Consider the following 89,794-nt stretch of genomic DNA (forward strand, 5'->3'; position numbering starts at 1 on the left):
TGATCCTGGAGCAGTACGGCTTCCTGGTCCCGTTCGGCCACCGGGCCCTGCTCTTCACCGAGACCAAGCGGACGTTCGACGGGACGACCGGGGTCGCCTATCTCGAACAGCGACGGTTCGTGCGGATCACCGAGCCGGTCAAGGAGTATCCGGGGTCGTACGGACTGCCGTTCGGGGGCCGCTCGCTGCCGTTCACCCGGATCGCGGTCGACGGGCCGGTGCCGCCCGTACTGCCGCGGACACCGGATCCGCTCCTCCCGGACCGTCCGGAGACCGGCTTCTGGATCCAGTCCCTGGACACCGGCGCCGATGTGGCGTTCGTGCTGCGGGGCACCGATCAGGCCGGCCGGGAGATCCGTTTCACGGCCCCCCTGGGCTTTGTGCTGCACGATGTGGCGATCCGGTCCCCGGAGCCCGGTACGGTTCTGCGCGAGCTGATCGACGCCTACGGCGGTTTCGACAGGATCACCGGCGACGCCCCGGACCCCCGCCGGTCGGTGGAGCTCGCCGGACAGGAGCTGGGCTTTACCGCCGAGACGGATCCGGGCACCGCGACCCACCCCGCCCAGCGGCTCTTCTGGGGCCTCCAGGGCCCGCCGGGGCCGCTCGACCCCCGTGCCGACAGCCCGCTGTTCTTCCCCGGCATGCTGGCGGCGGAGGCCCGGCTGCCGACCGTGGACACCTTCTACGGCCCGGGGGCCGCACTCGTCCTCGGCTACGACGAGAAGTATCTGCGGGACGGGTTCACCGGAAATCCGGGCGAGGTCTATATGCGGGTCCGGGACTCGGTGGCGTCCCTCGCCTCCGGCGCGGACGAGCCGGTGGAACGGCTCGTCGTCAACAGCAGCAGCACCGGTGGCTTCGTGACCCCGAACTTCGAGATCGGCGGTTTGTCGCGGGCGCTCGGCGCGGTGGGCGGGAAAATCGAGTCGGTCGACCGGCTGCGGGACGAGGGGACGATCGCGGGGAAGGCCTACTTCGATCTCAAGAACCAGCTGAACCAGGCCGTGCTGTTCGGGGCCACATTCCTGGCGAACGTCCTGCCGGACAACGCGGCGGGGACCGAATTCTCCCCGAAGATCAAGAAACAGACCACATACCCGAAAAGGCCCAAGGACGATCTCCCCGACACCACAAAACTTCCCGACGGCCACCTGATGAGCATCGAATACAGCACACCGCTGGTGGACTTCGGACCGTTCCGGGCCGTGGTCGGGAACAACCGGGCCAAACTCGACCTGAAGATCGTCAACAAGGTCAACTACGCCGCGGGCAGCAACACCAACACCGTCTCGGGGAAGATCTCGCTCTTCGAGCTCAGGCTGGTGGACCCGGCGTTCCAGTTCATCGGCGTGGTCTTCAAGGAGTTCGAGTTCAGCTTCGACCACGACGGCGGGCCGTCCTTCAAACCGAACGTCGACGCGGTCCGGTTCTACGGCCCGCTCGCCTTCGTCGGCGCGTTCCAGGACTACATCTCCGACGCCTTCAAGGACGTCAGCGTCTTCGGCCTCAGACTGAAGACCTATCTGGAGATCACCTATACCGAGGTGCGGGTCGGTGTCACCTTCGGACTGCCGGACATGGATATGGGGCCGTTGCTCCGGATCACCAACTGCTTCCTGACCGCGGGGATCATCGTCCCCTTCCAGCGGAAGCCGGTCCGGGCCGCCTTCGGGTTCGCCCGGGAGGACGAGAAGTTCAATGTCACCGTCTACGGATTCGGCGGCGGCGGCTTCCTCACGATCGAAATCAGTGAGAAGCGTCTGGAGAAGATCGAAGGCGCCCTTGAGGCCACCTACACCCTCGCCTTCGACTTCGCGCAGATCGCGTCCGGTCTCGCCCGGATCGCCATCGGCGTCTACTTCAAACTGGAGCGGGCGGACGAGGACGACCCGGACGCCAAGGACGAGGTCGTGCTCCGCGGCTATGTCCGGGCCACCGGCCGGCTGAGCGTTCTCGGACTGATCAGCATCACGGCCGAGTTCTACGCCGATCTGCAGTACCGGCAGCTGGGCCGGGAGAGCGCGGTGACCGCGCACGCCCGGCTCACCGTCTCCATCGACATCCTCTTCTTCCATGTGTCCGTCGCCCTGGAGTTCTTCTACAACCTCCACGGCAGCATTTCCGACGAATCGCTCACCGGGGCGCCCGGCGCCCGGCGGGCCCTCGCGGCCGACGACGAGCCCACGGGGTTCGGCGATCTCATGTCCCGCGAGGACTGGGAGCAGTACTGCGACGCGTTCGCCGCCTGACCCCACTGACCCCACTGACTCCTCCCCGGCCTCCTCCCCGGCCCCGCACCTTCCGTCCGCCGTTCCGCCGCTCCATCCGAGGAGACGACCCCCACCATGGCAGCCTCACGCATCGTCTGGACCCCGGTACCGGCCGGACGCGAAGGCGGCCGGCTCAAGCTGTCCGTCCTCGTCTCACCCCGGCTCGCAGGGCCGGCGCCGACGCTCGCCGGCCATCCCGAGTGGCTGGACTGGCCCGCCCAGCGGCCCCGCTACTCCCTGGTCTTCGGGTCCGGGCCCGCGGTGGCGGCCGAGGTCACCGGCAGCGCGCCCCGGTCCGACCTCTGGCGGCAGCTCTTCCCCGACACCACCCCCGTCGTCCCCAAGGCCGCCGCCCTGGCGGCGGCCACGGTCCCGCCCATCCGCTCCTGGCCGCCCGTCAGCGCCCGCGACCTGGCCCGCTCCGAGCACGCCGCCGCCACGGCCTTCCAGGCCACCGCACCCCTGAGCGTCAACGGAATGGCCTCCCGCGGACCGGGGCTGGCCGAAGGGGCACGGAACGGGGGCGGCCGCCGGGACCTGGTCACGGACATCCCCATCCCCCCGGCCCGGCTCGCCCGCGCCCGTACCCTCATCGCCGAGGCACTGGCCAGGGACGGCTACTTCCTGGGCGGCCCGCTGGAGGATCCGGATTCACCGTTCGAGCCGTTCGGCGCCGCGCAGATCGACTTCCTGCTCGCCCGGCAGTTCCACGAACGCCGGGCGGCGGACAATCCGTCCCCGGGCGGAGGCTCCCTGGCGGCGCACATCACCCGGATCGCCGACGGCGACCCCGTCGACTTCCACGCCGCGCTCGGCGCCCTGGCCCAGTATCCGGCGCTCCAGCGGGCGCTGGGGCTGGTCGTGGACCTCGTCGTGGACGCCTCGGCGCCCGGGGTGCCGACCGCCGGGGATCCGGTGGCGATCGCCCTGCTGGTGGAGTGGCCGCCGCTGGCGCCCGGCGGACCGTACGAAGCGGTGCTGCCCGCGGTGAACGCGACCCTGACCGCCGCCGGCTTCGCCGCCGAGCCCACCGGAACCCTGGTCAGGGGCGGGCTGCTGCGGCTGGACTCCGACCGGTTCGAGGTCGTGGAGGTCGACGCCGACGGCACGGCGGACGCCCTGTCCGGCTTCGGCCAGAAGCTCCTCGACCGCAACGAGGGCTTCTCCGGCGCACCGGCCGTACCACCGGACGCCGCCCTTCCGATCGCCGTACAGCCCGGGCGGGAACCGGCTCCGCTGCCCAGCCACCGCGCCGACAGCATCGGCGTGGTGCAGCGCGGCCGGGCCAAGGACCTGCACTCCCGGCTGGTCCGGGCCACCGGCCGGGCCGCGGCACCGGCCTCCCTGCTCGCCGACGAGCCGTTCGGCGCCGAGGAGCTGGAGTACGGCATCAGGGTCGACGTCTGGGACGACACCACCGGGCGCTGGCAGTCCCTGTGCCGCCGCTCCGGCACGTACGACTGCGGCGAACTGCGCTTCGAGGCCCGCGACGAGGGCACCGTCCATCTCGCGCACACCACGGCGCCCGACGGTGACCCCACGATCTACCTGCACGAATCGGTTTTCGCCTGGGACGGCTACAGCCTGGCCGCGAGCCGCCCCGGCAGCATCACCCGGACCGTCGACGGGCAGGAGGTGACCACGGGACCGGACACCGATCCCACCGGGCCGGTACGGCTGCGCACCTCCTTCCGCGCCCTGGGCCTGCCCAAGCTCCGCTACGGCCGCGGCTACCGCTTCCGGGCCCGGATCGTCGACGTCACCGGCAACGGCCTCGGCCCGAACGATCCCCCGCCGGACGACTTCACCGCGGCCACCCCGCTCGTCCGCCATCTCCGCTTCGAACCCGTCGGCTCACCCGAACTGCTGCCCGCCGCGGCCCGTACCCAGGGCGAATCCCTGGGCCTGCTGGTGATCCGGGGCAACTACGACGCCCCCGCCACCGGCGTCTGCGAACGGTGGATCGTGCCCCGGCGGATCAGCCCGGCCACGGCGGAGCGGCACGGCCTGTACGACGTCGTGCCCACCCCCGTGAACCCCGGCGGACTGGACCGGTTCGCCTATGCGGAGATCGTCCGCCGCGATACGGCCGGTTTCTCCGGGGGCGGCGAGGATCCCGGCGGCTGGGGCGCGATGCCGTACTTCGACCGTCCGCTGCTTGAGGTGCCCTATCTGCCGGACGTCCTCGCCCGGGGCGCCGCCTTCCGCGGGCTGCCCGGGCTGCCGCCGGACGAGGTCTTCCCGGTCCCCTTCGACGACCGGTTGTCCTGGCCGCGCCGGGCCCCTTTCACGCTCCGGCTGGAGAACGGCACCGGCGCCCCCGCATACGACACGGTCCGGCGGATCCTGACGGTCCGGCTGCCACCGGGGCGGAGCGCCGACGTCGTCTGCTCCTCCCGGATCGACGAGGGCGACCTCGACGTCCTGGGCATCTGGCAGTGGTTCGCCGACAGCGGGCTGACCCCGCCGCCGGGCACCACCGTGGACGATCTGCGCAGGCTGGCCGCGCAGGGGCAGCTCTGGCAGCTCACGCCCACCCGGCCGGTGAAGCTGATCCACGCCGTCCGGCAGCCCGTCTCCCCCGCGGTGTTCGGCAAACCGATCGCCGTGCGGGTCCCGGGCGACACCTCCGCCCGGATCGTGGACGTCCTCGGCTTCGACCGGGCGAGCACCGCCAAGGTCGACATCCGGGCCGAGTGGACGGAACCGGGCGACGCGCCCGCCGACCCCGCGCCCGTCGTCCGCTCCGGCCGCGCCCACATCACCACTCTGGCCACCGCTCCCGACGACCCCGACGGCGACCGGCTCCGGCTGGACGCCCGGCACGAGTTCCACGACACCCGGCACCGTACGGTCACCTACACCGCGGTGGCCGCGACGCGCTTCGGTGACTTCTTCACCGAGACCACGCGGGCCGTGCTGACCGGGACGGATCCGGTGGTCATCGCCCCCGGAGGCATCGCCTCCGGCACGCTGACGGTGCTCGACCCGGCCGACGGGCAGGTCTACGGCGAACAGGAGTACGTCACCGACCTGACCGCCGGGTCGATCCGCCGCTCCGGCCCCGGCTCGACGATCCCCGACGGCGGCACCGTCGAGGCGGGCTTCGTGACCGGTCCGGTGACCCGGGTGAACACCGAGGCGCAGCGGCCCGTCGTGGTCGACGTCCGGTCGTCGGCCCGGCCGAGCGCGCCCGACGTGGCCTATCTCGTCCCCACCTTCGGCTGGGAGCGGGCCAGCGGCGGAGCGGACATCACCAGCACCCGGCGCGGCAACGGGATCCGGGTCTATCTGCGGCGGCCCTGGTACTCCTCCGGCGAGAGCGAGGAGCTCGGCGTCGTCCTCGCCGCGGACGGGGCCCCGCCGGCCGCCCTGCGCCCCTGGGTCACCCTCCGCGGCCGGGATCCGCTGTTCGCCTCCGCACCGACGACGGCCGCGCCGGGTCCCGCCGAGTTCCCGCGGGCCACCCGGACCGCGACCCGGCTGGTCCTCGCCGAATCGGAGACCGTACCGGAACTGCCCGAGGTCACCGTGGCCGCGCACGCCGTCGGATACGACGAGGGGCGGCGGCTGTGGTACTGCGACCTCACCATGCCGCCGGATCCCGCCTACCGCCCCTTCCTGCGGTTCGCGTTCGCCCGCTACCAGCGGCACTCACTGTCCGGTCTTGAGCTCTCCCCGGTCGTGCTGGCGCAGTTCGCGCAGCTCAATCCGGACCGGACGCTGTCGGTTGCACTCGGCGCCGACGACCCGGCGCGGGCGACCGTCACCGTGTCCGGTCCGACGTACGCCGGTGACCCGGCGCGCGGCGCCCGGCTGACGCTACTGCTCCAGACCGCGGCGCCCGGACGGTCGGGCGCCCTCGGCTGGCGTACCGAGGCCGAATCGCCGCTGCCTCCGGTACCGGGCAGCGGCGGCGGGGAGTGGAGCGCCACCGTGACCCTGCCCGCGCCGCCCGGCAGTACGCCCGTGCGCCTGCTGGTCGAGGAGCGGGAGGTGCTGCCGACGGCCGGGAGCCGTCTGGTGTACGCCGACGCCGTCGAGATCTGAGACCCGCAGGGACCCCCTGGCCGTACCACCCGAAGGACAGAGATGACCACCTCCAGCGTGACCTCCGCCGCGCTGCCTCCCGGCGGCTTCGGCAACGGTATCTTCCGGGCGTACGTCAACGGCCGCGAGCGGCCGGGCGCCGGTGAGTTCACGGTGCTGACCGGTGAGGAGAACCCGGCGGGACCGGGCCGGGACGTCCTGTACGGCCGGGGCATCCCGGGCACCAGTTTTCTGCGGGTCGCGGATCTGGGCACCGGACGGGTCTATGTCCAGGGCCAGTTGCTCACGCACTCCGACGAGGTGTCGCTCGACGCCTCGGTGCAGTCGGTGCGGGTGAGCGGGGCCGAGTCCGTGACGCGATGGTCGGTGAGCGACTCCTTCGATCTGGAGCAGCGGGTCACGGTCAGCGGGACGACGGCCGCGGACTCCCGGGTCACCGTCACCACCCGGATCACGGACGTCCGTACCGAGCGGCACCGCTTCCGCATCGAATACCTCTGGGACACCGCGGTCGCCGGGGACGACGGTCCGGTGGTCCAGTCCGGCGCCGCCGGGGCGTCGTTCCGGCCCTTCGACCCGGTCCACTCGACGGAGCAGACCTTCGACCGGAGTACGGGCGAGCTGGCCGTCGCCGACCAGTACGCCAACCCCGGATCCCCGACCTTCGCGGTCGCGGTCTCGGGGACCGGCACGGCCGGTGCGGTGCCCGACCGAGTGCAGTACGTCTGTCTGGCGGAGGCGGTCTTCGCCCCGATCGGGGGGTACGTCACCGATCCGGCGCGGGACATCAGCAGTCCCGCTTCGGACTGCCGCCCGCCGGCCGGCGGGCCGGACTCCGGTCTGCTGCTGCTCTGGTCGCGGGATGCGGCACAGGACGATGCCACCGTCGCGGCGGTGCTGCGGATGAGCCCGGCGAACCCGTACGCCAGCACGCTGCGGGCGGGCCCGGTCTCGCTGGGCACGGCGACCGCCACCCTGACCGATACCGCCACCGGACGTCCGGTGCCCGGCCGTACCGTGGTCTTCACCTCGGGCGGACGGGTCCGGTGCCGGGTGGTCACGGACGGCGCCGGGCGGGCGACGTGCGACAGTCTGCTCGGGGGGCTGCTGGGGTACGACGTGGACTTCGCGGGGGACGCGATCTGGGCGGCGGCGCATGGTCACGGAGGGCTGCCCGGAGGCGCTGAGGAGGAGGTTGTCGGGGAAGGGTCCTAGGGCGGGTGGGGCGGTAGGGGTTCGGCGGGCGGGTGGGGCGCGGGGCGGCATACTCGTCGGAAGCCGACCGTACGGAACGAAAGCGGGGGACAGCAGCCTCATGGCCCCGAACGAGACCGGCGCGGAGCGCCCGGGACACCCCGGCGGAGAACGGGGTCCGGAGCCCGGTGCGACCCCTTCGCCGGGCGGTGGATTCGCCTGGGAGCTGCTGCTTCCGGCGGCCGCCGCGCCCGCCCGGCGGCGCGGGCGCACCCTGCAGTCGGCGCTCCGGGACGCCGTGCGGTCGGGTCGGCTCGCCCCCGGCACGCGGCTGCCCTCCAGCCGGGAACTCGCCGCCGACCTGGGCGTTTCACGGGGGCTGATCACCGAGGCGTACGAGCAGTTGACGGCCGAGGGCTATCTCCGCAGCGGCCGCGGTTCGGGCACCTGGGTGGGGGAAGCGGTGCGTCCGGGCGGTTCGCCGGCCCCCGGGCCCGTACCGGAACGGCCGTCGCCGGTGGTGGACTTCCGGCCGGGCAAACCGGATCTTTCGCTGTTTCCGCGGGCGGCGTGGGCTGCGGCGCAGCGGACCGTCCTCGGCTCGCTGCCGCACCGCGCGCTGAGCTACCCGGACCCGCGGGGGCTGCCGGGGCTGCGGTCCGCGCTGGCGGCGCTGCTGACCCGGCGGCGTGGGGTGGTCGCGGACCCGGACCGGCTGGTGGTGTGCTCGGGCGTCACTCAGGCCACGACCCTGCTGGGACTGGTCCTGCACGGGCACGGGGAGCGGAGCGTCGGGGTGGAGGATCCCGGGAGCCCGGTGCACGGTCCGGTGTTCGACGCCTGCGGGCTGCGGATGACGGCGCTGCCGCTGGACGGCGAGGGGCTGGCGATGGAGCCGCTGCGGCGCAGTGGCGTACGGACGGTGATGACCACGCCATCGCACCAGTTCCCCACCGGGATCGCCTATTCGGCGCGGCGCAGGACGGAGCTGCTCGACTGGGCGCGGTCGGTGTCCGGGCTGGTCGTGGAGGACGACTACGACGGTGACTTCCGCTACGACCGGGCGCCGGTGGGCGCGCTCCAGGGGCTGGACCCGGACCGGGTGGCCTATACCGGGTCGGTCAGCAAATCGCTGGCGCCGGGGCTGCGGATGGGCTGGCTGCTGGTGCCGGGGCAGTTGGTCGACGAGGTGGTGGAGCGGAAGCGGACGATCGACCTCGGCAATCCCGCGCTGGATCAGGCGGTGATGGCGCATTTCGTGGAGCGCGGTGACTACGACCGGCAGTTGCGGCGCTGTCAGCGTGCTTACCGGGAGCGGCGGGATGTGCTGGTGGGCGCGCTGGCCGAGCACTTCCCGGGCACCGAGGTGAGGGGGATCGCGGCGGGGCTGCACATCATTGCGCGGCTGCCGCGGCGGTACGGGCCGGAGGGCCGGTTCGTGGCGGCGGCGCGGGAGGCGGGGGTGGCCCTGCGGACGCTGGCGGAGCACGAGATGTCGGCGGCGGGGCCGGATCCGGCGGAGGGGGTACGGCTGGTGCTGGGGTATGCGCATCTGGCGCCGTCGGAGATCGTGCGGGGGGTCGCGCTGCTGGCGGCGGGTGTGCCGGGGCGGTAGTGCGCGCGTCGGTGCGGGAGTGCCGGGGTGCCGGGGTGCCGGGGTGCGCGCCCGGCGGGGGCGCACCTGCGGGCAATCGGTCCGCGGATCTGGCGAGTTGTCGCCACCAAGACCCGGCCGACTGAGTAACGTCGCAGGTGGGAGCGGGGATACGGGGCGGTGCGGGAACGGCGGCGGGGGCGTTGTGTCGCCAGTGCCTGTCCGTGGGCTTCAACCGTTGTCAGTGGGGGGCTTTAACGTCCGTTCCATGACGCGATCAGTGCAGGCACTCGCCTACGCCCGGCCCTCCGCGCTCCGTTCCGGTGCGGACGGGAGCCTCCTCGGGCTGGAGACTTCGGGCGGGCTCACCCCGGCCGGGGCGGAGGACAGTCCGACGTTCTTCTCCGGTTTCCTCGACTCGCCGCAGACGGCGGCGCGCGGGCTGCTGGCCGTGGCCGATGTGGCGGCCGCCCGCTATGTGCGGCCGGAGCTGCGGCGGCTGCTCGATCCGGTGGTGACGGGGAACGGGGACCGGCTGCGGTTCGAGTCGTTCTCCGGGTGCTGCGGGGTGTACGCCCGGCTGGACGTGCTGCGGGAGGGGCTGGGCGGGGCGGAGACGGGTCGCGGGACGACCAATGTGGACGTCAACGATCCGCTGCGGAACGCACTGTCGCGGATGACCGGTGACAGCCCGCTGCATCTGCGGGTGGGTCCGGGGGAGATGGCGGTCACCACTTTGGACGGCTCGGTGGTGGAGAAGAAGGTTCCGCTGCCGGACCGCTGGCTGCGGGGGTTCGCCGAGGCGCAGGTGGCGACGGCCGGATTCGATCTGCGGGCGGAGCTGTCGGCGGCGGAGGCGGTGCGGTTCCTGCGGTCGCTGCCCCGGTCCCGGGCCGGGGGGTCGTCGCGGGGGGCGATGTGGGTGGTCCCGTCGGGGCGGACGCTGCGGCCGACGAGCCGGCCGGTGGCGGGCGCGGTGTGTCTGCCGGGGCCTGAGCGTCTGGAGGCGTTCGGGCGGGTGCTGCGGCAGGCGACGGCCCTGCGGGTGTACGGTCCCGCGGCCGTCGACGGCACCCCGGTGCCGACGGCGTGGGAGGTGGCGCTGCCGGGCATGCGGCTGACGCTGACCCTCTCCCCCGATGCCTGGCGCGGCTTCTCCGGGGAGGGCGGGGTGCTGGAGTCGCTGTCGGAGGAGGAGGCCGAGCAGGACGCGGATCTGCTGTCGGTGCTGCTGGCCTGGGAGCCGGAGATCGACCCGGCGGAGCTGGCGGAACGCTCCGGGCTGCCGGTGGCGCGGGTCCGCGCGGGCCTGGTGCGGCTGGGGACCTCGGGGCGGGTGGGGTACGACGTGGCGGACGCCGCGTACTTCCACCGGGAGCTGCCCTATGACGCCCGGCGGGTGGAGCGGCACAATCCGCGGCTCGTCGCCGCCCGGGAACTGATCGCCGCGGGGGCGGTGGCGCTGGACCCGGACGGTGTGTCGGCCGCGGTGACGTCCGCCGAGCGCACCTATCGGATACGGGACGCGGGCGGGCGGCTGCGCTGCACCTGCGCCTGGTGGGCCGAGCACCAGGGGGGCCGGGGGCCGTGCAAGCACGCACTCGCGGTGCGGATGGCCCGCCGCGGCGCGGACACGGGCCAGGAGTCGGGCAGGGAAACGGAAACAGGGACCGGCGCTGGCACGGGTGCCGGCCGGGTCGAGGGGCGGGGAGCGGCGCGATGACGGAACTGATGCAGGCGGTCCGCAAGGGGTGGTCGGACAAGGTGCCGGGGCTGCTGGAGCCGCTGGGCCCGGCGGAGCGGAAGGAAGTGCTGGCGGAGCTGAAGAAGCTCCGGAAGGAACTGCGCGACTGGGACTGGCGGGAGTGGGGCAAGCGGGTCTCGGTGGCCCGGGCGGTGCTGGTGGCGGGCGCGGGCTGTCTGCCGGGACCGGCGGCCGCCGCCGCGTGGATCGGGGCCCGGGAACTGCAGCTCGGCCAGTCGGGGCCGCCGAAGCTGCTGATGAGCGTGCTGGAGCACCGGGACGACGACTTCCTGGGGAAGCTGGCGCACCGGCTGGCCGCCCGGTCCGGACTGACGGACAGTGACGCGCTGCTCATCGACGCGCTGGTGCAGAGGTCCGGCTGTCCGCTGCCGACGGCCGACGGGTTCGTCAACGGCTGGGTGGAGCTGGTGACCCGGCAGGGCGACAAGGCCGTCCGGAGGTTGTGGGCGGACCCGCGGGCGTCCGTGCTGGCCGTACGGATCTTCGAGACGCCGCGGATTCCCCCTCAGGTGTTCCGTTATCCGCACCATGATCCGAAGGGCCCCTGGGCGGCCGGGCTCGCCGCGCTGCCGGAGCACGGGGTGGTGGAGCGGTCGGTGCTGCTCGACGCGTGTGTGGCCAGGCTGCTGCGCGGGGGGCGGCCGCGGGAGTCGGCGTTCGCGCTCGCCGTGCTGCGGGCGCTGGCGCCCGACGGGGAGGAGTGCCGCTCCAGGGTGCCGGACTGGCTGGGTCTGGTCGCAGACGGTGTTCCGTCCGTGGCGGGCCATGCCCAGAAGCTGCTGACGGAGCTGGCCGGGCAGGGGCAGCTGTCGGAGGAGTCGCTGGTGTCGATGGCGGAGGCCGTGCTGTTCCGGCCGGAGAAGGCGCTGGTGCGTTCGCAGTTGGTGCTGGTCGACCGGGAGCTGAGGAAGCGGCCGGAGGCGGCAGCGGCGCTGCTCCCGGTGGTCGGTGAGGCCTTCGGCCATGCGGACACCGATGTGCAGGAGCGGGCCGTGAAGCTGGTGGCCCGTCATCTCGCGGCCGCCGGGGACGGGGTGCGCGAGGAGCTCGCAGCGGCGGCGGAGCGGCTGAGTCCGTCGCAGCGGACGGCGGCCCGCTTCCTCTTCGGCGACGACGAGAACGAGGCATCGGCGGAGGCGTACGAGGAGTTCCTCCCGGCTCCCGCGGTGGCGCAGCCCCTGGCCCCGGCGCCCGGCTCGGTGGCCGAGCTGGTCGAGGAGCTGGTGGTGATCATGCGCTCCGGGGAGCAGACCGTGAACTTCGAGCGGGTCTTCGACGGTATGGTCCGGCTCGGCGCACAGGATCCGCGGGTGCTGGGCAAGGCGGTGAGGGAGGCGATGCCCACCTTCTGGTGGGTCGACGGTTCCCCGGGGGTGCTGTCGTCTCCCCGGCGGCTGGAGGGGTACTTCGGCCGGAGCACCCCGGATATCGCTTACCTGGCGGTCGCGTTGGCGATGGATCCGGTCGTGCCGGATCTGCTGGTGGACCGTTCGAAGCCGAAGGGGTCCTGTCCGCACAAGGCCCTGGAGGCGGTGCTGACGGCCCGGCTGCGGGAGGCGGGGCACCGGGTCTGGACGGACCCGATGCCGTTCCTGCTGGCGACGCCGACCCGGACCACCGGCGCGCTGGATCCGCTGGTGCTCGTGGAGCGGCTGCGGGAGTACGGCCGGCTCGGCGCGCGGCCCGGGCCCGCGGACTTCGGGCAGGCGCTGCTCCGGGTCCCCCGGGGCGGGGCGGAGGCGGCTGCGGAAGCGGCTGCCGGGCTGGGCACCCCCGAGGGCGACCGGCTCGCCGCCTGGCTGCGCGGGGAAGGGCCCCGGCTTCCGGGGCTCGTCCCCCGCTCCCGCGGCCGCAGGAAGGACCGGGAGGCCGAGGAGCCCGCCGGGGAGGGGCAGCAGGTGGCCCCCCGGGGCAGATTCGGCAATGTCCGGGAGCAGCTGGCGGTCAGGCGTGAGTTCCCCCGTGCCTTCCACTGGCTGGGGCGGGACATGGAGCTGGGCAAGAGCTGCGGCACCTGGTCGCGGTGGCAGCCGTACTGGGCCTTCGTCCTGCCGTACGAGCGGGAGGTCCTCGCGGACTGGCTGCACGACCCGATGGTGAAGGGCGTCGAGTGGGAGAGCCGGGATGTGGCCGCGGCCCTGCCGGTGCTCGCGGAGGCGGAGGGCGCCCATGGACACGCCGGGCACGACGGGCCCGCCGGGCACCGGCTGCACCGGGTGGTGGGCGTCGGCATGGGGTCCGCGGTGGCCGACGACCGGCTGGCGGCGGTGGACGCGCTGCTGATGCTGGCGGCCCGCGGGCAGCTCGATCACCGCGTACTGGGCCTGGAGCTGGCCGATCTGGTGAATCATGGAGTGGTGATGCCGACCCGGATCGCCGACGCGCTGCATACGGCCGCATCGGGCGGAGCGTATGCGACGGTCTGGTCCGTGATCGGTCCGGCGCTGCCCGGACTGATCCGTTCCGTCCCGGTGAACCGGGGCCTCGGGCGGATCCTCGCGATTGCGGCGGAGTGCGCGGAGCGCAGCCTTCCGGCGGGGGTCGGGGAGATACCCGGCCTGGCGGAGCTGGCCGCCCGGAAGGGCACCTCCCAGGCGGTGGTGCAGGCCGGGCGTCTGCGCCGGGCGCTCTCCGCCGCACCGGGTTCGACGGACACCCCTCCAGGGGGCACAACCCACTGAAATCGCCTATAGGACATCAAATGCACGATTTACCCATCAGTCACACACCGTTTGTGATCACGCAACACGCTGCCACCAGAGTGGTGGGCATGACTGATGTGACCTCTTCAAAGAGCGCCCGCCGCCCCCACCACTGGCGGCGGGAACTCGTCGAACTTGCCGCCGTCTTCACCGCGGTGGCGGTCGTCGACATGGTCGCCAAGCTGATCGCATACACCCCCGACGGTCCGTTTTTACTGCTGGCGGCCGCCGTGGCCTTCCTGGCCACGGCCGGATTCCACATCTGGTGGGCCCGGCGTCACAGCCTCCGGCCCGAGCCTCCGGGGGTGCCCGAAACGGGCACCGTCACCGGCAGCGCGGTGCGCTCGGGCAGTGGTCCCGCTCCGGGCCGGGTTCCCGGTGCCGGGGACCACGGCACCCCGGCGGCGGACGGCCCCGCGAACACCCCCGACGATCCCGGGGCGTCCGCGGAGCAGCCGGTTCCGGAGGAGACCGTTCTGCGGCGGCTCCGGACCACCGTCCGCGACGAGCCGGGCAGTCTGGCCGCGCTCTGCGGCGCCCTGGCCGATCTCCGGGCGGACGTCGTCTCCCTCCAGACCCATCCCCTCGCACAGGGCACCGTGGACGAGTTCCTGCTGCGCACCCCCGCCTCCCTGCCGGTCGAACGGCTGCGGGAGGCCGTCGTCGCGGCAGGCGGTACGGATGTGTGGACCGAACACGCCGACGCCCACGATCTGGTGGACACCCCCACCCGGGTACTCGAACTCGCCACCCGGACCGCACTCGACGCGGCCGAGCTGCCGCTGGCGCTCCGCCGCCTTCTGGGCCGCTGCACGATCCGGTCCCGTCCCGCCGTCACCGCGGCGGGGCGCCCGGACGGGGATCCGCCCCCGGTGGAAGGGGTGCTGGAGGGGACCGTCATCAAGCTGCGCGATCCCCGGGGCGGCACGATCACCGTGGAGCGCCACCATCTCCCCTTCACCCCGGCCGAGTTCGCCCGGGCCCGGGCGCTCATGGAGCTGGACGCCCGGCTGGGCCCCCGCACCCCGGACGGGGCGGACGTCCTCACCCTGCCCCGGGGCGAGGAGATCGTGGTGCGCCGCGCCGACCAGGACGATCTGGCGGCCGCCAAGGAGATGCAGGCCCGGTGCTCCGACCGGACGCTGCGGCTGCGCTACCACGGTCCGGCCGGTGACGCCCACCGCTATCTCGACCATCTGCTGAACCCCCGGCACGGCCGCACGCTCGCCGTGGAAACCTCCTCCGGTCTTCTGGTCGGCCTCGGGCATCTGCTCTGGGACGGCGACGAGACCGAGGTGGCGCTGCTGGTGGAGGACGACTGGCAGCGCCGGGGCATCGGCTCGGAACTGCTGAAGCGGCTGGTGGCGCTGGCCCGGGATTCCGGTTCCCGGGGTGTGTACGCGGTGACCCAGTCGTCGAACACGGCGATGGTCGCGGCCATGCGGGGGCTGCAGCTCCCCCTGGACTACCAGGTGGAGGAGGGCACCCTGGTGATCACGGCCCGGCCCGAACCGGCCGAGGCGGACCTCCGGTGCCTCCACGACCGCGCGGGACGCTGAGCAGCGACGGCCGGCGACGGCCATCGGCCGACCGTTGATATCGCGCCAAAGATCCGGGGCCTGTCCCGTGGACCGGCGGCAGCGGCAACCGTGGGGCACCCGGGTCCGGCACCGCTCCGGGGCGGCGCCCGCGGCGGTGCCGGGTCCGGCGGAGCCCGGCCGCCGGGCGGGCGGGCCGGGTCGGCGGCGGCGTGATCCCGGGTGTCCGGGACGGGTGCCCGGGCCGCCGTACCGCGGGCGCCCGGGGAGCCTCCGCCCTCGGGACGGTCCGGACAGATGCGGCCGGATCCGGCCGGGCGGACCGTCACCGGCAGGCCCGGATACCCCGAACGAGTGATACGGCGGGGCGGACGCCCGGGCCCGGCGGGCGCCCGCCGCTCCGTGCGGACCGGGGTGCGGGGGCGCACCGGGGCCGGAAGCAACGCGGCGGGCAGGGGGTCCGCCCCCTGGTCCGGGCCCGCTCGGGAGGTTCCGCTTCCGGTCCGTCCGGGGGTGATCCGGCGGCGGGCGGCACCGGTGGCCGTCCGGCCATCGGGCGGTCGTCGGGTGCCCCGCCGGTCCCTCACGATGGTGACGCCGACGCCCCCACTCCTAGAGGATGTGTGCATGTCAGACACCGCCAGCATTCTGCTGCCCCGTCAGGTCGCCGACGCCTACCTCGACGAGCTCATCGCCCTCGACCCGATCACCGGCACCTACCTCGGAGTTCCCGAGAGCGCGGACCGACTGCCCGACTTCTCCCCCGCGGGCCAGGAGGAGCGGGCCGTGCTCGCCCGCAGGACCCTCGCCCGCCTCGACGAGGCCGAGAAACAGCCCGCGGCGAAGAGCGACGCGGAGCGGCGCTGCGGACGGCTCCTCCGGGAGCGGCTCACCGCCGAACTCGCCGTGCACGACGCCGAGGAGGGCCTGCGTGCGCTGAGCATCCTGGCCTCGCCCGCGCATCTGGTGCGGACGGTGTTCACGGTGACCGCGACGGCGACCGCGGACGACTGGGCCGCCGTCGCACGACGGCTCAACGCCGTCCCGGCCGCCCTGGAGAGCTACCGCGCCGCCCTCCAGGAGGGGCTGGACCGCAAGCTGTACGCGGGACCGCGCGCCACCGCGACCATGATCACCCATATGACCGAGTGGCTCGGGACGGACCGCAACTGGTTCGAGGAGTTCGCCGCGGACGGGCCCGAATCCCTCCGCGCGGAGCTGACGGATGCTGCCAGGGCCGCGGGCGGCGCCCTGGCCGCACTCCGGGACTGGATGCGCGACGTCTACGCCCCGGCGGTGGCCGACGCCCCGGACATCGTGGGCCGTGAGCGCTATGCCCGCTGGTCGCGCTATTACAACGGCACCGACCTCGACCTCGACGAGGCGTACGCGTACGGCTGGGCCGAGTACCACCGCATCCTGGCCGAGATGCGGACCGAGGCAGCGAAGATCCTGCCCGATGCGGGCCCCTGGGAGGCGCTCGCCCATCTCGATGTGCACGGCCGTCATATCGAGGGCGTCGACGAGGTCCGGGAATGGCTCCAGGGCCTGATGGACCAGGCCATCGAGGCGCTGGACGGCACCCACTTCGAACTCGCCGAACGGGTGCGCCGGGTGGAGTCGCGGATCGCGCCCGCAGGCAGCGCCGCCGCCCCGTACTACACCGGCCCCTCGGAGGACTTCTCCCGCCCCGGGCAGACCTGGCTGCCGACCATGGGCGAGACCCGGTTCCCCGTCTACGACCTGGTGTCCACCTGGTACCACGAGGGCGTGCCCGGCCACCACCTCCAGATCGCCCAGTGGGCGCACGTCGCCGACCGGCTCTCCCGCTACCAGGCCACGGTCGGCGGAGTCAGCGCCAACTGCGAGGGCTGGGCGCTCTACGCGGAGCGGCTCATGGACGAGCTGGGTTTCCTCACCGACGCCGAGCAGCGGCTCGGATATCTGGATGCGCAGATGATGCGGGCCTGCCGGGTCATCGTCGACATCGGAATGCACCTGGAGCTGGAGATCCCGGCGGACTCCCCGTTCCACCCCGGTGAGCTGTGGACCCCCGAACTGGCCCAGGAGTTCTTCGGCAATCACAGCGGCCGGCCCGCGGATTTCGTCGAGAGCGAGCTGACCCGCTATCTCTCCACCCCGGGCCAGGCCATCGGCTACAAGCTCGGCGAGCGGGCGTGGCTGCTGGGGCGGGACCGGGCACGCGCGGCGCGGGGTGACGCCTTCGACGCCAAGGCCTGGCACATGGCCGCACTCTCCCAGGGCTCCCTCGGCCTCGACGACCTGGTCGACGAGTTGTCGAAGCTCTGAACCGGCTCTCAACCGGCTCAGGATCGGCTCCGGGCCGGCGGCGGGGTGCGGGCCGTGTCCGCACCCCGCCCCGCCCCACCCGGCACGGCACGGCACGGCACGGCACCAGGGTTCAGCGGCGGAAGCCGCCCTCCGAGTTGATGACCTCACCGGTGATCCACTCGGCCTCGTCCGTGGCGAGCCAGGCGATCAGCCTGGCGGGATCGTCGGGTACGCCCCAGCGTCCGGCCGGGAACCGCTCCGCGACCGACCGATGGACCTCGCCCTCCAGATAGCCGGTGTCCACGGGGCCCGGGTTGACCGTGTTGACGGTTACCGCCAGTTGGGCCAGATGGGTCGCGAGGGAACGGGTGACGGACGCCAGGGAGCCCTTGGCCAGGGCGTAAGCCAGCTCACCGGGCATACCGCCCGCAATGTCCTGGCCGGAGGTCATCATCACCACCCGGCCACCAGGCGTCCGGTGCGGCAGCCCGGCCCGCAGCCGGGCGAAGGCCTGGACCAGGAGCAGTACCGAACGGGCGTCGACGGCGAAATGCGCGTCGAGCATCTCCGCGTCGATCGTGTCGAGGGTGCCGTCGTGGCCGCTGAGGGCGTGGTTGGCGACGACGATGTCCAGCCTGCCGCCGAAGGCTTCGGCGGCGGCGGCGACGAGCCGGGCCGGGGCGGCGGGATCGGACAGATCGGCGGGGCCGTGGAAGACCGGGGCGCCGGGATCGCCGAGGGCGGCCCGGACCCCTTCCGCCAGGGCCTCGGGGCCGCCGGGGTCGGCGCCCCACGGCTTGGCCTCGTCGTGCGGCACGTGGTGGTGCAGATAGACCCCGGCGCCGTAGGCGGCGAGCCTGCGGGCCACGGCGTAGCCGATGCCGTCTCTCCGGCTGGCCCCGGTCACCAGGGCGAAGCGGCCGCGCAGGGGAAGCGGGTCACGACGGAGGGCCGAGGGCTCGGGGTGGGGAAGTGTGGGCATGGTGCCCCATCGTGGCTGCCCGCTCCGCATGTGTCATGCGATTAACCGCCTCCCCGCGCCCGCCCGCCGGTGGTACGGGAACCGGTCATCGCGGCGGGCGCGGGCCGGCCGGTTCCCGCGCGCGGGGCATTCGTCAGCAGCCGCAGTCGTCGCCGTCGGCCGGGGCGGTCAGCGGGTCGGGGTCGCGGCGGGCGTCGCCCTCCCAGGTCTCGTACGCGAAGCCCTCCCGCGCCCAGTACTCGAAGCCGCCGAGCATCTCCTTGACCCGGTAGCCGCGTTCGGCGAGGGCCAGGGCCGCCCGGGTGGCGCCGTTGCAGCCGGGGCCCCAGCAGTACGTGACGACAGGGACGGCCGGGTCGAGCAGCCGCTCGGCCTGCTCGGGGATGAGCGCGTTCGGCAGGTGGATCGCGCCGGGAACGTGCCCCTGGTCCCAGGCCGGGCCGGAGCGCGAGTCGACGACCACGAACCCGGGGTCGCCGCCCGCGGCCAGCGCGGCGGCGACGTCCGAGACGTCGGCGTGGAAGACCAGGCTCGCCCGGAAGTAGGCGGCGGCCGCCGCGGGCGCCGCCGGAGGAACCCCGAGCACGGAGTGGGGGGCGGCCGGGGACGGGGCGGGGGCGATGGTGTTCGATGCGCTGTTCATGACCATGAATCTACGGACGATTTCCCGGCCTCCAAAGGGAGATCACCCGGCACAGGGCTTGATTGCCCGGGGATTCCCCGGTTGTCTTGGGCTCATGACTGAATATTCCCCGGACGCCACCGACTGGCGTCTGCTGGAGCTGCTCCAGCGCCGTGGCCGGGCCGGTTTCGCGGAGCTTGCGCGGGAGGTTTCCATGTCGGCGAGCGCAGTGACCGAGCGGGTCCGCAGGCTGGAGGAGGCCGGGGTCATCACGGGGTACGGCGCGATGGTGGACCAGCGCAGGCTGGGGCTGACGATCACCGCGTTCGTCCGGCTGCGCTATCCGAACGGCAACTACAAGCCGTTCCACGATCTGCTGGACACCACCCCCGAGGTGCTGGAGGCGCACCATGTCACGGGCGACGACTGCTTCGTGCTGAAGGTCGCCGCCCGGGACATGGAGCATCTGGAGCACATCACGGGCCGGATCGGGGCGCTGGGCTCGGTGACCACGAGCGTCGTCTACTCCTCCCCGCTCCCCCGGCGTCCGCTCGGCCGCTGAGACCGCCCGGTCCCGGCCGCTCGCCGCCGCGCGGTCGCGGGGCGGCCCGTTCAGTCGCCGGGGCCGCCCGCCCGCAGGACGACCGTCGAGCCGTGCCGCTCCTTGACCACTTCGAGCTGGGTGGGGATACGGCGCCGCAGATCGGCGACATGGCTGACGATGCCGACACTGCGGTCGCGCTCCCGCAGCGAGTCCAGCACGTCGAGCACCTCGTCCAGGGTCTGTTCGTCCAGGCTGCCGAAGCCCTCGTCGATGAAGAGCGTGTCGAGCCGGATACCGCCGGCCTCCTCGGTGACCACGTCGGCGAGGCCCAGGGCCAGCGCGAGGGAGGCGAAGAACGTCTCACCGCCCGACAGGGTGGCCGTATCCCGCTCCCGGCCGGTCCAGGCGTCCACGACGTGCAGGCCGAGGCCGGACCGCCGGCCGCCGGAGCGGGCGTCGGAGTGCGTCAGGGTGTAGCGCCCTGCGGACATCCTGCGCAGCCGTACGGTGGCGGCGGCGGCGACCTGTTCGAGGCGGGCCGCCAGGACGTACGACTCCAGTCTCATCCGGCGTTCGTTCTCGGCGGAGGTGCCCGCGGTGAGGGCGGCCAGCCGGGCCACCCGCTCGTACTCCTCGCGCAGCGGCCGCAGTTCGCGGGCCGACCGGGCCGCGTCGCCGGAGAGGGTGTCGAGGGCGGCGCAGCGCTCCCGGGCGGTGTCCCGGCCGGACGCGGCGTCCCGCGCGGCGCGTTCGGCGGCGGCCAGCGCGCCCGCCGCGGCCTCCGGTTCGGCCGGGGGCAGTGCGGCGGCGTCCCGGGCATCGGATTCGGCGAGCCGGTCGGCGACGGCGGCGGCCTCGGCCTGCCAGGCGTCGGCCCGGTGCTGGAGGGCCCGGTGTTCCGGGTCGCCGAGGAGGGCTCCGGCCGCCTCGGCGGGGGTGGCGAACCCGGCACGGTAGGCGGCGTCGGCGGCCTGGCCGTCGGCCTCCTTGAGCCGCCGGGCCGCTTGGTCGGCGGCGCGTACGGCCTCGGCGGCGGTGGCGATCAGCCGGGCCTTCCGCTCCAGGGCGGCGGCCCGTTCGGCGACGCTGCGGGCGCCGCCGCGCGCCTGTTCCAGCTGCTCGGACAGGGCGGCCTGTTCCCGGTCGAGGGCTTCTCGTTCGGCGGTGCGGGCCGCTCCGCGCTGGTCGAGGAGGTGGCGGGCGGAGAGGCGGTCCTCGTGTTCGCGTTCGATGCGGTCGAGTGCCTCACGGGCGGCGTGGGTTCCGGAGGCGCGGTCACGGGCGCCGCGGTGGTCCAGCTCCAGTTGCACCACGGCGGCGGCCAGTTCGGCGGCGACGGGGTCGTGTCCGTCCGGCCGGTTCCCGTCTGCGGCGGGCGGTGCTCCGTCCGCGCGGGCCTGCCGCCGGGCGGCCGCACGGGCCTCGTGGATCCGGGCCGCCCGCCGCCCGGCTTCGGCCGCGGCCTCCTCGGCGCGGGTGTGGTGTTCGTACGCGGCGTCCTCGTCGGCGCGGGTGACCAGGCCGGGGCGGGGCGCGGCGGGTGCCGGGTGGTCGGCGGAGCCGCAGACGGTGCAGGGGTCGCCGGGGACGAGTGCGGAGGCCAGTTCGGCGGCGAAGTCCGCCAGCCGCCGCTCCTTGAGGTCCAGCCAGACGGCACGGCCCGCGAGGGCGGCGTCGCGGGCGGCGCGCAGCGCTTCGTCGGCCGTATCGGCCTCGGCGGTCAGCCGGTCCCGTTCGACGGCGGCGTCGCGGCGGCGGCGGGCCGGACCGAGGAGGCCGGCGAGCTGTTCGGCGCGGGTGGCCGCGTCCTGGGCGGCCGTCAGTTCGTCCTGGTGTGCCCGGCGGAGCGCTTCCCAGCCCCGGAGCCAGGCGTCGTCGTCCTGCCTGGCGTCCTCGTCGGCGCGGGCCGCCCGGTCGAGCCGGTCCTTCTCCCGGCCGATCTCCTCGCCCCGGGTCTCGGCGCGGCGGGCGGCCGTGAGGGCGCCCAGTTCGCCGCGGAGGGTCCGCTCGGCTTCCGTGAGCTGGTCGGCGCCCGCGTCGGCGAGATCGCCGGGCAGGGCCGCGCGGGCCGCGGTGAGGGCGGCGGCAGCGGTGCGGTGGTCCCGGTCGGCGGCGGCGCGCAGGGTGAGCGCGGGGGCCACCCGCTCGGCCCTGCGGGCCCGTTCCAGCTCGGCCAGGACCGCCTCGTGGGCGGGGCGGGCGGCCTCGGACGCCCGGTGGCGCAGGCGGGCGTCCGCGTACCGATGCTGGAGCCGGTCCCGTTCGCGCAGGTCGTCGAGGGCGGTACGGGCTGCCGCCCTGCGGTGCTCGGCCAGGGCCAGGGCGCTGCCGGTGACGGTGAGCCGGTCCCGGGCGCCCGCGCGGGCGACGGCCGCCCACTCCAGGACGGCGGCGGCGAGCCCGGGTTCGCCGGGCCGGTGGCCGGGCGGCGGCAGCTCACCAGCGGCGCCCGCGGCGGCCTGTTCCATCCGGTGCGCCAGGGCCAGCAGATGTTCGTCCCCGGCGCGTACCCGGGCTTCGGCCGCCCGCCGCCGTTCCGCGAGGCGTTCCTCGACGGCGGCGTAGCAGCGGGTGTCGAAGAGTTTGCCGAGCAGCCGGCCGCGGGCCTCGGCGTCGGCGCGGAGGAAGCGGGCGAAATCGCCCTGGGGCAACAGGACGACCTGGCAGAACTGCTCCCGGCTCATGCCGAGGAGCTGTTCGATCTCCTCGCCGATCTCGTCGTGGGAGCGGCTGAGGGCGCGCCAGGTGCCGGTCGTGGCGTCGTGTTCGCGCAGTCTGCTCTGCGCCTTCTCGGTGGTGAAACCGGTGCCGCGCCTTTTGGGGCGGGGCTGCGCGGGGCTGCGGAGGATCTCCAGTCTGCGTCCGCCGACGGTGAGGTCGAGGAGCACCTCGGTGGGGGTGTCCACGGGGGCGTGGTCGCTGCGCAGGCTGGTGCCCGGGCTCTGCCGGGCGCCGGGCACCTTTCCGTACAGGGCGAAGCAGACGGCGTCGAGTACGGAGGTCTTCCCGGCGCCGGTGGGGCCGTGGAGCAGGAAGAGGCCGTCGGCGGTCAGGGCGTCGAAGTCGATGTCCTGGGTGGTGGCGAAGGGGCCGAAGGCGGTGACGGCGAGCCGGTGGAGCCTCATCCGGCGGCCTCCGCCTCGGCCGTGCGGACCGCGTCGAACGCGGCGCTCAGCACGGCGCGTTCGGCGTCGTCCGGTCCGGCGCCGCGGACATGGGCCACGAAGTCCTCCGCGATCTGCTGCCGGGTCCGGCCGCGCAGCATCCGGGCGTAGGAGGGGGTGTCGTCCTCGGGCGGCCGTTCGGGGGCGAAGACGAGGCTGAGCGTGTGGGGGAAGCGGCGGGTGAGGCGGGCCATCGGCTCGGCGGGGCGGACGGGGTCGGTGAGGGTCGCCTCGACGAAGGAGTCCTCGTGCCGCTCGTGGGCGGGGTCTTCCAGGAGGTCGTCGAGCCGTCCGGTGAGCCGGGCCAGGGGACGGGGGACGGGGCAGTCGATCCGCTCGGCCGTCACCGCCCCGCCCGCGCCGAGGTCGATCAGCCACATCGTCTTGCGATGGGCCGCCTCCGAGAAGGAGTAGGCGATCGGGGAGCCCGAGTATCTGACCCGGTCGGTGAGGGTCTGGCAGCCGTGGAGATGGCCGAGGGCGGCGTAGTCGACGCCGTCGAAGACGGCCGGGGGTACGGCGGCGACCCCGCCGACGGTGATGTCCCGCTCGCTGTCGCTGGCGGCGCCGCCCGCGACGAAGGCGTGGGCGAGGACGACGGAGCGGGTGCCGGTCGGCCGGGTGGCGAGGTCGGCGCGGACCCGGTCCATGGCGGCGCCGAGGACCGTCTCGTGCCGGGCCCTGGCGACTCCGAACTCGTCCTTCACCAGGGCGGGTTCCAGGTAGGGCAGTCCGTAGAGGGCGATATCGCCGTGGTCGTCGGTGAGGACGACGGGGGTGGCGCAGCCCGCGGGGTCGGTACGGAGGTGGATCCCGGCCCGCTCGATGAGTCCGGCCGCGACCCCGAGGCGCCGCGCCGAATCGTGGTTGCCGGAGATCATGACCGTCGGCACCCCGGCGTCGGCGAGGCGGTGGAGCGCGCGGTCGAACAGTTCGACGGCGGCCAGCGGCGGTACGGCCCGGTCGTAGACGTCTCCCGCCACCAGGACCGCGTCCACGTCGAGGGCGCGGGCCCGGTCGACCAGATGGTCGAGGAACGCGGACTGGGCGCCGAGCATGCTCACCCGGTGCAGCGACCGGCCGAGATGCCAGTCCGACGTATGCAGGAATCTCATGATCCCGGAGCGTAACGGCGGGGTGTGACAACGCGGGCGGCTCCGGGCGGAAGCGCCGGGTCGGAGCCGGGAACGGAGCCGGGGTGCTCAGGCATCGCCGTACGCCTCGCCGCCCAGTTCGAGGGCGGCGGTGCCCGCGGTGGCATCCGCGAGCCAGCCGCGGAAGGCGTCGACTTCGGCGTCGGGCAGACCGATCTCGATGGCGACCCGCTCCCCGTAGTCGACGGACCTGACCGTGCGGCCGGTGGCCCGCAGATCGTTCTCCAGCCGTCCGGCCCGCTGGTGGTCGACGGTGACGACGGCCAGCCGGAACCGGCGGCGGGTCACGGTGCCGACGGCGTCGAGCGCCTCGCCGACGACTCCCCCGTACGCCCGGATCAGCCCGCCCGCGCCGAGCTTGACCCCGCCGTAGTAGCGGGTGACGACGGCGACGGCGTAGCGGACGTCGCGCCGGGTGAGCATCTGGAGCATGGGCACTCCGGCGGTGCCGCCGGGCTCCCCGTCGTCGCTCGCCTTCTGGACCGCCGCGTCGGCGCCGATGACATAGGCGTAGCAGTTGTGGGTGGCGGTGGGGTGCTCGCGGCGGATCCCGGCGACGAACGACTGCGCCTCCTCCTCGGTCGCGGCGGGCGCGAGCGCACAGATGAAGCGCGATCTGTTGATCTCGGTCTCGTACACGCCCGCCGCGGCGACCGTCCGGTACTGCTCCTGCATCCGACCACCCTATGCGCCGCCCGCTCCCGGCTTTCACCCGATCGGGTGGTCACGGAGGGGAATGGTCCGTACGGGCGGCTCGTTGTCGCAAGCATGTACGCAGATGACGAGACCATCCGCAGGATTCTCACCTCGACGGGCTCCACCTGGGCGCTGGTGGGCCTGTCCGCCAACGAGTCGCGTGCGGCGTACGGGGTCGCGCGCTTCCTCCAGCAGCACGGCAAGCGGATCGTGCCGGTCCATCCGAAGGCCGAGACGGTCCACGGCGAGCAGGGGTACGCGACGCTGGCGGACATCCCCTTCGATGTGGACGTGGTCGATGTGTTCGTGCACTCCGCGTGGGCCGGTCAGGTGGCGGACGAGGCCGTCACCAAGGGGGCGAAGGCGGTCTGGTTCCAGTTGGGGGTCGTCGACGAGCAGGCCTATGAGCGGACCCGGGCGGCCGGACTCGATATGGTCATGGACCGCTGCCCGGCCATAGAAATACCCCGGCTGGGCTGATCCCGGGCCGCCGCGACGGGCCGGAAGGTGCGGCACCGGCCCGGAGCCCGGGGCGGCCGGGGGCGGCGCCTGCGGCGGGAGGCACCGGGCCGGGTGGTTCAGATCCCGAGGCCCTCCAGGACCACCGCATTGGGCAGGGTCGCGAGGGCCTTGCCGGGGACGATCAGCTTGCCCCGGCGCAGCCCGCTGCCGATGAGCACCCACGGGGTGTCGGCGACGGCCGCGTCGACGAGCACCGGCCATTCCGCGGGGAGCCCGATCGGGGTGATCCCGCCGTACTCCATACCGGTCAGCCCGGTGGCGGTGTCGTGCGGGGCGAAGGACGCCTTGCGGGCACCCAGCTGCTTGCGAACGGCTCCGTTGACGTCGACCCGGTCGGTGGAGAGCACCAGACAGGCGGCGAGGGTGGTCTCCCCGCCGCGCTTGCCCGCGACGACGACGCAGTTGGCCGACAGCCGGATCAGCTCCTCGCCGTAGTGGGCGACGAAGACGGCGGTGTCGGCGATGGCGGGGTCGGTGTCGACGTGGATGAGCTGGTCGGCGGGGATGTCGCCGGTCCAGTTCCGTACGGCGTCGGCGACGGGGGCGACCAGGAGGTCGAGGATTTCGGGGGCGGGACGGGCGGAGTCGAAGGAACCGATGGGTGCGCGCATGGCGGCACGGTAGCAAGCGGCTCCGGGACCGCCCGGCCCCCGGGCGGCCCGTCGCACGGCGCGGGCGGTACGGAGCTGCCCGCCGGCGCCGCAGGGGCCGCCGCGACGGGCGGTCAGCGCGCGGGTGGTACGGAGACGGCCATGGTCATGGCCAGGGTCTCGGTTCCGTCGTTGCGGTACGCGTGCGGGGCATTGGCCTCGAAGACGGCCGAGCATCCGGCGGCCACCGTATGCGGTTCGCCGTCCACGATCAGGGTGAGTACGCCCTCGGTGACATGGATCAGCTCGGCCGTACCGTCGGGGTGGGGGTCCGAGCTGCTGCCGTCGCCCGGCTCCAGCCGCCAGGACCACAGCTCCACCGGTCCGCGCAGTTCGGTGCCGACGAGCAGTTCGTTGAAGCTGCCCGTGGGGGTCGACCACATCCGCATCCGCTCGCCGGGGGCGACCACCCGCACCTGGGGCCCGTGGTCGCGGTCGAGCAGGGTGGCGATGCTGACCCCGAGCGCGTCCGCCAGTTTCACGGCCGTGCCGACGCTGGGGTTCGTCCGCGCCTGCTCAATCTGGATGATCATGCCCCGGCTGACCCCCGAGCGGGCGGCGAGGGTGTCGAGGGTGAAACCCCGCTCACCGCGCCAATGCTTCAGATTGCGGGCGAGCGACTGGCTGAGGTGTTCGAGTTCCGACACAGTCCGTCCACTATATTCAATGCGACAGTTTAATATCTTGCACTACGGTGTGTTGTACTGCGTTGTCCAGCACACTGTACTGCGAGGTCCTTCCATGGTCGCACTGTTCGCCCTGACCACAGCCCTTCTGATGGGACTGGCGGACTTCGGCGGCGGGCTGCTCACCCGGCGCGCCCCGGCGCTCACCGTGGTCTTCGCCTCGCAGAGCATCGCGGTCGTCGTCCTCGGGGTGATCGTGGTGGCGACCTCGGCCTGGCAGGAGGCGGGTCCGCGGCTCTGGTACGCCGTCGCGGCGGGCGTCATCGGCCCGGTGGCCCTGCTCTCCTTCTACAAGGCGCTGGCCCTCGGCCCGATGGGTGTGGTCTCCCCGCTCGGTTCCCTCGGAGTGGCGGTCCCGGTGGCTGTGGGGCTGGCCGCCGGCGAACGCCCGGGCGCGGTCCAGATCGCCGGGATCGGCACGGCCGTGGTGGGGATCCTGCTGGCGGGCGGCCCGGAACTGCGCGGCGCGCCGGTGCGGCGGCAGGCGGTCGCCCTCACCTTCGTCGCCGCGTTCGGCTTCGGCGCCGTGATGACCCTGATCGCCCAGGCATCGTCCACCGTCACCGGGCTGTTCCTGGCGCTGTTCGTCCAGCGGACGGTCAACATCGCGGTCGGCGGAACGGCGCTGGCGGTCACGGCCCGGCGCGGCCGGCCCGTGCTGCCCGCCGACGGCGGGCTCCGGGTGCTCCGGTCCTCGCTGCCCCTGCTGGCCTTCGTCGGTCTCGCGGACGTGGCCTCCAACGGCACCTACGCGCTCGCCGCCCAGACCGGCCCGGTGACCGTCGCCGCCGTCCTCTCCCACCTCTATCCGGTGGTCACGGTGCTGGCGGCGCTGATCGTGCTGAAGGAACGGCTGCGAGGAGTCCAGGCGGCGGGCGCGGGACTCGCCCTGGCGGGTTCGGTGCTCCTGGCGGGCGGCTGACGACCGGCGCACCGGGCCACAGGGGCCAGGGGGGCGAGGGGGCGCTCATCCGTCCGCGCGCCGCTCCCATTCGGCGAGGGCCCGCAGCTGCCCGGGCGTGATGCCGTCGGGTATCGGCACCGGCGGCGGCGTCCGCAGCGGCGGCTCCCAGCCGCGCTCGGGATCCCAGCTCCGGACGGTACGGGCGGGCGCGCCCGCCACCACCGCATGATCGGGCACCTCCCCCCGGACCACGGCACCGGCCGCGACGACCACATTGCGGCCCAGTCGCGCCCCCGGCAGCACCACGGCACCGGTGCCCAGCCAGCAGCCGGGGCCGATCGTCACGGGCGCGCTCCGCGGCCACTGCTTGCCGACGGGCAGGTCGGGATCGTCGTAACTGTGGTTGGTCGAAGTGATGTAGACGTACGGACCGCAGAACGTCTCCCGCCCCACGGTCACCCGGGCATCGGCGACGATATGGCTGCCGCGCCCCAGGACCACTCCGTCACCGAGGCTCAGTACGGGGTCGGGCCCCAGGTCGAGCCCGGGCATCATGCCGGCGGTGAGCGTGACCTGCTCGGCGATGATGCAGTGCTCACCCAGTTCGATCCACGGTTCCCCGAAGACCGTGCCCTGGGGAAACGCCAGTCTGGTCCCCTGGCCGATGCTCCGGAACCGGAGCCGTCCGGGCCGCTCCGCCGTCACCGCACCGGCGCGCTGCGCCCCGTGCCACATCCGGTGGACGGCACGGTGCAGCACCTGCTGCCACCAGGTGGAAGGCGAGGGCAACGAGAACGTGTTGCTGTTCCTGGGCACCTGCATACGGTAGTCGGCGGGAGCGGCCCGGGTCCGGGCCCACGGCTGTGACGTTCGTCCCGGTCGCACCCGAAGCCCCCACCCTGCCGGCCTCCCAGCCCCGGTCCCGGTCCCGGCCCTGAGCACGTCGGCCCCGCGCGGAGCCACCGTTACCACGATTCCGGCCCCCGCCGGGCGACTTCGCGGCGAAGTCCTCCGTTCTGTGGGGAGTCCCCGCGGTCCGGGCTCGCCGTGGACGGCCCGTGGCTAGCATGAGCGCCACGCCCGTGCGGAAGATCACCGTCAACTTCCGGTGTCCGCCCACACGTTCGGCCGATACGCGCGGATCGGCCCACCCGCACCCCTTCAGTTCCCGGCCCTGTCTCCGGGCACGCCGGTCCGGACCCACAGCGGCCGCCGGCTCACCGCCGACGGGCCCGGCAGACTCCAGCAGCGAAGGACCCCATGTCCGTGCAAGTCGCCCCGAAACCCCATCGGATACGCACCCCGCGGCCGCTCCCGCCCGCCGTCGCCCCCGCCGCCGTCGCACTGGCCGCCATCGCCGGGGTCACGGCCATCGCCACGGCCCCCGCCCCGGCCCGCGTCTGGGCGGCGGTCACGGTGACCCTCGCCTGGGCCGCGATCACGGCCGGGGTCGTGTTCGGCACGCTCAACGCCCGGCGGCTGCGCGTGGCGGCGGCCGCGTCCGACGAGGTGGCCCGGGCCCTGCGGATCCGCTCGGCCCGGGCCGACGAGGACGTGGTACGGCTGCTGGAGGTCACCCTCCCGCTGGTCGTGAAGCGCCTGCGGGACGGGGAGGGCGCGGACGCCGTGCTCGGAGACGTACCGCAGCCCGCGCACCCCCTGCTGCGAGCGGTGCTGGCCCACTGCGCCGCCGAACTCGCGGCGGGCGAGAGCGTCGCTCGGGCCGCGACCGCCGACAGCGTCACCGCGGTGCGCCGGCTCGCCCGGGCCGCGGACGAACTGGACCTGCTCACCTCCTCGGCACTGCCCGCAGCGCTGGCCCGGCTGCGGGCAGGCGATGCGGCGGACACCGTACTGGCCGCACTGAAGCCCCCCGGCGACGACCGGCTGCGGATCCTGCTGGACACGGTCGTCCGCGAGGTGGCCCGGAGCGAGCGGCGGGCGGCCGCCGTCATGGGTGCGGGCACCAAGACCCTCAGCCGGGTCCAGGCCATGTCCGTGAGCATGCTCGCCGATCTCCGCGAGATGCAGGATCGTCACGGCGGGGAGATCTTCGGCGAACTCCTGGGGCTGGACCACAAGACCTCCCAGCTCGGGCTGCTGGCGGACCGGCTGTCCCTGCTGATGGGCGGCCGGACCAGCCGTACCTGGAACCGGCCGATCGGCATGGAGTCGGTGCTGCGCGGGGCGGTGGGCCGGATCTCCGCGTACCGCCGGGTCCGGCTGCACTCCACCAGTACGGCCCGGATCGCGGGGTACGCCGCCGAGGCCGTGATGCATCTGCTGGCCGAGTTGATGGACAACGCCGCCAACTTCTCCCCTCCCGTCGACGAGGTGCACGTCTATGTGGAGGAGCGGGCGGCCGGTCTGGTGGTCACCGTCGAGGACAGCGGTCTGAAGATGGCGGAGGCGCAGCTGCGGCGGGCCGAGGAGGCGGTGTCCGGGCGGGCCGCCGACCTCTCCTATCTGCCGAGCACCCGGATCGGGCTGGTCGTGGTGGGGCTGCTGGCGGTCAAGTACCACATGACGGTGACCTACCGGCCGTCGTCGCGCGGCGGTACGGGCGTGGTCGTCCTGCTGCCCCCGCAACTGCTGCACCAGGAGCAACTCCCCTACCAGGAAACACGGCAGGGCGCCTCGGGGCTCCCGGAGACACCGGTACCCGGCGGGCAGCGGGACCCCGGGCCGTCGCCGGAGCGCGGGGCGGAGCCGCGGCCCTCCGGTGCGTTCCCCGGCCCCGTACCTCCGGACCCGGTACTGCCCGAACCCGTACTGCCGGACCCGGTACCGCCCGGCCCCGTACCTCCGGATTCGGTACCGCGCGGACCTGCGCTGCCGGAGCCGCGGTCCCCGTATCCGGGCGCCCCCGGTGCCGTACCGCCGGCCGCCGCCCCGGGCCCCGGGATCCCGCCGCCCCGCTCCTCCGGAACCCCCGGCGGGCCGGGGATGGCGACACCCAACGGGCTGCCCGTACGGCCCCGCGGCCGCACCATGGCGGCGGCCGACCGTGGCCGGACGGAGACCCCCGGGGACCGGTCCGGCACGACCGGCGGGACCGGCAGGGACGCGGGCGCGCAGTTCGCCGCCTTCCACCGCTCGACGGCCCGCCCGGCGGCCGCCCGGAGCCCGGTCCTCGGCGGCGCCACCGGGACCACCGGCCCCGGTGACGCCGGCGGAGCCGCCCGGCCGGGGCCCACGGGCGGTCCGAGCCCCGCACGGGCGGGCGAACAGGCAGGCGGCACAGCGGCCGTGGAGCCCACCGCGGAGAGCTCCCGCCCATGACGGCCGCGACCGCGACCACCGGTCCCGTACGGCTCCGTCCCGCCCCTGCGCCCGCCGGAAGCCCGTACGACGCGGTACGGAATCGGACCGGGCCACTCCGCGGTCCGGGGCGGCCGTCCCGGGCACCACGAACATCCCCGTCACCCCGACCAACCCGACTGACCCGACGCTCCCCGCGAACCCGACGAACAGGAGGCACGGGCCGGCGCCCCGGCCGAGGCCGGCGCCCGCCCCAACCGACCATGCAGCAGACCACCGATACCAGCCTGACCTGGCTCCTGGAGGGCCTCATCGACCGCACCCGGGGCACCCGGCACGCCCTGGTGCTCTCCCGCGACGGTCTGAAGCTCTGCTGGACCCCGCGTCTCACCCTCGACCAGGCCGATCAGCTCGCCGCGATCTGCTCGGGCATCCAGGCCCTCGCCCAGGGCGCTTCCGTGGAGTTCGGCGACGGCACCGGCGGCGTACGGCATTCCATGACCGAGTTCCACGGCGGTCTGCTGTTCATCGTGGAGGCCGGGGAGGGCGCCCATCTCGCCGTGGTCGCCGACGACGGCGCGGATCCGGGCGCCGTCGGCCACCACATGACCGAACTCGTCGACGGCATAGGGCACCATCTGCGCGCCGAGCCCCGCGTCCCGCCCGGCCCGGAGAGTCCCCGCCCATGACCCGTCACCCCGTCGACCTGGGGGAACCGGACCGTCTCTACACCGTCACCGGTGGCCGCTGCACCGTCGGCGCCGATCTGGAGCGCACCTTCGACCTGGTCACCCTGGTGGTCGGCGAGTGCGGCCCGGCGCCGGGGATGCAGTCGGAGCACGCCCGGATCCTCGGTCTGGCCCGGCATCCGGTCTCCGTCGTCGAACTGTCGGCGCAGCTGAGGCTGCCGGTCACGGTCGTACGGATCCTGCTCGGGGACCTGCTGGCGACGGGGCGCATCACCGCACGGCGGCCGAGGGCGGCGCGTTCGCTCGCCGGTCTGCCCGACTCGGCCCTTCTGGAAGAGGTGCTCCATGGACTCCGCAACCTCTGAGCTGTCCGCCGGGCCACCGGCGTTCACCCCGCTGACCGACTCCGCCGACACCGGGCTGAAGATCGTGATCGTGGGCGGTTTCGGTGTCGGCAAGACCACCCTGGTCAGGTCGGTGAGCGAAATCCGCCCCCTGAACACGGAGGAGGTGATGACCCAGGCGGGGCTCGGTATCGACGAGACGGCCGGTCCGACGGCCAAGTCCACGACGACGGTCGCCTTCGACTTCGGCCGGATCAGCCTCAACGAACGGCTGGTGCTCTATCTGTTCGGCGCGCCCGGCCAGGAGCGGTTCTGGTTCCTGTGGGACCGGCTGTTCACGGGGACGCTCGGCGCGGTGGTCCTGGTGGACACCCGCCGGATGAGCGACTCCTGGTACGCGATCGACCGGCTGGAGAACCACGGCACGCCGTTCGTGGTCGCGGTCAACCGCTTCGAGAACGATCCGGCGCTCTTCTCGCTGCGGGAGATACGCCAGGCGCTGTCGCTGGCCCCGCACGTACCGCTGGTCGACTGCGACGCCCGGGTCCGCGCCTCGGGCAAGTATGTGCTGCTCAGCCTCGTCAACCACCTCCGTGATCTGACCCAGGCCCGGGAGACCGCCCGATGACGAACCGCAGCGACACCGCACGGCCCGCCCCGGGCCCGGACTGCCCCGTTCCCCTCGTTCCCGGTTCCGCGTTCCCGGACGAACGGCTCGTGGTGGCAGGGCCGCCCGGTCCCGCTCCGGGCACCGCGGATGCCGGGTGTCCCGAAGGCACCGGCAGGACCGGGAGCGGCCCGGATCCGGACGGTGCCGTCCCGTTCGTTCCCTCGGCAGGCGGCTGGACGCCCGGGCGGTACGCGGCCCTGCGGCGCGAGCACGGGAGCGTCGCCCCCGTCGTCCTGGCCGGGGGCGTCCGGGCGTGGCTGGTGCTGGGCTATGCCGAGGTGGCCCATGTCACCGGCCACGACGAGCTGTTCGCCCGGGACGCCCCGCGGCCCGGTCCGTGGCCGGGAGCGGACGGCGGGCCGGGGGCCGGAACGGCGACGGACGTCCGGCGGGTGCCGTCGGTGGCCCGGGCCCTGGAGTCCGTGGACCACTTCGAACTGGCCCAGGGGTGCCGGCGTATCGCGCAGCGCCTCATCGACGCCTTCGCGGGCAGCGGCCGGGCCGAGCTGATGGCCGCGTACGCCCGGTCGCTGTCGCTGCGCGCCGCGGTCCTGATGTGCGGGCTGCCGCCGGGGGCGGAGGCGACCGAGGGGCTGGTACGCGATCTGGGCACCGCGCTCGCGGGCGACGGCGAGCCGGTGGCGGGCCGGACCGAGAGGGACCGGCCGGGCGGGGGCGGGCCGGACGGAAGGGAGCGCTCCGTTGTCCGGGGGGACGAGGCGGTGGCAGCGTACGTCCGGGCCGGTGAGCGGGTACGGCGGCTGGTCGCCGCGCGGCGCGCCGCACCCGGCCCCGACGTGGTCTCCGGACTGCTGGCGGATCCGGCCGGGGCGACCGACGAGGAGGTGACCCGGCAGGTGCTGGGGCTGGTCGCGGCGGCCCACCGGCCGACGGCGGACTGGATCGGGAACACCCTCCGGCTGCTGCTCACCGACGAGCGGTTCGCCCGGGACGTCTCCGGGGGACGGCTCAGCGTCGGGGAGGCGCTGAACGAGGTGCTGTGGCTGGACACGCCGGTGCAGCTCGCCGCCGGGCGCCGCGCCCGGCGCGACACCCGGCTCGGCGGGCAGGGGATCCGGGCCGGGGACCGGGTGGTGCCGGGGCTGGGGGCGGCGAACACCGATCCGGGGATCTGGCCGGACGGCCGGGCGGGCGCCGAGAACGCGGCGCACCTCTCCTTCGGGGGCGGCGTCCACCGCTGCCCCTATCCCGCGCCGCTGCTCGCCGACGTCATGGCCCGTACGGCGGTCGAAACACTGCTGGAGCAACTGCCGGACACCGTGCTCGCGGAGGAGGCGGCGGAACCGGCCTGGCGGCTCTCGGTCCGGTCGCGGGGGCTGGTCGCACTGCCGGTGCGGTTCACCCCGGTCGTCCGCTGAGGCCGCCCGGACGTTCCCGGAACGGCCTCTGCACGGGACGGCCCCGCAGCCGGATCAGCCGGAGGGGCGCAGCGTCCAGGTGATGGTCATCAGCCCCGTCACCGCACCGTCCGCGCGCCGGATCTCGACCGTGACGTCGAATTCGGGCCGCTCCCCCGCGTCCAGTTCGGCGACGACGGCGGCAGCCGGGCGGGCGAGTGTCGCGGTGGCCGTCACCTCTCCCTTGGCCAGCTTCCGGTAGCCGATCTCGGCCTTCACGGCGAGCGGCACCGCACGGTGCAGCTGGTCGCCGAAGGCGGAGAGGACGATCGCGCCGCTGGCGGACTCGGCGAGGGTGAACATCGCACCGGCGTGGGGTCCGCCGACGTGGTTGTGGAAGTCGGCCTGGTCCGGCAGGCGCAGCACCGCGCGCTCCGCGGTGGCTTCCACAAACTCCAGATTGAGGGTCCGGACCATGGGGACGGTGGCGGCGAGCAGCTCGCCCACGGACATCTGATCAGCGCTCATGGCCGCGATGTTACCGACGGGTAGGCCTCTTGGCCAGCCCCTTCCGCACACCGCCTCCGGCCTTTCTTCCTCCCCACCGGGGACGTCGGCGGGGCCGGAGCGCGGGGGCCTGCCGGACCGGTCGGCCGGACCCGGCGGCCACCCTTTAGGGTTACTCGCCATGTGGCCAGCAGGACAGCAGCAGCAGCCCGGCGACGGGAACCCTCAGCACCAGGGCCCGCCGGGCCCCGGCCCGCATGCGCCCCACCCGCATCAGCAGCCCGGGTATCAGCAGCCGGGGTACCAGCAGTCCGGGTATCAGCAGCCGAACCCCTATCAGCAGCCGCCCGGCCCGGGCGGGCAGCCGGGCTATCAGCAGCCGGGGCTCTACCAGCAGACCACCGTCTCCCAGCCCACCGTCTCCCCGTACCCGGTTGCCGGGCCGCCGCCCGGACCGCCGGGGAACCGCCGGAAGACGGCCGTCGTCGCCGTGGTCGCGGCCCTGGCGGTCGTCGCCGCCGCCGTCGTCACCGGAGTCGTCGTGCTCGGCGGGGACCGGGACACCGGCGACCGGGCGGACCCGCAGGGCGGCGGCGCCTCGGCGGGATCGGCGGAGACTGCGGAGACAGCGGGAGCGCAGTCGCCGCCTCCGGTGACTTCGACGGAGGAGAATCCGCGCGCGGGCAAGGACGCCGAACCGACGGTCCCCGGCTGGAAGGTGGTCATCAATCCCCAGCACGGCACGATGTTCGACGTACCGCCCGAGTGGACGCTGATGGGTGCCGGGATGCAGACGGGCTACGAGGACGAGAAGAAGGGCGACGGCACCCCCGCCGTCGTGATGTCGGCCCCGGCCCAGCTCCGGCCCACCTGGTGCCTGTACGACTACAACAAGGACGGCACCAAGGAGGACTGGGGTCTGGCCACGGCGGGCACCAAGGGCGCGCGGGGTGCCCGGAGCACCGCGGACGCCGCCTACAACGAGGCCTTCAACTGGGCCTGGGCGGCCTACGCCCAGGGTGATGCGGCGGGCACCGTGAAGGTCGCGCGGGCCAGGCCGTTCACGACCGCGTCGGGGCTGGCCGGCAGCGTCGCCACGGCCACGGCGACCGGTACGAAGAAGCGCCATGCCTGCGAGACCGACGGCAAGTCGACGGCGTTCAGCTTCAAGGACTCCACCGGCGAGATCAAAACCTTCGTCCTGCACGGCGTCAAGGGCGTCAAGGGCGAGCTCCCCGAGGCCACGGTGCAGAAGATCCTGGGCACGATCCGCCAGGTGAAGGCGGCCGGGGGGTAATCCGCTCCGGCGCGGCGGGCTCCCCGCTCTCAACCGATGCCGAACGCCCCGGCGGGCGGCTCCGGCGAATCCTGTGCTTCGGCGTCCCGCACCGGCCGGGCGTCCCCGGCGAGCCGTACCAGCGCGGGCCCGTACTCGACCCGGGCGGGGAAGGCGTCCGCCGCGGTGCGCCGGGCCAGGGTCGCCGTGTCGAGGGGCGCATGGGACGCGACGAGCAGCACATTGCCGAAACGGCGCCCCCGCAGCACGGCGGGCTCCGCGATCAGCGCCAGTTCGCCGAAGACGGCGGCGAAGGTGGCGAGCTGGGAGCGGAGGAAGCCGAAGGGCGCGCCGTCGGCGAGGTTGGCCGCGTACACCCCGCCGGGCCGCAGGACCCGCTCCGCGGCCCGGGCGAACTCGACGGACGTGAGGTGCGCGGGCACCCGCGACCCTCCGAAGACATCGGCGACGAGGACGTCGGCGCTGTCCGGCGGGGCCGCTTCGACATGGGTGCGGGCGTCGGCCGCATGGACCGTGATCCCCGATCCGGCGGGCAGCGGCAGATACTCGGTGACCAGCTCCAGCAGCCCGCGGTCGGCCTCCACCACGTCCTGCCGGGATCCGGGCCTGGTCGCGGCGGCGTAACGCGGCAGGGTCAGTGCGCCCCCGCCGAGGTGGAGCAGGTCGAGCGGGGCACCCGCCGGGGCGCAGGAGTCGAGCAGGTGCGCGATCCGGCGGGTGTACTCGAACTCCAGGTAGGTGGGGTCGTCGAGGTCGACGTACGACTGCGGGGCGCCGTCGACGGTCAGCAGCCGCGCCCGTTCCCGGTCGACGTCGGGCAGGAGCCGGGCGAAGCCGTGGTCGACGGCCCGTGCGACGGGTATCGCCTCGGCCGGTCCGGGGTGTCGGTTGTTCTCCACTCCCCCATTGTCGGTGCCGCGGGAGCAGGGCCGGACCGGGCTCCGTACGGGGTGGTACGGAGCCCGGCCTGCCGCGCCCCCTCAGAGCAGCTCGGTCACCGTGCCCGCGCCGACGGTACGGCCGCCCTCGCGGATCGCGAAGCCGAGACCCGCCTCCAGCGGGACGTCCCGGCCCAGCTCGACGGTCATGGCGACCGTCTCCCCGGGGCGTGCGACGCCCTGCTCACCGAGGTCGATGTCCCCGACGACGTCCGCGGTGCGGAGGTAGAACTGCGGCCGGTAGCCGGTGGCGACCGGTGTGGTCCTGCCGCCCTCGCGCCCGGAGAGCAGATAGACGCGCGCCGTGAAGCGCCGGCCCGGGGTGGCACTGCCCGGTGCGACGACGACATGGCCCCGGCGGACCGCGTCGCGTTGGAGTCCGCGCAGCAGCAGCGCCACGCTGTCCCCGGCCTCGGCGTACTCCATCGGCTTGCCGAAGGTCTCCACGCCGGTGACGACGGTCTCGGTGTCCGCGCCCAGCACCTGGACCCGGTCGCCGACGCGCACGGTTCCGCGCTCGACGGCGCCGGTCACGACCGTGCCGCGCCCGGTGATGGTGAGGACGTTCTCCACCGGCATCAGGAACGGCGCGTCCGTGTAGCGGACCGGCAGGGGCACATAGGTGTCGACCGCGTCGAGGAGCGCCTCGACGGCACCCGTCCAGCGCGGGTCGCCCTCCAGGGCACGGAGTCCCGAGACCCGGACGACGGGCGCGGCGTCGCCGCCGTAGCCGTGCCGGGTGAGCAGTTCGCGGACCTCCAGCTCCACCAGGTCCGTCAGCTCGTCGTCGCCCGCGTCGGCCATGGTGATCGCGGTGACGATGTGGTCGACGCCGACCTGGCGCGCGAGGAGGACGTGCTCGGCGGTCTGCGGCATGACGCCGTCGAGCGCGGAGACCACGAGGATCGCCCCGTCGAGCTGGGCCGCGCCGGTGATCATGTTCTTGACGTAGTCGGCGTGGCCGGGCATGTCGACATGGGCGTAGTGGCGGGTGTCGGTCTCGTACTCGACGTGCGCGATGTTGATGGTGATACCGCGCGCCGCCTCCTCGGGCGCCTTGTCGATCCGGTCGAAGGGCACGAAGCCGCTGCCGGTGCCGCGGTCGCTGAGGACCTTGGTGATGGCGGCGGTCAAGGTGGTCTTGCCGTGGTCGACGTGCCCCATGGTGCCGATGTTGAGATGCGGCTTGGTGCGTACGTAAGCGGTCTTGGCCATGTGTGATCGTCCTCGAAGCTCAGGAGGTGTGGTGTGGAACGGGACCCCTGGGGCCTGCCGACCCTCCCCCTTGGGGGTCCCACCGGACGATCCGGGAAGGGTCAGCTTCGGGCGCCGTCGGCGACGAGGATCACGGCAGCCCTCACCGTCGCCGCGACAAGGCAGCGATCAGGGGAGAGGGCGGGCCGGAACATGGGTCGATCATGGCGGAGACGGCCCCCGGCGGTCGACCGGTTTTCCCCGGACGCGCCCGGACGCGCATCCCACTCCTCCCACCACCGGACCCGCACCGCACCGCCGGACCCGCACCGCGCCACCGGCCGTCACGCGCCTCACGGCTCACGGCTCACGGCTCACGGCTCACGGCTCACGGCTCACGGCTCACGGCTCACGGCTCACGGCTCACGGCTCACGGCTCACGGCGACCATGCCCCGGCGCCGCGCCTGCTCCCGCCGATCGCGCCGGGAAGTGAGGCGCCCGTTACGGCGCCTTGACGGCCGCGTCGGTTACGCTCCCCGGATGTTCGAACCCGCGCCCGGGCCCGTCACGGGCCCCCGGCCCGCCGTCGCCCTCGCCGCCCGCTGCGGCAGGGCACTCCTCTCCCCGTGGTCGAAGCTGTCGCTGCTGGCGCTGGTGCTGCTGTCGGCGGGTGCGCTGGTGCTGCTGTACGAGCCGCAGCGGGTGCTGGCCGACGGTTGGCCGCCGTTCGAGCTGAGCGGTCCGGCCGCGGTCGTCCTCTTCGCCGCGGCGTACGGGGCGTGTACGGCGGCCTTCGTCCCCCGGCCGCTGCTGAATCTGGCCGCGGGGGCGCTCTTCGGCTCCCAGGCCGGACTGGTCGCGGCACTCTCGGGCACGGTGCTCGGCGCGGGCATCGCGTTCACCCTCGGCCGGCTGCTCGGGCAGGACGCGCTCCGCCCGCTGCTGCGGGGCCGCTGGCTGAAGGCGGCGGACCACCAGTTCAGTGCGCACGGCTTCCGTTCGATGCTGGGCGTGCGGCTGTTCCCCGGGGTGCCGTTCGCGGCGGCCAACTACTGCGCCGCGGTGTCCCGGATGGGCTACACACCGTTCCTGCTGGCGACGGCCATCGGGTCGATCCCCAACACCGCGGCGTATGTGATCGCGGGCAGCCGGGCGGGTTCGCCGACCTCCCCCGCCTTCCTGGTGTCGACCGGGTTCATCGTCGTCACCGGAGTGGTGGCGAGCATCGTCGCCTGGCGCAAACGCCATCGCCTGCGCGGGAACTGACTCCGGGCACCAACCCGGGAATTAACCGGACGTTCACCCCTTAGGGTGCATGCGCGTACATCTCGCTGCGGGAGGGTACTCTTCCTGCCCATCGGCGCAGGAACGGACACCGTGCGCCCCGGAACGCTCCGGGGCCGCCGGATCGCGGACTCTCCCTTGGGTGGCGTACTTCTTCATGTCGTGGTTTGAATCCCTGATCCTCGGACTCGTGCAGGGCCTGACCGAGTTTCTGCCCATCTCGTCGAGCGCCCATCTGCGGCTCACGGCCGCCTTCGCGGGCTGGGAGGATCCGGGTGCGGCGTTCACCGCGATCACCCAGATCGGCACCGAGACGGCGGTACTGATCTACTTCCGCGCGGATATCGCCAGAATCGTCTCGGCGTGGTTCCGGTCCCTGACGGACAAGGCGATGCGCGCCGACCACGACGCGCAGATGGGCTGGCTGGTCATCGTCGGCTCGATTCCCATCGGAGTCCTCGGCATCACCCTCAAGGACCAGATCGAAGGCCCCTTCCGCGATCTGCGGCTGATTGCGACGACCCTGATCGTGATGGGCATCGTCCTGGGCGTCGCCGACCGGCTCGCGGCCCGCGACGAGACCGGCGGCCGGCACCGGGCCGCCAAACAGCGCAAGACGCTCAGGGAACTGAACGTCAGGGACGGTCTGATCTACGGCTTCTGCCAGGCGATGGCACTGATTCCCGGCGTCTCCCGGTCGGGTGCCACGATCAGCGGCGGTCTGCTGATGGGCTACACCCGCGAGTCGGCGGCGCGTTACTCGTTCCTCCTCGCCATCCCGGCCGTTCTGGCCTCCGGTGCCTACGAGTTGAAGGACGCGGGCGAAGGCCATGTCTCCTGGGGGCCGACGATCTTCGCCACCGTGGTCGCCTTTTTTGTGGGATATGCAGTTATCGCATGGTTCATGAAATTCATCACGACCAAGAGCTTCATGCCGTTCGTGATCTACCGCATCCTGCTGGGCCTTCTGATCTTCGCCCTGGTCGGAGCCGGTGTCCTCAGCCCCCACGCGGGTGAGTCCGGAAGCTGACGGAGGCCCCCGGGAGGGGCCCGCAGAGCCGGAGAGGGCATCGAAACCCGCTCATAGGCGAGGGCAACCGATGACATTCGTCACGGCACTCGGTGCCAAGCGGCAGGCAACCGTCATGCGCTACCCGGTGTTCGCCCTGTTCAAACCGGATACCCCGGGCGCTCGGGAAGCACTGAAGTCGGCCAAGGCGGCGCTCCGGGCGTGCAGCAGGGGTTCACGACCGCCCGGCAGGCCGTAATCTGGAGCCATGTCGCCCCTTCAACGCGAGTCCGAGGCTGTCACGCCGTCGGCGCCCGTCCAGTCCGCCGCCGAGCTCAACGCCCGTATCCGGGAGCTGTGGGCCGACGGACGGCTGCCCGAGGAGCGGCGCGGGGAGTACGAGGCGCTGGTCCTGAAGTGGGCGACGACGCTGGAGCACATCGAGCGCGCCGCCTGAGCGGCCGGGCGGCGGACCGCCGTCCGGGCCCTGTCGGCCGTGCGGCCCGCGGGCGGCTAGCCTTGTTCGCACGATGAACCGTCTGACCACGCCCTGGGGCGATCTCGCCCTCACCCGTTTTCCCGAGGACCCGCGCGACCCCCTTCGCGCCTGGGACGCCGCCGACGAGTATCTGCTGCGGCACCTCGCCGAACAGGGCACGGACCTCTCGGGGGAACTGGTCGTCCTGGGTGACCGGTGGGGCGCGCTGACCGTCTCGCTCGCCGCGCACCGTCCCGTACAGATCACCGACTCCTTCCTGGGGCAGCGGGCGACCGCCGTCAATCTGGCGCGCAACGGCGCGACGGAGGGCGCGGCCGTGCTGCGGAGCGTGCGCGACACCCCGCCGGAGCGGATCGACGTACTGCTGGTACGGGTCCCCAAGAGCCTGGCGCTGCTGGAGGACCAGCTGCACCGGCTGGCGCCCGCCGTCCACGAGGGCACGGTCGTCGTCGGCACCGGCATGGCCGCCGAGATCCACACCTCCACCCTGAAACTGTTCGAGCGGATCATCGGCCCGACGCGGACGTCCCTCGCGGTGCGCAAGGCGCGGCTGATCTTCTGTACACCCGACCTCTCGCTGCCGCGGACGCCCGGCCCCTGGCCGCTGCGGTACGACCTGCCGGACGATATCGGCGTCATGGCGGGCCGTACGGTCACGAACCACGCGGGCGTCTTCTGCGCCGACCGGCTCGACATCGGCACCCGCTTCTTCCTCGGCCGGCTCCCGGTTCCGCGCGGTCCGGTCCACGTCGTCGACCTGGGCTGCGGCAACGGTGTGGTCGGTACGGCCGCGGCGCTGGCCGGTCCCGAGGCATCGGTGACCTTCGTCGACGAATCGTTCTCCGCCGTCGCCTCGGCCGAGGCGACGTACCGCGACAACGTTCCCGGGGGCGGTGGCGCGGCCGCGTTCACCGTCGGCGACGGACTCTCCGGGCTGGCGGACTCCTCCGCCGATCTGGTGCTGTGCAATCCGCCCTTCCACAGCCACCGGGCGACCACGGACACCACCGCGCGCCGGATGTTCACCGACGCCCGGCGGGTGCTGCGGCCCGGCGGCGAGCTGTGGGTGGTCGGCAACCGCCATCTGGGCTACCACGTCACCCTGCGCCGTATCTTCGGCGGCTGCGAGGTGGTGGCGGGCCATCCGAAGTTCGTGGTGCTGCGGGCGGCCGCGAAGGCCGCTCCGCTCCGCCGTTTGCGTGCCGGGACGCGCTGACGGACCCGCACGGGTCTTGGCCCCGGGGGAAAGCTGCCGGACACTGACCCGATGACGCAGCGCGTGGATCTTTCGACCGTGATGGACCGGCTGGCCATCGACGATCTGGTCACGGAGTACGCGGTGGCCGTGGACGACGGGGACTGGACCGCCTATCGGGCCCTGTTCACCGACGACGGCCGGGCCGACTACCGCTCATCGGGCGGTATCGAGGGCCCGGTGTCCGAGGTCGCCGTCTGGATGGCCGATGCCGTGGCCCGGTTCTCCGTACGGCAGCACCTCATCGTCAACCGGCGGGTGAGCATCGAGGATCTGGGCGGCTGGCCCGGCGACCGGGCGGAGGTACGGGCCGACTACGTCTGTCCGATGCGGCTCGGCCCGGACGAGGACCTGGTGAGCGGCGGCCGGTACGCATTCGCCCTGGCCAGGACCGGCGGCGGCTGGAGGCTGCGCGGGGTGGTCGTCGAGGAGAGGTGGCGGCGCGGGCCCGGGTGAGCCCGCGGGCGCCGCCCGGACGGACCCGGGCGGCTGCCGTCGGCGTCCGGGTCAGCCGGCCTGTTCGAGGGCCCGGACGACGATCTGTTCGCACAGTTCGTGGGTCCGCAGGGCATCCCGGGCGCTGAGCACCTTGCCCGCGCGGACCGCGTCGAGGAAGCCCAGGACCGCCTGCTCCAGACCGCGCTGGCGGGCGACCGGCACCCAGTCGCCGCGACGGCGCACGCTGGGCTGCCCCTTGTGGTCGATCACCTCGGCCAGATTGCGGACCTCGCGCTTGGAGTCCTGGCCGGAGACCTCCAGGATCTCCTCGGTGGAGCCGCTCAGGTGGTTCATCGTGCCGATGGCGGTGAAGCCGTCGCCGGAGAGCTGGAGCACGACGTGGTGCATCAGCCCGCCGTCTATCCGGGCCCGGACGTCGGTGTGGGTGACGGTGCCGGGGACGAGGAAGCGCAGGGTGTCGACGACGTGGATGAAATCGTCGAAGACGAAGGTGCGCGGGTCCTCCGGGAGGCCGATGCGGTTCTTCTGCATCAGGATCAGCTCGCGCGGATGCTCCAGGCACTGGGCGTAGCCGGGCGCGAGACGGCGGTTGAAGCCGACGGTCAGGGAGACCCCGCGGGACTCGGCCAGCTCCACCACCCGCCGCGCCTCGGCGTAGTCGTACGCGATCGGCTTGTCGACATAGGTGGGGATACCGGCCTCCAGCAGGGCCGTGACGATCTCCGGGTGGACCGCGGTCGGGGCGTGGACGAACGCGGCGTCCGGCCCCGCCGCGATCAGGGAGTCCAGGTCGGTGTGGCGGGCCGGGTCCGGGATGCGGTAGGTGTCACCGGTCCGGGCGAGGGTGTCGGCACTGCGGGTCTGCAGATGCAGTTCGACCCCGGGCAGGGTGCCCAGGACCGGGAGGTACGCCTTCTGCGCGATATCGCCGAGACCGATGCAGCCGACCTTCACTGAGCCTCCTGGTGCTGTCGCCGTCCGCCCTGGTGCGGGCCGGTTCAGCATACGTGCGGCGCGGCGGCCGCCAGTCGGCGATTCCGTCGAAGGCCCGGACCGCGGCCCCGGGGCCCAGAAGGGCGGTGAGGGCCATCAGACCGTCCCGGAGGGCGACCGCCGGGCGGCTGTGCAGGGAGTGGAGGCGGAACACGCGGGCGGCGCGGCGGACGATGCGGGACGTGCGGGGCAGCCGGTCGGCGGTGTACGCGGCGAGGCCGGCGCCCAGGTCGGCGCCGGCGCAGTGGTGGGCGAGGACGACGGCGTCCTCCACGGCCTGGTTGCCGCCCTGGCCGAGTGAGGGTGCCATGGCGTGGGCCGCGTCTCCGACGAGGACGGTACGGCCGCGGTGGAAGGCGGGCAGCGGATCGGTCATCTGGTGGACGTCGTGGCGGAGGACACCCTCCGGGGCCGCGGCGGCGATCAGCCGTGGAATCGGGTCGTGCCAGTCGCCGTAGCGGCGCAGCAGCTCGGCCCGTTCGTCGTCGGCGCGTTCGCCCTCGGGCGCCACGGCCGCCGCATAGGCGTAGATCCGGCCGTCCTTCAGGAGATGGCTGCCCCAGATACGGCCGGCGCCCCAGGTCTCGTGGGGCTGGAACCCGTCAACGCCGCAGCCGCCGCAGCCGCCGCAGGCGCTGCAGGCGCCGGGGACGACGATGCGCCAGGTGGTGAGACCGGAGTAGCGGGGTCCGGGGTGGTCGGGGAAGAGGACCCGGCGTACGGCGGAGTGGATGCCGTCGGCACCGACCACGAGTTCGGCCTCGATCCCGGTCTCCGGCCCGGCCCCGGGTCCGGTCCCGGCGGGTCCGGTCGCGGTGGCCGGTCCGGTCCCGTCGTACCGGACGGCGACCCGTGCGGGACGCCCGCCGGCCGCTCCGGGGTCGACGAGCCGGGCGGGGCTGCCGGTGCGCACGGTGCCGTCCGGCAGCCCGCTCAGGAGCCGTTCGATCAGGGTGGCCCGGTGCAGCAGCACGACGGGGCCGCCGAACCGGGCGGCCAGTGCTTCGCTGTTCATCCGGGTGAGCCACCGGCCGCCGGGGTTGCGCAGTCCCCCGTCGCCCTGCCAGGCGGCCAGGGAGCGGATCTCGTCGCCCAGCCCCACCGTGTCGAGGGCCCGCTGCGCGTTGGGGGCGAGGGCGATCCCGGCCCCGACCGGGTCGAGGGAGGGAGCCCGCTCCAGGACGGTGACCTGCCAGCCGTCCCGGTGGAGGGCGACGGCCGCGGTCAGCCCTCCGATTCCGCCGCCGATCACGACGGCACGCTGCTTCGTCATGGGCACCCCTCCGTTCAACTACATCTGTAGTGACGGCATCAACGCTACTACATATGTAGTGCGGGCGGTAGATTGGGTCGTATGACACGACCCATCGCCTCCGGACCTTCCGGGGCCGGACCTGCGGCGACCCGCGCCGAGCTGATTGCCGACACCGCCCTGCGGCTGCTGGCGGAGCGCGGGATGCGCGGGCTCACCCACCGGGCCGTGGACGAGGTCGCCGGACTTCCCCAGGGCTCCACATCGAACGGCGCCCGCACCCGGCTCGCCCTGCTGGAACTGGCCGTACGGCGGCTGGCCGAACGGGAGGCGGAGGTGCTCGGCATGACCGGTCTCCCGGGGCCGGGCAGCGGACTCGCGGCGTTCGCCGACGCCTTCGCGCTCGCCGTGCACCGCTATCTGACCGGCCACCGCCAACTGGTCGTGGCCCGGTACGAACTGGCCCTGGAGGCCACCCGCCGCCCCGAACTGCGCGCCGTCTACGATGCCGCGGGCGGCCGGATGCGCGCCCCGCTGATCGCCCTGATGGCCGGGGCGGGGTCGGCCGCACCGGAACGGCACGCGCTGTCCCTGATCGCCTGGGCGGACGGGCTGATGTTCACCTGTGCGGCGGGCTCGTACCACGATGCGGTCCCGAGCCGGGAGGACCTCAGGACCGGCTTCGGGGAGCTTCTGCACGGCATGCTCACACCCCCGGAGCCCGCCCCGGGGCCCCCGCCGACCCCCTGAACGGCCGGGGCGGGCCCGGTACCCGCCCCCGAGCACCCGCCCGCTGTCACTCGTACGGAGCAACGTGCGCGCGTACGGCTCCGTACGCGCCCCCGGGCCCAGCAGAGTGGCGACCGTGCCGCGAACGACGAACGCCACCGCCGCCCTGACCGCGCTGACGGTCTGGGCCGTCCTCGGTCTCAGCGTCACCGGCTGTGTGACGGTGGCCCCGCAGCGCTCCGCGGAGCCCGCGCCCCCACCGCCCACCAGTGCGCCGCCGCCCCCCGTCGTACACCCCCAGATCGTCCGTCAGCCGGCGCTGGAGTCGCTGGTCCGGCCGTCCGGACCGGCGCCGTCGCCGAGCGCGTCGCGGACCGTGCGCCCGGCGGCTCCCCCGCCCCGGACGGAGCGCCGGCGGCCGCCCGCCGCCACCCCGGAGCGCCCACGGCACCGCCCCGTGCAGCCACCGCGCCGGCCCGTTCCCGCGGTACGGCCGGGGTCCGTCCCGGACGTCTGCGGACTGGCCGAGTCCTACGGCAGCTGGAGCCGGAACAGCGCCCAGGCCAGGATCTGCCGGGACGCCGCCCGCTACTGAGCCCGGCCCGTACGGATCACCCGAGCGGGCCGCCCGGGTCGAGCTGCCGCGCCAGCGCGTCGATTCCGGTACGGATCCGCCGTCCATGACCGTCGTCTCCGCCGAGGGCGTCCAGCGCGCCGCGGGCCCGGGCCAGATGGAGCCGGGCCGCCTCCGGGTGGTGCAGCCGCAGATAGCCCACGGCGAGGTCGAGATGGAGCGCGGGGCCGAGCGCGCGCAGGGCCTGCGCGGCCTCCGGGGACGCCTTCCCGGCCCGGCCCGCGTCGGCCGCGGCGAGGGCCCGCAGATCCCAGGCGAGGGCATCGCCCGGATCGTCCTGCGCATCTGCGAGATAGCGGGCGAGCGTACAGCGGTGGAGCGCCTCGCCGCCGTCGCCGAGTTCGGACCAGAGCGCGGCGAAGCGGTTCCGGGCCTCTTCGCGGTCGCCGGCGTGGAGCAGCATGGCGGCCTGCCCGATCCGGGTCGTCAGGGCATCGTCGAACGCCTGTTGCTGGGTCACCGCGGCCTCCCGCGTCGGTGCGGCGCCGGGGTGGCGGCTCCCGCCCCGGCGGTGGCGCTGATTCCGCCGGGAGCGACGCTAACCGCAGACCGTACGAATCCGTGTCAGGCCGGGCCCTGCGGCCCGGTCCGGCACCGGGCGCGCCCGGTGCCGGACAGCCGGACGTCGCCGCCGCTTCCCCCCGTCGGCCGCCGGCCGCCCCGGCACGGCCTCCGGCCCGCATCCGGGGTCCCGGATGGGGGCCGGAGGCAGCAGGTCAGCCCAGGTTCGGGATGCGCCAGTCGATCGGCTCGTGCCCCTGCGCCGCGACCGCCGCGTTGATCTGCGTGAACGGCTGGGATCCGAAGAACTTCTTGGCCGACAGCGGCGACGGGTGCGCGCCCTTGACGACCACGTGCCGGGTCTCGTCGATCAGCGGCAGCTTCTTCTGCGCGTAGTTCCCCCAGAGGACGAAGACCGCGGGATCGGGCCGCTCGGCCACGGCCCGGATGACCGCGTCCGTCACCTTCTCCCAGCCCTTGCCCTTGTGGGAGTTGGCCTCACCGGCCCGGACCGTCAGCACGGCGTTGAGCAGCAGCACCCCCTGCTGGGCCCAGGGCATCAGATAGCCGTTGTCCGGGACGGGCAGCCCGAGCTCCGCCGCCATCTCCTTGTAGATGTTCCGCAGGGACGGCGGAATCTTGACGCCCGGCCGGACCGAGAAGCACAGCCCGTGGCCCTGCCCCTCGCCGTGGTAGGGGTCCTGGCCGAGGATGAGGACCTTGACCTTCTCGTACGGAGTGGCCTCCAGGGCGGCGAAGACCTCCTCACGGGGCGGATAGACCGGCCCCCGGGCCCGCTCCTCCTCGACGAACTCGGTCAGCTCCTTGAAATAGGGCTTCTGCAGCTCGTCGCCGAGGACGCCGCGCCAGGACTCGGGCAGCAGGTCGGTGTCGGTCACGTCAAGAACCTCCGGAATGCGTTGCGTTGCCGAGCACAGAACCTACCGGGACCCACTGACAACGGGTCCGGCCGCCCGGTCTTCAGCGCCTCCGGACACCCCGGATCCTCACCACTTGCCCTTGCGGAACAGCTCCCAGACCTGCATCACGGTCTGCGGGTCGAGGGCCCGCTCGGCGCCGCCGATCTCCGCCGTGGTGGCGAGGTACAGCTTGCCCTGCCAGAGCGGCAGCAGCCGGACGTCGGCGGCCATGATCTGCTGGGCCCGGTGGAACTGGCGGGCGACCGCACCCCGGTCGACCTCCTGCCTCGACTGCGGCAGCAGCTTCTCGGTGATCTCCGCGTTCCGGTACGGCGTGTTCAGGGCGTTCCGCTCGCCGACGAAGGGGGCGATGAAGTTGTCCGGGTCGGGGAAGTCGGGGAACCAGCCGCGCCCGAAGACCGGGTACTGCCCGGCCGAGTACCCCTTCTGGAACTCGGCCCACGGCTTGCCCCGTACGGTCACCCGGAACAGCCCCGAGGTGTCCAGCTGCTTCTTGATCTCCGCGAACTCGGCCTCCGTCGAGGAGCCGTAGCGGTCGGTGGCGTACCACAGCTCCAGCGGCACGGGCTCGTCGATCCCCGCGTCTTCGAGGATCTTCCGGGCCTTGTCCCGGTCCGGCTCGCCGTAGACGTCGAAGAACTGGCCGGTGTGTCCGGCGATCCCCTTGGGGACCATCGAGTAGAGCGGCTCGGCCGTGCCGCGGTAGACCGTGCGGACGAGCTTTCCCCGGTCGATGAGCTGGGCTATCGCCCGGCGCACGGCGAGCTTTCCGGCCACCGGGTCGGCGGCGTTGAAGACCAGGTAGCGGATGTCCGCACCGACCGACTCCACCAGCCGGAGATTCTTGTGCTGGGGCAGCCCGTCCTGGAACTTGCCGACCTCGGGCGCGCTCAGTCCGCGGTAGGTCACGTCGATCTTCCGGTCCTCCAGCGCCTTGACCATCGTGGCCGAGTCCTTGAAGTACCGGATGGTCACGGAATCGTTCCTGCGCTGGGCGAACCCCTTGTACGAACCGTTCCTGTCCAGCTCGGCCCGGTCGCCCTTGGCGTACTTCTTGAGGACGTACGGCCCCGATCCCGTGAGCTTTCCGTCGGTGCGCAGCTCATCGGCGGGGTACTCGCCCGGCGGGACCAGCGAGAGCGCGGGCGTGGCCAGGATGAACGGGAAGGTGGCGTCGGGGACCTTCAGCCGGAAGGTGACGCTCCGGCTCCCGCTGGTCTCCACCGAGGCCAGGGAGCCCAGCAGCGCCTGCGGCCCCTGCTTCGAGTTGATCGTACGGATCCGGTCCACCGTGTGCTTGACGGCCCTGGCGTCCAGCTTCTCCCCGTTGGAGAAGGTCAGGTCCTTGCGGAGTTCGCAGGTGTACGTCCTGTTGGCCGCGTCGCTGAACTTGCACTCCGCGGCGTCGGGCTGCGGAGTCGTGCTCCCGGTCGGAAAGCTGAGCAGCGTCTGGAAGACGTTCCGGTACAGCTCCCAGGAGCCGTCGTAGGCGGCGGCGGGGTCGAGCGTCGACGGCTCGCTGACCGTTCCGACGGTGACGTTCCCCTTGCCGTCGGCCTCGGCGTCGGTGAACACGCCGCATCCCGCGAGCAGGGAGATGGACGCCAGGGCCCCGGCGCCTCGCAGAGAGTTCCGGTAGAACACGTGCGCACGCTCCTCTTTCGGCCGCGATCCGGCGGACCCTACCGCAGTGCCCCACCGGGGTCGGATCCGGATCCCGGCAGGGCACTTGATCGGTCGGCGCCGCTCGGCGCGATGTACCTCAATGCACTCCGGCTGTGAGGAAGATACCTCCGTCGACCACGAGCGTCTGCCCCGTGATCCAGTCCGATTGCGAAGAAGTGAGAAAAGCTGCCGCGCCTCCGATGTCCTCGGGCACACCGAGCCTGCCGAGCGGGTACTCGGCGGCCGCCTCGGCCTCCCGGCCCTCGTACAGCGCCCGGGCGAACCGTGTCCTGACGACGGCCGGGGCGATGGCGTTGACCCGTACCCCGGGAGCGAATTCATGGGCGAGCTGCACGGTCAGATTGACCATGGCCGCCTTGCTCATCCCGTACGCGCCGACGAGCGGCGACGGGGCGAGCCCGGCGACGGACGAGATGTTGACGATCGCCCCGCCGTGCTCGCGCTGCCAGGCGTGCCAGGTCTGCTGCGCGAAGCCGAGCGCGGAGATCACATTGGTGTCGTACACCTTGCGGACGACCCCGAGGTCCAGATCCGCGAGCGGTCCGTAGACCGGGTTGGTGCCCGCGTTGTTGACGAGGAAGTCGATTCGGCCGAAGGCCTCCATCGTGCGGGCCACGGCCGTGACGCGGTGCTCGTCGTCATGGGCCTTGCCCGCGACGGCGATCACCCGGTCCGGGCCGAGCCGCGCCACGGCGTCCCGCAGCGCGTCCTCGCCGCGGCCGGTGATGCAGACCCGGTCGCCGCGCGCGACCAGCGCTTCGGCGACCGCGTATCCGATACCCCGGCTGGCGCCGGTGACCAGGGCGACCCGTCCGCTGTCGGCCGCCGGTCCCTCGTTCGTTGCGCTCTCCACGGCCCGCCCCCGTCAGTCGAGCGGTCCGCCGGCCACGTACAGCACCTGTCCCGAGACGAAGCCCGTGTCGTCGGCGGCGAAGAAGGCGATCGCCCCGGCGACGTCCTCCGGACGGCCGACGCGCTGGACCGGGATCTGGGTGGCCGCGGCCGCCTGGAAGTCCTCGAAGTCCATCCCGACCCGGGCGGCGGTCTGCGCGGTCATCTCGGTGGCGATGAATCCGGGGGCGACGGCGTTCGCGGTGATGCCGAACTTGCCGAGCTCCTTGGCGAGGGTCTTGGTGAACCCCTGGAGTCCGGCCTTCACGGCCGAGTAGTTGGCCTGGCCCCGGTTGCCGAGGGCCGACGACGACGAGAGCGAGACGATCCGCCCGAAACCGGCGTCCACCATGTGCTTCTGGCACGCCCGTGCCATCAGGAAGGCGCCCTTGAGGTGCACGTTCATCACCGTGTCCCAGTCGGACTCGGTCATTTTGAAGAGCAGGTTGTCCCGCAGGACGCCCGCGTTGTTGACGAGGACGACCGGCGGACCGAGTTCGGCGGCGATCCGTTCGACGGCGGCCTCGACCGCGGCGGCGTCGGAGACGTCGCAGCCGACGGCGAGCGCCCGGCCGCCGGCCGAGGTGATCTTCTCGACGGTCTCGGCGCACGCCGCTTCGTCGAGGTCGAGTACGGCGACGGCGCGGCCGTCGGCCGCCAGCCTGACCGCGGTGGCCGCGCCGATGCCGCGCGCGGCTCCGGTCACGACGGCTACGCGCTGCTCGGTGGTGGACATGCTGCTTCTCCTCGCCCTGGGTGGGGGCTCGCCCGGGATGCCCCGGACCGGGTTCCGTCCCCTGTCCGAGGCGTACGACGCCCGAGTGAGCGACCGCTTAGTACCATTCCGCAGACGTGACGCTAGAAGCAGCGGCACCCGGTGTCAACGGTCACCCGGAGGTGCGGCGCACGGCCGGGTGACCGTCGGCACCGGGTCGGCTCACCGCACCAGCAGTTCGTGGAGGCGCGCCAGTTCGGCCGCGGGGTCGGCGGTCAGACCCGTGTGCACCGGGCCCGGCTGGACGACCGTGGAACGGGGCGCCACCAGCCAGCGGAAGCGGCGGCCTGCATCGTCCCCGGCGGCCTGACCGGCGCCCGCGCCGCCGCCGCAGACGCCTTCGACGGCGTGCAGGGCCGCGCGTACCCCCGTCGTATCGGCGTCCGGGTCGAGGGCCTTCAGCTTCACCTCGTCCAGATGGGTGAGCGCGCCGACGAAGGACCGGGCCCGGCAGTACAGCACGACGCCCGCGTTGAAGTACTCCCCGCGCTCGACCCGCGGGACCACCCGCAGCAGCGCGTACTCGAAGACGACCCGCCCGCTCATGCGTCCGCGCCTTCCGTGCCGGTGCCCGCCGGGCGCTCGCCGCCGCCGGTGACCGGGAGCCGGCCGACCAGCCAGCCGGGCGCCTGCGAGGGCCGGGGTTTCGAGGGTTCGTTCAACGTGATCCGTTCATGGATGGTCGCGGCGCGCGGCAGCAGGGCGGCGACATAGGCGCGGCGCAGCTCGTCCGTGGTGTCGAAGCCGGGCTCGTCGACCAGCCATTCGTCCGGCACCTCGGCCGTGACCTCGGTCAGCAGCTCCTCGGTGACGAGGGGGGCGAGTTCGGCGGCGGCAGCGGCGACGTCCGGCCGGAAGGGGGCGAGGGCGTGGTCGGAGGCGTCGTACGGCTTGGCCGCGGATGCGGCGGCCCCCGGCCAGTTGTGGTGCCAGATCATGGTCGCGCCGTGGTCGATGAGCCAGAGGTCGCCGTGCCACACCAGCATATTGGGGTTGCGCCACGACCGGTCGACGTTGTTGATCACGGCGTCGAACCAGACGACCCGGCCGGCCTCGGCCGGGTCCACCTCGTAGGCGAGCGGGTCGAAGCCGATGGACCCGGGCAGATAGTCCATGCCCAGATTGAGCCCGCCGCTGGCCTTGAGCAGCTCCTGCACCTCCTGGTCGGGTTCGCCGAGCCCGATGACCGGGTCGAGCTGGACGGTGACCAGCTCCGGCATCCGCAGTCCGAGCCGGCGCGCGAGCTGCCCGCAGACGACCTCGGCCACCAGCGTCTTGCGGCCCTGCCCGGCGCCGGTGAACTTGACGACGTAGGTGCCGAGGTCGTCGGCCTCGACGATCCCGGGGAGGGAACCGCCCTCCCTGAGGGGTGTGACATAGCGGGTTGCGGTGACTTCGGTCAGCATTTCCCCAGGCTATACGGCGGCTGTACGGCACGATGCCGCCACGATCCGGGGCAGGAAGGGGCGGCCCGGCCGGGCACCGGAGGCCGCGGCCGGTCCGGTGCCGCAGGGCCCGGAGGCCGTCACCCGGGCCATCACACGGTCATCACGTGTCCGTCACCGCGATCCGGTACAACCAATGCCGGTCCGCCGGGGTCCTGCTGACACCTGCCGTTGGCATGTGCATACAGATGTGGGAAAGAGGACGCATGGCTGTGAACCGGAGACTCTTCCTGGGCGGATTCACCGCGGGGGCGGTGACCGTGGCGGCGGGCACTGCGACGCCCGCTGCGGCCGCGGCGGCCCAGGGGCCGACGACGACGTTCGACGGGCCCGTGGTCGCCGAGCGCTTCAGCACGAACTCGACGGTCAACTCCGCCTTCCTGAAGACGACGTCCACGACCGAGCACGCCGCGACCGTCTACCAGGCCGGGACCTCGGGCAGCGGGGTCGCCCTGAACATCGTGTCGGACAACCCGGACAACTCGGCGGTCTACCTCACCGGCCGGGAGAAGACCCGCGGCACCCTGAAGATCTCGCACATCGGCCATGCGGACGGGTCCGACGCGGACGCCGCCGCCGTGTCCATCGACCTGAAGACGGCCGGAACCGCCACGCAGGGCATCTTCCTGACCGCCACGGACGGTGCCACGACGGGCAATCTGATCTGTCTGCGCAACAACGGCCGCGACGATTTCGTCGTCAAGGGCAGCGGACGCGTCGGCATCGGTCTGGCGGTGGGCTCCGCCCCCTGGTCCCAGCTCCATGTCGTCCAGCGGCCGGGGGCCGACTCCGCGCTGATGGTCGAGGGAGCGGTACGGATCGTCGACGCCGCGACCGTACCGACGGCGGTCGACTCCAAGGGCGGCGGCACGCTCTACGCACAGGGCGGCGAGCTGATGTGGCGCAGCGCGAACGGCAACGTCACCCGTATCGCCTCGGCCTGACCGAGCTGCGACAGGAACGGACGACGACTGTGCAACTGACACCCGAGGAACTGGTCGCGGAGTTCCATGACGCCGTCATGGAGCTGTACTTCGCCCGCAAGCGCATCGCGCATCTGGAGGCGGAGAACGAAATGCTCCGGGTACGGCCGGCGGAGGCCGGGCCGGGCAGTACGGAGCAGACGGGGGCGGCAGCCGAAACCGTGCCCTGATCCCGCCTTGCGGCGGCGCGGATCCCCCGCCCGTCCGCTGCCGGAGCGCCCCGCCGGCGCTCCGGCTCAGCGGGCCCGGACGGCCGTGACCGTGTAGTAGTCGAGGATTCCGCGCTCGTAGGCGCGCAGGAAGTTCCGCGGCCAGGTCCCCGGGTCCCACCAGCGGCTGAGCCACAGGTCCCACCCCGGCCAGACGTGCGCCCCGATCGGCTCGACGCGCACCTGCGTGAGCCCGGCCGCCGAGAAGGCGTCCGCGAGCGCCGCCACCGGCCGGGCGAGGTCCAGGCCGTTGGCGAAGGTCTCCAGCAGCTCTGCCAGTTCCCCCGGCCGGGTGGGCTCGTCGTCCACGGTGAAGAAGCTGGTCACGGCCGTACGGCCGCCGGGCCGCAGGACCCGCGCCGTCTCCTCGGCGAAGGCGGTGAGGTCCGGGAAGTGCTGGGCGGCCTCGACGCTGACGACCACGTCGTACGCATCGTCGTCCGACGGGATCTGCTCGGCGGCTCCCCGGACGAACCGCAGCCGGTCCGGCATGCGGCGGAGCAGGTCCGGGTGGAGATCGCGGGCGCGCTGCAACTGCTGCGGATGGACGTCCAGACCGGTCACCGAGGCGGGTCCGTACTCCTCCAGGGCGAGCGCGCAGCCCCGTCCGAGTCCGCAGCCCACTTCCAGGACCCGGTCCGAAGCGCGCACTGCCGCGGCGTCCAGGACGTGCCGGTAGAGATCCTGCTGGCTGCGGATCCGCTCCTGCTCCCCCGGCGGACGGGCCGGATCGGCCGCCCGCCAGTAGCCGAAGTTGATGAATCCGCCGCCGAAGATCGGCTCCGCGCCCAGATCGTCCGGGCCGTACGTCTCGCGCACCACGGAGCGCATCGGAACACCGTCCGCCACTCTTGCCTCCCTCGGAACCCGCACCCTCCCCATCATGCCCGGATCCGCCGTCCGTACCCGGGACGAAAGGCACCCCGGCCGGATCCGGAGGCGCGAATCCAAAACGGACGGTGGAGGCGCGGGCCCGGCGTTCCGCGGTTCAGTGCCGGCCGGTGCCGGATCCCGTCTCGGCGGCGGTCTTCAGATCGCGCAGCCATGCTTCGAGGCCCTGCCGGAGGATCTCGGTCGCGATCTCGGGGACCGCTTCGACCTGGGGGCCGGTGTGGGTCTCCTCGGTGGCGACCCGGACCCCGCCCGGCACCTTGGTGAAGGTCCACACATGGATGCCGTCGATGCGCAGCCCCTCGGCGGTCGCGGGGCCGGTCCACCGGATGCAGGAGCCGCGTTTGAGCTGCCCGACGGTCGAGGTGATCTCCATTTCGGTGGCGGGGGTGACCGGGTTGGGAGGTACGGGGAGGGTCCAGCGGAAGGCCGAACCCTTCCTGAAGGGGCCGTGGTCCAGGCGTTCGGCACTGGTGACGGAGCCCTTCCAGGACGGCCAGCGCGCGACATCGGTCTGGAGCTTCCAGATGGTGTGCAGCGGGGCGTCGATCACGGTCTCGGTCCGGTGGCGAACCTTCGCGCCGGGGTCGACGCCCTGGCCGCGGCAGGTGAGGGGCGCGCCGGGGCGGTCGGGGCCGGCCGCGGCGGGCGCGGCGGCGGTGCCGAGGAGGCCGAAGAGGAGGGTGGTGGTGCACAGGGCGGCGCGGATTCCGGTGCCCATGAACCCCATGAACGTAGACATGTCGTTCCCCTTGTCGGTCGTTTCGCGGGCCGGAAGGAACCCTACCGTTAACTGCTCTCGCTTTCGTTAGAAGCTATAACTGAATGAGACGGCCGGTCAACGGGTTGAGTGATAACCTCTAACGAAATCTTGGAGCCGTCACGGAGACGCCGGGAGAGGTGGCCGTCCATGGGGGACGCGGATCCGGGGACTCCCCGGGAGCGGTACCGGGCCCAAGTGCGCGCGGAGATCAAAGAACGCGCCTGGGAGCAGATCGCCGCGGCAGGGGCGTCCGCGCTCTCCCTCAACGCCATCGCCAAGCAGCTGGGCATGAGCGGCCCCGCGCTCTACCGCTACTTCGCCGGCCGCGACGATCTCATCACCGAGCTGGTCCGGGACGCGTACCGGAGCCTCGCCGACACCGTCCGTACGGCCGCCGCGGCCGGTGCCGGCCTCGCCGCGCTGGCGCACACACTGCGCGACTGGGCCCTGGCGGACCCCCAGCGGTATCTGCTCGTCTACGGCACCCCCGTTCCCGGCTACCACGCGCCCGAGGACATCACCGGCATCTCGTCCGAGATCATGGCCGTCCTTCTCGACGCCTGCGCGGCGCTCGCCCCGGCCGGGCCGCCGACACCGTTCGACAGCCATCTCGCGGACCACCGGAACTGGGCCGGCGCGCATCCCGCCCCGCCCGCGGCCCTCCATCTGGCCCTGGCCTTCTGGACCCGGGTGCACGGTCTGCTCTCCCTGGAACTCTCGGGCCACTTCGCCGGAATGGACTTCGAACCCGCCCTGTTCTTCGCGGCCGAGGTGGACGCCCTCACGGCGCGCGGCGCCTGACCCGGATCCGGCCGGGGTACCGGCCGAAACGGTGAACCTGCGCGCGACCGGGCACGTACTCCCTCGCAGAGGCCGGACGATCCTGGTGAACCCGGCCCACGGGACCGTGAGAAGAAGGAGCGCACACAGATGTCCGGATCACAGCGGGAGCCCCGCACCGTCTGCCGCAGGACCGTCGTCGCCGCGGTGGGCGGGGCCGGTCTCGCGGTCGCGCTGACGGCGTGCGGCTCGGACGACGAACCGTCCGGGAGCGGCAAGAAGGACGCCGGGAGCACCGAGGCGAGCACCGGCGGCACCTCGGGCGGTACCGACGGCGGCACCGACGGCGGCGGCAAGGTGCTGGCCAAGGTGGCCGACATCCCCGAGGGCGGGGGCAAGGTGGTCGGCGATGTGGTGATCACCCAGCCGGTGAAAGGCGAGTTCAAAGCCTTCTCGGCCAAGTGCACCCATCAGGGGTGCGCGGTGCGGAGCGTGGAGGACAACGTCATCGTCTGCCCCTGCCACGACAGCCGGTTCGACGCGTCCGACGGCAGCGTCAAGGGCGGCCCGGCTCCGCGCCCGCTGCCGCCCACCGCGGTACGGCAGGAGGGCGATTCCATCGTGCTGGCCTGATGCCCGCCCGCGGCGCGGCGGTGTCCGCCCGGGTCAGGGGGTGTGCCGGCGCCAGACGTCCAGCACCGCCCGGCAGGTGGTGACGGTGGCCACGGGCGCCAGGGTGTGACGGAGCATCGCGGGGGTGTAGTCGGCGGGCACCCCCGCGATCGCGTCCCGCGGTACGACGGCCGTATAGCCGAGGTTGACCGCGTCGAACACGGTGTTGGGTACGGCGACGTTCGCCGACACTCCGGTGATCAGGAGGGTCCGGCAGCGGAGATTGCGCAGCAGCGGGTCCAGCCCGGTCCCGGCGAGGGGCGACAGACCGTGCAGCCGCCGCACGACGAGGTCCTCGGCCGCGGCTTCGACCGGCGGCGCGGGTTCCACGGCCGGGGTGCCGGAGTGCTGCTGTACGGGGAGGCCCGCGAGAGCCCGGAAGAGCGGGGCGTTGAGGTTGGCCCCCCGCCCGTCGGGGCGGCGCTCGGCCACCGCGTGGACCACCTGGACGCCGGCCGCGCGCGCGGCGGCGGCCAGCCGGGCGATCCGGTCCAGGACTCCGGAGCGCCGCGCCTCGGCGGCGAGTTCGGGCAGGGCGCTCCGCACTCCGACGACACCGCGCTGGCATTCGACGGTGAGCAGGACGGTGGTGGCCGGGTCGAGCAGCCGGGACAGCCGGTCGCGCGCCGCGGACCCAGGCCCGGTTTCAGCCTCGGCTTCGGGCCCGGTCTTCCGCCCGTTTCCGTTTCCGTTTCCGGTTCCGCTTCCGGGTTCGGGTTTCGGTGCGCCGGACGGCATCTCGGGATCCTTCCGCCGGGTACGGGGTCACCGCGTCCACCCCGCGGCACCCTTGCGCCCCGGAGGCGTAACACCCATCCTTCCTGACACACCGTCAGACAACAAGTCCGTGCGGGCACTCCGTACGGGCCGGGAGGGGGTGGCGGCAGTGCCGGAGCAGCGCCGGCCCACGGACGCACAGCGCCGGGGGCGCCGGATCATGATGACCCCCGAGGAGACCGACGCCTTCCTCGCCGGGCAGCGGACCTGCCGGGTCGCGACCGTCTCACCGGACGGCCGCCCGCACGCCGGTGCGCTCTGGTACGTCTGGGACGGCACGTCCTTGTGGCTCTACTCCGTCGTCCGCAGCCGCCGCTGGGCCGATCTGCGGCGCGATCCCCGGATCGCGGTCCTGGTGGACGCCGGGGAGGAGTACGGCGAGCTGCGCGGTGTGGAGCTGTCGGGCACGGTGGTTCCGGTCGGGGCGTCCCCGCGGACCGGGGAGCCGTGCGCGGAGCTGCGGGAGCCGGAGATGCTGTTCGCCCGGAAGTACTTCGGCCTGGACGCGATGCCGCACGACGGGCGGCACGCCTGGCTTCGGCTCACCCCGGACGCGGTGGTGTCCTGGGACTTCCGCAAACCGGGGCGCACCGCTCCGGCCTGATCCGGGGGCGGGCCGGCCCCGGAGCCGGATCAGAGCGCCCCGGCCCGCCCCGCTCCCGGAGCCGCGCCGACGGCCGCGGCCGCGTCGGCCAGCGCCCCCACGGTCGCCCGGACGGACGGCCGCCGGTCGGCGTCGGTGCGCCACACCGCGTACACATGCCGCATCACCCGCTGGCGTACGGGAACGAGCGCGACGCCCTCCGGCACCGGACCGCGCCCCAGCCGGGGCGTGACGCAGACCCCGCAGCCTGCCGCGATCAGCGCCAGCTGGGTGTGGTGCTCGCCCGCCAGATGCGGGATGCGCGGCTCGATTCCGCGCGAGCGCAGCGTGAACGTCAGCCATTCGTGGCAGAACTCGCCCTCGGGCCACGACACCCAGTCGTCGTCGGCGAAGTCCTCCAGATCGACTTCCGCCCGGCCCGCCAGGGGGTGCCCGGCGGGCATGGCGACATCGGGCGCGTCGTCGAGCAGATGGGCCTGGGCCAGCCCGCCGGGCACGGGCAGCCGCTTGTTGCTCCAGTCGAGGACGACGGCGAGGTCGTAGTCGCCCCGGACGACTCCGCGGATACCGTCCTCGGGCTCCGTCTCGCGGGTACGCACCCGCAGGTCGGGGTGGCCGGTCCGGAGGGCGGAGAGCATGCCGGGGAACAGCCCGCGGGCCGCCGTCGGGAACGCGGCGACCTGCACCTCCCCCACCACCTGCCCGCGCTGCGCCTCGATATCGGCCTGCGCCGCTTCGACCTGGGACAGGATCCGGGCGGCGTGACCGGCGAGCAGTCGGCCCGCGTCGGTGAGCCGCACGCCGCGCCCGTTCTTGGCGAGCAGTTGCTGTCCGACCTCCCGCTCCAGCTTGGAGAGCTGCTGGGAGACGGCGGAGGTCGTGACGTGCAGCCCCTCGGCGGCGGCGCTCACCGAGCCGTGGCGGGCGAGGGCGTCCAGGGTCCGCAGGCGCTCCAGATTCAACATGTAAGAAAGGCTAATCCATGCGCGGAAGAAATTATCACTTGTGCTACGAGATTTTCGGGGCGACAGTAGACGTCATGACCACCGCCGCCCGGGCCGTTGCCGCCCCCTCCGCCGCCCTCCCGGGCGCACCCCGCCGCTCCCGGGTGGACTGGCGCCTGCGCTTCGCTTTTCTCTCCGTCGTATGGGGTTTCAGCTTTCTGCTGACCAAGGTCGGCACCTATGGGTTCGCCCCGTTCCAGGTGACCCTCGGCCGTCTCGTCTTCGGTACGGCGGTGCTGGCCGTGGCCCTCGCGGTGCGGCGGGAGGGCCTGCCGCGCGGGCGGCGGACCTGGCTGCATCTGACGGTGTCCGCATTCCTGCTGAACGCCCTGCCCTTCTCCCTCTTCGCCTACTCCCAGGAGACGATCCCCTCCGCGCTGGCCGCGATCTGCAACGCGACGTCGCCGCTGTGGGGCATGGTCCTGTCCCTGGTCGCCCTCTCCGAGGACCGGCCGACCAGGCGCCGCGTCGCCGGACTCGGCATCGGCTTCCTCGGGGTGCTCACGGTGCTCGGCGCCTGGCAGGGATTCTCCGGGATCGCCCCGGGTGGCACCGCAATGGCGCTGCTGGCCTCCCTGAGCTACCCGGTCGGCTGGATATACATCCGCCGCACGCTGGCGGGGAGCAGCCACTCGAATCTGTCGCTGACCACCGCCCAGCTGACGGTCGCCACGGTCCAGCTCGCCGTCGTCACCCCGCTGTTCGCCGGTTTCCCGACCTCGTTCCCGGTGGTGCCGCTGCTGTCCGTCGCCGCGCTCGGAGCGCTGGCCACCGGCCTCGCGATGCTCGTGCAGTACGGGCTGGTCGCCGAAATCGGTCCGACGACGGCCCAGATGGTCACCTACTTCACCCCGGTCATCGCGACGGTCGCGGGTGTGACGGTCCTCGGTGAGCATCTGAGCTGGAGCACTCCGGTGGGCGCCCTGGTGATCATCGCGGGCGCGGCGCTCAGCCAGTCCCGCCCCAGGGCCCGGGCCCGGACTGCGGCACCGGTGGCGCGGGGCGGCCCCTCCGTCCCACCACCGGTCCAGCCCGCCGTCTCGCCCTCCGTCTCGCCCTCCGTCCCGTCCGCCCGGGGCCCGTTGCCCGTGAAGGCGCGGGGCGCCGGGGCGGCCGAAGAGGTTCCGGCAGCCGGAGAGAGTGCTCCGGATCCGGACCCCGACCCGGATCCCCGCCCGGCGGCCGGACGGGCCGAAGAGGTGCCCACCCGCGCCCCGGCCTCCGCGGCCTCGGGTGGCACCGGGGAGATATGAGGGCGTTCCGCCTCCCGCCCGGCACTCCAGGGTCCGCGGATGGAGCGGGGCGCGGTTGCCTTCAGCCGTAGCTCCGTCGCCTGACGGGCCCCACGGCCTGGGCGACGGCCTCGGCCAGCGGGCCGATATCGTCCCCGGTGAGCGTGGAGACGGTGAGCCGGATACCGGGCGGGGCGGCGATCCGGAAGCGCGCCCCTGGCGCGACGGCCCAGCCCGCGTGCAGCAGCCGGGCGACCGTCCCGGTCTCGTCGGCGACCGGCACCCAGACGTTCATCCCGCTCCGCCCGTGGGCGAGGACGCCCCGCCGGGCCAGGGCCGCGATCAGCGCGTCGCGGCGGCTGCCGTAGGCCGCCGCCACCTCGGCCGGGTCGATCGCCCCCGTGGTCCACAGCCGGACGACGGCGAGCTGGAGCAGTCGGCTGACCCAGCCCGGGCCGACGAACTGCCGTCCCTCCACCCGGTCCACGGTGACCGGGTCGCCGGTGAGCACGGCGGTCCGCAGATCGGGGCCGTAGGCCTTGGCCGTGGAACGGACGAACGCCCAGCGGTCCGTGCTCCCCGCCAGAGGGTGCAGCGGCAGATCGACGATGCCGTGCCCGTGATCGTCCTCGATGAGCAGGGTGCCCGGGGAGCGGGCCAGGACGTCCCGCAGCACCGCGGCGCGCTCCGCGCCGACCGCGGCGCCCGTCGGATTCTGGGCGCGGGCGGTGACGACGACCGCCCGGGCACCCGCGGCGAGCGCCCGGGCCACCCCGTCCGGCAGCGGCCCGTCGTCGTCGACGGGGACGGGGACCGGCCGCAGCCCCAGCGCCGGGACGAGGTCGAGCAGATTGCCCCAGCCCGGATCCTCCACGGCCACCTGGTCCCCGGGCCGCAGATGCGCCGCGAGTACGCGTTCGATGGCGTCGAGCGACCCCGAGGTCACGGCGACGGGCCCGGGCGGCACCCCGCCTGCGTCCAGCGCCACGCGGGCGAGTCGGGCCAGCTCGGGCTCGACGGTGGGCCCCCCGTAGAGACCGTGGTGCGAGGTCTGCCGATTGCGCCGCGCGGCGTCGGCGAGGGCGTCCTCCAGCGGGGGCAGCAGCGCCGGATCCGGATTGCCTTCGCTCACGTCCCGTACGCCGGGGGGCGCTTCGACCCGGAGCGCCCCCCGCGCGGTACTGACCGGCCGGGGCAGCACCCGGCTGCCCCGGCGGCCCGCCGTCTCGATGATCCCGCGCTCGCGCAGGGTCCGATAGGCGGCGGCGACCGTGTTCGGGTTCACCCCGAGGGTCTCCGCCAACTCCCTCATGGGCGGCAGCAGTTGCCCGGGCTCCAGCGCACCGTCGGCCACCCCGCGCTCCACGCTGGCCGCAATGTCCGATGCGCGACGCCCCACAATCCGATACTCTCCTAGCACAAACAGCATTATGCACTAGTGCAATGGAGTTGTCATGTCGGATGCCGCGCCCGATGTCGTCCCGGCGGTCCCGGACGCCTATGCCCCGACCGAGCGGACCGTGCCCACCCGCAGCCGGGAACGCGCCGCGTACGACCGCGAGACGGTCCACGCGATACTCGACCAGGAGTACGTCTGCCATCTGGGCTTCGTCCGCGACGGCCGCCCGGTCGTGCTGCCCACGCTGTACGGACGGGTCGGTGAGCGGTTGTACGTCCACGGCTCGACCGGCTCCCGCCCGCTGCGGATGGCGGGCGGCGAGGACCCCGGTCTCGCGGTGTGTCTGACGGTCACCCACCTCGACGGTCTGGTGCTGGCCCGCTCCGCCTTCCACCACTCGATGAACTACCGCTCGGTGATGGTCCACGGCATCGCCCACCAGGTCACCGATGCCGAGGAGAAGCTGGCCGCCCTGGACGCGCTGGTCGACCACGTGGTCCCCGGCCGGTCAGCCGACTCCCGCCCGGCGAACGCCAAGGAGGCGGCGGCGACGGCCGTCCTCCGGCTCGACCTGGACGAGGTGTCGGCGAAGATCCGCACCGGCGGCCCCAACGACGAGCCGGAGGACCAGGACCTGCCGTACTGGACGGGCGTGGTCCCGGTGAGCAGGGCGTACGGCACCCCGGTGCCCGCCGAGGACCTCGCGCCCTCCGTCGTACTGCCCCCCTATCTCCAGGGGTACTGAGCCTCTCCAGGTCACACCACCGGCTCCGGGGCCCCGCCCGGGCGGGGCCCCGGAGCCGTATCCGCCGCTACGCCCCGACGCGACCCGGGCGGGCTTCCGCCCGGGCCAGCCCCACGACCGCCGTGAGCAGCAGCAGCGTGCCCAGCACGGTTGCGCCGGTGAGCCGTTCACCGAGGAACGCGGTGGCCACGACGGCCGCGCTGACCGGCTCCAGCAGCATCACCACCGAGACGGTCGCGGCCCGGACGGCGGCCGCGCCGACGAAGTAGAGGACGTACGCCAGCGCGGTCGGCACCGCCGCCACGTACCCCAGCAGCACCAGCACGCGCAGCGGATCCCCGCTCGCCGGGAAGAGGCCCTCGGCCAGGGCGAGCGGCAGCAGGCAGACCGCACCGATACCGAACGACCAGGCGGTGGTGGTCACCGCGTCGGCCCCGCCGCCGCGGCCGAGCCCCCGGGCGATCAGGGTGATCGCCGCATAGCCCGCCGCGGCGAGCAGCGCGAGGAGCACCCCTGGGGTGCGTACGGTGCCGTCCTCGCCGCCCAGTACCAGGACCGTCAGACCGGCGAGCGCCCCGCCGACGGCGAGCGCCCCGCCTCCGCCGAGCCGCTCCCCCAGCAGCAGCCGGGCACCGGCCGCGATCAGTACGGGCCCGGCCCCGAGGGTGACCACGGTGGCGACCGCCAGCCCGGTGGCGTCGACGGCGGCGAAGTAGGCGCTCTGGAAGACGGTGAGTCCGGCACCGGCACCCAGGATCCGCAGCAGCCTGCGCCGCCGGGACTCCGGCCGGACGGTACGGACGGCACGCGCCGCTCCCGGCCGCCGCCGCAGCGCCAGCACCCCGAGCAGCAGAAGCAGTCCGCCCGCACAGCGCCAGAAGGAGAGGGACAGCGGCCCCGGCCCGCCCGCGGCGAACACCAGGGAGGCCGCCGCGCCCGCGGTCCCCCAGGCAAGGCCGGCGACGATCAGACAGAGCAGGCTCCGCCCGACGGGCGGGGCGGCCGCGCCGCCGGGAAGGGACGGCGGCACGGGCCCGGGCACACCGAGGGAAGGGATGGACGAGGGGTTCGACACGTGTGGTCTCCGTGGAGGAAGGACGGGAAGAGGTCGTCGCTCTGCGCGGGACGCGGGCAGCGACGGACCGCCCGGGGACACCCCGGGCCCGGTCCTCGTCGGAGAAGGGCGCCGCCCGCGCTAGCGGGCGGGAGGCGGAAGCACGGTCGAATGCATGATCGGGACCTTATGCCCCGGAACGGCCGGCCGACAACTCCCCTTCGGCGCCGGGCCGCAGCCCGGCCGGGGCCGGATCCCCGGCGTGTACGGCGTCCCGGGAGCCGGCCGGATCCCCGGCGCGGACGTCGCCCCCGGAGGCGACCGGCCCGGACGGGGCCTTCGGCGCCTGGGACTGCGCGATGAACGCCCCCGTCAGCACCAGCGCCCCGCCCACGATCTGCGGCAGCGACAGGTGTTCCCGCAGCAGCACCCAGGCCAGCACGGTGGCCACGACCGCTTCCAGACAGGCCACCACCCCCGCGACCTGCGGCGACAGCTTCCGTACCGAGACGACGCCGGTGACATAGGCGAAGACGGTCGCGATGAGGACGACCCAGCCGAGCAGCAGCCAGGCCTGCACCTCGCTGCCGCCCATCGTGACCGTGCCGCCGAGCAGTCCGGCGTCCATGGTCCAGGGCCGGGCGACGATCGTCAGTACGGCCGCACCGACCAGCAGCCCGTAGGCGATCACCCCGAGCGGATCCGCCCGGGTCTCCTCGTCGCCGCTCCCGTGGTCCGCCAGAAGGAAGTAACAGGCCTGGCAGCAGGCCGCGCCGAGGGCCAGCAGCAGTCCGAGGACGTCGAAGCTCAGCCCGGCCCACACCTCGACCACACAGGCCAGACCGGTCACCGCGAGCACCACGCCGACGGCCGCGGCACGGGTGACCGGCCGCCGCTGGACGAACCGGATCCACCCCAGGACCAGCGCCGGGCCGAGGTATTCGACGAGCAGCGCCACCCCGACCGGAATCCGGGAGATGGAAGCGAAGTAGAAGGCCTGCACACCGGCGACCGCGAGCAGTCCGAAGCCGAGCAGCAGCACCGGTTTGCGCCGCACCAGATCACGGTGCCGCCAGGCGAGCGGCAGCATCACCAGCGCCGCGCCGGTCACCCGTAGCCACACCACGTGCAGCGGGTCCAGCCCCGCCTCGATCAGCGGCTTGGCCGCCACACCCGAACCGCCGAACGCAAGGGCGGAGGCCAGGGCGATGCCCAGGCCGCTTTTTCTCCCGGAAGTCGCCTGCATCGGCACATCATGCCAGCAGCCGTCATGAGCGTCGACCAGGTGACGCATGTCGAGACGGTACGGAATCCGAGGGGCCGCAAGGCTCTGGCACCGCCGCCCGGGCGGAACCCCGACTGCCGTGCCCCGTCACGTACCGGACACCCTCAGGACGCTTCGGCGATCTCGCCTCCGGCCCGCTCCCGGAGGGATTCCGGATCCACCCCGGCACGCCGCAGCACCTCCGCCGCCCGGCACTCCGGGTCGGCCGCCAGCGCGGCGAGCAGATCGACCCCGGCTGCGCGCCCCGCCCCCCGCCGGGCGGCCTGCTCCAGCGCGCCGTCCACCGCACCGACCGCCGAGGGCGACCAGGCCCCGCCGCCGGACCGCGGGAGCGGAAGGCGTACGACGGGCACCGCGCCCGAATCCTCCACCGCACCGCGCCAGCGCAGCCCGTACCCGATGCTCCGCTGCGCGAGATACCCGCGGACGCGGGCGACCTTGGGCCCGGGGCCGAGCGCGGCCCGCGCCTCCGGATCGGCTTCCAGGAGGGAGTGCAGCAGATGTGCGGTGTCGATCTGGCGGTCCCCGTCCCGCAGGGCCCGGCGGCGCGCACCCGCCACCACCGAAGCGAGTTCGGGCGTGAGCCGTCCATTGGGGTCGGTATGCGGTACGGGCAGCGGGCGGGGCGATCGCGGGGCGGAGTTCTGCACAACTCCCACCTCATCAGTCAACGGCCCTGAAAGCGTCCCCGTCCGGGGCTATTCGCCCATCCCACAGAAGTTGGGCACACCTGGCCCATTACTCCTCCTTGCGGATGAGATCGCGACACCTTCCCACGGGGCCCGCGCGCCGCCTTGCCCGCGCGCGCCCCCTGCGCCCCGGATGCCTCGTAAAAGTGCCTCGGGCAAGCAACCGCAACCGGCGAAATCACGTCACCCGGGGCATGTTCTGGTTGGTCGCCCTGCCCGCAGCGGACGGACGGGAGTACGTGTACCGGGTGTACGCACCCGCCGAGGCGCTGCGCGCGGATGTGTTCTGGGCCGCCTTCCACTGCCATGACGAGGGCCCCCACCCCCGGGCGTCCGACTGCTTCGACGCCGCCGAGATCCGCCGCCACGCACTGATCGAACAGCACTGATCGAAAGCACTGACCGAACAGCACTGCCCCCTCTGCGCATTGAATGTTCGGGACGATCCGGCTACCTTCCGCGCACCGTGACCCGACAGGGAGGGGTGGCCGCATGGCCGAAGTCAGCGCCGAGGCCCGGATCGGGGCACCGGCCGAACAGGTCTGGGCCCGGCTGACGGACTTCGCCGGGTACGGACGGTGGAACGTCCTGCACACCGGTTTCCCCGAGGGTGCGCCCACCGCGCTGGAGCCGGGGGCCACCTACCGGGAGAACATGAAGCTCATGGGCTTTCCCGCCGAGGTGACATGGACGGTGGCGGAGTTCGAGCCCGGACTGGTGCTGGACGTCCGCGGCCGGGGCCCGATGGGGGTGAACATCGGCAACCGCTACTCGCTGACGCCGGACGGCGCGGCGACCGTCGTCAGGATCGCGGGGGAGTTCACCGGGGCGGCGGTCTCGCTGATGGCGGGCAGACTCCAGGAATCCGCGACGGCCGCGCTCAACGAGTCACTGGAGAAGCTGGCCGGGCTGGTGGCCGGAGGAGGCGGGCCCGACCCGGCGCACACCCCGTGATTCCGGCCCGGCCCCCGCCCGAGGCCGGCGCGCGGGCGGTTCACCGGACGCGGCGCGCGGGCTCGCCGCCGGCCCGCCCGACGGACCCGGCACCGAGGCCCGACATGCGCTACGGGTCCCGCACGCATCGCGCGGAACCCGTAGGCCCTTCTCCTTGCGTCCCGGCACCTCCGGGCGCCGGGACCGGTGTCAGTCGTCGTCGGCGAGGATGAGGTAGAGCTTCTTCCGGCTCTCGTTGATGACCTCGACCGCCTTCTGGCGCTGCTCGGGGCTGCCGGTCTTCCAGACCTGCCCGAAGGCCTCCATCAGCCCCCAGCCCGCCTGCCGGATCTCGTTGACCGTGTCCCAGTCGACCCCGCGGCCGACCTCTTCCCACGGAGCCTCAGGACCGGCCTCGGCCTCGGTGCGCCCGGCATCGGTGAGCGTGAACAGCTTCTTGCCGCCCTCGCTGGCGCTGACGATCAGACCCTCGTCCTCCAGCAGCTGCAGGGTCGGATAGACGGAGCCGGGGCTGGGCTTCCAGGCGCCGTCGCTCCGCTCCCCGATCTCCTGGATCATCTCGTAACCGTGCATCGGCCGGTCCCGCAGCAACGCCAGGATCGAGGCCCGTACATCACCGCGCCGGGCCCTTCCCCGGCCACCGCCGCCTCCGCGGCCCCGGCCGCCGCCGAACGGGCCGCCGAAGGGCGGACCGAACTGCCCGAAGGCCCCGCGGCGCCCTTCGGCGCCGTCCCGGCCCCGATGTCCGGGGCCGCAGTGACGGCCGTGTTCGTTGTCGTCCCGATAGGAACCCATCACGACACTCCTTCCATCGTTGATCCATCGCGATGCTTCAACGATATATCGGAATCTGTCGCCGAACAAGCTCACCGACATGATCCTTCGCTCGCCGCCCGATGTGCATCGCCGCAGGACCGGGGTGCGCCGGGGTCCTCCGGACCCACCGGGAGACAGGGGCCGCCGAACCGCGATTGGCCTTGGCGGCCGGGGACGGAGCGCCCGTACGGTCGCCCCATGAGAATCCGATTCGTCGACGCCTTCACCCCCCGGCCCTTCGGGGGCAACCCCGCGGCCGTCGTCCTCCTGCCCGACTCCCCGGCGTTCCCCGACGACGCCTGGCTGCAGCAGGTCGCCGCCGAGGTGAACCTCTCCGAAACGGCCTACGCCCACCCGCTGCCCGAGGGCACGCCCGACGCCGACTGGGCACTGCGCTGGTTCACCCCGACCACCGAGGTCGACATGTGCGGGCACGCCACCCTGGCGACCGCCCATGTCCTGCACACCACGGGCACCGCCACGGGGACCATCCGCTTCGCCGCCCGCTGCGGGATCCTCACCGCCACGGCACACGACGACGGCACCATCACCCTCGACTTCCCCACCGCCCCCATCACCCCCGCCGCTCTGCCCGACGGGGTCGACCGGGCGATCGGCGCCCCGGTGCTCTCGGTGCACGACACCGGACCGGCCGTCGGTGATCTGGTCGTCGAGGTCGCCGGCGAGCAGACCGTGCTCGCGCTCTCCCCGGACCTGCCGGCCGTGGCGCGGCTCTCCCGGCGGGGCATCATCGTCACCGCGGCGGCCGACGACCCGGACAGCGGCTACGACTTCGTCTCCCGCTGCTTCTTCCCGAACGCCGGTATCGACGAGGACCCGGTGACGGGCAGCGCCCACACCGCACTCGCCCCGTTCTGGTCGGCCCGCCTGGGCCGCACCGAACTGACCGGCCGACAGGGCACCACCGCCCGCTCCGGGCTGGTCAGGACCGCACTGCGCGGCGCGCGGACGCTGCTGACGGGCAGCGCGGTCACCGTGATCGACGGGGAACTGCTGGCCGCCCCCTGACGGCCCCGCGTCCCGGGCCGGGCAACCGTGCGAGGGGCGTACGGCCCCGGCCCGTACCCCCTCCCGCACCACCCGGCACCGCCCTCACGCCGTCGGCAGCCAGCCCACCTTCCCGGCCAGCAGCGCGTATCCGACGAACGCCACGATGTCGAGCAGCGCATGGGCGACCACCAGCGGGCCGACGCGCCCCCACCGCCGGTACAGCAGGACGAACACCACGCCCATCACCGCGTTGCCGATGAAACCGCCGATCCCCTGGTAGAGGTGGTACGAGCCCCGCAGCAGCGAACTCGCCACCAGCGCGGCCATCGGCGTCCAGCCCAACTGCCCCAGCCTGCGCAGCAGGTATCCGACGACGATCACCTCCTCCACCACGGAGTTCTGGATCGCCGAGAGGATCAGTACCGGAAACTTCCACCACACTTCGGGCAGGGACTCCGGTACCACGGTCAGATTGAAACCGGCCGCCCTGGCCCCCAGGTAGAACGCCAGCCCGGCGCTGCCGATCCCGGCGGCGATCAGCGTGCCGCGCCCCAGATCGGGCCAGGGCCGGGTGCGGTCGAAGCCCATCGACCGCAGTCCCCCCGCCCCCTCCCGGGTCAGCAGATGGGCCACCAGCAGCACGGGCACCAGCGCGGTCGCGATACCGAAGAGCTGCCAGGCGAGATCCAGCCACGGCCGCCCGGGGGCGTACGAGCCGTTCAACGTCGCAGCCTGGTCCTTCAGTCCGCCCGGCCTGGTCAGCGAACCGATAAAGCTGATCAGCGACGACAGCGCGCTCGCTCCCAGCGAGAGCGCCAGCACCAGGAGGAGTTCGGGCCGCAGCGTCCCACGCGACAGTGCGCCCTCCCGGGGTCCCTCCCCCGCACCACCGGAGGGCAGGGAATCGGCCACCCGTCCCGCTTCCGTCCGCACCGTTGCCTCCCGTCGGGCGCCACCGCCTGTTGTTCCGGCTCATCCCATCACAGACGGCGGCCGCACCGGCCGCGGCACCGGTACGGCCGGCGCACCCCGGGCGAAACCGGCCCGTGCTCCCACGACGGTACGGAGCCGGGCCCGGGGCGGACCGGACCGGCTCAGCCCCCGGGGCCGGGAAAGCCGACGGGCCAGGTATGGACGGGGTCCCCGCGGTGCATCAGCTCGCAGTAGCGCCGGGTCGTGGCGGCGAGGGCCGCCTCCCGCTCCAGACCGGCCTCCCGGGCCCGGTGGTAGGTGCCCGCCTGCCAGGACGCACCGTTGGCCCGCCGCTTGCAGCGCTCCTCGATGACCCCGAGGTAGTGGTCCCGGTCGGCGGGCTCCACGTTCCAGGCGTCGAGACCGGCCGCGGCCAGCGGCAGCAGTTCCTCCCTGACGAGGTCGACCACCGGTACGGTCGCGATCCCGCCGTTCCGCCCGGGGCGCGGCCAGCGCAGCTCGGCCTCGATACCGTCGCGGCACGCGGTGTCGAAGTTCTCCGCGGCCGCCTCGAACGGCAGTCTCGTCCAGACCGGCCGCGCCTCCTCTGCCAGGGCGCGCACCAGCCCGTAGTAGAAGGCGGCGTTGGCCACGACGTCGGTGACGGTCGGGCCCGCCGGCAGGACCCGGTTCTCCACCCGCAGATGGGGAACGCCGTCGGCGACCCCGTACACCGGCCGGTTCCAGCGGTAGACCGTGCCGTTGTGCAGGACGAGTTCGTGCAGCGACGGCACCCCGCCCTCGTCGATGACCCGCAGCGGATCCTCCTCCTCGTCGCAGATCGGCAGCAGAGCCGGGAAGAACCGCAGATTCTCCTCGAAGAGGTCGTACGCGGAGTTCACCCAGCGCTCACCGAACCAGGTGCGCGGCCTGACACCCTGTGCCTGGAGCTCGGGCGGGCGGGTGTCCGTGGCCTGCTGGAACAGCGGCGGCCGGGACTCCCGCCAGAGCTCCTTGCCGAACAGGAACGGAGCATTCGCACCCACCGCGACCTGCACCGACGCCACCGCCTGGGCCGCGTTCCAGACCGCGGCGAACCGGCCGGGGGTGACCTGGAGGTGCAGCTGTACGGAGGTGCAGGCGGCTTCGGGCGCGATCGAAGCCGACGAGCAGTTCAGCTTCTCCACGCCCTCGATGTCGAGGACGAACTCCTCACCCCGCGCGGCGACGATCTGCTCGTTGAGAAGGGTGTAGCGGTGGTCGTCCGAGAGGTTGCCGCTGACGAGATCGGACTGTTCCAGAGTCGGAAGAATACCGATCATCACGATTCCGGCGCCGACTTCGTTCGCCTTGCGATGGGCATATCCCAGTCCGGCCCGCAGCTCTTCGGCCAGCTGGTCGAGAACGCGTCCGCCGAGCCGGTGCGGAACGATGTTCACCTCCAGGTTGAACATTCCCAGTTCGGTCTGGAAATCATGGCTGGCGATACGCTCCAGAACTTCCGCATTCATCATGCGCGGCTGGCCGTCCCCACCCACCAGATTCAGTTCGATCTCCAGTCCCATCAGATTCCTGGGCCGGTCGAAGCGCTCCTCGGCCAGCAGCCGTCCCAGCCCCGCCAGGCACTGCTGGAGCTTCCGCCGATACCGCTGGCGATCGGACAGCGCGAAACTTTCTGTCGCGACCTTGTCCCCCATCGAAGTGTCCTTCCTCGGGTGGATTGCCACGGAGCGCCGGCCGCGGTCGGGAGGCGGCGGCTCGGCGAACTCCGGGACGATAATGCCCAGACTGGTTGATCCATAACGCAGCGGGGGCGGCCGGGGGCCGCTAGTGTGGCATCCGTCACCGAAGGCTTCACGCAGTCGGCCCCACGGAGGACCGGACGGCAACAGGGTGCAGCAGGCACCTAAAACCGCCGGGAGTCCGGTGAAAAATGCCGACAGGTTTCGGCCTACCGGCCGGGGGGCAAAACAACCGGCTATCGGCCGGAGCCCTCCCGAAATCCGGTGCAACCTCCCGTGGAATAAGACCTGAACCCGCCTTGCCGGGATCCGCGCGAAGCGCTAGCGGAATCACCGTACGAACGTGAGTGTTATAAACTCTGCAAACGGGCAGCGAGTTGGCCCGGCGGTCTTCCGGTCCCCCGAGGCCGCCGTACGCCGCGAACCGACAGCGCCGTCGGAGCCGACGGCACCGGCACCACTGACAGCACCGACAGCACTGTCGGCGCGCCGCCCCGGTTCACCGTGTCTCCCGAGCGAGAGGCGACCCACCATGCCGCTGCATGTCCTCCCGGCCCCCGCGCCTGCCCTCCGCAGCATTCTCGCGGCACTCAGTTCCCCATCCGCCGCCCTTGAGGACCGTCCCCCGGCACTCAGGTCCGTCCAGGGGCCCCTGAGCCCCGAGTCACCTCTTCCCGTACACGTTCTCGACGACCTCAACGGTACGGACGCCCTGGACCGGACCGGGCCCGACGGCTCCGGCCTCCGCACCCGTCTCACGGGCTGGCGCTTCCTGCTGCGCGGCGACGACGGCCCGGTCGCGGCGGCGGAGACCGTACTCACCCCCGACGGCTGGACGTTCTCCCACTTCTTCGAGGGCCCGTACCTCGGCTCCACCGAACTCGCCCTGCGCCGGGCGGAGTCGTCCGCAACCCTCTTCCAGCCACGACTGCTCTCCGTGCCCGCGCTCTACATGCTGACCCTGTGGCTCCACGCCGACCCGGAGGCCGACGCCTCCACCACCGCCCTCACACCCGCCGATCTCCTGGTACCACTGGCACCCGCCCCGCCCGGTATCACCGCCCACCGCCCGTACCGCGTCGGTGAACTTCTCCCGGTGATGACCCTGCGGCTGTCGCCGGCCCCGCTCCTCGGTTCGCCGGCCTGATCCGAAAGAGACGGCCCAACCCCCTCCGCCACTCCCCCCGCCCGGCCCGGCCCGCCCCCGTGCCGCGGCGGCGGTGCGCCCCGTGACCCCCGTAACCAGGGGATCACGGGGCGCACCGCTGTTCCGCCCGGCCGTACGGACTAGTCTGCTCGGGCCACTGCTGAACCACCCGAAAGGACAGTGTGGTTGGGCTGAACCATCCGGCCGGGTGATACGTCTTTCACCGCACAGACGAGCTGTCGGGAAATCCCTGCGGATCGGCGCTCGTGGGGCAACACTGGGATCGGACCGAGAGATACGGGGGGCGGCCATGAACACTTCATCGAGCCGCAGGACACTGATCACACCACAGCGAAAGAACCTGCCCATGTGCCAGCACCAGCCTTCGTGCCCGACATCAGATTCAGCCGACCGGGATGCCGCCCGTCTGGTGGCTCACCACCCGGAGCAGGGCTGGAGCCTGCTCTGCAACGGCGTTCTCCTGTTCGAGGACACGGGCGAGCTGCTGCCGGACGGGCAGATCATCGCACCGCACCGCCCGCTGATGACGGCGCGCGCCGCCTGAGCGCACCGGCGGAAACGATCAGGGGCCGGACGGTGTGCGGACGCACGCTCCGTACCGGCCCCGGGACCTCGGCCGTCCGTCAGCCTTCGTAGGCGTCCAGCGGCGGGCAGGAGCAGACCAGATTGCGGTCGCCGAAGGCACCGTCGATCCGGCGCACCGGCGGCCAGTACTTGTCGGCGGCGCTCACCCCGGCCGGGAAGACGGCCTCGTCACGGCTGTACGAGTGCTCCCACTCGCCGCCCAGCGCGGCCGCGGTGTGCGGCGCGTTGCCCAGCGGGTTGTCGTCCCCGGGCCAGACGCCCGAGGCGACCTTCTCGATCTCGCCACGGATCGCGATCATGGCCTCGCAGAAGCGGTCGACCTCGGCCAGGTTCTCGCTTTCGGTCGGTTCGATCATCAGCGTGCCGGCCACCGGGAACGACATCGTCGGCGCGTGGAAGCCGTAGTCGATCAGCCGCTTGGCGATATCGTCGACACTGACCCCGGTCGCCTTGGTGAGCGGACGCAGGTCGATGATGCACTCGTGGGCGACGAGCCCGCCCGGGCCGGTGTAGAGCACCGGGTAGTGCGGTTCCAGCCGCTTGGCGATGTAGTTGGCGGCGAGCACCGCGACCTGGGTGGCCCGCTTGAGCCCCTCGCCGCCCATCAGCCGGACATAGGCCCAGGAGATGGGCAGGATGCCTGCCGAGCCCCAGGGGGCCGCCGAGATCGGGCCGACACCGGTCGCCGGACCGGCCTCGGGCTGGAGCGGGTGGTTGGGCAGGTACGGCGCCAGATGTGCCCGTACGGCCACCGGGCCGACGCCGGGGCCGCCGCCGCCGTGCGGGATGCAGAAGGTCTTGTGCAGGTTCAGATGCGATACGTCGCCGCCGAACTCGCCCGGCTTCGCCAGCCCCACCAGCGCGTTCAGATTGGCGCCGTCGACGTACACCTGGCCGCCGGCCTCGTGGACCCGGGCGCAGATCTCGGCGACGTGCTCCTCGAACACACCGTGCGTCGACGGGTAGGTGATCATCAGTACGGAGAGTTCGTCGCGGTACTGCTCGATCTTGGCGCGCAGATCGTCGATGTCGACCTCGCCGTCGTCGGCGGTCTTCACCACGACGACCTTCATACCGGCCATCACCGCGCTCGCGGCGTTCGTGCCGTGCGCCGAGGACGGGATGAGGCAGATCGTACGGGCGGTGTCGCCGTTGGCCCGGTGGTAGGCACGGACGGCGAGGAGCCCGGCCAGTTCGCCCTGGGAGCCGGCGTTGGGCTGGATGGAGACCTTGGCGTAGCCGGTGACCTCGGCCAGCCGCTCCTCCAGCTCCCGGATCAGCGTCAGATATCCGGCGGCCTGGTCGATGGGCGCGAAGGGGTGGATCCGGCCGAATTCGGGCCAGGTCACCGGCTCCATCTCGGTGGTCGCGTTCAGCTTCATCGTGCAGGAGCCGAGCGGGATCATGCCCCGGTCCAGCGCGTAGTCGCGGTCCGCGAGCCGTCGCAGATAACGCAGCATGGCGGTCTCGGAACGGTGCTGGTGGAAGACCGGGTGGGTCAGGTAGTCACCGGTCCGCTCCAAGGCCGTGGGGAGGGCGTCGGTGCCGGCTGCGTCGAGGGCCTCGATGTCGGCGTCGACACCGAAGGCGGCCCAGACCGCGGTGACCGCGGCCCGGTCGGTGGTCTCGTCGCAGGCGACGGAGACATGGGCGTCGTCCACGAGACGGAGGTTGACCCCGCCCTCGCGGGCCGCGGCGACCACGTCGGCGGCCCGGCCGGGTACGCGTACCGTCACCGTGTCGAAGTACTGACCGTGGACGATCTCGGCACCGCCCGCCGCCAGACCCGCGGCGAGCACGGTGGCGTAGCGGTGGGTGCGCCGGGCGATGGACCGCAGCCCGTCGGGGCCGTGGTAGACCGCGTACATCCCGGCCATCACCGCCAGCAGCACCTGGGCCGTACAGATGTTGCTGGTGGCCTTCTCGCGGCGGATGTGCTGCTCACGGGTCTGGAGGGCGAGGCGGTAGGCCTTGTTGCCGTCCGCGTCGACGGAGACTCCGACGAGGCGTCCGGGGAGGCTGCGGGCGAACTTCTCGCGGACCGCCATAAAGCCCGCGTGGGGGCCGCCGAAGCCCATCGGGACGCCGAAGCGCTGGGTGGTGCCGACGGCGATATCGGCGCCGAGCTCCCCGGGGGAGGCCAGCAGGGTGAGGGCGAGCAGATCGGTGGCGACCGTGACGACGGCCCCGAGGCCCTGCGCCTGCTCGATGACCGGCCGCGGATCGCGGACGGCGCCGGAGGCGCCCGGGTACTGGAGGAGTACGCCGAAGACTCCGCGTTCCGCGATCTCCGCCGGGATGCCGTCACTGAGATCGGCGGTGACGACCTCGACCCCGGTCGGCTCGGCGCGGGTCTCGATGACCGCGATGGTCTGCGGCAGGACATCGGCGTCGACGAGGAAGACGCCGTCCTTGACCTTGCCGACGCGCCGGGAGAGCGCCATCGCCTCGGCGGCGGCGGTGCCTTCGTCCAGGAGGGAGGCGCCGGAGGTGGGCAGACCCGTCAGCTCGGCGACCATCGTCTGGAAGTTCAGCAGCGCCTCCAGCCGGCCCTGCGAGATCTCCGGCTGGTACGGCGTGTACGCGGTGTACCAGGAGGGGTTCTCCATGACATTGCGCAGTACGACCGGCGGGGTGAAGGTGTCGTAGTAGCCGAGGCCGATCATCGACTTCAGGACGGTGTTGCGGTCGGCGAGGGCGCGCAGCTCCGCAATGACCTCGGGCTCGGTGCGGGCGTCCGGCAGTCCCAGCGCCCCGGCGCTCTTGATCGCGTCGGGCACCGCGGCGGCGGTCAGCTCGTCCAGCGAGCCGTATCCGACCTGCGCCAGCATCTTGGCCTGGGCCTCGGCATCGGGTCCTATGTGGCGGTGCTCGAAAGGCGTTCCCCGCTCCAGGCTCCGGAGGGGAATGCGGTTGGCGGTCATACAGGCGGCCTCCTGGTCTGCTACGACCCGGTGAGGGGCACCCCGGCGGATGCCCGGGACGGCCTCCCCCTCTGTCATCTCAACCTGAGAGCTTCACCGGTCCGCCCGTGGCGGGGGCGCTCCGGCTTTCACCGTCGGTGAGAGCGGCTGCCGTACGGCACCCGCTCCACTTTCCAGAGTGACCTCGCCCGTGCGGTACAGGTGCCTGAGAGATTCCGGGGAGGATTTGCTCCTTCGGCGCCACCGTCGTCCTGCCGGTGGACTCTCCCGCGCGGGGTCAACAGCCGCTGCCAGCCTACCAGCGCACTCTTCGGCCGGAGTGGTTCGTGATCGCTCAAGTGGCCGACGTCCGCGTTGTGCACTTTCGTGGATTTTGAACGTGTTGGGAACAGCAGTTGCGACCTGTAGGAGGGACCGTGCAGACCGATATGGATCCGCGCAGCCTGATCGGCCGCAAGGCTTACGACCGCGACGGAGTGAAGATAGGAACCGTCGACGAGGTGTATCTGGACGACGCCACCGGGTCACCCGAATGGGCCGCCGTCCGCACCGGGCTCTTCAGCCGGGACGCCTTCGTCCCCCTGGAACCGAGCACGATGGTCGGTGACACCCTCCGCGTCCCCTATGAACGGACCCTGATCAGGGGCGCGCCGGGCTTCGGCGTCGGCCGCCACCTCTCCCCCGAGCAGGAGCTCCAGCTCTACCGCCACTACGGGATCGAGCTGTCCGCCCCGCCCGATCCCGCCGCCCCCGACCGTTCCTTCGGCTCGGTCGCAGGCGAGGAGGGCTGACCCTCCGGCGGCTCCAACTGCTCCGGCGAAACCAGCTCGGGGGCCTCGGGCGCCGCCACCAGCGGCAGCGGCTCGGAGGGGGTGAGCTCGGGATCGTCGACCCGGAAGGTCCGCACCCGCCCGATCTCGCCCCGGGGCACCTCGAACCGCACGGTGACCCGCCCGACGCCACTGCCCTGCACCCATCCGGGGCCGTGCTCCGCATGCCGTACGTCCTGCCCCGGGGACCACTGCCGTACGGCGCCGGGCCCCGGGCCGCCCCGGGCGTCCGGGGCGGCTCCGGGCGGCCGGCCCGGCTCCGGCGGGTGCCCGGTGTCCGTACCGGTCGCGTCGTCCGGTCCCGGGCCTGGGGCCACACCCGCGATCAGCCCCGCGGCCTGGGCGAACAGATCCTCCTGGGTCCAGTCGGCGAGCCCCGAGACCCCGACTCCGAGCAGCCGCACTCCCCCGGTGGTGTCCACCCCCTCCAGCAGCCGTGCGGCGGCTTCCCGCACCACCACGGGGTCGTCCGTGGGCCCGCGCAGCGTCTCGGAGCGGGTCAGCGTCGAGAAGTCGTACCGCCGCACCTTCAGCACGATCGTCCGCCCCGAGTGCCCGGACGATCTCAGCCTGCGGACGCACCGGTCGGCCAGCCGCTCGACCTCCAGCCGGATCCTCAGCCGGTCGTGCAGATCGGTGTCGAAGGTGTCCTCCACGGACACCGACTTCATGTCCCGCTCGGCCACCACGGGCCGGTCGTCGTGGCCGAGGGCCATCCGGTGCAGCGAAACCCCCTGGGCCCGGCCCAGCAGCCGTACCAGCTCGTCCTCCCCGGCCTCCACCAGCTCGGCACAGGTCGTGATCCCCGCGCGCCGCAGATGTTCACCGGTGGCCGGGCCGACGCCCGGGATCGTCCGCACCGACAGCGGCCCCAGCAGCGCACGCTCCGTCCCCGGCTCGATGAGGACCAGCCCATCGGGTTTGGCCCGCTCCGAAGCGACCTTGGCGATCATCTTCGACGCGGCCAGCCCCACGGAGCCGGTCAGCCCCGTGACCGCTTCTATCTCCGCCCGCAGCCGCTCCCCGACCGCGCGGGCCGACGCGGCGTCACGGGCCGCGCCGCCCGCTTCCAGATCGACGAAGGCCTCGTCCAGGCTCAACGGCTCCACCAGCGGCGACAGCGCGCCGAGCAGCCGCATGACCTGTTCGCTGATCGACCGGTAGAAGGAGAAGCGGGGCACCAGATAGGCGGCGTTGGGCGCGAGCCGCCGGGCCTGGGCCATGGGCATGGCCGAGTGGACCCCGAAGCGCCGGGCTTCGTACGACGCCGTGGCGACCACTCCGCGCGGGCCGAGCCCGCCCACGACGACCGGCTTTCCGCGCAGACTCGGCTTCGCCGCCTGCTCGGCGGCGGCGAAGAACGCATCCATGTCCAGATGCAGAATCGTCGGCGCGGATCTCACAGCTCCGATGCTGCCCTACGCCACTGACATCGACGCGGTGGACCGCCCGGTCATACCGCCCGGTCGCGCCGCCGTCGGGCCAGCTCATCTGCAGGATTGTGGCCGACCAGCGTCTCCCCGGTGTCCACGCGCTCGCCGTGCAGCTCGGAGAGGTCAGCCTCGACGTCGCGCCAGACCACCCCGACGGCGATTCCGAAGACGCCCTGGCCGCCCTGGAGCAGATCCACGACCTCGTCGGGCGAGGAGCACTCGTAGACCGTCGCGCCGTCGCTCATCAGCGTCATGCGCTCCAGATCCGCGAGCTCGCGCCCGCGCAGATGCTGAACGGCGGCCCGGATGTTCTGGAGGGCGACCCCGGTGTCCAGGAACCGTTTGACGATCTTGAGGACGACGACGTCGCGGAAGCTGTAGAGCCGCTGGGTTCCCGATCCGTACGCGGGACGGACACTCGGCTCGACCAGTCCCGTACGCGCCCAGTAGTCGAGCTGCCGGTAGGTGATCCCGGCCGCCGCACACGCGGTCGGCCCCCGGTAGCCGACCGTCTCCTCCGGCGCCGGCTGCCCGGCCACGCTCCTTGCGCTCCCGCCCCCGTGGAGCGGATACGGTCCACTCTCCACCGGACTCCGTCCGGGAGCCCCCCCGACCGCACCGTCGCCGCTGCTTCTCACGCCGACCCTCCGTCCTCGACCTGCCAACTCGACGGTAGGCAGTCACCAGGGGTGCGTCAACGATCGCCACACTCGGCACGCCGAGTGATAATCACCCTGAGAGTGGTTTCCCGTGCCCTTGTCCGGGGTAAGGCTAGCCGAATGGGCGGAATTCACCCGTCGCGGCGGTTACTGACTGTTGGTCCCGAAGTCCTCCGGGGAGATCTGGTCGAGGAACTCGCGGAACTTCTCCACCTCGTCCTCCTGCTCGTCGGGGATGGCGATCCCCGCATCGTCGAGGACGTCGTCACTGCCGTAGATCGGCGCTCCGGCACGCAGCGCGAGCGCTATGGCGTCGGAGGGACGGGCGCTGACCTCGACCCCGCCGGAGAACACCAGCTCCGCGTAGAAGACGCCTTCCCGCAGATCGGTGATGCGCACCTCGGTCAGCTCCTGACCCAGCGCGTCCAGCACGTCCTTGAAGAGGTCATGAGTCAGCGGTCTGGCCGGTGCCATGCCCTGCTGGCCGAGGGCGATCGCGGTCGCCTCCCCGGGCCCGATCCAAATGGGGAGGTACCGATCGCCTCCCACTTCTCGCAGGAGCACGATCGGTTGATTGGAGGGCATCTCCACCCGGACACCCACAACGTCGAGCTCGTTCACACAGCAACCCTAGGCCGTGACCGGTCCCTTTGGATAGTCGGGCAGAGCCGTGATCAGTCGATGCGCACGCCGAGGGCGGTCTCCATCAGAGCGGCATGGAGCCGTACGGACAGGGTCGCCAGCTCCTTGGCCGTGGCCTCGGCCCGGGCTCTGGTCCGCGGATTGGGATGCCGCCGCAAGGGTGCCACCACCTGCTCGACGAGTCCCGCCTCCCGGTCGGCCGCGGCCCGCATGGCCCGCAGATGGCGGGGCTCCAGACCGAACCGGCCCAGGTCGGCGACGAGCCGGGCCACCGTGACGGCCCCGGCGTCGAAGGAACCGTCGGCAGCGGCCGTGAGCAGTCCGTAGGACTCCCAGTCCGCCAGCTCCTCCGGGCCCACCCCGGCGGCGGCCAGCAGCTCGGCCCGTCCGATCCGGGCCGCGGTGGGCCGATCGGCCTCCGCCGGCGCCCCCGGGCCGGAATCGCCCGGACCGCCCGCGGAACCGTCGGCCGCATCCGGCTGCGGACCCGGGGCGGGCAGCAGCGGCTGCTCTCCCCGGGCCACGGCGTCGAGATGCTCCCGGATGACCTTCAGCGGCAGATAGTGGTCCCGCTGCATCCGCAGCACCTGGGCCAGCCGCTCCACATCCGCCTGGGAGAACTTTCGGTACCCCGATGGGGTACGCCGGGGCTCGACGAGACCTTCCGCCTCCAGGAAACGGATCTTGGAGATGGTGACCTCGGGAAACTCGTCCTGAAGCCGGGTGAGCACCGTGCCGATGCTCATCAGCCTCTCTCCCGCGTCGCCGGCGGCGCCGTTCCCGGCGCCGCCCGTCGGTGTTCGCAGCATGTGCCTTCCCACGGATGAACCGCGACGGCCGGCGATCAGTAGCCCCGCTGGCTCGCGTGGCTCGCGTAGAAGACCAGCCGGTACTTGCCGATCTGAACCTCGTCACCGCTCGTCAGATACACGGAGTCGATGGGCTCACGGTTGACGTACGTGCCGTTGAGGCTGCCGACGTCGGCGACGCTGAAGCTGCCGTCCTGGCCTCTGCGGAACTCCACATGACGGCGGGATACGGTCACGTCGTCGAGGAAGATATCGCTCTGCGGGTGACGGCCCGCGGTCGTCAGATCCCCGTCGAGCAGGAAACGGCTGCCCGAGTTCGGTCCACGGCGCACCACCAGCAGCGCCGATCCCAGCGGCAGGGCGTCCACCGCGGCCTGGGCCTCCGGCGACAGCGACGGCAGCTGGGTCTGACCGGTCGTCTCGGAGTCGTACGCCTCCAGACCCGAAATGGAGATCGTCGACGTCGTCTCCGAGGAGCGCTCGGGAACCACACCGGGCTTCAGCGGCGCACCGCAGTTGGAGCAGAACCGGCTGGACTCGGGGTTGCGGTTACCGCACCTCGTACAGACCGTCACACCCGCCATGGAAGGATCCTCCTGCCGCGGCTGCCCCCCACGGGGGTTGGTCGCATAGGGGTCGGAGGCATACCCCCCACCCGCACCTGAGGTCGATGATTCACCGAAACCTATGCGCCCGGCACCGGCAGGGTCAACTGACGACGCGCCCGGCGCGGGGGGAAACTCCCCGCCCCCCTGACCACCCACCTCGTCCCGGAACAGCGGCCGCCGGCCGCCCTGCTCCTCCTCCTGCTGACCCTGACGACGCGCACGGTGCCTGGCGTTGCCGCCGTCCTCGCGTGCGCTCTTGCCGAACAACTTCGAAAACAACTTCACGGGCGATTCCCCTTGACCGAAATAGACCCGCCCGCGGGGCAGGACGCACTCTCAACGACGCCTGCCGACCCGGACATCCTCACAACGTCCGTACCCACCGGACAGTTTCCATCACACCGCGCGAAGTCGTCGTGCCGACCTCCCACGGCTTCGTGCCCCGGTATCCGGAGCACCGTTCCCCGGTGACTCACCGTGCTGACGACCGAGCGTAGTCAGGCTGCTTCTCGGGTCGCAAGGCGTCCACGACGATCTTCTCCGAGCGGGCCACCGTGGCCGTGGCCTGCTCCTTCTCCAGTGTCCGCACGATCCCCCCGGGAATGTTCAGGGCCGGCTCCAGGTCCTGCGGCTTTCCGATCACCTCGAACCGGTACGGCGCGTCGATCTTCTCGCCGTCCACTTCGACGTTCCCACCGGAACCGGTGAAATACGTATCGGCGACGACGCGGTGGCCGTTGACCTCGATCGCCTCGGCGCCCGCGGCCCGCAGCTCCTGCACGGCGTCGAGGAGCATGTCCGGCTCCACCGTGCCCGACCGGTCGTCGACGGTGAGCGTGATGCCCGGTCCCTGTGCCGCAACCGTACCGGCGAGGATGCCGAGCTGCTGCTCCTTCTGCCGGGTCTGCCGGCGGGCCTCCTCGGCCTGGTCCGAACTGGTCTCCAGTTCGGTCCGCTGCTGCTCCAGCCTGCGCTTCTCGTCCTCCAGCCGCTCGGTACGGCTGTCGAGCTCGTCCAGGATCCTCACCAGGTCCTCCTGGCGGGCGCCGCGGAGCGCACTGTTGTCGCTGGTGGAACGCACCTGGATGGCCAGCCCCAGCCCGAGGACGAAGAGCAGCAGGGCGACGGTGAGTTGGGCCCGGGTGATCCGCGGCGGCCAGAGTCCGGCCTTCAGCCGCTGCCGCCCGGTCGGCCGTCGACGGTCCGCGGTACTGCCGGGGGCGGCGTCGGGAACGGCCGCCGCGGTGCTGTCCTGCTCGTCCCGTCCGTGCCCGCCGGGGTTCCGGTCGCTGTCCACCGGCATCACGCCTGGAAGACGTGGCGGCGGATCGCGGCCGCGTTCGAGAAGATCCGGATGCCCAGCACGACCACCACGCCCGTCGACAGCTGCGCGCCGACGCCGAGCTTGTCGCCGAGGAACACGATGAGCGCGGCGACCACCACGTTGGACAGGAACGAGACGACGAAGACCTTGTCGACGAAGATCCCGTCGAGCATGGCCCGCAGTCCCCCGAACACGGCGTCGAGGGCCGCCACGACGGCGATCGGCAGATAGGGCTCGACCACCGCCGGTACCTCGGGCCGGACCAGCAGGCCGGCCACGACTCCCACGACGAGGCCCAGTACGGCGATCACGATGTGCCCTTCCCTGTGTCGGTCCGCCCCTGCCCGCTCCCCTTCGGGGCTTCGGGGGTTCCCGGTTGCGCTGTACGTACGATCAGGCTCGGAGCAGCCGGAAGCTGCACCCTGTCCTCAGTGGAGATGCTGAAACGGATCCCGAAGTTCTCCTTCAGCGCGTGAAGATAATGTCCGTCCGCGCTGTCCTGGAACGTCGTGTTCAGCTTCTTGCCGTCCCCCACCGCGAGCACCGTGTACGGCGGCACGAGCGGTCTGTTGTCGACCAGTATGGCGTCACCGGCGGCCCGGATCGCCGACAGGGCGGTCAACCGCTGGCCGTTGATGGCGACGGACTCCGCGCCGGACTCCCACAGCCCGTTGACGACGCGCTGCATATCGCGGTCGCGGACCCGGCCGGTGTCGCTGAAGCCGCTGCTCTCGCGCGGTCCGTCACCGCCTCCGCCGGTGCCCTTGGCGTCGTCGACGACGAGTTTCACCCCGGGGCCCTCGACGTCCGTGGCCCCGGCCAGCAGGGAGACCGCGCGGCCCCGGTCGCCTTCGTCGGCGCTCAGGGCTTTCCGCTGACGCTCCCCCACTTCGGTGCGGAGTTTGTCGACATCGCGTTCCAGCGCATCCACATCGGCGGTTTCGGTGTCGATGCGGCTGATCAGTTTCTCGCGCTCCTTGGCGACCACGGGTGCCGATATCCGGGCCTCGGCGGCCCCGACGGTGACGATGCCGGCGGTGAGCACCAGTCCCGCTCCCAGCCACAGTTTCGCCCGGAGGGTACGGGGCAGCCCGCCTCCTTCGGCGCGGCGCGCCGCCGCCTCGGCGTACCCGTCGTCGAGGCTGTGCTCCATCACATTGGTCAGCAGCGACATCGACGCATCGGGGCGCGCGGGCGCCGGACCGGGTCGGGGACCGGTGCTCCGAACGGGGGGCTGCTGCGGCATGCCGCACATCGTCGCACGTCGTCGGCGATACCGCCGAATGGCCCCACCGACGGGTGGACGGGCGGCCCGTGCGGGGCCGCCCGTCCACCCGTCGTACGTCAGTGACCTGCGCTGTCGACCACGGCGGCCCATTCGTCGAGGAGGGCCTTGGCGGAGGCGTCGTCGGGCCCTTCGGCCCACAGTCGGGTGACGGCCTCGGCCGGATCGGGCAGCACCATCACCCAGCGCCCGTCGGTCTCCACGACCCGTACGCCGTCGGTGGTGTCCACCTGCCGTTCCCCGGCGGCCTCGACGACGCGCCGCATCACCAGGCCCTTGACGGCCCACGGGGTCGCCAGATCGCGCTTGAGCACATGGGCCCGCGGGATCCGGGCGTCGATCTGGCTGAGCGTCAGCTGGGTCCGGGCGACCAGTCCCACGAGCCGCACGAGGGCGGCCGTACCGTCGAAGACGCTGCTGAACTCGGGGACGATGAACCCGCCGCGGCCGTCTCCGCCGAACACGGTGGTCTCCTCACGGCCCACCCGGGTCAGATCGTCGGGCGAGGTCGTCGTCCACTCCACCTCGGTGCCGTGGTAGGCGGCCACCTGTTCGGCGATCCGGGTGGTGGTCACCGGCAGGGCGACCCTGCCGCTGCGCCGCTCGGCGGCGACCAGGTCGAGGAGGACCAGCAGGGCCCGGTCGTCCTCGATGATCCGGCCGCGTTCGTCGACGAGGGAGAGCCGTTCGCCGACGGGGTCGAATCTGACCCCGAAGGCGGCCCGGGCGGAGGCCACGATCTCGCCCAGCCGGACCAGTCCCGCCCTGCGGGTCTCCGCGGACTCCGTCGGGCGGGCTTCGTCGAGGCCGGGGTTGATGGTCAGCGCGTCCACGCCGAGTCGGCCGAGCAGGCTGGGCAGGACGAGGCCCGCGCTGCCGTTGGACGCGTCGACGACGACCTTGAGTCCGGATTCGGCGACCCCGGTGGTGTCGACGTTGCGGAGCAGGGAGCCGGTGTACGAGTCGAAGACGCTCGCCGGGAAGTGCAGGTCCCCGATCTCGCCGGGGAACGCCCGCCGGTACTCCTGCCGGGCGTAGACCCGGTCCAGCTTCCGCTGTCCGGCCTGGGAGAGGTCGGCGCCGCGTTCGTCGAAGAACATGATGTCGACGGAGTCCGGTACGCCCGGTGACGTACGGATCATGATGCCGCCGGCGCTGCCGCGTGCCGTCTGCTGCCGGGCGACGGGCAGCGGGACGTTCTCCAGGTCGCGTACGTCGATCGCGCTGGCCTGGAGGGCGGAGATCACCGCGCGTTTGAGGGCTCGGGCGCCGCGGGAGTGGTCGCGGGCCGTGGTGACGGTGGCCCCCTTCTTCAGCGTGGTCGCATAGGCGCCTGCCAGCCGGACGGCGAGCTCGGGGGTGATTTCCACATTGAGGATTCCGGAGACTCCGCGGGCACCGAAGAGATGGGCCTGGCCGCGGGACTCCCAGATCACCGAGGTGTTGACGAAGGCACCGGCTTCGATGGTCTTGAACGGGTAGACCCGTACGTTGCCCTGGACGATCGACTCCTCGCCGACGAGGCATTCGTCGCCGATGACCGCGCCGTCCTCGATCCGGGCGGCCCGCATGATGTCGGTGTTCTTGCCGACGACGCAGCCCCGGAGGTTGCAGTGCTCTCCGATGTACACGTTGTCGTGGATCACGGCCTTGTGCAGGAAGGCACCGCTCTTGACGACGACGTTGGAGCCGACGACGGTGTGCTCTCTGATCTCCGCGTCGGCTTCGACCTTGGCGTAGTCGCCGATGTAGAGGGGGCCGCGGAGGACGGCGTCGGGGTGGACCTCGGCGCCTTCCGCGACCCATACGCCGGGCGAGATCTCGAAGCCGTCCAGCTCCACCTCGACTTTGCCTTCGAGGACGTCGGCCTGGGCCTTCACATAGCTTTCGTGGGTGCCGACGTCCTCCCAGTAGCCTTCGGCGACATAGCCGTAGATCGGTTTGCCGTCCTTCATCAGCTGCGGGAACACATCACCGGACCAGTCGACCGGGACATCGGCTTCGACATAGTCGAAGACTTCCGGTTCCATGACGTAGATACCGGTGTTCACGGTGTCCGAGAAAACCTGGCCCCAGGTCGGTTTCTCCAGGAATCGTTCGACTTTCCCGGCCTCGTCGACGATGGTGATGCCGAACTCCAGGGGGTTGGGTACCCGGGTCAGGCAGACGGTGACCATGGCGCCCTTCTCCTTGTGGAAGGCGATCAGGTCGGTCAGATCGAAATCGGTGAGGGCATCACCGGAAATGACGAGGAATGCGTCGTCCCTGAGCGCTTCCTCGGCATTTTTCACACTGCCCGCGGTGCCGAGTGGCTTCTCCTCGTTGGCATAGGTGAGCTCCATACCGAGCTCTTCGCCGTCGCCGAAGTAATTCTTGACGAGGGAGGCGAGGAACTGCACGGTCACCACGGTTTCGGTGAGGCCGTGCCGCTTGAGCAGCCGCAGCACATGCTCCATAATCGGCCGGTTGGCGACCGGCAGGAGCGGCTTGGGCATGCTGGAAGTCATGGGGCGAAGCCGGGTTCCTTCGCCACCGGCCATCACGACGGCCTTCATGTCGGAAGCGTCCTCCTTGGGAGACGACGGCCCAGCCGACTGCGCTCGTCCTAGATCGTCTCTTTCGGATCAGGCTGGGCTCGCGTGCCTCCCCCAGCTACCGCTGGGGGTGCCCCCAGCCACCGCGCCTCGCCGCGTTGTCGTCAGTCGCCTACGCTCCGCGTGGGCTCCATCCTCCGCCTTGCGATTCACGGCACCAGATCCCGCTCACTGATCCGGCCTGATCCGAAAGAAACTCCCTAAGAGGCCCTCTTGGCGTCATGCGCGGCCGGCCACACTGCGCAGCCGCGCATCAACGAGGTCAATCGGCCGCTGTATCCGCCTTGACGAGACGGCGGACCTGGACCACATACAGGATCCCTGCCCACCAATACAGAGTTGTACCCCATCCGGCGAAGGCCCATCCGAAAACGGCGGCAAGTGACGCAAGCCACCCCGACCCGTCACTCAGGAGGAGCAGGGGGAAGGCGTACATCAGGTTGAACGTGGCCGCCTTGCCGAGGAAGTTCACCTGTGGCGGGGGATAGCCGTGCCGCCGGAGGATCCACACCATCACCAGGAGCATCGCTTCCCGTGCCAAAAGGGCCGCGGTGAGCCAGATCGGCAGGATCTCCCGCCAGGTGAGTCCGACCAGAGTGGACAGGATGTACAAGCGGTCGGCAGCGGGGTCGAGGAGCCGGCCGAGGCTGCTGATCTGGTTCCAGCGCCGGGCGAGTTTTCCGTCGAGATAGTCGGTCACTCCGCTGAGCATGAGGACGAGCAGTGCCCAGCCGTCGCTCTTGGGTCCACCGAACTCGGGGCGGAGGATCAGCCACAGGAACAGCGGCACTCCGGCCAGCCGGGCCATGCTGAGGATGTTGGGGATGGTGAGCACCCGGTCCGTCTGAACGCGGGTCTCCTGGACCTCCACCCGGGGCCTCCTGGGGAACGTGATGACGATGCCCCCCGACTTTACCGTCAGCGGCGCCTCATCCCGCACAGGGGTCGGTCCGGGATATCTGTCCGGAAATGCAGAAAGGCCCCGCACAGTGTGCGGGGCCTTCCCATCAAAAATTGTTCGGCGGCGTCCTACTCTCCCACAGGGTCCCCCCTGCAGTACCATCGGCGCTGAAAGGCTTAGCTTCCGGGTTCGGAATGTAACCGGGCGTTTCCCTAACGCAATAACCACCGAAACACTATGAAACAAACAAACCGGAATCAACACGGTCGTTGCCTCAGAACTAACACAGTGGACGCGAGCAAATATGGACAAGCCCTCGGCCTATTAGTACCGGTCACCTCCACCAGTTACCTGGCTTCCAGATCCGGCCTATCAACCCAGTCGTCTACTGGGAGCCTTAACCCCTCAAAGGGGGTGGGAGTCCTCATCTCGAAGCAGGCTTCCCGCTTAGATGCTTTCAGCGGTTATCCTTTCCGAACGTAGCCAACCAGCCATGCCCTTGGCAGGACAACTGGCACACCAGAGGTTCGTCCGTCCCGGTCCTCTCGTACTAGGGACAGCCCTTCTCAAGACTCCTACGCGCACAGCGGATAGGGACCGAACTGTCTCACGACGTTCTAAACCCAGCTCGCGTACCGCTTTAATGGGCGAACAGCCCAACCCTTGGGACCGACTCCAGCCCCAGGATGCGACGAGCCGACATCGAGGTGCCAAACCATCCCGTCGATATGGACTCTTGGGGAAGATCAGCCTGTTATCCCCGGGGTACCTTTTATCCGTTGAGCGACGGCGCTTCCACAAGCCACCGCCGGATCACTAGTCCCGACTTTCGTCCCTGCTCGACCCGTCGGTCTCACAGTCAAGCTCCCTTGTGCACTTACACTCAACACCTGATTACCAACCAGGCTGAGGGAACCTTTGGGCGCCTCCGTTACTCTTTAGGAGGCAACCGCCCCAGTTAAACTACCCATCAGACACTGTCCCTGATCCGGATCACGGACCCAGGTTAGACATCCAGCACGACCAGAGTGGTATTTCAACAACGACTCCACAACCACTGGCGTGGCCGCTTCAAAGTCTCCCACCTATCCTACACAAGCCGAACCGAACACCAATATCAAACTGTAGTAAAGGTCCCGGGGTCTTTCCGTCCTGCTGCGCGAAACGAGCATCTTTACTCGTAGTGCAATTTCACCGGGCCTATGGTTGAGACAGTCGAGAAGTCGTTACGCCATTCGTGCAGGTCGGAACTTACCCGACAAGGAATTTCGCTACCTTAGGATGGTTATAGTTACCACCGCCGTTTACTGGCGCTTAAGTTCTCAGCTTCGCAACCCCGAAAGGTCACTAACCGGTCCCCTTAACGTTCCAGCACCGGGCAGGCGTCAGTCCGTATACATCGCCTTACGGCTTCGCACGGACCTGTGTTTTTAGTAAACAGTCGCTTCTCGCTGGTCTCTGCGGCCACCCCCAGCTCACATCGTAAAGACGATCACCAGGAATGGCCCCCCTTCTCCCGAAGTTACGGGGGCATTTTGCCGAGTTCCTTAACCATAGTTCACCCGAACGCCTCGGTATTCTCTACCTGACCACCTGAGTCGGTTTAGGGTACGGGCCGCCTTGAAACTCGCTAGAGGCTTTTCTCGACAGCATAGGATCATCCACTTCACCACAATCGGCTCGGCATCAGGTCTCACCCTCAATGTGTGACGGATTTACCTACCACACGGGCTACACCCTTACCCCGGGACAACCACCGCCCGGGCTGGACTACCTTCCTGCGTCACCCCATCACTTACCTACTACCACCTCGGTTCAGCGGCTCCACCACTCCCCATCACTCCGAAGAGATCAAAGGCGGCTTCACGGCCTTAGCATCAGAGGATTCGATACTGGGCGCTTCAAAGCGGGTACCGGAATATCAACCGGTTGTCCATCGACTACGCCTGTCGGCCTCGCCTTAGGTCCCGACTTACCCTGGGCAGATCAGCTTGACCCAGGAACCCTTAGTCAATCGGCGCACACGTTTCCCACGTGTGTATCGCTACTCATGCCTGCATTCTCACTCGTGTACCATCCACCACTCGCTTACGCGGCGGCTTCACCCGGCACACGACGCTCCCCTACCCAACCCAACAGGCGTTGGCCCTATTGCTGGATTGACACGACTTCGGCGGTACGCTTGAGCCCCGCTACATTGTCGGCGCGGAATCACTTGACCAGTGAGCTATTACGCACTCTTTCAAGGGTGGCTGCTTCTAAGCCAACCTCCTGGTTGTCTCTGCGACTCCACATCCTTTCCCACTTAGCGTACGCTTAGGGGCCTTAGTCGATGCTCTGGGCTGTTTCCCTCTCGACCATGGAGCTTATCCCCCACAGTCTCACTGCCGCGCTCTCACTTACCGGCATTCGGAGTTTGGCTAAGGTCAGTAACCCGGTAGGGCCCATCGCCTATCCAGTGCTCTACCTCCGGCAAGAAACACACGACGCTGCACCTAAATGCATTTCGGGGAGAACCAGCTATCACGGAGTTTGATTGGCCTTTCACCCCTAACCACAGGTCATCCCCCAGGTTTTCAACCCTGGTGGGTTCGGTCCTCCACGACCTCTTACAGCCGCTTCAACCTGCCCATGGCTAGATCACTCCGCTTCGGGTCTTGAGCGCGCTACTAAATCGCCCTATTCGGACTCGCTTTCGCTACGGCTTCCCCACACGGGTTAACCTCGCAACACACCGCAAACTCGCAGGCTCATTCTTCAAAAGGCACGCAGTCACGAGAACGCAAGGCAAACCTCACGCTCCGACGCTCCCACGGCTTGTAGGCACACGGTTTCAGGTACTATTTCACTCCGCTCCCGCGGTACTTTTCACCATTCCCTCACGGTACTATCCGCTATCGGTCACCAGGGAATATTTAGGCTTAACGGGTGGTCCCGCCAGATTCACACGGGATTTCTCGGGCCCCGTGCTACTTGGGTGTCTCTTAAACGAGCCGCATGAATTTCAGCTACGGGGGTCTTACCCTCTACGCCGGGCCTTTCGCATGCCCTTCGCCTATCCATACGGTTTCTGACTCGTCCCACGGCCGGCAGACCGCAGAAAAGAGATCCCACAACCCCGCATACGCAACCCCTGCCGGGTATCACACGCATACGGTTTGGCCTCATCCGGTTTCGCTCGCCACTACTCCCGGAATCACGGTTGTTTTCTCTTCCTGAGGGTACTGAGATGTTTCACTTCCCCTCGTTCCCTCCACACTGCCTATGTGTTCAGCAGCGGGTGACAGCCCATGACGACTGCCGGGTTTCCCCATTCGGAAACCCCCGGATCAAAGCCTGGTTGACGACTCCCCGGGGACTATCGTGGCCTCCCACGTCCTTCATCGGTTCCTGGTGCCAAGGCATCCACCGTGCGCCCTTAAAAACTTGGCCACAGATGCTCGCGTCCACTGTGCAGTTCTCAAACAACGACCAGCCACCCGTCACCCCACCGCATCAGCAGTGAGAACACCGGGGCCGGCACCGAAGACACTCAGACTCTCGTCCGTGCCCTCAGACACCCAACA

79 protein-coding genes, 2 rRNA genes and 2 riboswitches (1 of these 83 cut by a window edge) are annotated in these 89,794 nt (G+C 72.1%); of the genes, 37 read left to right on the forward strand and 44 right to left on the reverse strand.

Going from position 1 to position 89,794, the window contains the following annotated elements; translation table 11 throughout:
• The 8 genes from B7R87_RS03205 to B7R87_RS03240 all read left to right on the forward strand — a co-directional run.
• Window positions 1–2,252 carry the 3' portion of a hypothetical protein gene (locus B7R87_RS03205; RefSeq protein ID WP_130585341.1) on the forward strand. The gene continues 811 nt to the left of window position 1, outside the view, so the window shows 2,252 of its 3,063 coding nt (coding positions 812–3,063); its start codon lies off the left edge, out of view; the stop codon is at window positions 2,250–2,252.
• Window positions 2,253–2,348: 96 nt separating this feature from the next.
• A complete protein-coding gene (locus tag B7R87_RS03210; protein WP_006350522.1) occupies window positions 2,349–6,323 on the forward strand; it encodes a hypothetical protein in 3,975 nt (1,324 codons plus the stop codon).
• A gap of 42 nt (window positions 6,324–6,365) precedes the next feature.
• Entirely contained in the window at window positions 6,366–7,538 is a 1,173-nt protein-coding gene (locus B7R87_RS03215; RefSeq protein ID WP_006350521.1) for a hypothetical protein, read from the forward strand.
• Between the two features lie 100 nt (window positions 7,539–7,638).
• A complete protein-coding gene (pdxR, locus tag B7R87_RS03220; protein ID WP_130585342.1) occupies window positions 7,639–9,132 on the forward strand; it encodes a MocR-like pyridoxine biosynthesis transcription factor PdxR in 1,494 nt (497 codons plus the stop codon).
• A 247-nt stretch (window positions 9,133–9,379) separates the two neighbouring features.
• Window positions 9,380–10,834 carry an SWIM zinc finger family protein gene (locus tag B7R87_RS03225; RefSeq protein WP_078902441.1) on the forward strand — a complete coding sequence of 485 codons (1,455 nt, stop codon included), beginning with the start codon at window positions 9,380–9,382 and terminating at the stop codon, window positions 10,832–10,834.
• Window positions 10,831–13,557 carry a DUF7824 domain-containing protein gene (locus B7R87_RS03230; protein ID WP_130585343.1) on the forward strand — a complete coding sequence of 909 codons (2,727 nt, stop codon included), beginning with the start codon at window positions 10,831–10,833 and terminating at the stop codon, window positions 13,555–13,557. The genes B7R87_RS03225 and B7R87_RS03230 overlap by 4 nt, the downstream gene beginning before the upstream one ends.
• 89 nt (window positions 13,558–13,646) lie before the next feature.
• Window positions 13,647–15,137, forward strand: a complete 1,491-nt coding sequence (locus B7R87_RS03235; RefSeq protein WP_078902440.1) for a GNAT family N-acetyltransferase — start codon at window positions 13,647–13,649, stop codon at window positions 15,135–15,137.
• A gap of 606 nt (window positions 15,138–15,743) precedes the next feature.
• Window positions 15,744–17,426, forward strand: a complete 1,683-nt coding sequence (locus B7R87_RS03240) for a DUF885 domain-containing protein (protein ID WP_006350514.1) — start codon at window positions 15,744–15,746, stop codon at window positions 17,424–17,426.
• Window positions 17,427–17,538: 112 nt separating this feature from the next.
• Here the strand turns inward: B7R87_RS03240 and B7R87_RS03245 are convergent, their stop codons facing one another.
• Entirely contained in the window at window positions 17,539–18,390 is an 852-nt protein-coding gene (locus B7R87_RS03245) for an SDR family oxidoreductase (RefSeq protein WP_006350513.1), read from the reverse strand.
• Between the two features lie 133 nt (window positions 18,391–18,523).
• Window positions 18,524–19,033 carry a rhodanese-like domain-containing protein gene (locus tag B7R87_RS03250; RefSeq protein WP_045853165.1) on the reverse strand — a complete coding sequence of 170 codons (510 nt, stop codon included), beginning with the start codon at window positions 19,031–19,033 and terminating at the stop codon, window positions 18,524–18,526.
• A 94-nt stretch (window positions 19,034–19,127) separates the two neighbouring features.
• Here B7R87_RS03250 and B7R87_RS03255 point away from each other — a divergent pair, with 94 nt between their 5' ends.
• A complete protein-coding gene (locus tag B7R87_RS03255) occupies window positions 19,128–19,574 on the forward strand; it encodes an Lrp/AsnC family transcriptional regulator (RefSeq protein WP_006350511.1) in 447 nt (148 codons plus the stop codon).
• Window positions 19,575–19,624: 50 nt separating this feature from the next.
• Here the strand turns inward: B7R87_RS03255 and B7R87_RS03260 are convergent, their stop codons facing one another.
• From B7R87_RS03260 to B7R87_RS03270, 3 genes are all read right to left on the reverse strand, one after another.
• Window positions 19,625–22,681, reverse strand: a complete 3,057-nt coding sequence (locus B7R87_RS03260; protein ID WP_130585344.1) for an AAA family ATPase — start codon at window positions 22,679–22,681, stop codon at window positions 19,625–19,627.
• Entirely contained in the window at window positions 22,678–23,835 is a 1,158-nt protein-coding gene (locus tag B7R87_RS03265) for an exonuclease SbcCD subunit D (protein ID WP_006350508.1), read from the reverse strand. Before B7R87_RS03265 ends, B7R87_RS03260 begins: the two co-directional genes overlap by 4 nt.
• Before the next feature lie 87 nt (window positions 23,836–23,922).
• Window positions 23,923–24,549: a YigZ family protein gene (locus B7R87_RS03270; protein ID WP_006350507.1), complete on the reverse strand. Its 627-nt coding sequence runs from the start codon at window positions 24,547–24,549 to the stop codon at window positions 23,923–23,925.
• A gap of 93 nt (window positions 24,550–24,642) precedes the next feature.
• Here B7R87_RS03270 and B7R87_RS03275 point away from each other — a divergent pair, with 93 nt between their 5' ends.
• Window positions 24,643–25,050, forward strand: a complete 408-nt coding sequence (locus B7R87_RS03275) for a CoA-binding protein (protein WP_006350506.1) — start codon at window positions 24,643–24,645, stop codon at window positions 25,048–25,050.
• A gap of 98 nt (window positions 25,051–25,148) precedes the next feature.
• Here the strand turns inward: B7R87_RS03275 and B7R87_RS03280 are convergent, their stop codons facing one another.
• Complete coding sequence (locus B7R87_RS03280) at window positions 25,149–25,703, reverse strand: YbaK/EbsC family protein (RefSeq protein ID WP_130585345.1); 555 nt, start codon at window positions 25,701–25,703, stop codon at window positions 25,149–25,151.
• Between the two features lie 113 nt (window positions 25,704–25,816).
• Window positions 25,817–26,389 carry a helix-turn-helix domain-containing protein gene (locus tag B7R87_RS03285; protein WP_006350505.1) on the reverse strand — a complete coding sequence of 191 codons (573 nt, stop codon included), beginning with the start codon at window positions 26,387–26,389 and terminating at the stop codon, window positions 25,817–25,819.
• A 94-nt stretch (window positions 26,390–26,483) separates the two neighbouring features.
• Here B7R87_RS03285 and B7R87_RS03290 point away from each other — a divergent pair, with 94 nt between their 5' ends.
• Window positions 26,484–27,350 (forward strand): EamA family transporter, encoded by an 867-nt coding sequence (locus tag B7R87_RS03290; protein WP_006350504.1) that lies wholly within the window; start codon window positions 26,484–26,486, stop codon window positions 27,348–27,350.
• A 45-nt stretch (window positions 27,351–27,395) separates the two neighbouring features.
• Here B7R87_RS03290 and B7R87_RS03295 read toward each other — a convergent pair whose 3' ends face one another.
• Window positions 27,396–28,154 carry an acyltransferase gene (locus tag B7R87_RS03295; RefSeq protein ID WP_006350503.1) on the reverse strand — a complete coding sequence of 253 codons (759 nt, stop codon included), beginning with the start codon at window positions 28,152–28,154 and terminating at the stop codon, window positions 27,396–27,398.
• Window positions 28,155–28,592: 438 nt separating this feature from the next.
• Between B7R87_RS03295 and B7R87_RS03300 the strand changes: the two genes are divergently transcribed.
• The 5 genes from B7R87_RS03300 (at window position 28,593) to B7R87_RS03320 (ending at window position 33,675) form a co-directional block, all read left to right on the forward strand.
• Window positions 28,593–30,614: a sensor histidine kinase gene (locus B7R87_RS03300; protein ID WP_130585346.1), complete on the forward strand. Its 2,022-nt coding sequence runs from the start codon at window positions 28,593–28,595 to the stop codon at window positions 30,612–30,614.
• Between the two features lie 242 nt (window positions 30,615–30,856).
• A complete protein-coding gene (locus B7R87_RS03305) occupies window positions 30,857–31,282 on the forward strand; it encodes a roadblock/LC7 domain-containing protein (RefSeq protein WP_006350501.1) in 426 nt (141 codons plus the stop codon).
• The gene (locus tag B7R87_RS03310) at window positions 31,279–31,647 is read left to right on the forward strand and encodes a DUF742 domain-containing protein (protein WP_006350500.1); all 369 of its coding nucleotides are present in this window, start codon (window positions 31,279–31,281) and stop codon (window positions 31,645–31,647) included. The genes B7R87_RS03305 and B7R87_RS03310 overlap by 4 nt, the downstream gene beginning before the upstream one ends.
• Window positions 31,628–32,254, forward strand: a complete 627-nt coding sequence (locus tag B7R87_RS03315; RefSeq protein ID WP_006350499.1) for a GTP-binding protein — start codon at window positions 31,628–31,630, stop codon at window positions 32,252–32,254. The genes B7R87_RS03310 and B7R87_RS03315 overlap by 20 nt, the downstream gene beginning before the upstream one ends.
• Window positions 32,251–33,675 (forward strand): cytochrome P450 family protein, encoded by a 1,425-nt coding sequence (locus B7R87_RS03320; RefSeq protein WP_130585347.1) that lies wholly within the window; start codon window positions 32,251–32,253, stop codon window positions 33,673–33,675. The genes B7R87_RS03315 and B7R87_RS03320 overlap by 4 nt, the downstream gene beginning before the upstream one ends.
• 54 nt (window positions 33,676–33,729) lie before the next feature.
• On the opposite strand, the gene B7R87_RS03325 is transcribed toward B7R87_RS03320, so the two are convergent.
• Window positions 33,730–34,167: a DUF4442 domain-containing protein gene (locus B7R87_RS03325; protein WP_006350496.1), complete on the reverse strand. Its 438-nt coding sequence runs from the start codon at window positions 34,165–34,167 to the stop codon at window positions 33,730–33,732.
• A gap of 175 nt (window positions 34,168–34,342) precedes the next feature.
• On the opposite strand from B7R87_RS03325, the gene B7R87_RS03330 reads away from it, so the two are divergent.
• Complete coding sequence (locus B7R87_RS03330; RefSeq protein WP_006350495.1) at window positions 34,343–35,458, forward strand: hypothetical protein; 1,116 nt, start codon at window positions 34,343–34,345, stop codon at window positions 35,456–35,458.
• A 29-nt stretch (window positions 35,459–35,487) separates the two neighbouring features.
• Here B7R87_RS03330 and B7R87_RS03335 read toward each other — a convergent pair whose 3' ends face one another.
• Both B7R87_RS03335 and tuf read right to left on the reverse strand, forming a co-directional pair.
• Window positions 35,488–36,357, reverse strand: a complete 870-nt coding sequence (locus tag B7R87_RS03335; protein WP_006350494.1) for a spermidine synthase — start codon at window positions 36,355–36,357, stop codon at window positions 35,488–35,490.
• A gap of 81 nt (window positions 36,358–36,438) precedes the next feature.
• A complete protein-coding gene (tuf, locus tag B7R87_RS03340) occupies window positions 36,439–37,611 on the reverse strand; it encodes an elongation factor Tu (RefSeq protein WP_006350493.1) in 1,173 nt (390 codons plus the stop codon).
• Between the two features lie 520 nt (window positions 37,612–38,131).
• On the opposite strand from tuf, the gene B7R87_RS03345 reads away from it, so the two are divergent.
• The 5 genes from B7R87_RS03345 to B7R87_RS03365 all read left to right on the forward strand — a co-directional run bounded on the left by B7R87_RS03345 (window position 38,132) and on the right by B7R87_RS03365 (window position 42,094).
• Window positions 38,132–38,857 carry a TVP38/TMEM64 family protein gene (locus tag B7R87_RS03345; RefSeq protein WP_006350492.1) on the forward strand — a complete coding sequence of 242 codons (726 nt, stop codon included), beginning with the start codon at window positions 38,132–38,134 and terminating at the stop codon, window positions 38,855–38,857.
• Window positions 38,858–39,032: 175 nt separating this feature from the next.
• Window positions 39,033–39,905, forward strand: a complete 873-nt coding sequence (locus B7R87_RS03350) for an undecaprenyl-diphosphate phosphatase (protein ID WP_006350491.1) — start codon at window positions 39,033–39,035, stop codon at window positions 39,903–39,905.
• A 247-nt stretch (window positions 39,906–40,152) separates the two neighbouring features.
• On the forward strand, window positions 40,153–40,341 hold the full coding sequence (locus B7R87_RS03355; protein ID WP_006350490.1) for a hypothetical protein: 189 nt from the start codon (window positions 40,153–40,155) through the stop codon (window positions 40,339–40,341).
• A gap of 73 nt (window positions 40,342–40,414) precedes the next feature.
• Window positions 40,415–41,599, forward strand: a complete 1,185-nt coding sequence (locus B7R87_RS03360) for a methyltransferase (RefSeq protein WP_006350489.1) — start codon at window positions 40,415–40,417, stop codon at window positions 41,597–41,599.
• A 51-nt stretch (window positions 41,600–41,650) separates the two neighbouring features.
• Complete coding sequence (locus tag B7R87_RS03365) at window positions 41,651–42,094, forward strand: nuclear transport factor 2 family protein (protein WP_006350488.1); 444 nt, start codon at window positions 41,651–41,653, stop codon at window positions 42,092–42,094.
• 51 nt (window positions 42,095–42,145) lie between these two features.
• Here B7R87_RS03365 and B7R87_RS03370 read toward each other — a convergent pair whose 3' ends face one another.
• Both B7R87_RS03370 and B7R87_RS03375 read right to left on the reverse strand, forming a co-directional pair.
• On the reverse strand, window positions 42,146–43,036 hold the full coding sequence (locus B7R87_RS03370; RefSeq protein ID WP_233169020.1) for a Gfo/Idh/MocA family protein: 891 nt from the start codon (window positions 43,034–43,036) through the stop codon (window positions 42,146–42,148).
• Window positions 42,924–44,363 (reverse strand): FAD-dependent monooxygenase, encoded by a 1,440-nt coding sequence (locus B7R87_RS03375; protein ID WP_006350486.1) that lies wholly within the window; start codon window positions 44,361–44,363, stop codon window positions 42,924–42,926. Before B7R87_RS03375 ends, B7R87_RS03370 begins: the two co-directional genes overlap by 113 nt.
• Window positions 44,364–44,444: 81 nt before the next feature.
• Between B7R87_RS03375 and B7R87_RS03380 the strand changes: the two genes are divergently transcribed.
• Together B7R87_RS03380 and B7R87_RS03385 are read left to right on the forward strand one after the other, a co-directional pair.
• Window positions 44,445–45,092: a TetR/AcrR family transcriptional regulator gene (locus tag B7R87_RS03380; protein WP_006350485.1), complete on the forward strand. Its 648-nt coding sequence runs from the start codon at window positions 44,445–44,447 to the stop codon at window positions 45,090–45,092.
• A 115-nt stretch (window positions 45,093–45,207) separates the two neighbouring features.
• Window positions 45,208–45,666, forward strand: a complete 459-nt coding sequence (locus B7R87_RS03385; RefSeq protein WP_233168758.1) for a hypothetical protein — start codon at window positions 45,208–45,210, stop codon at window positions 45,664–45,666.
• A 16-nt stretch (window positions 45,667–45,682) separates the two neighbouring features.
• Here B7R87_RS03385 and B7R87_RS03390 read toward each other — a convergent pair whose 3' ends face one another.
• The 7 genes from B7R87_RS03390 to B7R87_RS03420 all read right to left on the reverse strand — a co-directional run bounded on the left by B7R87_RS03390 (window position 45,683) and on the right by B7R87_RS03420 (window position 51,905).
• A complete protein-coding gene (locus B7R87_RS03390; RefSeq protein ID WP_233168759.1) occupies window positions 45,683–46,165 on the reverse strand; it encodes a hypothetical protein in 483 nt (160 codons plus the stop codon).
• A gap of 256 nt (window positions 46,166–46,421) precedes the next feature.
• Window positions 46,422–47,105 (reverse strand): uracil-DNA glycosylase, encoded by a 684-nt coding sequence (locus B7R87_RS03395; protein WP_006350483.1) that lies wholly within the window; start codon window positions 47,103–47,105, stop codon window positions 46,422–46,424.
• 108 nt (window positions 47,106–47,213) lie between these two features.
• Window positions 47,214–48,791, reverse strand: coding sequence for an ABC transporter substrate-binding protein (locus B7R87_RS03400; protein WP_006350482.1), 1,578 nt, complete (start codon window positions 48,789–48,791; stop codon window positions 47,214–47,216).
• A 118-nt stretch (window positions 48,792–48,909) separates the two neighbouring features.
• Window positions 48,910–49,686 carry an SDR family oxidoreductase gene (locus B7R87_RS03405; RefSeq protein ID WP_006350481.1) on the reverse strand — a complete coding sequence of 259 codons (777 nt, stop codon included), beginning with the start codon at window positions 49,684–49,686 and terminating at the stop codon, window positions 48,910–48,912.
• A gap of 12 nt (window positions 49,687–49,698) precedes the next feature.
• On the reverse strand, window positions 49,699–50,460 hold the full coding sequence (gene fabG / locus B7R87_RS03410) for a 3-oxoacyl-ACP reductase FabG (protein WP_006350480.1): 762 nt from the start codon (window positions 50,458–50,460) through the stop codon (window positions 49,699–49,701).
• Window positions 50,461–50,661: 201 nt separating this feature from the next.
• A complete protein-coding gene (locus B7R87_RS03415) occupies window positions 50,662–51,045 on the reverse strand; it encodes a DUF3037 domain-containing protein (protein ID WP_006350479.1) in 384 nt (127 codons plus the stop codon).
• Window positions 51,042–51,905 carry a HipA family kinase gene (locus B7R87_RS03420; RefSeq protein WP_006350478.1) on the reverse strand — a complete coding sequence of 288 codons (864 nt, stop codon included), beginning with the start codon at window positions 51,903–51,905 and terminating at the stop codon, window positions 51,042–51,044. The genes B7R87_RS03415 and B7R87_RS03420 overlap by 4 nt, the downstream gene beginning before the upstream one ends.
• 245 nt (window positions 51,906–52,150) lie before the next feature.
• On the opposite strand from B7R87_RS03420, the gene B7R87_RS03425 reads away from it, so the two are divergent.
• Both B7R87_RS03425 and B7R87_RS03430 read left to right on the forward strand, forming a co-directional pair.
• Window positions 52,151–52,888 carry a hyaluronoglucosaminidase gene (locus tag B7R87_RS03425; protein ID WP_040916890.1) on the forward strand — a complete coding sequence of 246 codons (738 nt, stop codon included), beginning with the start codon at window positions 52,151–52,153 and terminating at the stop codon, window positions 52,886–52,888.
• Window positions 52,889–52,917: 29 nt separating this feature from the next.
• Window positions 52,918–53,097 (forward strand): hypothetical protein, encoded by a 180-nt coding sequence (locus B7R87_RS03430; protein WP_006350476.1) that lies wholly within the window; start codon window positions 52,918–52,920, stop codon window positions 53,095–53,097.
• Between the two features lie 66 nt (window positions 53,098–53,163).
• On the opposite strand, the gene B7R87_RS03435 is transcribed toward B7R87_RS03430, so the two are convergent.
• Both B7R87_RS03435 and B7R87_RS03440 read right to left on the reverse strand, forming a co-directional pair.
• Entirely contained in the window at window positions 53,164–53,985 is an 822-nt protein-coding gene (locus B7R87_RS03435; RefSeq protein ID WP_006350475.1) for a class I SAM-dependent methyltransferase, read from the reverse strand.
• Between the two features lie 139 nt (window positions 53,986–54,124).
• Window positions 54,125–54,769, reverse strand: coding sequence for an SRPBCC family protein (locus B7R87_RS03440; RefSeq protein WP_233168760.1), 645 nt, complete (start codon window positions 54,767–54,769; stop codon window positions 54,125–54,127).
• 168 nt (window positions 54,770–54,937) lie between these two features.
• Here B7R87_RS03440 and B7R87_RS03445 point away from each other — a divergent pair, with 168 nt between their 5' ends.
• Window positions 54,938–55,591, forward strand: a complete 654-nt coding sequence (locus B7R87_RS03445) for a TetR/AcrR family transcriptional regulator (protein ID WP_006350473.1) — start codon at window positions 54,938–54,940, stop codon at window positions 55,589–55,591.
• Window positions 55,592–55,720: 129 nt separating this feature from the next.
• Window positions 55,721–56,203 (forward strand): Rieske (2Fe-2S) protein, encoded by a 483-nt coding sequence (locus tag B7R87_RS03450; RefSeq protein ID WP_006350472.1) that lies wholly within the window; start codon window positions 55,721–55,723, stop codon window positions 56,201–56,203.
• Window positions 56,204–56,236: 33 nt separating this feature from the next.
• Here the strand turns inward: B7R87_RS03450 and B7R87_RS03455 are convergent, their stop codons facing one another.
• Window positions 56,237–56,980 (reverse strand): isochorismatase family protein, encoded by a 744-nt coding sequence (locus B7R87_RS03455; RefSeq protein ID WP_006350471.1) that lies wholly within the window; start codon window positions 56,978–56,980, stop codon window positions 56,237–56,239.
• A 199-nt stretch (window positions 56,981–57,179) separates the two neighbouring features.
• Here B7R87_RS03455 and B7R87_RS03460 point away from each other — a divergent pair, with 199 nt between their 5' ends.
• Window positions 57,180–57,623, forward strand: a complete 444-nt coding sequence (locus B7R87_RS03460) for a pyridoxamine 5'-phosphate oxidase family protein (protein ID WP_040916888.1) — start codon at window positions 57,180–57,182, stop codon at window positions 57,621–57,623.
• A gap of 29 nt (window positions 57,624–57,652) precedes the next feature.
• Here the strand turns inward: B7R87_RS03460 and B7R87_RS03465 are convergent, their stop codons facing one another.
• Entirely contained in the window at window positions 57,653–58,588 is a 936-nt protein-coding gene (locus B7R87_RS03465; protein ID WP_130585348.1) for a LysR family transcriptional regulator, read from the reverse strand.
• Between the two features lie 74 nt (window positions 58,589–58,662).
• Here B7R87_RS03465 and B7R87_RS03470 point away from each other — a divergent pair, with 74 nt between their 5' ends.
• Window positions 58,663–59,880: a DMT family transporter gene (locus B7R87_RS03470; RefSeq protein ID WP_006350468.1), complete on the forward strand. Its 1,218-nt coding sequence runs from the start codon at window positions 58,663–58,665 to the stop codon at window positions 59,878–59,880.
• Window positions 59,881–59,941: 61 nt separating this feature from the next.
• On the opposite strand, the gene B7R87_RS03475 is transcribed toward B7R87_RS03470, so the two are convergent.
• Window positions 59,942–61,279 (reverse strand): aminotransferase class I/II-fold pyridoxal phosphate-dependent enzyme, encoded by a 1,338-nt coding sequence (locus B7R87_RS03475; protein WP_130585349.1) that lies wholly within the window; start codon window positions 61,277–61,279, stop codon window positions 59,942–59,944.
• A 34-nt stretch (window positions 61,280–61,313) separates the two neighbouring features.
• On the opposite strand from B7R87_RS03475, the gene B7R87_RS03480 reads away from it, so the two are divergent.
• Complete coding sequence (locus tag B7R87_RS03480) at window positions 61,314–62,003, forward strand: pyridoxamine 5'-phosphate oxidase family protein (RefSeq protein ID WP_006350465.1); 690 nt, start codon at window positions 61,314–61,316, stop codon at window positions 62,001–62,003.
• A gap of 67 nt (window positions 62,004–62,070) precedes the next feature.
• Here B7R87_RS03480 and B7R87_RS03485 read toward each other — a convergent pair whose 3' ends face one another.
• The 3 genes from B7R87_RS03485 to B7R87_RS03495 all read right to left on the reverse strand — a co-directional run bounded on the left by B7R87_RS03485 (window position 62,071) and on the right by B7R87_RS03495 (window position 64,992).
• Window positions 62,071–63,045, reverse strand: coding sequence for a DMT family transporter (locus B7R87_RS03485; RefSeq protein ID WP_040916885.1), 975 nt, complete (start codon window positions 63,043–63,045; stop codon window positions 62,071–62,073).
• A gap of 199 nt (window positions 63,046–63,244) precedes the next feature.
• Entirely contained in the window at window positions 63,245–64,303 is a 1,059-nt protein-coding gene (locus B7R87_RS03490; RefSeq protein ID WP_006350463.1) for an EamA family transporter, read from the reverse strand.
• A gap of 143 nt (window positions 64,304–64,446) precedes the next feature.
• A complete protein-coding gene (locus B7R87_RS03495) occupies window positions 64,447–64,992 on the reverse strand; it encodes a Clp protease N-terminal domain-containing protein (protein WP_130585350.1) in 546 nt (181 codons plus the stop codon).
• A 233-nt stretch (window positions 64,993–65,225) separates the two neighbouring features.
• Between B7R87_RS03495 and B7R87_RS03500 the strand changes: the two genes are divergently transcribed.
• Together B7R87_RS03500 and B7R87_RS03505 are read left to right on the forward strand one after the other, a co-directional pair.
• Window positions 65,226–65,420, forward strand: coding sequence for a hypothetical protein (locus tag B7R87_RS03500; RefSeq protein WP_006350461.1), 195 nt, complete (start codon window positions 65,226–65,228; stop codon window positions 65,418–65,420).
• Between the two features lie 103 nt (window positions 65,421–65,523).
• Entirely contained in the window at window positions 65,524–65,985 is a 462-nt protein-coding gene (locus tag B7R87_RS03505; protein WP_006350460.1) for a type II toxin-antitoxin system Rv0910 family toxin, read from the forward strand.
• 189 nt (window positions 65,986–66,174) lie between these two features.
• On the opposite strand, the gene B7R87_RS03510 is transcribed toward B7R87_RS03505, so the two are convergent.
• Window positions 66,175–66,780, reverse strand: coding sequence for a PadR family transcriptional regulator (locus B7R87_RS03510; protein WP_006350459.1), 606 nt, complete (start codon window positions 66,778–66,780; stop codon window positions 66,175–66,177).
• Window positions 66,781–66,999: 219 nt separating this feature from the next.
• On the opposite strand from B7R87_RS03510, the gene B7R87_RS03515 reads away from it, so the two are divergent.
• Window positions 67,000–67,830 (forward strand): PhzF family phenazine biosynthesis protein, encoded by an 831-nt coding sequence (locus tag B7R87_RS03515; protein ID WP_006350458.1) that lies wholly within the window; start codon window positions 67,000–67,002, stop codon window positions 67,828–67,830.
• A gap of 84 nt (window positions 67,831–67,914) precedes the next feature.
• Here B7R87_RS03515 and B7R87_RS03520 read toward each other — a convergent pair whose 3' ends face one another.
• Window positions 67,915–68,745: a CPBP family intramembrane glutamic endopeptidase gene (locus B7R87_RS03520; RefSeq protein ID WP_040916882.1), complete on the reverse strand. Its 831-nt coding sequence runs from the start codon at window positions 68,743–68,745 to the stop codon at window positions 67,915–67,917.
• A gap of 161 nt (window positions 68,746–68,906) precedes the next feature.
• Window positions 68,907–70,421 (reverse strand): hypothetical protein, encoded by a 1,515-nt coding sequence (locus tag B7R87_RS03525; protein WP_006350456.1) that lies wholly within the window; start codon window positions 70,419–70,421, stop codon window positions 68,907–68,909.
• A gap of 577 nt (window positions 70,422–70,998) precedes the next feature.
• Between B7R87_RS03525 and B7R87_RS03530 the strand changes: the two genes are divergently transcribed.
• A complete protein-coding gene (locus B7R87_RS03530; protein ID WP_006350455.1) occupies window positions 70,999–71,613 on the forward strand; it encodes a hypothetical protein in 615 nt (204 codons plus the stop codon).
• 367 nt (window positions 71,614–71,980) lie between these two features.
• On the forward strand, window positions 71,981–72,178 hold the full coding sequence (locus B7R87_RS03535) for a DUF5999 family protein (RefSeq protein ID WP_006350454.1): 198 nt from the start codon (window positions 71,981–71,983) through the stop codon (window positions 72,176–72,178).
• A 79-nt stretch (window positions 72,179–72,257) separates the two neighbouring features.
• Here B7R87_RS03535 and gcvP read toward each other — a convergent pair whose 3' ends face one another.
• Window positions 72,258–75,143 carry an aminomethyl-transferring glycine dehydrogenase gene (gene gcvP, locus B7R87_RS03540; RefSeq protein WP_006350453.1) on the reverse strand — a complete coding sequence of 962 codons (2,886 nt, stop codon included), beginning with the start codon at window positions 75,141–75,143 and terminating at the stop codon, window positions 72,258–72,260.
• 61 nt (window positions 75,144–75,204) lie between these two features.
• A riboswitch (glycine riboswitch) is annotated at window positions 75,205–75,326 on the reverse strand.
• A riboswitch (glycine riboswitch) is annotated at window positions 75,327–75,423 on the reverse strand.
• Between the two features lie 136 nt (window positions 75,424–75,559).
• On the opposite strand from gcvP, the gene B7R87_RS03545 reads away from it, so the two are divergent.
• Entirely contained in the window at window positions 75,560–75,934 is a 375-nt protein-coding gene (locus B7R87_RS03545; protein WP_006350452.1) for a PRC-barrel domain-containing protein, read from the forward strand.
• Here B7R87_RS03545 and B7R87_RS03550 read toward each other — a convergent pair.
• The 12 genes from B7R87_RS03550 to B7R87_RS03605 all read right to left on the reverse strand — a co-directional run bounded on the left by B7R87_RS03550 (window position 75,853) and on the right by B7R87_RS03605 (window position 89,660).
• Window positions 75,853–77,376: a DNA polymerase IV gene (locus B7R87_RS03550; protein WP_130585351.1), complete on the reverse strand. Its 1,524-nt coding sequence runs from the start codon at window positions 77,374–77,376 to the stop codon at window positions 75,853–75,855. The two genes, B7R87_RS03545 and B7R87_RS03550, sit on opposite strands and share 82 nt — an antisense overlap.
• Before the next feature lie 50 nt (window positions 77,377–77,426).
• Window positions 77,427–78,044 carry a MerR family transcriptional regulator gene (locus tag B7R87_RS03555; protein ID WP_063838414.1) on the reverse strand — a complete coding sequence of 206 codons (618 nt, stop codon included), beginning with the start codon at window positions 78,042–78,044 and terminating at the stop codon, window positions 77,427–77,429.
• Window positions 78,045–78,212: 168 nt separating this feature from the next.
• A complete protein-coding gene (locus B7R87_RS03560; protein WP_006350448.1) occupies window positions 78,213–78,686 on the reverse strand; it encodes a bifunctional nuclease family protein in 474 nt (157 codons plus the stop codon).
• 53 nt (window positions 78,687–78,739) lie between these two features.
• Window positions 78,740–79,516, reverse strand: a complete 777-nt coding sequence (gene ftsR / locus B7R87_RS03565) for a transcriptional regulator FtsR (protein WP_130585352.1) — start codon at window positions 79,514–79,516, stop codon at window positions 78,740–78,742.
• 35 nt (window positions 79,517–79,551) lie between these two features.
• Window positions 79,552–80,451: an FHA domain-containing protein gene (locus B7R87_RS34375; protein WP_202488210.1), complete on the reverse strand. Its 900-nt coding sequence runs from the start codon at window positions 80,449–80,451 to the stop codon at window positions 79,552–79,554.
• Between the two features lie 145 nt (window positions 80,452–80,596).
• A complete protein-coding gene (locus B7R87_RS03575) occupies window positions 80,597–81,427 on the reverse strand; it encodes a DUF881 domain-containing protein (protein WP_078902436.1) in 831 nt (276 codons plus the stop codon).
• A complete protein-coding gene (locus tag B7R87_RS03580) occupies window positions 81,427–81,759 on the reverse strand; it encodes a small basic family protein (RefSeq protein ID WP_006350443.1) in 333 nt (110 codons plus the stop codon). The genes B7R87_RS03575 and B7R87_RS03580 overlap by 1 nt, the downstream gene beginning before the upstream one ends.
• Window positions 81,756–82,694 carry a DUF881 domain-containing protein gene (locus tag B7R87_RS03585; RefSeq protein WP_040916878.1) on the reverse strand — a complete coding sequence of 313 codons (939 nt, stop codon included), beginning with the start codon at window positions 82,692–82,694 and terminating at the stop codon, window positions 81,756–81,758. Before B7R87_RS03585 ends, B7R87_RS03580 begins: the two co-directional genes overlap by 4 nt.
• 98 nt (window positions 82,695–82,792) lie before the next feature.
• Window positions 82,793–85,288: a mannose-1-phosphate guanyltransferase gene (locus tag B7R87_RS03590; protein WP_006350441.1), complete on the reverse strand. Its 2,496-nt coding sequence runs from the start codon at window positions 85,286–85,288 to the stop codon at window positions 82,793–82,795.
• A gap of 301 nt (window positions 85,289–85,589) precedes the next feature.
• The gene (locus tag B7R87_RS03595) at window positions 85,590–86,198 is read right to left on the reverse strand and encodes a CDP-alcohol phosphatidyltransferase family protein (protein ID WP_040916877.1); all 609 of its coding nucleotides are present in this window, start codon (window positions 86,196–86,198) and stop codon (window positions 85,590–85,592) included.
• Between the two features lie 145 nt (window positions 86,199–86,343).
• Window positions 86,344–86,460: ribosomal RNA gene (gene rrf / locus B7R87_RS03600) — 5S ribosomal RNA — on the reverse strand.
• A gap of 72 nt (window positions 86,461–86,532) precedes the next feature.
• Window positions 86,533–89,660 (reverse strand): 23S ribosomal RNA (locus B7R87_RS03605).
• Window positions 89,661–89,794 lie beyond the last annotated feature (134 nt).

It is taken from the genome of Streptomyces tsukubensis, from assembly GCF_003932715.1.
Classification (GTDB): domain Bacteria; phylum Actinomycetota; class Actinomycetes; order Streptomycetales; family Streptomycetaceae; genus Streptomyces; species Streptomyces tsukubensis.

Excerpts from the sequence above, each read along its gene's own strand:
- B7R87_RS03500 (WP_006350461.1), top strand. The coding sequence starts at position 65,226 with ATGTTCTGGTTGGTCGCCCTGCCCGCAGCGGACGGACGGGAGTACGTG.
- ftsR (WP_130585352.1), bottom strand. The coding sequence starts at position 79,516 with ATGCTGCGAACACCGACGGGCGGCGCCGGGAACGGCGCCGCCGGCGAC.
- pdxR (WP_130585342.1), top strand. The coding sequence starts at position 7,639 with ATGGCCCCGAACGAGACCGGCGCGGAGCGCCCGGGACACCCCGGCGGA.
- B7R87_RS03470 (WP_006350468.1), top strand. The coding sequence starts at position 58,663 with ATGACCACCGCCGCCCGGGCCGTTGCCGCCCCCTCCGCCGCCCTCCCG.
- B7R87_RS03320 (WP_130585347.1), top strand. The coding sequence starts at position 32,251 with ATGACGAACCGCAGCGACACCGCACGGCCCGCCCCGGGCCCGGACTGC.
- B7R87_RS03445 (WP_006350473.1), top strand. The coding sequence starts at position 54,938 with ATGGGGGACGCGGATCCGGGGACTCCCCGGGAGCGGTACCGGGCCCAA.
- B7R87_RS03230 (WP_130585343.1), top strand. The coding sequence starts at position 10,831 with ATGACGGAACTGATGCAGGCGGTCCGCAAGGGGTGGTCGGACAAGGTG.
- B7R87_RS03300 (WP_130585346.1), top strand. The coding sequence starts at position 28,593 with ATGTCCGTGCAAGTCGCCCCGAAACCCCATCGGATACGCACCCCGCGG.
- B7R87_RS03375 (WP_006350486.1), bottom strand. The coding sequence starts at position 44,363 with ATGACGAAGCAGCGTGCCGTCGTGATCGGCGGCGGAATCGGAGGGCTG.
- B7R87_RS03590 (WP_006350441.1), bottom strand. The coding sequence starts at position 85,288 with ATGAAGGCCGTCGTGATGGCCGGTGGCGAAGGAACCCGGCTTCGCCCC.
- B7R87_RS03280 (WP_130585345.1), bottom strand. The coding sequence starts at position 25,703 with ATGCGCGCACCCATCGGTTCCTTCGACTCCGCCCGTCCCGCCCCCGAA.
- B7R87_RS03330 (WP_006350495.1), top strand. The coding sequence starts at position 34,343 with ATGTGGCCAGCAGGACAGCAGCAGCAGCCCGGCGACGGGAACCCTCAG.
- gcvP (WP_006350453.1), bottom strand. The coding sequence starts at position 75,143 with ATGACCGCCAACCGCATTCCCCTCCGGAGCCTGGAGCGGGGAACGCCT.
- B7R87_RS03305 (WP_006350501.1), top strand. The coding sequence starts at position 30,857 with ATGCAGCAGACCACCGATACCAGCCTGACCTGGCTCCTGGAGGGCCTC.
- tuf (WP_006350493.1), bottom strand. The coding sequence starts at position 37,611 with ATGGCCAAGACCGCTTACGTACGCACCAAGCCGCATCTCAACATCGGC.
- B7R87_RS03515 (WP_006350458.1), top strand. The coding sequence starts at position 67,000 with ATGAGAATCCGATTCGTCGACGCCTTCACCCCCCGGCCCTTCGGGGGC.
- B7R87_RS03480 (WP_006350465.1), top strand. The coding sequence starts at position 61,314 with ATGTCGGATGCCGCGCCCGATGTCGTCCCGGCGGTCCCGGACGCCTAT.
- B7R87_RS03455 (WP_006350471.1), bottom strand. The coding sequence starts at position 56,980 with ATGCCGTCCGGCGCACCGAAACCCGAACCCGGAAGCGGAACCGGAAAC.
- B7R87_RS03535 (WP_006350454.1), top strand. The coding sequence starts at position 71,981 with ATGTGCCAGCACCAGCCTTCGTGCCCGACATCAGATTCAGCCGACCGG.
- B7R87_RS03490 (WP_006350463.1), bottom strand. The coding sequence starts at position 64,303 with ATGCAGGCGACTTCCGGGAGAAAAAGCGGCCTGGGCATCGCCCTGGCC.
- B7R87_RS03315 (WP_006350499.1), top strand. The coding sequence starts at position 31,628 with ATGGACTCCGCAACCTCTGAGCTGTCCGCCGGGCCACCGGCGTTCACC.
- B7R87_RS03360 (WP_006350489.1), top strand. The coding sequence starts at position 40,415 with ATGAACCGTCTGACCACGCCCTGGGGCGATCTCGCCCTCACCCGTTTT.
- B7R87_RS03310 (WP_006350500.1), top strand. The coding sequence starts at position 31,279 with ATGACCCGTCACCCCGTCGACCTGGGGGAACCGGACCGTCTCTACACC.
- B7R87_RS03275 (WP_006350506.1), top strand. The coding sequence starts at position 24,643 with ATGTACGCAGATGACGAGACCATCCGCAGGATTCTCACCTCGACGGGC.
- B7R87_RS03290 (WP_006350504.1), top strand. The coding sequence starts at position 26,484 with ATGGTCGCACTGTTCGCCCTGACCACAGCCCTTCTGATGGGACTGGCG.
- B7R87_RS03325 (WP_006350496.1), bottom strand. The coding sequence starts at position 34,167 with ATGTCCGTGGGCGAGCTGCTCGCCGCCACCGTCCCCATGGTCCGGACC.
- B7R87_RS03510 (WP_006350459.1), bottom strand. The coding sequence starts at position 66,780 with ATGGGTTCCTATCGGGACGACAACGAACACGGCCGTCACTGCGGCCCC.
- B7R87_RS03245 (WP_006350513.1), bottom strand. The coding sequence starts at position 18,390 with ATGCCCACACTTCCCCACCCCGAGCCCTCGGCCCTCCGTCGTGACCCG.
- B7R87_RS03345 (WP_006350492.1), top strand. The coding sequence starts at position 38,132 with ATGTTCGAACCCGCGCCCGGGCCCGTCACGGGCCCCCGGCCCGCCGTC.
- B7R87_RS03415 (WP_006350479.1), bottom strand. The coding sequence starts at position 51,045 with ATGAGCGGGCGGGTCGTCTTCGAGTACGCGCTGCTGCGGGTGGTCCCG.
- B7R87_RS03530 (WP_006350455.1), top strand. The coding sequence starts at position 70,999 with ATGCCGCTGCATGTCCTCCCGGCCCCCGCGCCTGCCCTCCGCAGCATT.
- B7R87_RS03260 (WP_130585344.1), bottom strand. The coding sequence starts at position 22,681 with ATGAGGCTCCACCGGCTCGCCGTCACCGCCTTCGGCCCCTTCGCCACC.
- B7R87_RS03450 (WP_006350472.1), top strand. The coding sequence starts at position 55,721 with ATGTCCGGATCACAGCGGGAGCCCCGCACCGTCTGCCGCAGGACCGTC.
- B7R87_RS03420 (WP_006350478.1), bottom strand. The coding sequence starts at position 51,905 with ATGCTGACCGAAGTCACCGCAACCCGCTATGTCACACCCCTCAGGGAG.
- B7R87_RS03270 (WP_006350507.1), bottom strand. The coding sequence starts at position 24,549 with ATGCAGGAGCAGTACCGGACGGTCGCCGCGGCGGGCGTGTACGAGACC.
- B7R87_RS03355 (WP_006350490.1), top strand. The coding sequence starts at position 40,153 with ATGTCGCCCCTTCAACGCGAGTCCGAGGCTGTCACGCCGTCGGCGCCC.
- B7R87_RS03380 (WP_006350485.1), top strand. The coding sequence starts at position 44,445 with ATGACACGACCCATCGCCTCCGGACCTTCCGGGGCCGGACCTGCGGCG.
- B7R87_RS03440 (WP_233168760.1), bottom strand. The coding sequence starts at position 54,769 with ATGTCTACGTTCATGGGGTTCATGGGCACCGGAATCCGCGCCGCCCTG.
- B7R87_RS03505 (WP_006350460.1), top strand. The coding sequence starts at position 65,524 with ATGGCCGAAGTCAGCGCCGAGGCCCGGATCGGGGCACCGGCCGAACAG.
- B7R87_RS03210 (WP_006350522.1), top strand. The coding sequence starts at position 2,349 with ATGGCAGCCTCACGCATCGTCTGGACCCCGGTACCGGCCGGACGCGAA.
- fabG (WP_006350480.1), bottom strand. The coding sequence starts at position 50,460 with ATGTCCACCACCGAGCAGCGCGTAGCCGTCGTGACCGGAGCCGCGCGC.
- B7R87_RS03525 (WP_006350456.1), bottom strand. The coding sequence starts at position 70,421 with ATGGGGGACAAGGTCGCGACAGAAAGTTTCGCGCTGTCCGATCGCCAG.
- B7R87_RS03235 (WP_078902440.1), top strand. The coding sequence starts at position 13,647 with ATGACTGATGTGACCTCTTCAAAGAGCGCCCGCCGCCCCCACCACTGG.
- B7R87_RS03585 (WP_040916878.1), bottom strand. The coding sequence starts at position 82,694 with ATGCCGCAGCAGCCCCCCGTTCGGAGCACCGGTCCCCGACCCGGTCCG.
- B7R87_RS03255 (WP_006350511.1), top strand. The coding sequence starts at position 19,128 with ATGACTGAATATTCCCCGGACGCCACCGACTGGCGTCTGCTGGAGCTG.
- B7R87_RS03265 (WP_006350508.1), bottom strand. The coding sequence starts at position 23,835 with ATGAGATTCCTGCATACGTCGGACTGGCATCTCGGCCGGTCGCTGCAC.
- B7R87_RS03365 (WP_006350488.1), top strand. The coding sequence starts at position 41,651 with ATGACGCAGCGCGTGGATCTTTCGACCGTGATGGACCGGCTGGCCATC.
- B7R87_RS03250 (WP_045853165.1), bottom strand. The coding sequence starts at position 19,033 with ATGAACAGCGCATCGAACACCATCGCCCCCGCCCCGTCCCCGGCCGCC.
- B7R87_RS03240 (WP_006350514.1), top strand. The coding sequence starts at position 15,744 with ATGTCAGACACCGCCAGCATTCTGCTGCCCCGTCAGGTCGCCGACGCC.
- B7R87_RS03350 (WP_006350491.1), top strand. The coding sequence starts at position 39,033 with ATGTCGTGGTTTGAATCCCTGATCCTCGGACTCGTGCAGGGCCTGACC.
- B7R87_RS03225 (WP_078902441.1), top strand. The coding sequence starts at position 9,380 with ATGACGCGATCAGTGCAGGCACTCGCCTACGCCCGGCCCTCCGCGCTC.
- B7R87_RS03425 (WP_040916890.1), top strand. The coding sequence starts at position 52,151 with ATGGCTGTGAACCGGAGACTCTTCCTGGGCGGATTCACCGCGGGGGCG.
- B7R87_RS03575 (WP_078902436.1), bottom strand. The coding sequence starts at position 81,427 with ATGCCGGTGGACAGCGACCGGAACCCCGGCGGGCACGGACGGGACGAG.
- B7R87_RS03465 (WP_130585348.1), bottom strand. The coding sequence starts at position 58,588 with ATGTTGAATCTGGAGCGCCTGCGGACCCTGGACGCCCTCGCCCGCCAC.
- B7R87_RS03295 (WP_006350503.1), bottom strand. The coding sequence starts at position 28,154 with ATGCAGGTGCCCAGGAACAGCAACACGTTCTCGTTGCCCTCGCCTTCC.
- B7R87_RS03215 (WP_006350521.1), top strand. The coding sequence starts at position 6,366 with ATGACCACCTCCAGCGTGACCTCCGCCGCGCTGCCTCCCGGCGGCTTC.
- B7R87_RS03460 (WP_040916888.1), top strand. The coding sequence starts at position 57,180 with ATGATGACCCCCGAGGAGACCGACGCCTTCCTCGCCGGGCAGCGGACC.